Origin of the sequence: Cytobacillus sp. FSL R5-0569 (genome assembly GCF_038007265.1) — a bacterium.
GTDB classification, from domain to species: domain Bacteria; phylum Bacillota; class Bacilli; order Bacillales; family Cytobacillaceae; genus Cytobacillus; species Cytobacillus kochii.
Genome location: NZ_JBBOWW010000001.1, coordinates 1,095,756 through 1,211,098, shown reverse-complemented (window position 1 = coordinate 1,211,098; position 115,343 = coordinate 1,095,756). Strand labels below are relative to the sequence as shown.

General features: G+C 36.3%; 116 protein-coding genes, 4 riboswitches and 1 other annotated feature (2 of these 121 cut by a window edge). Of the genes, 28 read left to right on the top strand and 88 right to left on the bottom strand.

Annotation, left to right across the window (positions count from 1 at the left end; all coding sequences use genetic code 11):
• The 9 genes from MKX78_RS06330 to MKX78_RS06290 all read right to left on the bottom strand — a co-directional run.
• A protein-coding gene (locus MKX78_RS06330; protein WP_341050281.1) for a FadR/GntR family transcriptional regulator crosses the window boundary here: on the bottom strand, positions 1–291 show its 5' portion. It extends 405 nt beyond the left edge of the window; only the first 291 of its 696 coding nucleotides appear in the window; the start codon lies at positions 289–291; its stop codon lies beyond the left edge, outside the window.
• Positions 292–304: 13 nt separating this feature from the next.
• Entirely contained in the window at positions 305–2,278 is a 1,974-nt protein-coding gene (locus MKX78_RS06325) for a TRAP transporter permease (protein ID WP_322910026.1), read from the bottom strand.
• A 12-nt stretch (positions 2,279–2,290) separates the two neighbouring features.
• Positions 2,291–3,307: a TAXI family TRAP transporter solute-binding subunit gene (locus tag MKX78_RS06320; protein ID WP_307317575.1), complete on the bottom strand. Its 1,017-nt coding sequence runs from the start codon at positions 3,305–3,307 to the stop codon at positions 2,291–2,293.
• A gap of 174 nt (positions 3,308–3,481) precedes the next feature.
• Positions 3,482–4,660: a class I SAM-dependent rRNA methyltransferase gene (locus MKX78_RS06315; protein WP_307317577.1), complete on the bottom strand. Its 1,179-nt coding sequence runs from the start codon at positions 4,658–4,660 to the stop codon at positions 3,482–3,484.
• A gap of 99 nt (positions 4,661–4,759) precedes the next feature.
• Complete coding sequence (dctP, locus tag MKX78_RS06310) at positions 4,760–6,046, bottom strand: C4-dicarboxylate transporter DctP (protein WP_341050278.1); 1,287 nt, start codon at positions 6,044–6,046, stop codon at positions 4,760–4,762.
• Positions 6,047–6,352: 306 nt separating this feature from the next.
• The gene (locus MKX78_RS06305) at positions 6,353–6,868 is read right to left on the bottom strand and encodes a PadR family transcriptional regulator (RefSeq protein WP_095370136.1); all 516 of its coding nucleotides are present in this window, start codon (positions 6,866–6,868) and stop codon (positions 6,353–6,355) included.
• Positions 6,869–7,105: 237 nt separating this feature from the next.
• Positions 7,106–8,332 carry a cytochrome P450 gene (locus tag MKX78_RS06300; protein ID WP_095370137.1) on the bottom strand — a complete coding sequence of 409 codons (1,227 nt, stop codon included), beginning with the start codon at positions 8,330–8,332 and terminating at the stop codon, positions 7,106–7,108.
• A 214-nt stretch (positions 8,333–8,546) separates the two neighbouring features.
• A complete protein-coding gene (locus tag MKX78_RS06295; protein WP_307317582.1) occupies positions 8,547–9,227 on the bottom strand; it encodes a response regulator in 681 nt (226 codons plus the stop codon).
• 3 nt (positions 9,228–9,230) lie between these two features.
• On the bottom strand, positions 9,231–10,817 hold the full coding sequence (locus MKX78_RS06290; RefSeq protein ID WP_341052724.1) for a sensor histidine kinase: 1,587 nt from the start codon (positions 10,815–10,817) through the stop codon (positions 9,231–9,233).
• 73 nt (positions 10,818–10,890) lie between these two features.
• Between MKX78_RS06290 and MKX78_RS06285 the strand changes: the two genes are divergently transcribed.
• Positions 10,891–11,967, top strand: coding sequence for a DctP family TRAP transporter solute-binding subunit (locus MKX78_RS06285; protein ID WP_307317585.1), 1,077 nt, complete (start codon positions 10,891–10,893; stop codon positions 11,965–11,967).
• A gap of 700 nt (positions 11,968–12,667) precedes the next feature.
• Here the strand turns inward: MKX78_RS06285 and MKX78_RS06280 are convergent.
• The 18 genes from MKX78_RS06280 to MKX78_RS06195 form a co-directional block, all read right to left on the bottom strand.
• Positions 12,668–14,179, bottom strand: a complete 1,512-nt coding sequence (locus MKX78_RS06280) for a succinate CoA transferase (protein WP_095370142.1) — start codon at positions 14,177–14,179, stop codon at positions 12,668–12,670.
• A gap of 190 nt (positions 14,180–14,369) precedes the next feature.
• Entirely contained in the window at positions 14,370–15,014 is a 645-nt protein-coding gene (locus MKX78_RS06275; protein ID WP_095370143.1) for a LytTR family DNA-binding domain-containing protein, read from the bottom strand.
• 108 nt (positions 15,015–15,122) lie between these two features.
• On the bottom strand, positions 15,123–16,442 hold the full coding sequence (locus MKX78_RS06270) for a uracil/xanthine transporter (RefSeq protein ID WP_445662659.1): 1,320 nt from the start codon (positions 16,440–16,442) through the stop codon (positions 15,123–15,125).
• A gap of 205 nt (positions 16,443–16,647) precedes the next feature.
• On the bottom strand, positions 16,648–17,865 hold the full coding sequence (locus MKX78_RS06265; RefSeq protein WP_341050270.1) for an acyl-CoA dehydrogenase family protein: 1,218 nt from the start codon (positions 17,863–17,865) through the stop codon (positions 16,648–16,650).
• 110 nt (positions 17,866–17,975) lie between these two features.
• Positions 17,976–18,641 carry a methionine ABC transporter permease gene (locus MKX78_RS06260; RefSeq protein WP_095370145.1) on the bottom strand — a complete coding sequence of 222 codons (666 nt, stop codon included), beginning with the start codon at positions 18,639–18,641 and terminating at the stop codon, positions 17,976–17,978.
• Positions 18,631–19,644 (bottom strand): methionine ABC transporter ATP-binding protein, encoded by a 1,014-nt coding sequence (locus MKX78_RS06255; protein ID WP_095370146.1) that lies wholly within the window; start codon positions 19,642–19,644, stop codon positions 18,631–18,633. Before MKX78_RS06255 ends, MKX78_RS06260 begins: the two co-directional genes overlap by 11 nt.
• Before the next feature lie 83 nt (positions 19,645–19,727).
• Positions 19,728–19,834: riboswitch (SAM riboswitch) on the bottom strand.
• A 92-nt stretch (positions 19,835–19,926) separates the two neighbouring features.
• A complete protein-coding gene (locus MKX78_RS06250) occupies positions 19,927–21,714 on the bottom strand; it encodes a CotH kinase family protein (protein ID WP_341050267.1) in 1,788 nt (595 codons plus the stop codon).
• Between the two features lie 19 nt (positions 21,715–21,733).
• The gene (locus MKX78_RS06245; RefSeq protein ID WP_095370148.1) at positions 21,734–22,417 is read right to left on the bottom strand and encodes a DUF4956 domain-containing protein; all 684 of its coding nucleotides are present in this window, start codon (positions 22,415–22,417) and stop codon (positions 21,734–21,736) included.
• 21 nt (positions 22,418–22,438) lie between these two features.
• Positions 22,439–23,119 (bottom strand): polyphosphate polymerase domain-containing protein, encoded by a 681-nt coding sequence (locus MKX78_RS06240; protein ID WP_307317599.1) that lies wholly within the window; start codon positions 23,117–23,119, stop codon positions 22,439–22,441.
• Positions 23,120–23,134: 15 nt separating this feature from the next.
• A complete protein-coding gene (locus tag MKX78_RS06235) occupies positions 23,135–24,001 on the bottom strand; it encodes a peptidylprolyl isomerase (protein ID WP_341050265.1) in 867 nt (288 codons plus the stop codon).
• The gene (locus tag MKX78_RS06230) at positions 23,988–25,226 is read right to left on the bottom strand and encodes a S1C family serine protease (RefSeq protein WP_341050263.1); all 1,239 of its coding nucleotides are present in this window, start codon (positions 25,224–25,226) and stop codon (positions 23,988–23,990) included. The genes MKX78_RS06235 and MKX78_RS06230 overlap by 14 nt, the downstream gene beginning before the upstream one ends.
• A 119-nt stretch (positions 25,227–25,345) precedes the next feature.
• Positions 25,346–25,639: a spore coat protein gene (locus MKX78_RS06225; protein WP_095370151.1), complete on the bottom strand. Its 294-nt coding sequence runs from the start codon at positions 25,637–25,639 to the stop codon at positions 25,346–25,348.
• Between the two features lie 20 nt (positions 25,640–25,659).
• Positions 25,660–25,863, bottom strand: a complete 204-nt coding sequence (locus MKX78_RS06220; RefSeq protein WP_095370152.1) for a hypothetical protein — start codon at positions 25,861–25,863, stop codon at positions 25,660–25,662.
• Positions 25,864–25,913: 50 nt separating this feature from the next.
• Positions 25,914–26,381 carry a hypothetical protein gene (locus MKX78_RS06215; protein WP_341050261.1) on the bottom strand — a complete coding sequence of 156 codons (468 nt, stop codon included), beginning with the start codon at positions 26,379–26,381 and terminating at the stop codon, positions 25,914–25,916.
• An 87-nt stretch (positions 26,382–26,468) separates the two neighbouring features.
• Positions 26,469–26,879, bottom strand: coding sequence for a hypothetical protein (locus MKX78_RS06210; RefSeq protein ID WP_341050259.1), 411 nt, complete (start codon positions 26,877–26,879; stop codon positions 26,469–26,471).
• A gap of 113 nt (positions 26,880–26,992) precedes the next feature.
• Positions 26,993–27,838, bottom strand: a complete 846-nt coding sequence (locus MKX78_RS06205; RefSeq protein WP_233435291.1) for a class I SAM-dependent methyltransferase — start codon at positions 27,836–27,838, stop codon at positions 26,993–26,995.
• Between the two features lie 5 nt (positions 27,839–27,843).
• Positions 27,844–29,286: a sensor histidine kinase gene (locus tag MKX78_RS06200; protein WP_095370155.1), complete on the bottom strand. Its 1,443-nt coding sequence runs from the start codon at positions 29,284–29,286 to the stop codon at positions 27,844–27,846.
• Complete coding sequence (locus MKX78_RS06195) at positions 29,279–29,950, bottom strand: response regulator transcription factor (protein WP_095373506.1); 672 nt, start codon at positions 29,948–29,950, stop codon at positions 29,279–29,281. Before MKX78_RS06195 ends, MKX78_RS06200 begins: the two co-directional genes overlap by 8 nt.
• Before the next feature lie 161 nt (positions 29,951–30,111).
• On the opposite strand from MKX78_RS06195, the gene MKX78_RS06190 reads away from it, so the two are divergent.
• A complete protein-coding gene (locus MKX78_RS06190; RefSeq protein ID WP_251162923.1) occupies positions 30,112–31,044 on the top strand; it encodes an aldo/keto reductase in 933 nt (310 codons plus the stop codon).
• 121 nt (positions 31,045–31,165) lie between these two features.
• Here the strand turns inward: MKX78_RS06190 and MKX78_RS06185 are convergent, their stop codons facing one another.
• From MKX78_RS06185 to MKX78_RS06170, 4 genes are all read right to left on the bottom strand, one after another.
• Positions 31,166–31,552 (bottom strand): hypothetical protein, encoded by a 387-nt coding sequence (locus tag MKX78_RS06185; protein WP_307317619.1) that lies wholly within the window; start codon positions 31,550–31,552, stop codon positions 31,166–31,168.
• A 127-nt stretch (positions 31,553–31,679) separates the two neighbouring features.
• On the bottom strand, positions 31,680–31,865 hold the full coding sequence (locus MKX78_RS06180; protein ID WP_095370157.1) for a hypothetical protein: 186 nt from the start codon (positions 31,863–31,865) through the stop codon (positions 31,680–31,682).
• Between the two features lie 44 nt (positions 31,866–31,909).
• Positions 31,910–33,076 carry a TraB/GumN family protein gene (locus MKX78_RS06175; RefSeq protein ID WP_341050256.1) on the bottom strand — a complete coding sequence of 389 codons (1,167 nt, stop codon included), beginning with the start codon at positions 33,074–33,076 and terminating at the stop codon, positions 31,910–31,912.
• Between the two features lie 344 nt (positions 33,077–33,420).
• On the bottom strand, positions 33,421–34,398 hold the full coding sequence (locus tag MKX78_RS06170; protein WP_307317625.1) for a ring-cleaving dioxygenase: 978 nt from the start codon (positions 34,396–34,398) through the stop codon (positions 33,421–33,423).
• A 289-nt stretch (positions 34,399–34,687) separates the two neighbouring features.
• Here MKX78_RS06170 and MKX78_RS06165 point away from each other — a divergent pair, with 289 nt between their 5' ends.
• The gene (locus MKX78_RS06165) at positions 34,688–34,978 is read left to right on the top strand and encodes an AbrB/MazE/SpoVT family DNA-binding domain-containing protein (protein WP_095370159.1); all 291 of its coding nucleotides are present in this window, start codon (positions 34,688–34,690) and stop codon (positions 34,976–34,978) included.
• A 49-nt stretch (positions 34,979–35,027) separates the two neighbouring features.
• On the opposite strand, the gene MKX78_RS06160 is transcribed toward MKX78_RS06165, so the two are convergent.
• From MKX78_RS06160 to MKX78_RS06105, 12 genes are all read right to left on the bottom strand, one after another.
• Complete coding sequence (locus MKX78_RS06160) at positions 35,028–35,483, bottom strand: NUDIX hydrolase (RefSeq protein ID WP_095373508.1); 456 nt, start codon at positions 35,481–35,483, stop codon at positions 35,028–35,030.
• A 26-nt stretch (positions 35,484–35,509) separates the two neighbouring features.
• The gene (locus MKX78_RS06155) at positions 35,510–36,646 is read right to left on the bottom strand and encodes a Ger(x)C family spore germination protein (protein WP_341050254.1); all 1,137 of its coding nucleotides are present in this window, start codon (positions 36,644–36,646) and stop codon (positions 35,510–35,512) included.
• A complete protein-coding gene (locus tag MKX78_RS06150) occupies positions 36,643–38,133 on the bottom strand; it encodes a spore germination protein (RefSeq protein ID WP_341050251.1) in 1,491 nt (496 codons plus the stop codon). Before MKX78_RS06150 ends, MKX78_RS06155 begins: the two co-directional genes overlap by 4 nt.
• Positions 38,111–39,211, bottom strand: coding sequence for an endospore germination permease (locus tag MKX78_RS06145; protein ID WP_224935228.1), 1,101 nt, complete (start codon positions 39,209–39,211; stop codon positions 38,111–38,113). The genes MKX78_RS06150 and MKX78_RS06145 overlap by 23 nt, the downstream gene beginning before the upstream one ends.
• 131 nt (positions 39,212–39,342) lie before the next feature.
• A complete protein-coding gene (locus MKX78_RS06140) occupies positions 39,343–40,119 on the bottom strand; it encodes an alpha/beta hydrolase (RefSeq protein WP_322910016.1) in 777 nt (258 codons plus the stop codon).
• A 17-nt stretch (positions 40,120–40,136) separates the two neighbouring features.
• Positions 40,137–41,144: a FecCD family ABC transporter permease gene (locus tag MKX78_RS06135; protein ID WP_341050247.1), complete on the bottom strand. Its 1,008-nt coding sequence runs from the start codon at positions 41,142–41,144 to the stop codon at positions 40,137–40,139.
• A complete protein-coding gene (locus MKX78_RS06130; protein WP_341052722.1) occupies positions 41,137–42,117 on the bottom strand; it encodes a FecCD family ABC transporter permease in 981 nt (326 codons plus the stop codon). Before MKX78_RS06130 ends, MKX78_RS06135 begins: the two co-directional genes overlap by 8 nt.
• A gap of 379 nt (positions 42,118–42,496) precedes the next feature.
• Positions 42,497–43,138 carry a FusB/FusC family EF-G-binding protein gene (locus MKX78_RS06125; RefSeq protein WP_322910015.1) on the bottom strand — a complete coding sequence of 214 codons (642 nt, stop codon included), beginning with the start codon at positions 43,136–43,138 and terminating at the stop codon, positions 42,497–42,499.
• Positions 43,139–43,239: 101 nt separating this feature from the next.
• Complete coding sequence (locus MKX78_RS06120; RefSeq protein WP_095370166.1) at positions 43,240–43,503, bottom strand: CD3324 family protein; 264 nt, start codon at positions 43,501–43,503, stop codon at positions 43,240–43,242.
• Between the two features lie 222 nt (positions 43,504–43,725).
• Positions 43,726–44,445, bottom strand: coding sequence for a YebC/PmpR family DNA-binding transcriptional regulator (locus MKX78_RS06115; protein ID WP_341050245.1), 720 nt, complete (start codon positions 44,443–44,445; stop codon positions 43,726–43,728).
• 105 nt (positions 44,446–44,550) lie between these two features.
• Positions 44,551–44,898 carry a DUF3147 family protein gene (locus MKX78_RS06110; protein WP_307317643.1) on the bottom strand — a complete coding sequence of 116 codons (348 nt, stop codon included), beginning with the start codon at positions 44,896–44,898 and terminating at the stop codon, positions 44,551–44,553.
• Complete coding sequence (locus tag MKX78_RS06105; RefSeq protein ID WP_341050242.1) at positions 44,882–45,304, bottom strand: MarR family winged helix-turn-helix transcriptional regulator; 423 nt, start codon at positions 45,302–45,304, stop codon at positions 44,882–44,884. Before MKX78_RS06105 ends, MKX78_RS06110 begins: the two co-directional genes overlap by 17 nt.
• A 175-nt stretch (positions 45,305–45,479) precedes the next feature.
• Here MKX78_RS06105 and MKX78_RS06100 point away from each other — a divergent pair, with 175 nt between their 5' ends.
• The gene (locus tag MKX78_RS06100) at positions 45,480–45,989 is read left to right on the top strand and encodes a DUF6241 domain-containing protein (protein ID WP_224935203.1); all 510 of its coding nucleotides are present in this window, start codon (positions 45,480–45,482) and stop codon (positions 45,987–45,989) included.
• Between the two features lie 7 nt (positions 45,990–45,996).
• Here the strand turns inward: MKX78_RS06100 and MKX78_RS06095 are convergent, their stop codons facing one another.
• Entirely contained in the window at positions 45,997–46,263 is a 267-nt protein-coding gene (locus MKX78_RS06095) for a hypothetical protein (protein WP_095370171.1), read from the bottom strand.
• A gap of 145 nt (positions 46,264–46,408) precedes the next feature.
• Complete coding sequence (locus MKX78_RS06090; protein WP_095370172.1) at positions 46,409–47,500, bottom strand: citrate synthase/methylcitrate synthase; 1,092 nt, start codon at positions 47,498–47,500, stop codon at positions 46,409–46,411.
• Between the two features lie 105 nt (positions 47,501–47,605).
• On the opposite strand from MKX78_RS06090, the gene MKX78_RS06085 reads away from it, so the two are divergent.
• The 3 genes from MKX78_RS06085 to MKX78_RS06075 all read left to right on the top strand — a co-directional run bounded on the left by MKX78_RS06085 (position 47,606) and on the right by MKX78_RS06075 (position 50,941).
• Positions 47,606–48,484 carry a LysR family transcriptional regulator gene (locus MKX78_RS06085; RefSeq protein ID WP_095370173.1) on the top strand — a complete coding sequence of 293 codons (879 nt, stop codon included), beginning with the start codon at positions 47,606–47,608 and terminating at the stop codon, positions 48,482–48,484.
• 125 nt (positions 48,485–48,609) lie between these two features.
• Positions 48,610–50,070, top strand: a complete 1,461-nt coding sequence (locus MKX78_RS06080) for an aldehyde dehydrogenase family protein (RefSeq protein WP_307317652.1) — start codon at positions 48,610–48,612, stop codon at positions 50,068–50,070.
• Between the two features lie 19 nt (positions 50,071–50,089).
• Entirely contained in the window at positions 50,090–50,941 is an 852-nt protein-coding gene (locus MKX78_RS06075; protein ID WP_095370175.1) for a methyl-accepting chemotaxis protein, read from the top strand.
• Positions 50,942–51,026: 85 nt separating this feature from the next.
• On the opposite strand, the gene aspS is transcribed toward MKX78_RS06075, so the two are convergent.
• The 7 genes from aspS to pruA form a co-directional block, all read right to left on the bottom strand.
• On the bottom strand, positions 51,027–52,331 hold the full coding sequence (aspS, locus tag MKX78_RS06070; RefSeq protein ID WP_370873376.1) for an aspartate--tRNA(Asn) ligase: 1,305 nt from the start codon (positions 52,329–52,331) through the stop codon (positions 51,027–51,029).
• A 116-nt stretch (positions 52,332–52,447) separates the two neighbouring features.
• Positions 52,448–52,680, bottom strand: a binding site (T-box leader).
• Positions 52,681–52,731: 51 nt separating this feature from the next.
• Complete coding sequence (locus tag MKX78_RS06065; RefSeq protein WP_370873372.1) at positions 52,732–53,439, bottom strand: GNAT family N-acetyltransferase; 708 nt, start codon at positions 53,437–53,439, stop codon at positions 52,732–52,734.
• Positions 53,440–53,444: 5 nt separating this feature from the next.
• A complete protein-coding gene (locus tag MKX78_RS06060; protein ID WP_095370176.1) occupies positions 53,445–54,560 on the bottom strand; it encodes a mandelate racemase/muconate lactonizing enzyme family protein in 1,116 nt (371 codons plus the stop codon).
• A gap of 67 nt (positions 54,561–54,627) precedes the next feature.
• Positions 54,628–56,055, bottom strand: coding sequence for a Na+/H+ antiporter NhaC (gene nhaC, locus MKX78_RS06055; RefSeq protein WP_095370177.1), 1,428 nt, complete (start codon positions 56,053–56,055; stop codon positions 54,628–54,630).
• 32 nt (positions 56,056–56,087) lie between these two features.
• A complete protein-coding gene (locus MKX78_RS06050; protein WP_095370178.1) occupies positions 56,088–57,176 on the bottom strand; it encodes an amidohydrolase in 1,089 nt (362 codons plus the stop codon).
• A 406-nt stretch (positions 57,177–57,582) separates the two neighbouring features.
• Entirely contained in the window at positions 57,583–58,782 is a 1,200-nt protein-coding gene (locus tag MKX78_RS06045) for an ornithine--oxo-acid transaminase (protein WP_095370179.1), read from the bottom strand.
• 77 nt (positions 58,783–58,859) lie between these two features.
• Entirely contained in the window at positions 58,860–60,407 is a 1,548-nt protein-coding gene (gene pruA, locus MKX78_RS06040; protein WP_307317657.1) for an L-glutamate gamma-semialdehyde dehydrogenase, read from the bottom strand.
• A 217-nt stretch (positions 60,408–60,624) separates the two neighbouring features.
• Between pruA and MKX78_RS06035 the strand changes: the two genes are divergently transcribed.
• Entirely contained in the window at positions 60,625–62,028 is a 1,404-nt protein-coding gene (locus MKX78_RS06035; RefSeq protein WP_095370181.1) for a sigma-54 interaction domain-containing protein, read from the top strand.
• A gap of 187 nt (positions 62,029–62,215) precedes the next feature.
• Here MKX78_RS06035 and MKX78_RS06030 read toward each other — a convergent pair whose 3' ends face one another.
• From MKX78_RS06030 to MKX78_RS06015, 4 genes are all read right to left on the bottom strand, one after another.
• Entirely contained in the window at positions 62,216–64,027 is a 1,812-nt protein-coding gene (locus tag MKX78_RS06030) for an ABC transporter ATP-binding protein (RefSeq protein ID WP_307317659.1), read from the bottom strand.
• Positions 64,020–65,744: an ABC transporter ATP-binding protein gene (locus MKX78_RS06025; RefSeq protein ID WP_307317663.1), complete on the bottom strand. Its 1,725-nt coding sequence runs from the start codon at positions 65,742–65,744 to the stop codon at positions 64,020–64,022. Before MKX78_RS06025 ends, MKX78_RS06030 begins: the two co-directional genes overlap by 8 nt.
• Before the next feature lie 158 nt (positions 65,745–65,902).
• Complete coding sequence (locus MKX78_RS06020) at positions 65,903–66,793, bottom strand: cation diffusion facilitator family transporter (RefSeq protein WP_095370184.1); 891 nt, start codon at positions 66,791–66,793, stop codon at positions 65,903–65,905.
• Positions 66,794–67,371: 578 nt separating this feature from the next.
• Positions 67,372–67,581, bottom strand: coding sequence for a hypothetical protein (locus MKX78_RS06015; RefSeq protein WP_157733767.1), 210 nt, complete (start codon positions 67,579–67,581; stop codon positions 67,372–67,374).
• Positions 67,582–67,719: 138 nt separating this feature from the next.
• On the opposite strand from MKX78_RS06015, the gene MKX78_RS06010 reads away from it, so the two are divergent.
• The 3 genes from MKX78_RS06010 (at position 67,720) to MKX78_RS06000 (ending at position 70,421) form a co-directional block, all read left to right on the top strand.
• Positions 67,720–69,096: a HAMP domain-containing sensor histidine kinase gene (locus MKX78_RS06010; protein ID WP_341050231.1), complete on the top strand. Its 1,377-nt coding sequence runs from the start codon at positions 67,720–67,722 to the stop codon at positions 69,094–69,096.
• On the top strand, positions 69,071–69,742 hold the full coding sequence (locus MKX78_RS06005; RefSeq protein WP_095370188.1) for a response regulator transcription factor: 672 nt from the start codon (positions 69,071–69,073) through the stop codon (positions 69,740–69,742). The genes MKX78_RS06010 and MKX78_RS06005 overlap by 26 nt, the downstream gene beginning before the upstream one ends.
• A gap of 100 nt (positions 69,743–69,842) precedes the next feature.
• Positions 69,843–70,421, top strand: coding sequence for a YdhK family protein (locus MKX78_RS06000; protein ID WP_095370189.1), 579 nt, complete (start codon positions 69,843–69,845; stop codon positions 70,419–70,421).
• 283 nt (positions 70,422–70,704) lie between these two features.
• Here MKX78_RS06000 and MKX78_RS05995 read toward each other — a convergent pair whose 3' ends face one another.
• On the bottom strand, positions 70,705–71,124 hold the full coding sequence (locus tag MKX78_RS05995) for a GNAT family N-acetyltransferase (protein WP_341050228.1): 420 nt from the start codon (positions 71,122–71,124) through the stop codon (positions 70,705–70,707).
• Complete coding sequence (locus MKX78_RS05990; RefSeq protein WP_341050227.1) at positions 71,121–71,759, bottom strand: Type 1 glutamine amidotransferase-like domain-containing protein; 639 nt, start codon at positions 71,757–71,759, stop codon at positions 71,121–71,123. The genes MKX78_RS05995 and MKX78_RS05990 overlap by 4 nt, the downstream gene beginning before the upstream one ends.
• Positions 71,760–71,926: 167 nt before the next feature.
• Between MKX78_RS05990 and MKX78_RS05985 the strand changes: the two genes are divergently transcribed.
• The 3 genes from MKX78_RS05985 to MKX78_RS05975 all read left to right on the top strand — a co-directional run bounded on the left by MKX78_RS05985 (position 71,927) and on the right by MKX78_RS05975 (position 75,615).
• The gene (locus tag MKX78_RS05985; RefSeq protein ID WP_095370192.1) at positions 71,927–72,421 is read left to right on the top strand and encodes a sigma-70 family RNA polymerase sigma factor; all 495 of its coding nucleotides are present in this window, start codon (positions 71,927–71,929) and stop codon (positions 72,419–72,421) included.
• Positions 72,414–73,256 carry a DUF3298 and DUF4163 domain-containing protein gene (locus MKX78_RS05980; RefSeq protein WP_341050224.1) on the top strand — a complete coding sequence of 281 codons (843 nt, stop codon included), beginning with the start codon at positions 72,414–72,416 and terminating at the stop codon, positions 73,254–73,256. Before MKX78_RS05985 ends, MKX78_RS05980 begins: the two co-directional genes overlap by 8 nt.
• A gap of 445 nt (positions 73,257–73,701) precedes the next feature.
• Positions 73,702–75,615 carry an acyltransferase family protein gene (locus MKX78_RS05975; RefSeq protein WP_341050222.1) on the top strand — a complete coding sequence of 638 codons (1,914 nt, stop codon included), beginning with the start codon at positions 73,702–73,704 and terminating at the stop codon, positions 75,613–75,615.
• Between the two features lie 536 nt (positions 75,616–76,151).
• Here the strand turns inward: MKX78_RS05975 and MKX78_RS05970 are convergent.
• The 6 genes from MKX78_RS05970 to mtnK all read right to left on the bottom strand — a co-directional run bounded on the left by MKX78_RS05970 (position 76,152) and on the right by mtnK (position 82,521).
• Positions 76,152–76,388, bottom strand: a complete 237-nt coding sequence (locus tag MKX78_RS05970; RefSeq protein WP_341050220.1) for a hypothetical protein — start codon at positions 76,386–76,388, stop codon at positions 76,152–76,154.
• A 246-nt stretch (positions 76,389–76,634) separates the two neighbouring features.
• Complete coding sequence (locus tag MKX78_RS05965; protein ID WP_180316995.1) at positions 76,635–77,633, bottom strand: ABC transporter permease; 999 nt, start codon at positions 77,631–77,633, stop codon at positions 76,635–76,637.
• Entirely contained in the window at positions 77,602–79,140 is a 1,539-nt protein-coding gene (locus MKX78_RS05960) for a sugar ABC transporter ATP-binding protein (RefSeq protein WP_095370199.1), read from the bottom strand. Before MKX78_RS05960 ends, MKX78_RS05965 begins: the two co-directional genes overlap by 32 nt.
• 74 nt (positions 79,141–79,214) lie before the next feature.
• Positions 79,215–80,291 carry a sugar ABC transporter substrate-binding protein gene (locus MKX78_RS05955; RefSeq protein WP_095370200.1) on the bottom strand — a complete coding sequence of 359 codons (1,077 nt, stop codon included), beginning with the start codon at positions 80,289–80,291 and terminating at the stop codon, positions 79,215–79,217.
• On the bottom strand, positions 80,288–81,340 hold the full coding sequence (gene mtnA / locus MKX78_RS05950; protein WP_341050218.1) for an S-methyl-5-thioribose-1-phosphate isomerase: 1,053 nt from the start codon (positions 81,338–81,340) through the stop codon (positions 80,288–80,290). The genes MKX78_RS05955 and mtnA overlap by 4 nt, the downstream gene beginning before the upstream one ends.
• Positions 81,337–82,521 (bottom strand): S-methyl-5-thioribose kinase, encoded by a 1,185-nt coding sequence (gene mtnK, locus MKX78_RS05945; protein WP_341050216.1) that lies wholly within the window; start codon positions 82,519–82,521, stop codon positions 81,337–81,339. Before mtnK ends, mtnA begins: the two co-directional genes overlap by 4 nt.
• A 146-nt stretch (positions 82,522–82,667) precedes the next feature.
• Positions 82,668–82,821, bottom strand: a riboswitch (SAM riboswitch).
• A 201-nt stretch (positions 82,822–83,022) separates the two neighbouring features.
• Positions 83,023–83,126: riboswitch (SAM riboswitch) on the top strand.
• A gap of 98 nt (positions 83,127–83,224) precedes the next feature.
• On the opposite strand from mtnK, the gene MKX78_RS05940 reads away from it, so the two are divergent.
• The 4 genes from MKX78_RS05940 to MKX78_RS05925 are packed head-to-tail and all read left to right on the top strand — an operon-like array spanning position 83,225 to position 86,254.
• Complete coding sequence (locus tag MKX78_RS05940) at positions 83,225–84,439, top strand: 2,3-diketo-5-methylthiopentyl-1-phosphate enolase (RefSeq protein WP_095370203.1); 1,215 nt, start codon at positions 83,225–83,227, stop codon at positions 84,437–84,439.
• A gap of 3 nt (positions 84,440–84,442) precedes the next feature.
• Positions 84,443–85,108 (top strand): 2-hydroxy-3-keto-5-methylthiopentenyl-1-phosphate phosphatase, encoded by a 666-nt coding sequence (locus tag MKX78_RS05935; protein ID WP_307319301.1) that lies wholly within the window; start codon positions 84,443–84,445, stop codon positions 85,106–85,108.
• Positions 85,105–85,734 carry a methylthioribulose 1-phosphate dehydratase gene (locus MKX78_RS05930; RefSeq protein ID WP_095370205.1) on the top strand — a complete coding sequence of 210 codons (630 nt, stop codon included), beginning with the start codon at positions 85,105–85,107 and terminating at the stop codon, positions 85,732–85,734. Before MKX78_RS05935 ends, MKX78_RS05930 begins: the two co-directional genes overlap by 4 nt.
• Entirely contained in the window at positions 85,721–86,254 is a 534-nt protein-coding gene (locus MKX78_RS05925) for a 1,2-dihydroxy-3-keto-5-methylthiopentene dioxygenase (protein WP_341050215.1), read from the top strand. Before MKX78_RS05930 ends, MKX78_RS05925 begins: the two co-directional genes overlap by 14 nt.
• A gap of 36 nt (positions 86,255–86,290) precedes the next feature.
• Here the strand turns inward: MKX78_RS05925 and MKX78_RS05920 are convergent, their stop codons facing one another.
• The 3 genes from MKX78_RS05920 to MKX78_RS05910 all read right to left on the bottom strand — a co-directional run bounded on the left by MKX78_RS05920 (position 86,291) and on the right by MKX78_RS05910 (position 89,118).
• Entirely contained in the window at positions 86,291–86,830 is a 540-nt protein-coding gene (locus MKX78_RS05920) for a GNAT family N-acetyltransferase (protein ID WP_095370207.1), read from the bottom strand.
• Between the two features lie 62 nt (positions 86,831–86,892).
• Positions 86,893–87,879 (bottom strand): acrylyl-CoA reductase family protein, encoded by a 987-nt coding sequence (locus MKX78_RS05915; RefSeq protein ID WP_095370208.1) that lies wholly within the window; start codon positions 87,877–87,879, stop codon positions 86,893–86,895.
• A gap of 399 nt (positions 87,880–88,278) precedes the next feature.
• A complete protein-coding gene (locus MKX78_RS05910; RefSeq protein ID WP_307319312.1) occupies positions 88,279–89,118 on the bottom strand; it encodes an SDR family oxidoreductase in 840 nt (279 codons plus the stop codon).
• Between the two features lie 127 nt (positions 89,119–89,245).
• Here MKX78_RS05910 and MKX78_RS05905 point away from each other — a divergent pair, with 127 nt between their 5' ends.
• Complete coding sequence (locus MKX78_RS05905) at positions 89,246–90,175, top strand: AEC family transporter (RefSeq protein WP_191815574.1); 930 nt, start codon at positions 89,246–89,248, stop codon at positions 90,173–90,175.
• A gap of 165 nt (positions 90,176–90,340) precedes the next feature.
• Here MKX78_RS05905 and MKX78_RS05900 read toward each other — a convergent pair whose 3' ends face one another.
• The 7 genes from MKX78_RS05900 to MKX78_RS05870 form a co-directional block, all read right to left on the bottom strand.
• The gene (locus tag MKX78_RS05900; protein ID WP_095370210.1) at positions 90,341–92,710 is read right to left on the bottom strand and encodes a penicillin acylase family protein; all 2,370 of its coding nucleotides are present in this window, start codon (positions 92,708–92,710) and stop codon (positions 90,341–90,343) included.
• A gap of 127 nt (positions 92,711–92,837) precedes the next feature.
• Positions 92,838–93,377, bottom strand: coding sequence for a GNAT family N-acetyltransferase (locus MKX78_RS05895; protein ID WP_341050212.1), 540 nt, complete (start codon positions 93,375–93,377; stop codon positions 92,838–92,840).
• A 25-nt stretch (positions 93,378–93,402) separates the two neighbouring features.
• Positions 93,403–94,446, bottom strand: a complete 1,044-nt coding sequence (locus MKX78_RS05890) for an ArsR/SmtB family transcription factor (RefSeq protein WP_095373511.1) — start codon at positions 94,444–94,446, stop codon at positions 93,403–93,405.
• A 197-nt stretch (positions 94,447–94,643) separates the two neighbouring features.
• Positions 94,644–95,096 (bottom strand): GNAT family N-acetyltransferase, encoded by a 453-nt coding sequence (locus MKX78_RS05885; RefSeq protein WP_341050209.1) that lies wholly within the window; start codon positions 95,094–95,096, stop codon positions 94,644–94,646.
• Positions 95,097–95,615, bottom strand: coding sequence for a YfiT family bacillithiol transferase (locus MKX78_RS05880; protein ID WP_095370213.1), 519 nt, complete (start codon positions 95,613–95,615; stop codon positions 95,097–95,099). It abuts the gene before it with no gap.
• 34 nt (positions 95,616–95,649) lie between these two features.
• Positions 95,650–96,309 carry an HAD family hydrolase gene (locus MKX78_RS05875; RefSeq protein ID WP_095370214.1) on the bottom strand — a complete coding sequence of 220 codons (660 nt, stop codon included), beginning with the start codon at positions 96,307–96,309 and terminating at the stop codon, positions 95,650–95,652.
• A gap of 37 nt (positions 96,310–96,346) precedes the next feature.
• Positions 96,347–96,511: a hypothetical protein gene (locus MKX78_RS05870; protein WP_157733768.1), complete on the bottom strand. Its 165-nt coding sequence runs from the start codon at positions 96,509–96,511 to the stop codon at positions 96,347–96,349.
• A gap of 297 nt (positions 96,512–96,808) precedes the next feature.
• Between MKX78_RS05870 and MKX78_RS05865 the strand changes: the two genes are divergently transcribed.
• Together MKX78_RS05865 and MKX78_RS05860 are read left to right on the top strand one after the other, a co-directional pair.
• Positions 96,809–97,435, top strand: coding sequence for a metal-dependent hydrolase (locus MKX78_RS05865; protein WP_322910002.1), 627 nt, complete (start codon positions 96,809–96,811; stop codon positions 97,433–97,435).
• 60 nt (positions 97,436–97,495) lie between these two features.
• Positions 97,496–97,729: a DUF2651 family protein gene (locus MKX78_RS05860; protein ID WP_095370216.1), complete on the top strand. Its 234-nt coding sequence runs from the start codon at positions 97,496–97,498 to the stop codon at positions 97,727–97,729.
• A 124-nt stretch (positions 97,730–97,853) separates the two neighbouring features.
• Here the strand turns inward: MKX78_RS05860 and MKX78_RS05855 are convergent, their stop codons facing one another.
• The 6 genes from MKX78_RS05855 to MKX78_RS05830 all read right to left on the bottom strand — a co-directional run bounded on the left by MKX78_RS05855 (position 97,854) and on the right by MKX78_RS05830 (position 101,356).
• Positions 97,854–98,246 carry a thiol-disulfide oxidoreductase DCC family protein gene (locus MKX78_RS05855; RefSeq protein ID WP_328199601.1) on the bottom strand — a complete coding sequence of 131 codons (393 nt, stop codon included), beginning with the start codon at positions 98,244–98,246 and terminating at the stop codon, positions 97,854–97,856.
• A 76-nt stretch (positions 98,247–98,322) separates the two neighbouring features.
• Complete coding sequence (locus MKX78_RS05850) at positions 98,323–98,649, bottom strand: DnaJ family domain-containing protein (RefSeq protein ID WP_095370218.1); 327 nt, start codon at positions 98,647–98,649, stop codon at positions 98,323–98,325.
• Between the two features lie 88 nt (positions 98,650–98,737).
• Positions 98,738–99,301, bottom strand: coding sequence for a DJ-1/PfpI family protein (locus MKX78_RS05845; protein ID WP_340978157.1), 564 nt, complete (start codon positions 99,299–99,301; stop codon positions 98,738–98,740).
• Positions 99,302–99,304: 3 nt separating this feature from the next.
• Positions 99,305–99,940 (bottom strand): HAD family hydrolase, encoded by a 636-nt coding sequence (locus MKX78_RS05840; RefSeq protein WP_341050208.1) that lies wholly within the window; start codon positions 99,938–99,940, stop codon positions 99,305–99,307.
• A gap of 38 nt (positions 99,941–99,978) precedes the next feature.
• Entirely contained in the window at positions 99,979–100,296 is a 318-nt protein-coding gene (locus MKX78_RS05835) for a YunG family protein (RefSeq protein ID WP_341050207.1), read from the bottom strand.
• 190 nt (positions 100,297–100,486) lie between these two features.
• Entirely contained in the window at positions 100,487–101,356 is an 870-nt protein-coding gene (locus MKX78_RS05830; protein WP_341050205.1) for a R2-like ligand-binding oxidase, read from the bottom strand.
• A gap of 124 nt (positions 101,357–101,480) precedes the next feature.
• Between MKX78_RS05830 and MKX78_RS05825 the strand changes: the two genes are divergently transcribed.
• On the top strand, positions 101,481–101,963 hold the full coding sequence (locus tag MKX78_RS05825; protein ID WP_341050203.1) for a GNAT family N-acetyltransferase: 483 nt from the start codon (positions 101,481–101,483) through the stop codon (positions 101,961–101,963).
• Positions 101,964–102,055: 92 nt separating this feature from the next.
• Here the strand turns inward: MKX78_RS05825 and MKX78_RS05820 are convergent, their stop codons facing one another.
• Together MKX78_RS05820 and MKX78_RS05815 are read right to left on the bottom strand one after the other, a co-directional pair.
• Positions 102,056–102,265, bottom strand: coding sequence for a hypothetical protein (locus MKX78_RS05820; RefSeq protein ID WP_341050201.1), 210 nt, complete (start codon positions 102,263–102,265; stop codon positions 102,056–102,058).
• Between the two features lie 294 nt (positions 102,266–102,559).
• On the bottom strand, positions 102,560–103,183 hold the full coding sequence (locus MKX78_RS05815) for a DedA family protein (protein ID WP_251162903.1): 624 nt from the start codon (positions 103,181–103,183) through the stop codon (positions 102,560–102,562).
• Between the two features lie 618 nt (positions 103,184–103,801).
• On the opposite strand from MKX78_RS05815, the gene MKX78_RS05810 reads away from it, so the two are divergent.
• Together MKX78_RS05810 and MKX78_RS05805 are read left to right on the top strand one after the other, a co-directional pair.
• The gene (locus MKX78_RS05810) at positions 103,802–105,340 is read left to right on the top strand and encodes an AbgT family transporter (protein ID WP_322909996.1); all 1,539 of its coding nucleotides are present in this window, start codon (positions 103,802–103,804) and stop codon (positions 105,338–105,340) included.
• 48 nt (positions 105,341–105,388) lie between these two features.
• Positions 105,389–106,597 (top strand): M20 family metallopeptidase, encoded by a 1,209-nt coding sequence (locus MKX78_RS05805; protein WP_307318577.1) that lies wholly within the window; start codon positions 105,389–105,391, stop codon positions 106,595–106,597.
• Between the two features lie 47 nt (positions 106,598–106,644).
• On the opposite strand, the gene MKX78_RS05800 is transcribed toward MKX78_RS05805, so the two are convergent.
• The 4 genes from MKX78_RS05800 to MKX78_RS05785 form a co-directional block, all read right to left on the bottom strand.
• Complete coding sequence (locus MKX78_RS05800) at positions 106,645–107,019, bottom strand: VOC family protein (protein ID WP_095370227.1); 375 nt, start codon at positions 107,017–107,019, stop codon at positions 106,645–106,647.
• Between the two features lie 54 nt (positions 107,020–107,073).
• Complete coding sequence (locus MKX78_RS05795; protein ID WP_341050198.1) at positions 107,074–107,304, bottom strand: hypothetical protein; 231 nt, start codon at positions 107,302–107,304, stop codon at positions 107,074–107,076.
• A 355-nt stretch (positions 107,305–107,659) separates the two neighbouring features.
• Positions 107,660–108,898, bottom strand: a complete 1,239-nt coding sequence (locus MKX78_RS05790; RefSeq protein WP_095370229.1) for an MFS transporter — start codon at positions 108,896–108,898, stop codon at positions 107,660–107,662.
• A gap of 359 nt (positions 108,899–109,257) precedes the next feature.
• On the bottom strand, positions 109,258–109,482 hold the full coding sequence (locus MKX78_RS05785) for an Lrp/AsnC ligand binding domain-containing protein (protein ID WP_445662671.1): 225 nt from the start codon (positions 109,480–109,482) through the stop codon (positions 109,258–109,260).
• A 246-nt stretch (positions 109,483–109,728) separates the two neighbouring features.
• Positions 109,729–109,773, top strand: a riboswitch (PreQ1 riboswitch).
• A gap of 52 nt (positions 109,774–109,825) precedes the next feature.
• On the opposite strand from MKX78_RS05785, the gene queC reads away from it, so the two are divergent.
• From queC to queE, 3 genes are read left to right on the top strand one after another with little or no spacing between them, the layout of a single operon-like run.
• Positions 109,826–110,485 (top strand): 7-cyano-7-deazaguanine synthase QueC, encoded by a 660-nt coding sequence (queC, locus tag MKX78_RS05780; protein WP_328199613.1) that lies wholly within the window; start codon positions 109,826–109,828, stop codon positions 110,483–110,485.
• A complete protein-coding gene (queD, locus tag MKX78_RS05775; RefSeq protein ID WP_341050195.1) occupies positions 110,482–110,958 on the top strand; it encodes a 6-carboxytetrahydropterin synthase QueD in 477 nt (158 codons plus the stop codon). The genes queC and queD overlap by 4 nt, the downstream gene beginning before the upstream one ends.
• Positions 110,951–111,667: a 7-carboxy-7-deazaguanine synthase QueE gene (gene queE, locus MKX78_RS05770; protein ID WP_095370231.1), complete on the top strand. Its 717-nt coding sequence runs from the start codon at positions 110,951–110,953 to the stop codon at positions 111,665–111,667. Before queD ends, queE begins: the two co-directional genes overlap by 8 nt.
• Before the next feature lie 422 nt (positions 111,668–112,089).
• Here the strand turns inward: queE and MKX78_RS05765 are convergent, their stop codons facing one another.
• The gene (locus MKX78_RS05765) at positions 112,090–113,832 is read right to left on the bottom strand and encodes a helix-turn-helix domain-containing protein (RefSeq protein WP_307318593.1); all 1,743 of its coding nucleotides are present in this window, start codon (positions 113,830–113,832) and stop codon (positions 112,090–112,092) included.
• Between the two features lie 109 nt (positions 113,833–113,941).
• On the opposite strand from MKX78_RS05765, the gene MKX78_RS05760 reads away from it, so the two are divergent.
• Positions 113,942–114,553, top strand: coding sequence for a DUF3298 and DUF4163 domain-containing protein (locus MKX78_RS05760; RefSeq protein WP_328199615.1), 612 nt, complete (start codon positions 113,942–113,944; stop codon positions 114,551–114,553).
• Between the two features lie 68 nt (positions 114,554–114,621).
• Here MKX78_RS05760 and MKX78_RS05755 read toward each other — a convergent pair whose 3' ends face one another.
• Positions 114,622–115,343: the 3' portion of a sulfotransferase family 2 domain-containing protein gene (locus tag MKX78_RS05755; protein WP_307318596.1), read on the bottom strand. The gene runs 49 nt beyond the window's last position; 722 of the gene's 771 nt are visible here — the last part of the coding sequence; its start codon lies beyond the right edge, outside the window — the gene reads right to left on this strand; the stop codon is at positions 114,622–114,624.

The following is a 115,343-nucleotide window of genomic DNA, read 5'->3' as shown; positions in this document are numbered from 1 at the left end:
CAATAATTCAAAAACCTCTTCTAAGGAAATATATTGCAATGTTAAGCGGTCCATCATATCGACAAGATGTAATTCTTTAACATAACTTCGGCCACCTTGTCTTGATTCAATGATCCCACTTGCTGATAAGACACTGAGTGCCTCCCTAACAGGAGCGCGGCTTACGCCAAATAATTTCGCCAATTCATTCTCAGAAGGTAATGGTTGATTGGGCGGAAACTCTTTGCTTTTAATTTTTTCATTTAATTGCTCTAATACTTGTGCCGATATCTTCTTCCGTTCAATTTTCATTTATTAATCTCCTTTACATATTCACCTCTACACCCTTACTTGTCTCCTTTCTTGTACGAATTAAATGAATACTGAATACAAGTGCACATACAGCCAGACCAGAAACATCAGTGATAATACCTGGTTTAATGAGCATCAATGCACCGAAAAATAATAAAATTCTTTCAATTACATGTAAGTAAGTATTCAAGTAATTCCCCATAGAAACAGCTAGCGCATAGACTCCTAGAGTACTAGTAATTAATACTAGTATAACAGAAAGAATTTCCACACTACCGCCATCAGGTGATTGGAGTAATAGTATTGGATTGTATGCAATCATAAACGGAATAATAAATCCTGCTAATGAAAGTCTTAAAGCTTCCCATGACGTTTTCATTGCATTTGCTCCAGCAATTCCTGCTGCCGTATAAGATGCAAGCGCTACTGGTGGCGTAATATTTGAAAGAGCACCGAACCAGAATACAAAGAAGTGAGCTGCAATTGGTTGTACGCCAGCCTCTACTAATGCAGGTGCAGCAGTTACAGCAACAACAATGTATAGTGCGGTAGAAGGTAATCCCATACTTAGCACAATACAAGTTAGCATAACGACAATAAGTATTAACCAAAGCTGTCCACCGGTTAAATCAACAATATTAAAAGCTAGTGTTGAACCTATACCTGTCATGGTAACAACACAAATAATAATACCGATTGCGGCACAAGCGATACCTACTTGTATTGTCCCTTTCCCTCCATCGATAAATGCTTCAATCATTTTCTTAATTGTGATTCTATTAGACTTATCTTTCGTTAACCAACTGGCAACAATAACGGAACCGATACCTGCAAAACCTGCAAATAATGCTGTTTTACCAATCAATAATGTTCCTATAACCACTATAATAGGAACAATCAGTACGCCTCTTTCCTTTAACACTTGTAAAACATTTGGTATATTCTCCTTACTAATCCCTTTTAACCCTTGTTTCTTCGCTTCTATATCAATCGCAAAGATGAGAGCGATATAATATAGAAAACTTGGGATAATGGCTGCGAGAATAACAGTAGTATAGGAAACACCTAAGAATCCAGCCATGATAAAAGCTGCTGCACCCATGATTGGTGGCATAATCATTCCACCAGTAGATGCTGCTGCTTCAACTGCGCCAGCAAATTTTGGTTTTAAACCAATTGATTTCATTAACGGGATCGTAAAAGCTCCTGTTGTGGCAACATTTGCTACAGCACTCCCACTTAATGACCCTGTTAAAGCACTAGATATAACAGCTACCTGTGCAGGCCCACCTCTTTTTCTACCTGCAATAGCTAATGCTAAATCGTTAAATAGTTGTGTCGCACCACTTGCAGATAAAAAGGCACCGAATAAAATAAACATAACGATAAAGGTTGATGCAGTTGATAATGTAAGACCCAAGATGCCTTCAGTGGTCATATATAAACGGTAAAGCAAACGTTCTAAAGAGAACCCCGCATGGCCAAATATCCACGGAAAAATTGTGCCAAATAAGGCATAGATAACAGAAATACCACAAAGGATTGGGATAAATAGACCTACAGCTCTTCTTGCTGCTTCAAACAATACGATAATAGTAATAGCACCGAAAATATAATCAATTAAAATTGGCTGTGAGCCACGATCAACATGAATGGTTGTATAATTAATAATTAAATAACCTACACCCAAAATTGCTAATGCAACAAACAAATAATCAGCTAATGTAAAACGCCCACTTTTTGATGAAGATCTTGCAGGATATAATAAAAATGTTAAAACGAGAATAAAACCTAGAAATATTAAGTTTCTATAAATCTCCTGAATATTAGAAAGTCCATTTGAATAAATGGAAAATATAGATAATAAAATAGCTAATATCGCTACAACCTTGGCATACGAACCATGCAATACACGCATACCTCCGCCAGCCTCTTTATCTAAGCCTTGTTGATTTGCTGTTACGGCATCCCCTTTTACATTCGACATTTTCTAACCTCCTTATTTTGCCTCTGGCGGAATTAATTCCTCAGGAATCTCTAAACCAACTTCTTTAAAGTATTTGTAAGCACCTACATGTAAAGGTACAGTCACTCCATCAAGTGCTGTCTCTAAAGTAATTTCTTTTGCAGAATTATGCACTTCATACATTTTGTCTAGATTCTCATAAAGCGTTTTTGTTAACGTATAAATTGTCTCTTCGTCAATATCTTTTGTTGTAGATAAAAGGTTAGGCTGTGCAATGGTTTGGATATCCTCCTCTACACGAGGATAAGTTCCTCCAGGAATCGTATAAGGGTACCAAGAGTTTGAAACAGCGTTAATTTTTTCTAACTGCTCATCTGTTACTTCAAGAATACTAGCTTTGACATTACTAGCAAACATATCTGTAATTGCTGAGATTGGGATGCCGGCTGGTAATGATCCACCGTCTAATCTACCATCTCTCATTGCAGAAACAGTATCGTTATAACCGAGATACTCTGGTGATATATTAGCTTTAGTTAATTCTAACCCTTGCATCATTACTACAGTTGATTGTTCTGTTCCGCTTGCTTGGGGTCCAACGGAAAAACGAGTGCCATCAATGTCTGAAATGTTACCGGTTTCAATAGCATTATCCATTAACACAAAATGTTCTACATTGGGCCATAACATAGCCACAGTACGTAAGTCTTTATAAGGTTTACCTGCAAAACCATCATCTCCAGCATAAGCTTGAGAAGATATTAACCCTTGAAGAATAGCTAAATGAGCTTCTCCCTCTCTTAAAAGCTCGATATTTTCAATCGAACCAGCAGAAGATTGTCCACTTGCTTGAATTTTCTTATTCTTTAATTCATAACTCCATATATTGGCCATACCTACTCCAATCGGATAATAAGTACCACCTGTTGAAGCTGTCGCTACGGATAAAAAGGTTTTATCTTCATTATCAGCAGCCGTCTTAATACCAAAAATGGTAAGAAAAATAATAGCAGCGATTGAGATTGTAATTTTTATTTTTTTACCTTTCATAATTCTCCCCCTTTCACCAAATGAAAACGTTTTAATTTCAATCTTGTATTACAAGTATACAAGAAAAAATTAAAAAAACAACAATTATTCTAAAAATTTATTCTACAAAAACAATTAACAATTATTTGTAAAAAAGCTACAGGATACTGTAGTGCTGTACCCTGTAGCTTTTTATTAATCTTTCTTTATAAATAAAACTTTAAGATAGTCTCCTTCGGGAAAAGACGGAATCGTTTTAAAATCAATAGGTAATGAATATTCTTCAAGAATCTTATACTTTCCATTACTTGTTGCAAATGCTTTTGAGACAAATGTTTTAAACTTTTTCATCGGCACATTACTTGCATTAGATGAAGCAACAATGATCCCTCCTTGATTAGTAATCGAGATAGCTTCTTCTAATAAAGCAGCATAATCTTTTGCAACACTAAAAGTATGTTTTTTTGATCGTGCAAAACTAGGTGGATCTAAAATGACAAGATCGAATGATAAATTTTTTCTCACCGCATATTTAAAGTATTTGAATACATCTTCAACAATGATATCCTGTTCTTCATAATCAATACCATTTACACTAAACATTTCGATTGTCTTCGCTTTACTTCGATTAGCCAAATCGACACTCGTTGTTTTCACTGCACCGCCCAATGCAGCTGCTGCCGAAAAAGCTCCTGTATATGAGAATGTATTCAAGATTGTTTTACCATCAGCATATTGATCTCTTATTTTTTTCCTTACTTCTCTTTGATCTAGGAAAACCCCAACCATAGCACCATCATTAAGATAGATTGGATAGTTTATCCCGTTTTCCTTAACGATAATAGGAAATGTCGGCTTTTCTCCACAAACAAAATCATCATCTTCTACATACTGCCCTTTATGATTAAATCTTTTCTTTTCATAAATGGCCTTCACTGGCATACATTGCTCTAATGCCCTAATAATCTCCTGTTTGAATTGATAGATACCTTCACTATACCAACTAATGCAATAATACGTATCATAGTAATCTATTGTAACGCCTCCAACACCATCGCCTTCTCCATTAAATATTCTAAAAGCATTCGTTTCTGGGTCGTTAAAAAGTTTTTGTCTATGATTTACTGCTGCCTTCAGCTTTTCCATAAAAAAGGCTTGGTCTATTCGCTCATGCTGGTTTTTCGTTAATACCCAGCCTCTACCTTTATTTTGAATTCCATAGTAACCTTTACAGAGAAACTGTCCCTTTTCATTCACTAGCTCAACAATCGTCCCTTCTTCCATTTGAGGAATTCGTTCAACAGATTGTTCATTTATTAATGGAAAACCTTCCCTATACTTCTTTATGTATGACGGTTTTACTGTTAACTTCATATACGCTCCACCTTACCAATCAATGATTTATTTATCGTACCACAAATAGCATCTTACAGACAAAGCCCTCTCAGGTTTATCTTGAGAGGGCTTTACCGTTTAACTTGCTTTATTCACTTCTTGAGATATTTCTTTCATATTCGAAATTGCATGTTGATATTTTTCTTCATCAAATTCATTCTCACTTTTCGCCACGGCGATTGTCGCGATTCCGTTACCAATCATATTCGTAATGGCACGACCTTCACTCATAAAGCGATCAACACCGAGTAAGAGTGCTAAACCTTCTAACGGAATAACTTGAATAGCTGCTAATGTCGAAGCCAACACGATAAATCCACTTCCTGTAACCCCAGCAGCTCCTTTAGATGTAAGCATAAGAATTAAGATAATCGTTATTTGCTGACCAATAGATAAATCTACTCCAAATACTTGAGCTAAGAATACCGTCGCCATTGAAAGATAAATAGAAGTCCCATCAAGGTTAAAGGAATAACCCGTCGGAATGACAAGACCAACAACTGATTTTGACGCACCGAATCTTTCCATTTTATCCATCATTCTTGGTAATACAGATTCAGAAGAACTCGTTCCTAATACGATAAGTAACTCATCTTTAATAAAACGTAAATATTTAAATAGGCTAAATCCATAATATTTACAAATGATGTTTAAAACGATAAAGATGAATAAGAACATTGTAATATACACACTCATCATCAACTTAGCGAGCGGTGCTAAAGAACCTAAGCCGAAATGTCCAATCGTATATGCCATTGCACCAAACGCACCAATTGGCGCAGCTTTCATGACATAACCGATAATCTTAAAGAACACATGGGATAACCGGTCAAGAAAATCAGTAATAACTTCTCCCCGTTTACCTAAAGAAGCAAGAGCAACACCAAATAGAATGGAGAAGAATAAAACTTGAAGGATATCTCCCTCCGCAAAAGCATTCACCATATTTGATGGTACGATATGTGTAACGAATTCGATCCAATCAATGCCTTCTTCAGCATTGGTTGTATATTGAGATACGTCACCTTGTTCAAGCTCATTAAAATTTAACCCGTCACCTGGTTTTACAATATTAACGACTAATAATCCAATAACGAGAGCAAGCGTGGTAACAACTTCAAAATAGATAAAAGCTTTCCCACCAACCTTACCAACTTTTTTAATATCTCCCATTTTTGCGATTCCTAAAACAATTGTTAAGAAAATAATTGGGGCAATAACCATCTTCACTGCATTAATGAAAGTAGTTCCTAACGGCTGTAATTCTTTACCTATATCTGGCCAAATTAAACCAACTAACACACCAAGTGCGATCGCTGTTAACACTTGAACGGTTAAGTTCTTAAAGATTCTTAAAAATCCCACATTAATCATCTCCTGTCACACTATCTATCTGACTATTCTTTGTAATTAGAATGATAGCGTTTTCAGAAAATGAAAAGAAGTTTATGGTCATAGTGAACATTTTGTTCATTTTGGTCTTATTAGTTGAGACAGTAAAAATGATTGGCATATATGGACTACTGCCAAGTTACATAATTTTAACCAGTAAAGGAGGAGAGTCCCCGATTACTCTTACCATAAGCATCTAAGTGAAATTTAAGGTCAAATTAGGGATAGATTAGACAAAAGAGAGCCACAATTTATTTAAGCTCTCTTTCGTCTAGTTATTTATTTTATGAATTCTAGTACTCTCTCTAACCATTTAATATTAAATTCCGCTTTATCAAATGCATGAGAAGCAATTAATTGGCTTGAGTCAGAGACTGTGTTATATTTTTCCTTTTCTTCTTTTTTCGTTTTTAATGTATCCCACTTTTCTTTTTCCTTTTGAATGGTTTGTTTCAAAATAGAAGCGGCTTCTTCTTTATTAATATAATTTAAGAAATGAATGGCAATATACAAATCTGCCACTTCCGTATATTTTTGAAAACAAAGATAGAGTTCTTCTACCAGATGGCCACGTCCCTCATTGGTTATCCGATAAAGTGTTTTTTCTGGGCGACTTCCTTCTTGTAGCTTTTGTACAGGCTCTATCCAATTCTTTTTATGTAATGCTTCAAAATCATAATAAAACTTTCCTTCACTAATCTTTATGAAAGGCTGTGCATTCATTAGTTTTTTGCGGATATTATAAGGATAGTCTACTGAATGTGCTAACATACCTAAGATATATATTCTAATCATTCACCCGTTCACCTCCAAAAACGTATATAGCTATCTTAACTTATACTGGGAGATAAACGCATCTGATTCTTTCATTATAGTTTCAATTAATAAGAGCATGTTCGTTAATTAATCGGTAAAATCTGTATACCTAAAAATAAAAATACGAACCTATTCATTAGAATTTGTTCGTATTTTCCGAGAAACTATTCATTGTTCATTCTTTTAATTTTACCTTGAATCTTCAATCTATTTATTTCAAGAAAGTTTAAGAGGCAATGAGGTTAACGTTTGACCCGTCGCAGAATCAGTTAAGTTGGGCTCTAGTTCAAATGATTCGATAGGTTCGATTTTGGAAAAACGCTTAACTAAGTTTTCTAAAATGAGCTTCAACTCAAGTCTTGCTAATGGTGCACCTAAACAAAAATGAGGTCCATTTCCAAATGTAAGATGTTTCTTATTATTTTTTCTATGAATATTTAATTGAAATGGCTCTTCAAACATTTCCTCATCCATATTAGCCGCACTCATCCAGGCAACAACGACATCTCCCTTTTTCAACTCTACCCCTAAAATATTGTTATCCTTCTTCACCGTACGATCTCTTCGACTCATATGAAAACGATATCGTAACATCTCTTCGACCGTTCGATCAATATATTCTGGGTGGGCTTTTAATTCTGAAAATAACTCGTTGTCATCATATAAAAGGGCATAAAAGCTTGTTGAGATCATATGACTCGTTGTTTCTACCCCTGCACCTAATATAGCCATTGTCATTTCAATAATTTCAAAGTCCGTTAGTCTTTCTCCATCTACTTCCGCCCTAATGAGGTCAGAAATGATGTCATCTTGTAACTGCTGTCGCTTTTCAATGATGACTGGTTGTAAATAAGTAAAGAACTCTTTAATTGCTTGATTTTTTTGGTTATCGATTACATCCTTTTTGCTCTTATCATATGGTAGAAATAATATATCGACCCATTTCTTAAATTTAATTACATCGGGCTTCGGAATCCCTAATAAGTCTGACATTACCATTGCAGGCATAGGATTGGCTAATGCCGCTACGATATCTTCCGTCTTGCCCTTTTCTATTTGTGTAATTAAATTTTCAGCAATTTGATTAATCCGCGGTTTCCAATTTTCTAAACTTCTTGGAGTAAATGCTGATGCTAATAGGGATCTTCCTTTTCTGTTGTGTGGAGGATCCATTTTCAAGAAGTTCACTTTACTATTCATTTGCTTATCATCTTCACTAAACTTTACTGAAATCGTTGTACGGTCTCCTTCACTGGAGAAATGTTCATAGTCGCTTAAAACGGTCTTTACGGCATCATACTTAAATGCATTCCAAGTATCAGAATTCTCATTATAACTAATAGACCCACTTTCAAGCATCGATTTGTACCATTCTAACGGTTGGAATTGTTCTGATCTTGAATCAAAATGTTTAATGTCTTGTAATGAGATAATCTCTTTCATCTAACATTTCCTCCTCTTTGATCATTTGGAGATAGATTATATACTTTAATTAAAGTATATAATCTATCGTAAATTTTCTCCCTTTCATCGTCAATGCATGGAAAGTAGTAGTTTTACTATAGGGGCAAATGAACTAAAAAGAACTGTTGAATAGCTTTTACTCAACAGTTCTTTTTAGTTCATGATTATGTGATTATTATTCTATATTTCAGCACTACGTTTTAATCATATACCGATTCACAGGTCTCCCTACCCCACCATATTGTATATCTAGTACTATTACACCTTTTTTCTCTAAATAATCAAGATATCTCCGAGCTGTCACCCTTGCAATCCCAATACCGCTAGCCACTTCTCCAGCTGCTTGCGGTTGTTGTTGAACGGTTAGATAATTAATGACTTCTTTCAATGTAAATTCATTTAGCCCTTTAGGTAAATCTACCTCTACTTTCGTTACTTGTTCTGTATAAAGTAATTGATCAAGTTGCTCTTGCGACATTGTTCCTTCATTTTTTAAGCTTTCACGATACTGACGAAACTTCTCAAGTGCCTGCTTCATCCTATCGAATTTAAACGGCTTCATTATATAATCGATTGCTCCATTTTGTAGCATCATTTTAATCGTATCCTTATCTTTAGCTGCCGAGATTACGATTACTTCTGCATTAAGCTTTTGTTTCCTTAATTCGTACATAACTTTTAATCCATCTTTTTTCGGCATAAACACATCAAGCAATATTAAATCTGGTGAGAAATCTTTAGCAAGTCTAATGCCCTCTTCTCCGTTATTAGCAATGGCTTTCACATGAAACCCTTTTACCTTAGATATAAAACCTTTATTAACTTCTTGTACCATTGGATCATCTTCAATTAATAGTACTTGAATATCATTCATAAGTTAAACCTCCCCAAAGGTAATTAAAAAAGAAGTACCTTCATTTACCTTAGAAGTGACAGTTATTTGCCCTTCTCCTTTATCCACAATTTGTTTGACCAAATATAATCCGTAACCAGTCCCATTTTCTTTTCCTTCCGTGAATCCTTTTGTAAAAACTTTTTCTAAATTAGATTCTTCTATACCTATCCCATTATCTTCTACAAGGATGGAACAAATGTAGTCATCTTGTTCGATACTTATATCTATCATTTTTTCTTCCTGATCGAGTTGTTCGAAGGAGCCGAAAGCATTCTCAACCAAATTACCTAATAATAGAACAAAATCATGATGATCTAAATGAGGAGGAAAGTGATCCAAATTACTATTAGTATCAACTGTCACGATAATATCTAGTTCCTTCCCTCTCCTGATTTTGCTAATTAGGAGTCCAGCTACCGCATCGTCTTTAATTATTTCATGAAGAAATAAAGATATACTTTCTTGTTCTTCTGAAGCAGCAAATGCAAGTTGAAATGCCTTTTCTGGCTTTCCTAATTGGATAAGCCCAGCAATTGTATGCAATTTATTCATATGCTCATGATTTTGCACACGCAGTGCCTCAACAAAACTCCTTACACCAGTAAGTTCCTCTGCTAATTTTGCTACCTCCGTTCTATCTTGGAAAATAGCAACGGCGCCAATTAATTGGCCATCTTTATTAATAGGAATTCTCGTGCTCAAGATGCTTTTTCCACTCACCATAATTTGTTCATTATAAACCGGTTCATTTCTCTCAACAATTTCTGGTAAACGTGTATCTTCTAAAACGGAACGAATCGATAATCCCGTTACTTCTCCATTCACATTAAATATTTTTTTTGCTTTTTCATTAAAGATCGTAATTTTCTCATGATAATCGATCGCAATTACCCCTTCATTGATGGAATGAAAGGTTGCTGTTCTCTCTTCAAACATTCGTTTAATTTCGAACGGTTCTAAATCAAACATTTGCTTCTTAATATGATTGGCTAATATATATGAGGCAATAAACCCTACAATTAAAGTGAGGAGCACAATAAATAGGATTTCTTTAGAAAAGCCAGAGACGATTTCCTTGAATGTTGGAATTTTATTACCAACCATTACCACACCTATTTGGTTTAGTTGTTCATCTTTTAATACTGGAATAAACGCTCTTAAATATGTACCATCTTCTCCCCTTGCTTTGGAAAAATAAATATGTTCGGCAAATGCAGGATCTTCATCACTACCAGTTGACACATGACCTATCATACTTCTAACTGGGTGTGAGAAACGGACTCTATCCATATTCATTACTACAATATAATCCGTATTATTAATGACCCTTATTTCTTCAACAATGGGGTTAATAATCTTCCAGCCCTCATCTCCCTCAAGTCCATCTTTTATATCTGCAAGCTCTGCTACTGTCCTAGCCGTACTCATTGATTCGCCTCTTAAGTCCAATTCTTCTTGTTGTTGCATATTTGCGATAACAACAAGCCCGCAAATAAGCAGTAAAAAGATAACAACCCCATATGATAGCAACGTTATTTTCCAACGAATAGGTATTTCCTTCAAACAAATCTTCCTTTCATTGCCACCTACACTTGACCTTTAATCTGAAAATAATGATACTATTTAGTATGAGGTGAAGGTGATGAAAAGTAAATATAGCATCATACTATTAACCATTATTATAACGCTTGCACTTTTTTTTAGTTTTAAACAATATATTCTCACAGAAGACCTTCCTTATGATGATGAACAAGAAGGGCTCAATGATCAAATCGTTTTAACTTTTAGTCATGTTGTCTCCAATAATACGCCAAAGGGAATGGCCGCTGATAAATTTGCTGAGATTGTTGCTGAAAAATCAGACGGAAATATTAAAATTGTTGTCTTCTCTAACGGCTCTCTCTACTCTGATATAGAAGAAATACGAGCGGTTCAAGAAGGCAATGTTGATATTATTGCTCCCTCCACATCAAAACTTGGCATGTTAAACCCTGCATGGGGGCTACTCGATTTGCCGTTTATTTTCCCTTCCTATGAAGCCATTAACGAAGGGTTAGACGGGTTTATCGGACAAACACTATTATCTAGTGTAAAGGGGGATGGACTCATCGGTTTAGCTCATTGGAGTAATGGATTTAAGCAATTCACATCCAATGATGGTCCAATTATTTATCCGCAAGATATAGCTGGACAAACATTCCGAATCATGCAAAGTGATGTCCTCTCATCACAATTTCTTGAATTGAATGCAAATTCAGTGAAAGAATCTTTTAATTCTACATACGACTTGTTAGATAGTGGGAAAGTAGACGGCGAAGAGAACACTATCTCTAATATTTATTCGAAAAAGTTTTATAACTTACAAAAGTATATGACAATAAGCAATCATGGCTATCTCGGTTATGCCGTCTTAATGAATGAGAATGTTTGGAATAAGCAATCAAGTGAAACAAAACGAATCTTAACTGAGGCTATGTCTGAAGTCACGCAATGGAATCGAAAACAAGCTGCCCAGATGAATGAAAATCAACTCGAAGAAATAAGAAAAGTGAGTTCAATCCACATTCACGAACTTACCAATGAAGAAAAAAACAGTTGGAAAAAGGTCCTAGACCCAGTCTACACTCAATTTAAAAATGAAATTGGCAGTACACTGATTGACAAGGCTTTAAAGCTCAGAGATAAATACGAAAACGAAACAACTGATGAAACGGACTGAGTGAGGCAATTACCCTTGAATATTTAATCAAATTTTTGCCCGGGCTCCCTTTTTTTGACTCGTTTCCGCTTGAATCCAACCAAATTCTTTCGCGGGCTCGCTTTTTTGACTCATTTCCGCTTGCATCCAATCAAATTTTTGCCTGGGCTCGCCTTTTTGACTCGTTCCCGTTTGTATCCAACCAAATTTTTACCTGGGCTCCCTTTTTTGACTCGTTTCCGTTTGAATCCAACCAAATTTTTGCCCGGGCCCGCTTTTTTGACTCGTTTTCGCTTGAATCCAATCAAATTTCGCCGTGGACTCGCTTTTTTGACTCATTTCCGCTTGAATCCAACCAAATTTTTACCCGGGCTCCCTTTTTTGACTCGTTTCTGCTTGAATCCAATCAAATTTTTGCCCGGGCTCCCTTTTTTGACTCGTTTCCGCTTGAATCCAATCAAATTTTTGCCCGGGCTCCCTTTTTTGACTCGTTTCTGCTTGAATCCAATCAAATTTTTGCCTGGGCTCCCTTTTTTGACTCGTTTCTGCTTGAATTCAATCAAATTTTTGCCTGGGCTCCCTTTTTTGACTCGTTTCCGACTCAGTCTCTTTCCTTTCCAGTATATATAGACAAAGACGATAGTGAGACACGACAAAAAGTAACCTGAGTATTAACTTAGGTTACTTTTCTAACTCGTATTTTATAATTTATATTTGTTCCTTAAACATCCACTTTCTCTGAAGCTAACATTGTGCCATTTTCCACATAGTTTAAATGCCAAGAAAAAGCTTTCGCTAGAATATGTGGGGTTTGGCCACCTGCTGATAATGCTTCATAATAATAATCTCTAAGTTGATCCTTGTATAACGGATGCGCACAATTTTCAATGATTAGCTCAACTCGTTCACGAGGAGCCAATCCTCTTAAATCTGCGTAGCCTTGTTCTGTGACAATTACGTCAACATCATGTTCTGTATGATCAATATGTGAAGCAAAAGGTACAATACTTGAAACTTTTCCATCTTTAGCAATTGATTTTGTCACGAATATAGCTAACCTTGCATTTCTTGCAAAATCCCCTGATCCGCCAATACCATTCATCATCTTAGTTCCTTGAACATGAGTAGAATTCACATTGCCATAGATATCTAGTTCTAATGCAGTATTGATAGAGATTAATCCTAAGCGGCGAATTAATTCCGGATGATTAGTGATCTCTTGTGGTCTTAACAATAACTTATCGCGATATTGATCGAAATGTGCAAACACTTCTTGCATCTTTTCTTCTGAAAGTGTAATGGAACAGCCTGACGCAAACTTTACTTTCCCAGCATCAATTAAATCAAATACTGCATCTTGAAGTACTTCTGAATACACCTCTAAGTCTGTGAATTCAGAGTCAATCATGCCATGTAATACAGCATTTGCTACCGAACCAATGCCTGATTGTAATGGGGCAAGTTTTTCATCTAATCTCCCTGCTGCAATTTCATTGCGAAGAAAGTTGGTTAAATGTTGTGCCATAATAACTGTTTCCTCATCTGGCTGAACAATAGTTGAAGGTGAATCGCCTTGTTCAGTAAACACAATCGCTTTAATTTTCTCCGGATTCACTTTAATACCTATCTCACCAATACGATCGGCTACATTTGTAATTGGAATTGGACCACGCTCACCTTGTTTATCTGGACTATAAATATCATGTAACCCTTTTAGTGATGGTAATTGGGCCATATTAATTTCAACAATTACACTATGGGCATGTTCTGCAAAAGACAGTGAGTTACCAACTGATGTTGTAGGTACAATTGTTCCGTCATCTTCAATCGAAACCGCTTCCAAAATAGCTACATCCACATGTAATACCCCTGAACGGATAAGTTCTGCTGTGTGAGATAAATGTTGATCAACAAATAAGAAGTCCCCTTTATTAATGCCTTTTCTCATTGTTGAGTCCGCTTGAAATGGTAATCTCTTATTTAAAATACCGGCTTCTGCAAACAACTTATCAACATCCGAACCAAGAGATGCGCCTGTATACACATTGACTTTAAAATCTTCAGTTTTTGCTCTTTCTGCTAATGCGACAGGAACCGCTTTCACATCTCCCGCACGAGTAAATCCACTTAACCCCAATGTCATGCCATCTTTAATCATTTCTGCAGCCCCTTCTGCAGTCATGATATTGTTCTGAAGTGTCTGAATTTTAACTCTCCCAAGTTTATTATCCATATTCCCATCCCTCTTTCTGTAAAGAATACTTAATAACTATTTTACTAATAAATCAGAATGGGATTATTTTTTTAGTATAATTAATGAAAAATTTTGATAAAACAGCAAAATCTGCCGATAAGCCAGCAGATTTTTTCAGATAATCAGAAAATATTGAGTTAAATGTTATTCATCCATTTATGCCTTTGATTTAGAAGCCGAGCAACTTACGAAAATAACTAGAATAGGATTGACTAACAGGCACTTTTGCACCATTTCTCATTAATAATAAAAAAGTAGAATGAGAGTCAGGAAATATCTCTTGTATTTGATTAACATTCACCAAAAATGACCTGTGACAGCGAATAAAGTTTTCCTTTGGTAAAATATACTCAAACTCCTGTAGCGTATTTTTATGCGTACCAGAAGAGTAAATAGCATGAACATGTGTTTTACGATCTTTGGCTTCCAAGAAATATACTTCATTAAATGGAACAGGTACCCAACCATCACTTGTCTTTAATGTAACGACAGATTTCCCCTCTGTCAATGTTGGAAAAATAGCAGTCACACACCCTTCAATTTTTCCATTATTTTTAAATGGAACAGCCATCCCGTGATAAGGTACACCAAATACATCCCTATTAATAAACTCTGACACCTTTTGTTCAGCCTTAAGCGCTTTGTCAGCAATACTTCCTTCTTTTACAATATCCCCTGGCCGAATTTTCAAGTCAACACGTTTACTTGGACGATAGTAAATATACTCTGTTGTATTTGAAACTACAATTGACACTTCATCTGAAAATAACTCCCCAATTACATCTAGCAATGAACTCAGTGTAATTCCTTCCATCACAAAATCCCCTTTTTTGATTCGCTACTATTCTATCTTACGTGTTTTATTTTCATTTGCCTAGTTAAGAAACGTGCAAGAATACGCCTTATACCAAAGAAGGAAACATCAACTTGCTTTTCCTCTTTTAATAGGTTGATCTTCGTATTTAAGCCAGTTCACTGCTTTTTCTAATATAATTGAGATAATAACACCCATTATTAACCCATTTGCTAAAAATGGTTGAATGAGTACGGGTAATTCCGAAAAGATAGCAGGTGAAATATTCATAATACTAATACCAATTAATACAGGTGCTGCTAACCTAAATATCGTATTGGAATTAAACGTCTTTCCATTTAAACTACTGAATGCAGTACCAAATAATTGCATATAGGCAACAAACAAGACTGCGTTTCCAACTGTAACAGGCAACATTGAAAGAAATGAGCCTAAAATTGGAACAATACCAATGATCGTAAGTAAAGCACCACCGATAAAGAATGGCTTTCTTTCATAAATTCTCGTACTTTGCAAGAAACCAATCGTTGATGTAAATGGTGTATAGGGAACAAGTCCGAAACCAGATCCAATAATGGTAGAAATTGAAGTAATCAGCATTGAGCCTTTAAACTCTTTTTTTGCTGCTCTCCTTTGTAGAAGTTTTTCTGCAGCGTTAATAGAAGCAAATGTATTACTTAAGTTTAATAATACGGCAACAAAAGTGACTACGACAATTCCCATTTCAAGATTAGGAGCCCCTAACGGAAAAAGTTGGAAAGGCGCCGATGTTGTCATACCCGCCCCATCATTACCAAACAATAGGACATAACCAAGCCAGCCCCCTAAAAGGCCAATTAAGATAGAAAAATTGCTAATAAGTTGATTACCCTTCATTTTTAATGTAGCGACAATCAGCGCGAGTACTACAGAATAAAGACTTATACCTATATCAATGACGCCAGCCGAGGTCATCTTTAACATACCCTCAAAAAAGATAAACATTAATTGAAAAGTAAGCAAAAACAAATATACAGTCATTACCATCGGACTAAAGATGGCTTGCAATAATGAAAAACCACCACAAGCAATCAGCAAAATGGTCACTAGACTAGCTAAAACAATACCAGTAACAATCCCACCACCAATACGTTCTAATCCAATATTAAGCGCTTGTGCTGAAAGCCCAAGATTAAGGATAATTCCCCATAATAACCCTGAATGCCCTTCCATAATCGGGAAACGATGACCTTTCCATCCTTGTAGTATACAAGTAATACCTGTAAGTATGAGTGATGCTCTAATCATCATTGCCATCGTTTCACTAGATAGCTCAAATACATTGGCAATGGAAATCGGAATGACAACAGTATTGGCAAAAATAAAAAAGACCCATTGTACGGAAGAAACCATTGTCATTGATGAAATAAACTTTTTCAATCTGTACACCACTTTCTACGTTTTTCATTTTCACATCTACTAGTATAATTCATTTTCAAAAGGAAAGAAGCCTTTAAAAAAAGAATTATGAAAAACGAAATATTTTGAAGCCCATATACGATGAAAATGATAAAAATTGGAGCTAATCTATATGCCTATACAAATAATAACCCTCTCCAAATATGAAGAGGGGCATGTGATTTAAATAGTTTTATTAATCATTGTTATTTTGAAATGATAATGCTTTTTTTGCTAAATTTGTGATTACTACATCATCCATAGGCGGATTATGGAGCGCAGCTCGCACATCACGGTAATAACGTTGCAAAGGATTTCTTTGTTGCAAGCTTTGTGCACCAACTATTCTCATTGCCCAATCGACCACTTTATTAGCACTGTTAGAGACAAGATGTTTGATGGCTCCAAGTTCTGCTCCTAATTCTCCTCGTTTATTCGGTTCATTATCCCAACGATCCGCTATAGAATAGAGTGCTGTTCGCGCTTTTAGTAGCTCGAGTTCCATTTCCCCAATTTTACGTTGCACTTCTGGTACTTCACTGATTGGACCAGGCAGGCTATTAGGTTGATATTCAGAAGCAAAAATAATGGCATAGTTCCGAGCTGCAATAGCAACGCCAATAAAACAAGCAGCTGAATGTAGTAACCATGCATTAGGAATCGCATAAAAATGAACACCTTCTAATTCGACTAATGCTGTTTCTTCTACAATTACATTCTCTAACACGAGATCGTCACTACGCGTGCCCCGCATCCCTAGCATATTCCAATTTGATTCCACTTTTAAACCAGGGTTCTCATGAGGTACAAGGAATATACCAATTTCTCCTGAAGCTTCTATCGTTGCTGTAATAAGAGAAAAATCTAACCCTGGTGCCATCGAAGCAAAAGATTTTCTTCCATTCAAGATCCATTGTGTTCCTTTTTTCACCGCAGTAGTCGCTGGTAGTCCACCACGGGTTGGACTGCCAGTTGCTACCTCAGTTGCACAGCGGTTAATCAATTTATTATCTTTGATAACCATTTCACATAACTTGGCAAACTGTTCTTCCTTCCATTTCCGTTTAACCCTTAAATCATAGATAACACCTAAGTGCCAACCAATACATAAAGCCGTAGACGCATCACCTTGGGCAATCCTTTCTTGTATTAAGAAATATTCATATAAGGAAATCTCTTTACCACCATATTCTTTCGGAATCGTTAAACTTAAGTAATTTGATTGTTTTAATTCTTCAAAATTTTCAAAAGGGAATTCTGCATTTTCATCAATCTTTTGCGCCCTCTTACTAAATCCTTCTGCTAATATCGTAGCTTTATGAAATAATTCTTCTTGTTGATCCGTCTTAATAAATGGTCGAGCGAGTTGTTCAGCTAAATACGCTTCCTTAGATGAAGCTGTTATCGTGCTCATAGAATCCTTCCTCCCCGTCTGTTTCCATCTTCTCTTTAATACTCAATCATTAGGATAAATAGATATAGTAAAGGCTCCATCCCCTTTACTATATCTATCGTTTGAATTTATTATCTCTTATCTACATATTTAGTTAATTTATCCCCACCAATTTGAATGATTTGCACCAATACAACGAGGACAATTACTGTCGTAATCATAATGACATTATCATAGCGATAGTAACCGAAACGTATCGCTAAATCACCAATACCACCGCCGCCAATAATACCTGCCATTGCTGAATAACCAATTAAACTAATAGTCGTAATCGTTAAACCTTGAACAATTCCAGGTTTCGCTTCTGGGACAAGAATTTCCTTAATTATCATCCAAGGGGAAGCGCCTACTGCTACTGCAGATTCAATGACTCCTTTATCTATTTCTCTTAAGGATGTTTCTACCAATCTTGCAAAAAACGGAATCGCTGCTACAGATAATGAAACAGAAGCCGCTGTAGGACCAATAGTTGAACCTGCAATTAATTTTGTTAACGGCAATAGAGCTACTAACAAAATAATATAAGGAATAGAGCGGATCAAATTGACAATCCAACCGGTAACAGCATTTACAAATCTATTCTTTAAGAACAATCCTTCGTCTGTAACGAATAATAAGATACCTAGTGGAAGACCTAGTATAAGTGCCGCAACTAAAGAAATGGCGACCATATAAATTGTTTGTAATACAGCTGTATTTAGTTCAGGAAGTAACGCCTGAATGGACTCAAGCAACATGTTCAACTACCTCCAAATTCTGTGTTCTTTCTTGAATATATTGTATAGCTCTTTCTATTTCAGGTATTTCGCCAGTCAACTCCATAATAAAAATACCAAGAGGTACTTCTTGAATATATTCAATCTTGCCGTGAAGAATATTTCCTTTTACTTTGAATGTTTGGAACAGTTCAGAAACAACAGATTCTTCTGCTATTGCACCTTTAAATTGAATCTTAATGATTGTTCCCTTCCTGTTTTCAATCAATTGTTGTGGTAAGTCAAATTGAAGAACACTCTGAATGAAATCCTTTGTAAGTGGTTCAATTGGATTCGCAAATATATCATACACCGGTCCCTCTTCTATGACCTTTCCATCTTGCATAACAGCTAACCTATGACAAATCTCTTTGACTACTTCCATCTCATGAGTGATAAGTACGATGGTTAATCCTAGCTTTTTATTAATTGATTTTAATAAGTTCAGGATTGATTTTGTTGTTTTAGGGTCTAGAGCTGACGTGGCTTCATCGCAAAGTAAAACCTTTGGATCATTAGCGAGTGCTCTGGCTATTCCTACCCTTTGCTTTTGACCACCACTTAATTGTGTGGGATACTGATGAATTTTATCTGCTAAACCCACTAATTCTAATAGTTCTTTCACCCTGATATCTATTTCTTTCGGGCTTTTACCTGCCGCTTTTAAAGCAAAGGCAATATTCTCATACACTGTCTTCGAACTCGCTAAATAAAAATGCTGAAAAATCATACCTATCTTCTGCCTTGCTTTTCTTAATTCTTTACTTGTTAAAGATGTTAAATCAACGCCATCAATTTTCACTTCACCAGATGTCGGTCTCTCCAATAAATTTAGACAGCGTAATAAAGAACTTTTCCCTGCTCCACTATAGCCAATAATCCCGTATATTTCCCCTTCTTTAATAGAAAGGGATACATTGTCAACCCCTATTACTTGCTTCTTTTTGCTTTTATAAATTTTCACTAAATGATTGACTTCAATCATTTACCTCACCCTCCCTAAATCCTCTACAACATAAAATGAGCCTCTTTCACTTTGAAAGAGGCTCAACAAATGATTGTTATTAAACCTTATCTTTCAGAATGAAATCATTCTGCAGGATTTAGCACCTTCCCTTTAAAAGGAGGTTGCCGGACATCTTCGGGCCTGGTCCCTCAGTCTCTCTCGATAAGAATCATATTAAATTTAATGTGTTGCTTTGATAAAGGAAATTTTATCGGGTATTGAATTAATTGTCAATAGTATTTTGATTATTTATGCATTTACTTATCTTCCTCTTCGTTTAAACAAGAAGATAAAAAAAATTGTTCCTAATAAAGCTGTGATTAGACCCACATACAAGATGATTGCTGACGTTTTGAACTTTACTGTACTAGGTTGCTCTTCTTGTCCACGTCCCTCACCACCAGGCATACCTTCAAACCCTTCTGGTGTCTCAAAATCTCCTTCCTGCGGAAAGTCTCCATTGCCTTGCGGACGTTCAGGCATTTCACCATCAATGTTTCCTTCATTACCGTTTGGCGGTTGGAATACTTCTCCTCTTTCTTGACCTTCCTGGTCATCACCACCTGCTCGGCTAGGGAACATGTTATTGACTTCAGAAGCTTGTGATTCTACTTCTAATTCACCTGAAAGCTGAGCAAGTATCGATTCTGATCTCGCCTCAGCAAATGCTGGTAAACTCTCATCACCTTGCACTGCTTGTAGAAATTCTTCTGTTGTATAAAACTTGGTAGGATCCTGTTCTACATAAGGAAGAATCAATGTACTAATTTGTGTAGTTGTATTTTGGTAAGACTCTTTTGTCATATATTCTTCTGCAATCTTTTCAAGGTATGCTTCATATTGCTTTTTAAATTCATCATTTGCCAATAAAGCATTAAGTAAAGGCCTCTCATCTAAAGAAGTACCAGCTACAGGTTCTGAAATACTGAAATTAATCGTATCTTCACTCATTAAATTACTATTTCCCATGCCACCATCGAAGTTCCCCATTTCAGCTTGGTGAACTTGACCTTGTTCATCCTCACCTTGCCCACCTTCTCCTGGTGCTAGACCTTGTTGTTCCTGATTTTGATTTTTGTTTTGGTTTTCTTCAGCGATTGAAGAATCTCCGTTCATGCGTCCTCCGCCACCCATACCTACTCCAAAGCCGCCAAATGCCATATTATAGTCCCACGGAATGATTGAGAACTTACCATCATTTTCATATAAATAATAGTTGTGCTTCATTTGCCCTTGGTAACTATCCATGCTAACGACAGCCGTATTTACTGCAAAATATCGTAATACTTGATCCACATCTAAAGTTTTTTCTAAATTGCCACCATTATTGATACTATCTAACATATCTATTAACGCTTGTTCATCTTGCTCCTCTGATTTCAAGTTTAAACCTGAGTAATCATCAATATCATCACTTACCCATTTCAAGTCACTATTTGTACCATCTGGCTTGTACAATGATCCATATGGATTTTCAAAATATCTTCCAAGCATCACTTCGTCTACTTGTTCAACACCTAAATATAATCCCCATTCCTGACCATTAATGGTCACATACATATAAGAATAAGCAGGTGTGGGTAATCCCATATTCTCCATTAATTGATACGATAAATATTCTCGCATTTGCGTAGCATCACTAAATTGGTTATTTAGATTCAACTTTTTCAATCCATATAAAGTTTGATCGGTATAGTAATCAAAGTCTATTTTGAAGCTATAACGATCAGAATCTTCCATTCTAGCAACGGAAGAAAGGGAAGAATTCCCCTTTGTCCGAACAGCTACTTGGTTCAATTTAGTTCCATTTATCGTCACATTTGCCATCTTATATTCTTCTTCCGTCGGATTCTCTAGTATATCTTCCCAATCATCTTCTGCTAGGGTTAACTCAACTTGAGTCACTTTATTTTTATTGAATACTTTTGAAACATAAGAGTGATCAACTACTTCCCCTTTTGGAAGTAAATGAGGTAGAAAGAATAGAATACCAACAAATAAAACAGCCAACATTAGAAAAACGAGAACGACATATTTGCGTTTAATCATATTCCTTTCTCCTGTTCATTTACGCTGTAAAATTACCGTCATAGCTTAACATTACAGCCGACTCTACCCCGCTAAGGTTCGTTACATTATTCACCACTTGAGATTGCTCTTTTTTCATTCTTACTTCATAAGTAATTTCTACTTGATTACCATTCATGATAGATTTGGATTTCATCATATGTTTATTAGTGACCTTTGATAATAGCGATTCTAGTTGAGATTCCACATCTTCACCCCCATATTTTACAATGAGTAAGTAAGGGTTCTGAATCGTAATTTTGTTAACGAACAATACAAGTACGAGACCGATCATTAAACTGCCAATAATCACTAATGGAATAAAGCCTGCTCCGCAAAGAATACCGGCAACAATCGCCCAAAAAAGATAAACAAGATCCATAGGGTCTTTAATTGGTGTACGAAAACGAACAATGGATAAAGCACCAACCATACCTAGTGATAACAGGACATTCGAGGAAATTCCCATAATAATTAATGCTGTAGCCATGGTCATTATAATGAGGGATATATTAAAAGTATGTGAATAAATCACACCAGAAAATGTCTTCTTATATACTGCATAAATAAAAAGTCCAATTGCAAAAGCCATGAATAAACCTATTAGGGAATCTATAATTGAAAAACTCTCTGTCTTTTCTAAAAAGCTTGATTTAAATACATCTGAAAAATTCACACTTTCCATTTTGCTTTTCTCCTATTCTCTCTATAATCCATACATTCTACTTAATTGATATTTAGAATACGTGCCCTTCCTGCGATCTAGCATTTGCAGAAGCATTTTAATGACATCGGGAATGTATTCATCATACTTTACTTCAAGTATCATCAATTGATGATCAAGGGATGGTACCATAGGCATTGTCGTATTTAAAAAGTCGGGATTCCTTAAGCTTGTACGAATATTGCTATCAAAAGTGAGACGTACATTACCATATGGGTAGATATAAACATCCCTCTCATAATCGACAACCGTTACTGGCTTCAATTGATAACGAATCATGTTATGGAAAAGCTCCCTCATTAATGGTCTGGAATCATTCTCCATCCATAAAATGTCGCTAGCTCTAATAAGCTCATATTCCTCAGCTGTCATCCGACATTTTTCTTTATAGGTCAGATTATTCTTCTTACTTTTCTTTTCTAGATTAATTGTGTCAAAATCATTATTATATGTGCGAACCCTATATTTTGCCCGGTTCATATAGCCTTCTTTTTTTTCTATTAGTGCTTTGTTTTCAAAGTTATCAAAGTATACGCTACGAACATTATATCCCCCTCTCCCATTTGAATGGGGGTCCGCATTCATAAAGGAACTTAAGCGTTTTTTAAGTATAACCCCATCCATTTTTGAGATTTCATGTTTGAGCTCTTTCCTTCCTTTCAAAATCGTTCACCTCCTTTAAATATACGTTTTAATCTCGTATTCTTCGTATTTCTCATTTAGCCATTCCGTATATTCAGTAGAAAGCTTAGACTCTATTAACATCTCTTTTATTTCTTCTTTCGCATCTTCGTAATTGGCTTCTTTCGCTTCTTTATGATCTGTTACTTTAATAATGTGATAACCATAATCTGTTTTAACTGGATCACTCACTTCGTCCACTTCCATAGAAAAAGCCACTTCTTCAAATGCTTCTACCATTTCACCTTCACCAAAATACCCCAATTCACCGCCATTATCTTTATTTGAATCATCGGTTGAATAAGAAGCTGCTAATTCTGAGAAATCGTCACCATCATCGAGTTTTTGTTTTACTTCTTTGGCAGTATCCTCATCTTCTACTAGGATATGACTTGCTTCTATCTCTTCTGCCTGAGAAAAACTTTCTTTATTTTCTTCAAAGTATGTTTCCATCTCATCATCAGTAATTTCTATTCCTGGTGTGATCAATTTCTTTGAACCTAAGTAGATTTCGATATTATGTTCTATAGAGTCATAGGATACCCCGTTTTCATCTAACACTTCTTTAAATGCCTCTTCTCCCCCATATTGCTCCATATAGGCATCCATTTCTTCAGCCACTTCTTCTTCAGTTACAGTTACCTTCTCCTTATCCATTTCTTGAAGAACAATTTGATCAGATATTAATGTATCTAGAACAGAAGTGCCATATTGAGACATTAACGCTTCATTCAAATCATCTTTGCTTATATTTTCTCCATTGACTGTCGCTGCTTTTGAATGGCTATTGTATAAAACAACAGCAACTATGACAGCAGCAACAAACATACAACCAGTGGCAATCAATAATTTATTCTTTTTCAACTTGCTTTTCCCCATTTCCTTGTAACGTTACTTCTACTGTTTTCTTTTCACCATCACGATAAAAGTATATTTTAACCTTATCGCCAATTGAAAAGTCTTTATAAAGAGATTCTCTTAAGTCATTAGCGGCTGTAATAGTTTGATCACCAATTGAAACTAAAATATCCTCAGCTTGCAACCCCGCCGTTTCTGCTGTCGAACCTTCCTCAACTTGGGTAATAATGGCACCTTCTTCTACATTTTTTGGTAATTGTTCTTGATAAAACTGCGGTACTTGATTTAAGTCCATCAAACCAACACCTAGATAAGGTCGAATGATTTTACCATCCTTCATTAACTGATCAATAATGTTCTCGACATCGTTACTTGGAATGGCAAAGCCTAACCCTTCTACGCCACTATCAGCTATTTTCAAACTATTAATACCAACCAAATTCCCATTTGAGTCAATAAGTGCTCCACCACTATTTCCAGGATTTATTGCTGCATCTGTTTGTATGACATTTAAATCCCATTCTCCGGCTGAGGTAGAGACTTCAATCGATCGATCCACTGCACTTACAATTCCTTGAGTTACTGTTCTGGATAAATCTAAGCCTAGTGGATTGCCTATTGCTAACACTTGATCTCCTGCACGAAGGTTTGAAGAATCAGTAAAAGAAAGGACTTCAGCGTCTACTTTTTCATTCACTTTTAACACGGCAATATCTGTTAATGAATCTGTTCCAACAAGTTCAGCTTGAAGCTTTTCACCATTATGCAGAGAAACCTGAATATTAGACGCTCCTTCAATGACGTGATTGTTTGTCACAATATACGTTTCATTGTCTGTTTGCTTGAAAATAACACCAGAGCCAGTACCACTTTCAACTGCTTCCCCACTTTGGGTGTTGCCTGTAGAATGACTAAAAGGGTTTGCTTGCTGCTCTTGCATGTTGACAACGCCTACGATTGCTTTAGAGGCTTTTTCTACTATATCTGCAATCGACCCATCACTCGTAGTTGATACCGTTTCAGCATTAACTTTGGAAACATTAGTTTCTGCTTGCTCCTGTACAACCTCCGTAGACTGTTTTGCTTCATTTGGAAAATAATTGATTGCTCCTAAAGTTAGGGCTGAGCCCATTACTCCACTTGCTACTGTCATTGTTACACTTTTAAACCAAGTATTTTTTCGCTTCGATTGATACTCGCGATTATCTTCAAAATGATTGAATTCATTCATTAAAAATCCCTTCTTTCATTTGATTTTGCTTGCCTTGTTTTATAATTTAATCAGTGAATGTGTCAGGCATATGTCAAAATAATTTTTTATGTAAAAAAAGAAATAAAAACCTCCGAATATTATTCGGAGGGAGATGGGTTTAAATTATTTTGCATAAAGTTTTGTACATTTTCGATTTCTTCTACTGTAGCGAGTTGCGTTTCATACCATCCCTTCTTTTCCATTAATTGAAAGATTTCCTTTTGGGCTTCTGCACTTGTTTTTAAGCACCCTTCATAAATATCTCTCAATTCATCATGAGTTGTTTCCATTAATGTGTGGCTAATAGCGGGAACTCTTCCTTTTGCTAATTCTAAACATAATTGCAACATTTCTCGTTCTGTTAATCCACGACCATTGATATTATTCGGCAATGAAACCACCTCCAATAAAATTAATGTAATTTCCTCGCTCGGTTGAAATAGGTTGATAATTCTGCAATCCTTAGCTGATGTTCCTCTGCTAATTTTTCCAATGACATCCTTACTTCTTCGTCCTCACAAAGAGAAGCACACCAGTTAAACGTCTTCGCTGTTATTTCCTCCGCCCGAATTTCATCTTCAATTGCCGACAATTCTTTCGTCGTTAACTGATACATTACGCCACCTCCCATACTCCTTTTTGTTAGTATGAAACATAAATGTATGTTTATTCCATAAGACGGTTATTTCTTTTATCTCTGCGGTTGGTTCCACCTTGGGTTAATTCTCGTTTTCTGTTTGTTAACGTACTCTCTAACACCTTTTGCGAAGCGTTCATTTGCGCTTTTCCTTCTGAATGACTTGCAAACAGCTTTTGCGAAGCGTTCATTTCTGTTTTTCCTTTTGAATGACTTGCAAATACCTTTTGCGAAGCTTTCGTTTCTGCTTTTCCTTTTGAATGACTTGCAAACAGCTTTTGCGAAGCTTTCATTTCCGCTTTTCCTTTCGAATGACTTGCAAATACCTTTTGCGAAGCTTTCGTTTCTGTTTTTCCTTCTGAATGACTTGCAAATAGCTTTTGCGAAGCGTTCATTTCTGTTTTTCCTTTTGAATGACTTGCTAATACCTTTTGCGAGGCGTTCATTTCCGCTTTTCCTTTTGAATGACTTGCAAATACATTTTGCGAAGCGTTCATTTCCGCTTTTCCTTTTGAATGACTTGCTAATACCTTTTGCGAAGCTTTCGTTTCTGTTTTTCCTTTTGAATGACTTACAAACAGCTTTTACGAAGCGTTCATTTCTGTTTTTCCTTTTGAATGACTTGCAAACAGCTTTTGCGAAGCTTTCGTTTCTGTTTTTCCTTCTGAATGACTTGCAAACAGCTTTTGCGAAGCGTTCATTTCTGTTTTTCCTTTTGAATGACTTGCAAACAGCTTTTGCGAAGCGTTCATTTCCGATTTTCCTTCTGAATGACTTGCTAATACCTTTTGCGAGGCGTTCATTTCCGCTTTTCCTTTTGAATGACTTGCTAATACCTTTTGCGAGGCGTTCATTTCCGATTTTCCTTTTGAATGACTTGCAAACAGCTTTTGCGAAGCGTTCGATTCTGCTTTTCCATCTGAATGACTTGCTAACGTATTATCCTCGGCTTTCAGTTCTATCTCGTTTTGACATAATACTTTTCCAAAGCACACAGCTCAATCGCCGAGTATCCAAGAACGAAAAAACCCGCAAACTTTTAGGTATAATCTGAAATTGCGGGTTAAATGTGAATAGATATCTTATAAAAGTAGGGAACGACATATTTTCATATCGTTGCTATAATAAAATCTTCTCCACCTTGTAGCATCAATTGATCTTTCCGTTCACGAAAATACTTCTCTTTTAAATCAATAGATGATAGATGAGTCACATCTTTTAGGCCTGCCTCTTCAGCTAGTGCTAGCATTTCTGAAGGGGTGAAAAAACTGATAAATGGCGTTCCACCTGCTTTTGCTCCTTTTTCTGCTTCATCCACCTCTTTCCGTTCATCCTGTTTTTTTATGTTTTCAAATGGGAGTAGGAAAGTCAGCGCCAACCTTGAGCCCTTTGCTAACTTACTAAACATTTTCAATGTATCCATAATGGCATCTATAGTTAAATATTGAGTAACCCCTGTTGAAACAACAACGGCAGGCTTCGTAACATCAAAACCATTCTTCTTTAATTGATCTAACCACCCTTGTTTCTCTTCAAAATTTACCGGTACAAATTTTAAACAATCAGGAATGTGGTACCCTGTTTCTTCCAGTCTTTTTTTCTTCCATAACTGTGTATCAACTTGATCGATTTCATAAATGGTCATCTGAGGACATAACTCTTGATGCCTTTGTGCAAAAGTGTCAAGCCCCGCACCAAGAATCACATATTGATCTACCCCTTTTTCAAATTGTTCAACAACTAAATCATCAACAAAACGAGAGCGAGCGACAATTGATGCTCTAAAAGCACTTGTATTTGCTACATCCATATCAGGACGTTTCTGCCAATCAACATTTGGAGAGATAAGTTTTAAACCGATATTATCATGAAAAATATAAGGTTTTTCATCAACAATTAAATGTAATGCTCGCCATAAAGACACTCTTACAGCTGTATGATCAGGTTCTTTCACTTTGGTCAATCCTTCCTAAAACTGTGCTTTTGATAAGGTAATTCGATCATAAATTCAGTACCACACTCAGATGTCTTAACTAAAATTAAATCACCATTCATTGATTGTGCTATCAGTTTACTAAATGGTAAGCCAAGACCTAACCCTCTTACACGAAGCTTCTTTTCTTGTCCACGAAAGAAACGCTCAAAAATGTATGGTACTTCTTCGTCAGGTATTCCCTTTCCACTATCATTAACTTTTATAGAGATATTCTTCGGTCCCGTATCTATTTTAACCTCGATTTTCCCTTTTCCATCCATTGCCTGGAAGGCATTATTAAGTAAATTAATTAGAATTTGTTGTAATCTTATCTGATCAATATGCACAAATAAAGGCGTGCTCGCTTGGTACACAACAAGTTGAAAATCCTCACTTACTTCATGCGTGATTTCCCATTGATAGACTGATTCTTTAATTAATTGATTAATTTCATATTCTTGTAGTTGAACTGGCATCACATTCGTGGCATAAGTGTTAAAGGCTAATAGATCTTCCACCATTTTTTTCATTTTTTCTGTTTCTAATATGGACAGTTTGATAAACTCTTTTGCCTCTTCACCTTCCACCACTCCTTCATGAACAGCCTGCAATAACCCGTCAATTGACGTTACCGGCGTTTTTAATTCATGAGTCACACCTGCTAACAGCTCCGTACGTAATGTTTCTAATTTCTCTAACCGTTTAGACATTTCTTTAAAAGAATGTACAAGCTCATATAATTCCTGTTCTTGGTATGAATCCTTTAAATCAATTTGATAATTCCCCGCTTGAATTTCCCTAGCTGCCTCTGCTACTTCTTGGATAGGTTTAGACAATCTCTTCGACAAGAAGTAAATCGCTGCCCAGCCAATTAATGCCAAACCAATAATCATCATAGCTAATAATCGATATTCTTGGTTTACTTCTGCTAGATTTGCTTTCGATTCTAGCATAACTACCCAGCCTACAGGCGCATCTTGATAAGTAATCGGTACTTTTACAACATAAAAAGCTTCTTTCGTTGCATCATTATTTAATTCTTGAACAGTTTTATCCTCATTTAAAAGAACTTCGGAAAATTGTAACATTCGATCTTGAGGCCGATTGGTTGTTAAAGTATTTCCATACGTATCAACAATTGAAATAAGTGGATCACTTTCCAAATCCATAAAACGTCCTCTATCATTCAAATACCCTGGGACATCTCCTTTTGGAATTGGCTTTCCTTCACTCATTTCTACAAAACGGTCAGCAATTTCTTCCGCCATTAACTCCATAATATTGAGGCGGTTTTCAACTGTGGTATGCCTAATCCATAATACAGAAAAAAAGGCGATAATTAGAAGTCCGACACAAAGTGCAAGTAAATAGCGAGTCGTCCAATATCGAAGTAGAGATTCTCTAGGTTTACTTTGTTGATTAGACACTTAATTGATACCCCAATCCACGTAAAGTCTTGATTTCACCTTCTTCTGAAGACCATGAATGCAATGCTTTTCTAATTCGTTTAATCGCTAAGTCTACCGCTCGATCGCTTCCCTCATATTCCCAACCCCAAACATGTTCAATTAATTGTTCCCTAGTAAATGTTTGATTCGGATGCTCTGCTAAAAAAATGAGCAAAGCAAGATCTCTAGGCGTTAACTCAATGACCACACTATTTAATGTAATTTTATGAGACTTAATATCAATTATCAGACCACCGTACTTCTTGATTTTTTCATCACTTTTACCAGTCCTTCTTAAGACCGCTTGCACTCTAGCTACAACTTCTTCTGCATTAAATGGTTTAGCGATATAATCATCTGCTCCTTCATTTAATCCATTTAATCGATATTGAACGTCCGCTAGAGCGGTTAACATAATAACAGGCGTTTTCATTTGCGCTCTGATTTCCTTTAAAATTGACCATCCATCCCGATCTGGCAACATAACATCCAATAAAACAAGTGATGGATGATATTCATTTAATTTTTGGATTGCTTCAGTTCCATTAAATGCTTGGACAGTTTGAAAGTTTGCCTTTTGTAAATAAACTTTTAATACTTGGCTAATTGGTAATTCATCTTCCACTATTAAAACAGTTCTCATTTCACTCACCATAATCTCCTGACGTATGTTTTACTATTCATTATCGTTCTGCTTCATGTCAAGTAGATGTCAACTTAAAAGAAAGAATGACAAACGCATTTCTTTGTTATCTTAACATTATTTGTTATGATCAGATTAACTTAAAAGAAGGAGTGAAGTAAATGAAGTCGAAACAACAATTAGGTAAATCTGGACTTTTTGTTAATCCTATTGGTCTTGGAACAAATGCAGTGGGTGGACATAATTTATACTCCAACCTTGATGAAGCACAAGGAAAAAAACTGGTTCATGAAGCATTGAATAATGGCGTGAACCTTCTTGACACAGCCTTTATTTACGGGCCTGAGCGGTCAGAGGAACTCATTGGGGAGGTTTTACAAGAAAGAGGCAAACGTGAAGAAGCAGTCATTGCGACCAAGGGCGCTCATAAATTCGTTAAAGAAGATGTGGTGATGGATAACAGTCCCAGTTTCTTAAAACAATCTGTAGACGATAGCTTACGTAGACTCCAAACTGACTATATTGACCTTTATTACATTCATTTTCCTGATGAATCAACACCAAAAGACGAAGCAGTTGGAGCGTTGAAAGAACTGAAAGACGCGGGAAAAATAAGAGCTATTGGCGTATCTAATTTTTCTATTGATCAATTAAAAGAAGCCAATAAAGATGGTTATGTAGATGTATACCAAGGGGAATACAATTTATTACAGAGAAACGCTGAGGCAGACTTACTTCCTTATACAAAAGAAAACAATATTTCATTCATACCTTATTTTCCACTAGCATCTGGCTTATTAGCAGGGAAATACGATAAAAATACAACATTCAGTGACTTGCGTGCTAACTCCCCACATTTTCAAAAAGAGGTTTTTGAAGATAACTTAGCAAAAGTAGATGAATTACGAGGTATTGCCCAAGCGAAAAATGTGGAAGTCGCCCATATAGTTTTAGCCTGGTATTTAACAAAAGACAGCATCGACGCCATTATCCCAGGGGCTAAAAGAGCCGAGCAAGTGTTGAATAATTTAAAAACATTAGAAGTGCAACTTTCCGGAGAAGAAATAGAGCAAATCTCTACCATCTTTAAATAAGACAAGCCGGTTCAAAAAATAGTCAGAACAATACCAAATACACGAACAAATTCAAAAAAATGGATTTGTTCGTGTAAAATACATATTTTAAACTATGCTAAATCCCATATATCTTTTCTCCTCATTCCTTTGCTTTAACGACAATCACCTTCGTATATTGTGTGGTTTTACAGTCAGATAAATCTTTATCATCGATAATTTCTAAATCTAGTGCAGACTGAATTCTCTTCTCATCTGGTATTTTTTGAATAAGTTGATGCTGATTAATAGATTCTAATTTGTTTACCGTCTTCTCTCTATCGTACTGCTCTTTCACCCTAATTTGACGCTGTAATTTATATTGGGAGAGGATGAGTTCACCTTTTTCGTTTCTCCCTACCGCTTGATCAAAGTATTCATTGAATACTTTTTTCATAGCACCTAACTCTTCATCAATTTGTTTTTTTAATCTGCTGAGCTCCGCATAGCGTACAAGTACTTCATTGGTAATCACCCTATTCGTATTCATGCTGTCCCCTCTTTCATTCGTTGTTATTTCATTGTATTGACCAACCTCAACTGTTATGACAAAAAGAGAACATCACAACTAAAGCCCATATAAAAAAACGCCTTTCAAAAGAAAAGGCGCTCTTACATTACTTTTTATCTTTTTTATCAAGTGTTAAGAGAATCCACATAATGGTTCCGGACAAAACACCTGCACCAGCTGAAATCAACGTTCGATCACGTAATACTAATTCTGCTGAATCAGCTTCCAGCATATTAAACGCTATTATCGCAACTACAATAGCAACAATAATAATTGTTGGGAATTTCTTCAAACGTCATACTTCCTTTCAATGAACATTACTAATTCTAGTATAACTTATAAATGATCAATAAATAAACGAATGACATCTGCTCCGCCAATAAAAGTTCCTAATGAGCTACCGAGATTGGATAGCACAATAATGAGGAGAATCCTAGTTACTTTATTATTCCAAAACCCTTTCAATGTAAATACATCTTCCGAGAGGTTTTCGAAATCGCGTACGTTCGGACGCTTAATGAATGCTTGGACAAATCCGGCGATCCAACCTACAGCCAACAACGGACTTAAAGATGTAAATGGCGCAGCAATAAATGCTGATAATATTGTAAGAGGATGTCCAAATGCAATAGCAGCCCCTAGAGCAGCGAGCCCTCCATTCCAAAGGGCCCAACTAATTGTTTGTTGTACTCCAGCCGATGGATTCATGAGAAAAGTAAGAACAATAAGGACTAAAATTGCTACTGGAATCATCCAGCCAATTACTTTTGGCGCTTTTGATTTTGGTGGTACTTCCGTTAATTTCTTGAGATCATGTTTTTTCTCAAATTCCCTTTTAATACCTGGAACATGAGCTGCTCCTAATACAGCAACAACCTTTTCACCGGGCGCATTCTTTATTTTTTCTGCCAAATATTGATCGCGTTCATCAATTAAAGGTACTTTTAATTGTGGAAATACCTCAGTAAAATCATTTAAAATGGAATCAATTGAGTCTTGATTTTTCATTTTTTCTAGTTCTTCTTCAGTTATCGTTTCATTGCTAAATATACCGGCAAATACTTGTGAAAGTAACATTGCTTTTCCCTTAAAACCCAGTCCTCTCCAGATACGAGAAAACGTAATTTGGATATTTCTATCAGCTAACACAAGCTTTGCTCCGGTTTCCTTAGCAGATTCAATGCCTTGAATCATCTCTTGTCCTGCTTTAATTCCGAATTGTTTAGCCATACGATTTTGAAAAGAGGAGATAGCAAGATTCATTAATAAAAGTGTTGCTTTCTTTTCTTTAATCACCTTAAAAATATCCATGTCTTTCCATTTATTTCCTTCTATAATAGACTCATATCTACCTTTATCTAATTCAATACATACGGAGTCAGGCTGCTCTCTTTCAATCACTTCTTTTACTTGCTCCGCACTATTTTTGGATATATGTGCTGTACCAATAAGGATATATTCTTTTTCATACATATGTATTCTCGTGATATTTTCTTCTGACATGCAACGATCTTCCCCTTCATCTAACCTAACCGTACTTTTTATACATATAACCATACTAAACTAGAAAATGCAAAATGAAAATTGATTTCTCTTATTTCTTTGAAAAAACACTCCTCCATGTTATTCCCTTATTCCTTTTAGTTATAAATATTGTATTTCACACAAATTAGATAAAACATATGAATAGTATCCCTATTAATTGGTGGGTGTTATGTATCATCTTGAAAAATAATCAACTCAGATAAGTATGTATTGTTTTAAGCATAATTAATTTTAACGAAATTAAAAAACGCGATCAAATGAGATCGCGTTTGCTTAATCCTAATTAATACTCATAGAGTGCGTCATTCTTTTTTAAAGTCAATTGTACTTCGAACTGTATCGATTGGTCTGACTAGGCCTTCAATTTGTTCTCTTTTAGATTCGAAGAATGGTGGCAGTGACAACGATTCACCTAGTGTCTCATATGGTTCATCTCCCATAAACCCCGGACCGTCTGTTGCCAGCTCAAATAGAATTTGCGGTGCAACTCTTGTATACAAAGAGCCGAAGAAGAAACGGTCAATAAAACCTGATGATTGGTAGCCAAATTGCGCCATTCTCCCAGTCCAATGATCAATAGCTTCCCTATCTTCCACTCTAAAAGCAGCATGATGGACGGTACCGTATCCTTGGCGTGCCATCGGTAAAACGGTATTATACTCAACAATTACTTGTGCACCATTACCACCTTCGCCAACTTCAAATAAGTACAAGTCACCTTCTTGGGCAATTTCTCTAAACTCTAATACTTTCATCAGCATTTCTTTAAAATAATCAATATTAGATACACGTACAAAGACCGGACCAAGGCCAGTAATCGCATACTCTAAAGGAATAGGACCATTTTGCCACGGTGTCCCAGCTTCGACACCTTTATTATTTTCATCGGAAATAAGCTGATACTGCTGATCATCAAAATCAACAAACGGCAAAACTCTTTTGCCAAATTGCTCTTGTATACCGCTATGGGCAACATTTAACCGGTCAAACCTTTTCACCCAATAAGCCAATGCCTGATCACTAGGTACACGGAAAGATGTTTGAAAAATTTCATTTGTACCATGAACACCTTTGGGTATATTAGGGAAATCGAAGAAAGTCATATCTGTTCCAGGACTTCCCGTATCATCTGCGAAAAACAAATGATATGTTTGAATATCATCTTGATTGACAGTCTTTTTCACTAATCTCATACCTAAAGTATAGGTGAAAAATTGATAATTCTTTTCTGCACTACTAGTAATCGCAGTTACATGATGAACGCCTTTTATACCGTACATCGAATCATTCCCTTCTAGAATTAATATCTACATAATAATTTAAAAGTATTTATATATCTTGAATTAAAATATCTTTAACTTGAGATAAAATTATCACGAATTCGATTTTCTGTCAACTTATTATGATTGCTCTATCCCATTTTACAGAAAAAAACTTTTATGACAAAAACGATAAAAATAGTAATATAAATGTAACCAGTTTAATAAAGGATTTTTGCTAACATTGTATAATAATTAACTATTAAAAAAAATAAGTGGAATCCACAACCATTAATAGGAGGTAGTCATTTTGAAAAGCACAGGCATTGTTCGTAAAGTTGATGAATTAGGGAGAATAGTCATTCCAAAGGAACTAAGAAATACTTTAGAAATTTATGAGAAGGATCCACTTGAAATATTCGTTGAAAATGATCGAATTATATTACAAAAGTATAATGCCAGTAAAGCTTGTCAAATAACTGGTGAAATCGAGAACGATAATTTAGTGCTAGCCGACGGGAAAATTGTACTTAGTAGAAAAGCAGCAGAATCACTCATAACAGAAATTAGAAACAAACAATCACTGTTACATTTTAAATAGGCGATTAAGAAACTAGGCTCTTCAAGTATAGAATGAGAGCCTTGTTTTTTTATGGTTGCTTTAATAATTGTTTAACTGGTTCTATATACTTTTGATAATTCTCGATTAATCCACTTGGAAGCTGTTCAATAGGAAAGAATTGTGCAGACAAGGTTTCCTCACTATTTGTAGTTAATTTCCCACTATAGTCATTTGTCATATAAACCGCAGTAATGGCATAAAACTGATCACCGTTTTTTGTACGTACAAAGAATTCCTTACCTGAAAACAACTGAACAAACGAAAGATTCTCGACTACAAGCCCCGTTTCCTCTCTAACTTCTCTTTTCGCTACTTCCTCCATACTTTCACCTAAGTCCATTAATCCTCCGGGTAAGCCCCAAAGAGACTCCGGCCTTTGTTGTAGCAAAATCTCATTTCGGTCATTCACGATAACAACAACAGCTCCAGGTAAAAGTAATGGCTCCTTACCTACATACTCTCTTATCTTTTTATAGTATTCCATTTCGTCTTGCTTCCCCTCTCCCAATCTTAATAAGAAAATTGATAATCGTACTCTCCTGTTTTCGTAATAGTAATATCGATATTTATATTCGCAATAGAATTTTCTGTTAGTGTAAACCTTCCTTTGTAATCATGCTTCCAACGGTCATAATCTTTTCTATACACAAGTTCTTCAAGATTATATATATCTGCTTTTATGTTTAAAGCATTCTCATAGGTCTCTCTAATTTCCTTCTCCATTTTTTCGATAATTTTTTCCTTCAGAATGGGTAACGAAATTTCTTTATAAACCTCAATGATTCCTCCATTTGCATTAATATCGATATCAAATTTATCTTTGTCTAATTCATTTATTTTCAAATGTGGGTCTAATTGGGTAATAATGAGATTTACTTCATCATTATTTTCCAATTTGATTCTTAACGGAGACCTTTTTGTGGTCTTTGTTACCCAACGTAAGCCTCTGAATTGACTTATTGGTAAGCCCCCTAAATATTTCTTTTCCTTTAAAAGGAAGACTCCAGAGCTTTTAGCTGAATCATTTGTTGCTCCCTTAGTTCTCCAAACATCCTCTTTTACTGATATCATCGGTAGTTTTGTGGTGGTAGCTTTCTCAGTAAAGTCTGAATAGAACCGATGCATTCTGATAGGTGAAATGATAGAGTGTACATGATAAGCTTCCTCTGGATTAAAAAGTGTTGTTTGAACCGCGGAGCTAAAGAGACTTGTTACTAGTAGGATATCCTCAATCGAATCTTTCGTGCCATACATCCAGTTAGTTTCCCGTATCTGTTGAAAACGAGCCAAACTGTCACTTATTTGATCAATCCCATGTTGCAGTAATCGTTCATGAAAAATAATGATTCCTATATGTGCCCAGTATACTATTTGATTGGATTTATCGTAAATCATATTTATAGCAGCTTCCATTGATTTTCCTTGCCCTTTAGCAACCCAGACTTTCGACGGCACTGTTGCTGCTTGATCCGACTTTGCTACACCTGCAAAAGACACTACCAGTGCGTACAATATATAATCCTCTTTTTCCTTATCATAATCAATGCCAATGGCGGTTATATATTGCATTTCCACAATGTCCTTTTCATCCCAACAACCACTTAATAGAAGAGCACATACGATAATAGGTATAAGGATTTTTTTCATTTTAGCCTACCCTTCGTGTCATCCTTAGGTCGCATAGTACTTGACCTTTTTTTTCGTAAAAGATATGGTTTTTCTAAAATACTTGCAAATGTATCTTTAAATGACAAAGGAGAAAGTGGAGCTAAATAAGGCAAACCAAACATCTCTAGTCTAGATAAATATAATATCACTGAAAAAATACTGATAAAAAACCCAAATAAACCGAGCACCGCTGAGAAAAGCAAGATAAAGAAACGTACAAGGCTTAAGGAGGCACCGAGTGACTGGTTAACAAGGGTATATGCAGCAACAGAAGTGACACCAGCAATAACAAGCATGGTGGGAGCTGTTAAACCACCCCTTATTGCTGCATCACCAATGATTAGCCCCCCTACGACCGTTAATGTTTGTCCGATTGCTCTTGGAAGGGTATTACCTGCTTCCTTAAATAACTCAAATAAAGCTAAGACTAAAAATGCCTCTAACGGTGTTGATAATGGTAATCCCATTCGCGAAACTGTGATAGTCGCCAAAAATGGGAAAGGCAATTGATCCATATGAAAGGAAATCATAGCAACATAAAATCCTGGCAAAATACTTGATATGACAAGACCAGTTAACCTAAAAAACATTTGCATATTCGTATAATAATATTCTGTGAAGCGATCTTCCGGTGTTTTTAATACTGAAAATAATGTAGTTGGACCAACCATTACAGTAGGACAACCATCCACAATAATGACAAATCTACCTAAATCTAGATTAGCAACTACGTTATCAGGACGTCCGGTATAATTAAACAAGGGGAAAAGAGTATAGTACTTACCTGACAATACCTCTTCTAAATCGGTTGTACTAATAATCACATCTGTTTCTATTTTTGCTAGCTGACTTTTTAAATCAATAACATATTGCTCCTTTATTATATCTTTCACATATAATAAACTAATTTTTGTTTTTCCTCGTACCCCTATCTCAATTGCTTCATTTACTAACGTTGAGGTTTTATACCGTTTTCTTATTAACGCAAGGTTAATATGCAAGTCTTCCACAAATCCATCTCTTGGTCCACGAAAAGATAATTCCGAATTGGACTCTTCTGGTGAACGATTAGGAATTTGAGGCAGTTCAAATTTGAACATTTTATCTAATTCTTCTACTAGGACAAAAACCATGCCAGAATAAATATCTTCTGCTATTGATTCTTTATCTTCTTCCTCAACATTCACTTGATACATCAGTAATTGCTCATTCTCTTCCCTTTTTTCTTCTAGGCGCCTGTCTGCTAAAAAACTTTCTTCTAACCTACCTAAAGCCTCACTTAATTTACCTTTATCGATCATTACTTCAGAAAAGAGAACAACCACTTTCCCTGGTTGTGGATAATATTGAAACGAATAATTAACAAATTGCACGTCGCCATTGATTGCGAATTGCTGCCTTAAGTATTGCTCATCCAATTTATCAGTTTTCGGCAGTCTTTTCTTATTGTTTAATTGCGTTTTCATTTTTTTCCACTCTTCCTTTAATGAATAGGATTAGATGAATACTGAGCGTCACAAGTAGAATCCCAATAACTGTAATAGAAAAAAAGTAATGATCAATCATGATTTTATAAGTCGGTCCATCAATTGGTAAAGATAGGCCGATTATTAAAAAAAGACACACACTAATTAATAAAATCACTTTCCTTTTTTGCGTCTTAAAATGAAATAAATCCCCAATGATAAAGATAGACAAGCTAATACGAATAAACGCACCAGAAAGCCATTGATAAATAGAAAGGAAATCTAACTTATTCAAAAATTTCCCTAAAGTAATTAAACGCCATTGTGCATAAGCAGGGTGCACTAATTCTGATGCTTGTGCTGGACCAAATTCAGTAATTGCACCAATTAAAGGGCCAAAATTAACAAAGACGAAGAAAATACATATCGGAATGAAAAATTTTAAAGAGATGTTATCACGAATATGATGCTGTAATAAAACTAACAAAAAAACCTCCAAAAGCCCTCCTGATAAAATAACAACACCTATTAGAATAGGAGCCCATCCCTCTTCAAAAATGGGAAAAAGTAACGAATAATCTTTAAACTTAAAATTGGCTATCATAATAAAAAAACCAAGAAAACAAACGATAGGAAATAGAATTCCACTAGCAATCGTAATAGCTTTTATACCTGAGAGTGCAGCTAATAAACAAAGAATGATTAAAATGATAAATAAAACATACTTAGGTGTTTGTATCATATAATTAGTATTCACCCACGAAAAAGTTGTATATAATGTAACAAATACATTGATGAATAAAAGAAATAAAATCAGTGCTCGAATGGCATTATACGCAATTGGAGGACTGTTGGATTTTAACCAGTTCATCAGGTTTTGTTGCCCTGTTTTCTTTATTATTATGTAAATGAGAGGAATCCAAATAATATAAAGACTTCCAGCTATCATTAAACTAATCCAAGCGCTACGTCCTGCCACGCTTAAGACAGAGGGCAATACAATTACATGGGTCATCAAACCTATGGCAAGGCCCAAAACAGGAAATGAATTTAAAGCGGTAATACTTCGAACCATCATCTCTTACCTCCCTTTTTCTTAATATGAGCGAAGAAGTTGGTTTTTATTCCAAAACATATTTGATTTTACAACCGCAACAATTTAAAAAAGGGGTTTTGTGATAAAGCATCACAAAACCCCTTTTTATAGAATTACCGAAGAAATCTCAAACCTGTACTTAATACTGTTGGTATAATAGAAGCGTGATTTTCTCCTTCTATTTCCTTATAGATAACTGACAGTTGTTCCATTTCATTGATTTTCTCATAATACTTTCTAACAGCTATCAATAAATGTTCTTTCTCATCCCCACCTGCTGCTAGAAAAAGGCGAATGTCAAGATTCTCATGCCTTTGTTCAAATCGTTCCATAAAAGCTGGCACTTCTTGCATGAGAGCTTCACCATTCCACCAGATCGAAGGACTACAAGCGAAATACGCCTGATAAGAAGTTGGATTTTTCATCATCGTCATTAATGTGAATAACCCACCTAAAGAATGACCAAATAAGGATTGATTCTCTTGATTAACCGGAAACTCTTTATTAATAGCTGGTTTTAACTCATTTTCTATAAAGTTATAAAACTGTTCCGCTCCCCCAGTATCTCCCCAAGCACTACCATCTGGTCGTAGTGGTAATTGGTCACTTTCTGCAGGTGGGGTAAAATCAAAGACCCTCCTTGAATGAAAATCTTTAGCTCCATATCCTATACCTACAATAATCACTTCAGATACGCCTGTTTTAGCAGACCGTTTCGCCTGCAGCCGAATAACTTCCTTTATCAACTGAAAATAGGCATCACCATCAAGTACATAAAGAACACCGTAGCCTTCAGGTGGGGGTGGACTCTCTGGCATATGAATTGAAATGACATAGTCTTGCTTTGTTTTAGAATGTACTGTCCATTGTTGTATTTCTCCATGTAACACTTTCCCATCCCCCATCATTATCTTTTTTGCTTGACTAATAAATATAAGAAATATGGTACACCAATCATTGATATGACAATTCCTACCGGCAATTCGACTGGCGTGAAAACATTTTTGACAACAAAATCAGCAATGACCACAAGAAACATACCAATCAAGCCCGAAATCGGTAAAATATATTGATGCTTCATTCCTACCAATTGTCGTGCAATATGTGGTGCCATTAAACCAATGAAGCTAATATTTCCTGAAACAGATACACAAGCACTAATTAACCCAATGCTTAAAATAATGAGTTTAATCTTTTCACGTTCAACAGGTACTCCTACACCCTTCGAACTAATGTCAGATAGTCGAAAAAGATCTAATAAATAACTTTTCCGGATAATTAATGGAATAAGAATAACTAGCCAAGGTATCATTGAAATAATATAAATCCAATTCGCATTATAAATACTCCCAGATACCCAAACAGCAGCCATCTCATAATCAGAAGAATTCATTTTTAAAGAGATATACATAGAAAGCGCGCCAAAACCCGAACTAATGGCAATTCCAGTTAGAATTAACCGACCAGTATCAAATGTCCCCTTTTGCCAAGAGAAGAAAAAGATAATAACCGCTGCAAGTAGTCCACCAATCAATCCAAAAATCGGCATAATCATAATCGATAGCCAACCAGTTAAATCCAGCTGCCCTTGGAAAAACAACATAAATATAACAATTGCAGCCCCTGCTCCAGCATTGATTCCTAGAATTCCGGAATCAGCCAATCCATTCCTTGTTACACCTTGAATGACCGTACCTGCTATACCTAAACCAAATCCAACAAGTGCTCCAATGACAATTCGAGGCAAGCGAAAATCAAAAATAACTAAATCAAGCTGATCAGACGGATCAATACGGAATAAAGTATTGATGACATCAGTAAAATTTACATTTATAACTCCATAAACTAAGCTTACATAAGCACTCACTAAAATAAGAATAGATAAAGCAATCGAAATAAGAACGGTTTTACGCATGCTTTTCGCCCCCTCTCTTATAAATCAGGTAGAGGAAGAATGGCACTCCTATGAGTGCTGTCACAACACCAATTGGTGTCTCGAACGGATGATTGACAAACCGGCTAATGATATCACATACTGCTAGAAATATCGCCCCAATTATTGCGGAAGATGGAATGAGCCATCTATAATCTACACCAACTAAAAATCTCGCAATATGAGGAATAATTAACCCTACAAAACCAACCTTACCAACGAGGGCTACTGCTGTCCCAGTCAGACAAATGACTGCCAATAAAGCAAGTGCTTTCACCCATTTCGTCTTTTGCCCCAAAGTAACAGCAATTTCTTCTCCTAGAGAAAGAATGGTAATATGTCCAGAAGTGATGAGAGCGATAATCAAACCAATGACACCAAATGGAATGGCCAAAAGAAATGTATCTACATCTACTTGATGTAGTTTGGCATTATACCAAAAACTAACATCTTGTGAAATTTGAAAATACGATGCTAATGCAGCAGAAGTACTTGATAAAAAGGTACCTATGACGGTCCCAATAATCGCTAATCGAACGGGTGTCAAACCTTTTGGTATTAATGAGCCGAACCCATAGACAATCCCTGCACCTAATGCGGAGCCAACCATTGAAAACAGTATCATTTCAATTGAAGTCATATTCGGCAATACAATCATGCAAATAGTGATAACAAAAGCCGAACCATCTGTTACACCCATAATGGAAGGAGAAGCTAAATAATTCCTTGTCATCCCTTGCATAATCGCACCTGATACAGCTAAAAATGCACCAACTAACATGGCCGTTAATACCCTCGGTAACCTTGAGGTAATAATAATCGCATGATCGGTATTACCATCATCGTATGCAGTAAAAGCTTCCCAAATCGTTGCTAAAGATATCCCTTTAGTTCCGTAAATAACAGATAAAATAGTTGTTATTATAATAAGTATAGGTGATATCAATATAATCATTTTTGCTAATCTTGTTTTATTCTTCACAATCCCCACAACTCTTTTTATTTATTTTTCTATTAAAATGTATAGAAATAGTTAAGATACTACCGTCTTTGTTTATATGTAAAAAATCCACCTCAACTCTTGGCGAAAATGATAATCGTTATCATTTACTATAATAAAACATCTCTCAATTGACAAGATAAAAAGAGAAAAAACCGAATCTTCTCATACCTTGAAGAAAAAAACACATACAGTCAGCCTAGAAGCCTTCAGCATGTGCGCATTTTACTAGACAAATTATATTTTCTCAACCAAAAGAAAAACGGCAACTTCATCGCTGAAGTGCCGCTTAAAAATCAAATCAATATCCACTTAAGTATTTCGCTACATTTATCTATTTTCCTTTTATATGTCGAATAAATTTTGACAAATGAAGCAAAGTTTCTACATGATGATTACAATCTTTCATATCTTTACACACCGTATTACCTCTTTTGGTAAAAGTACCAACCACTTCACCCTTTGTCTCGACTATGAACATGCCTATATCTGTAAAACGGTGACAAATATGACAAAGCCCTTTTTGTTCAGAAGGTTGGAAAGTTCCTCTTAAACCAATATAGCTTTGCTCGTATGGGGCAACAATCATTCGGTACTGACTACCCTTTTCATCCCAAGATAGATAGGTCATTGTTTGATAATCTTCTGCATCAATTAATGGGAACTTCAGCTTCTTCACTTTTGGAAATAACTTCCTTAGTTTCGTTTCTGACAGAGCTGGGAAGGGGATAACGTAACGCTTTAATTCATGGAAGAATTTATCTGCAGCTAATCGATCGTCAACCAATTGCATTTGTCCCAGTAAGGAAGCCTCCTCCTCCGCCATATCAGGTAATGATTGCTGAACCGCTTCCCATGCCAATGTTTTTACTGTTTTTAAGATCGTTGGATCATTGACAGAGGCCTTGGCATTTATTATTTTATTCACCTGTTTTTTCACAAGATTATACTGTTCGTTGGTCATAAAGGCTATCATTATTTTCACTCCTGCCTTAGTTTCTTCCTTATTAATTTACCCTATATGTAAACATAAAAAAATGCCGAATTTAAATAAAAATTAAAGTCGGCATAAATCATTTATTTTGTGTAAATAATTTTCCTTATTGTCTCGTGAGCTAAAAAGTATTCATCGCTTAGCTCATCCATTGTTTTCCCCATACTATAGGATGCTCTAATTTCTTCATTTCTTTGACTGATTTTGAGTCTTGCTCCTGATTTCATTCCCCAACCATCCTTATTGTGAACGGGTTTAGGGATATAAATCGATTCACCCTGAATATATTTTTGTATCTCTTTTAATAATTCAGGTGGTAACACATTCTTTGCTTTTTGATATCTCATCTTACGCTCGCTCCTTATTGTTTGTAGATAATAAGGACGCAAAGCCTAATGAAGAGACATGGCGATTGCTTTTATTCTACCTCACACAAAGTATCGCCTTCTCTATAGGCTTTGCGTGAGCTGTTTCATTATTTAGCAAAAAGGTGATTTGCATTTTGTGACCACCTCCTAAAAATAGAATAAAATGGATGCGAAACAAAAAATCGCATCCATCATTTATATTTATTCACTCATGTCTACATTATGGTAAACACGTTGTACATCATCTAAATCTTCTAGGGCATCAATTAATTTGTCAAATTGTGCGAGTTGTTCTTCCTCTAAGTTCACTTCTGTTTGTGGTAACATCGTTTGTTCTGCAACCGTAAACTCTTCAATGCCAGCACCTTTTAGCGCCTCTTGAACAGCATGGAATTGGTCAGGTTCTGCATAAACAATCACTGATTCTTCTTCTTCAAGAAGGTCACGCACATCAATATCCGCGTCCATCAATATTTCTAACACTTCATCCGCTGTTTTTCCTTCTAAACCAAAAACAGCTGTTGCATCAAACATATAAGAAACAGAGCCACTTACACCCATATTTCCACCATTCTTACCAAATGCAGCGCGCACATTTGATGCTGTGCGATTGACATTATTGGTAAGGGCATCAACAATAATCATACTACCTCCAGGACCAAATCCTTCGTAACGAAGTTCATCATACTTTTCTTCCCCGCCACCCTTCGCTTTATCAATCGCGCGGTCGATAATATTTCTCGGTACATTATATGTTTTTGCACGTTCCAATACTTGTTTTAATGCCTGATTCGATTCTGGATCAGGTTCCCCTTGTCTTGCCACTACGTAGATTTCAAGGGCAAATTTCGTATAAATACGGCTATTATTGGCGTCCTTTGCCGCTTTCTTATCTTTTATATTATTCCATTTACGGCCCATATGTCCCACTCTCTTTCAACTTTTATCTAATCATCATTTTTTTAGATGCACTAAATATTCATTGATTATTATAACGCAAACCGCTAAGAGAAAAAAGCTCGTTGATTAATTAATGTTTTTCCATAGGTTAAGTAAGACAAATTGTGCCCCGAGAAAAACTGCCCAACCTATGACACCGAAAAGAATAGAAACAGCAAAAGGAAAAGCAGACTTTAGCGAAAAAAAGACAATAGCCAAAAGTACTATCGTACTTGGTAAACCTAAAAGAACCCCAAGTGTGAATTCACTCATCACTCCTGTATCATTTTTTTCTACCCAGAGCCAAATAAGGCTTAATAAACTGACAAGTGGCAATGCAGCAATGACACCACCATATGTAGGAAAACGTTTAGCCATTTCTGTAACAACGCCAATAATGATTGCTGAAAGAAGTATTTTAACTATTAGTTGCATTTTTCGCTCGCTCACTTAATAAGTGTAAGACTGAATCAATGATTTGTTTCTCCGAAGGCGTCATACTAGCAAGAATATGCGCTAATTTTCCCTCGTCAAGATTCGCATTTCTCTTTAGTACTTGCCTCCCTTGTTCAGTTAGCCTTAATATAACCATTCTCTCATCTACTGTTGATCTTTCTTTATGTATCCATGACTTATGAATCAATCTCTTCACATGTTCAGACGCAGTATTGTGTGAGACGTAAATATTTTTCGCTACTTCTTTTATTCCAATATGTTCACACTTATCTAAAAGCTGCAAAATCCTTACACCTTGATGGGATATCTTATCCTCGTTTTGATTTTGATAACGTAAGTAAAAATAGATGTCTGTCCAGTATTTATTTAGTTCAGTTGGATTCATATAATCAACCTCATTCTTTTTCATCTTATAATAAGATTATATCGTATAATACGATAAATATACAAATGTTTTTAAGTTATGGTAAAATATTCACAATAATCTGTATTAAAATCAATTCTCTAAGAAAGTTTCCACCTTCACAAACCTTCCTACTTTGAAAGGGGATCAAATTAATATGAAAAAATGGCTCGTAATTATTATAATAAGTGGATTTGTGATTATTAGCGGAGGCTGGTTTACTGCAAGTTATCTCAGTAATGATTCTCTTTCAGTAGCTAATCTTCAGGGTGATACTTCAAATAAAGCATCAAGAAAAGCTAGTATAGATGGGGATATGAATGCCTATACGGAAAACACTGGATTAAGTACAAATTCGACTCAAAGTGAAGTAATTGATGTGATGCATAAAATGACACATCAAAAAGTCAAGGCAAGTGAAAAGTGGGGTTCTGTTCGAATGTCAGAACAAGCAATTGAAGAAGTGAAAAAAACGATTGAAAACAATCAATTTGAACATGAAGAAGAGCTTTTAACTATTTTAGATAAATGGAGCAAAGGGGATTTCTCTAATGTAGATAATGACCACAATTATTTCTGGTCATTGCAAAATGGCACAATTGGTAAGGCAACTGGAATCTTATCCCCAGAAGAAGAAGAAGCTTTTATTGAGAAGTATTTTGAATAAGTCGTAACTACTTACTTTTCCTCTTTTTTCTATACAGAGTAAATATAATCATCATAAAGCAGAGAAGGGCATAATAGGGATAGCCTGAAACTTTAAATGCATACAACGCTTGATCCACCACAGTAGGTGTTCCATCTTGTGCAGTTGGAAAAATAAGATGATTCTTATACAACTCATCACCAATAAGATAACTACCTACAATGCTTGTAGCAACTAAATAAAAACACATTAACAAAACCAATATAAACACACTAAAAGAATAAATATACTTCATCCCTTCCCTCCCATCCATCATTTTCAAAATTACATACGCTTAATATACTTTATTCTAAATCATTAATATATGGGTAATAATGTAAAATTACACAAAAAAAGTTGCCCATTTTTCGGGCAACTTTTTTGTCATTTACATACAGAGATTATTTTTCCGATCCAACATACGTCGATTGTGGTCTAAAAATGACATTATCTTCAGCTTGTTCAAGAATATGTGCTGTCCAGCCTACCATTCTAGCAGCAGTGAAGGTGGGAGTAAAAAGAGTAGGATCCATTGAGAGCGCTCTCATAATTGCTGTTGCGTAAAATTCAACATTGGTATATAGTTTTCTATCAGGTTTTAACTCAGCAAGTATTGTAACCACTTCTTTTTCAACTTCAATTGCAAAATGAAGCCAAGAATCCTCTACTTGCATCGATAGTAACTTTTCTTTTAAAGCCTCGGCTCTTGGATCAACCGTTTTATATACACGATGGCCAAACCCCATTAATTTTTCACCACTTAGTATCTTATGTTTAATCGTTTTCTTTCTATCGTTACTAACCTTCAATTCTTCTAATAATGCGATAACACCTGTAGGCGCACCACCATGTAGTGGTCCTTTCATTGTACCAATTGCTGTTACAATACTAGAAACGATATCTGACTCAGTAGAAGCGGTCACACGAGCGGCAAATGTTGATGCGTTCATACCGTGTTCCATCGTTAAAATCATATACGTCTCTAATGCCTGAACATGAGCTATTAACGGTTTTTTTCCAGTAAGCATATATAAATAGTTTTCAACATGTGACAATTGTAGCTCTGGATGGACCACATCTTTGTTTGCTAATAGTCTCGTACGGTGAGCAATAATCGTAGGAATTACCGCTGTTAGCTTGATGGCTTGTTCCACTGTAGGGGGACCGCTGTAAGTTTGATCACCTTCTAATGAAATAAGCGTTCGAATGACATCCATTAAACTCATATCTCTTGGTAATGCCTGCAGCACTTCCCATTGCAAAGGACTTAATGCTCTATTATCTTTGATCTTTTGAATGCACTTCTTCACTTCCCTATCCGTTGGCAATTCCCCATACCACAGTAGAAATGCTGCTTCTTCAAATGTTAATGTTTTCGTCAATTCTCCAACGTCATAACCTCGATAAGTTAATCTTCCTTTTTCTCCATCTACAGAAGCCACTTTTGTTTCAACCGCAACGACACCCTTTAAGCCTTTCCTGAACATTTTCATTCTCCTCTCTTCTTTTTTTTAGTATACTCTCGTTGTATAATTAAGAAAATTAAATATTTTTTATCAATTCATTTAATAATATTAATTGATAGGATGGTGAGGAAATTGGAGTTCCAATGGTTAAAAACCTTTATTACAGCAGCAAACTATTTAAACTATAGACAAACAGCAGAAGCTCTTTATATTTCGCAACCGTCAGTTACTGTTCATATCCGTCATTTAGAAAAAGCATTAGCAACCACTCTTTTCAAGAAAGAGGGACGTTCCATGCGTTTAACAAAGGCCGGGAAACAATTTCTTCCGTATGCTAAACAAATTCTAGCAAGTTTTGAAGATGGTAAAAAAGCACTTAGTCATTATACGCAAGGATATACTTCCTCGCTAAGCATAGGAATTTCTCCTATTATCGCTGATACGATTCTACCTTTCGCATTAAAAAATTATATGCGAAAGCATCCATTTGTTGAAGTAGCTGTACATGTACTAGAATCCGAGGAAATGGAAAAAGCTCTCTTCGAAGAGGATATTGATATCGGCTTGAGCTGTAATCTGCCTAATTCAAGAGAGGTGCAATATCAAATACTATACTCTGAAGATGTTAAATTAATCATCGCGCATGATGGAAAAGATGCTGAGAGCGCACCACCATTGGAAGAGGAAGATATTTTATTTCATCATCTTTTAATAACCGACAATCATCCCATATACTGGTCTAAACTAAAAAATGATCTTCACTATCAGTATGCCTTTATCAAAACAATGAAAGTATCGCAAATACACATTTCTAAACGGTTCATTATTGAGGGATTGGGTGTTTCCTATTTACCGCTGTCCACTGTAAGAAGAGAATTAATGGAAGGATGGTTATTAGAAGTCCCCCAATCAAAAATTACATTACCCCAAGCCCATACGTACGCTTGGATGAAAAAAGAAAATAACCAACAAATTGATTTCATGAAATATTTACAAAACTACCGTTTGTGACAATTCAACGAAACATGAACAACATTAGATATAATTACCTATATATTTTACATTTACTAACTATCATTTTCGACTCTTATAGTCGATAAACATCTTAGATTCATATATTCTAAGGAGGTTTTTCCATGAGTTTTCAATTATCAGTATTAAATAAGCAGTTTATAAATGGAGAATGGCGCCAAGGAAATAGTCAAACTCTCTTACAAAATATTAATCCATTTAATGAAGACATCCTTGCAGAAGTAAATGGTGCTACATTAGAAGATATTGATGAAGCATATCAAGCAAGTGCTAAGGCAAAGCTAGAATGGGATCGTGTCAACCCCTATAAAAAACGAGACATATTAGAAAAAGCGGTAGCCATTATCGACTCACATGAAGAAGAAATTGTCCAGTTAATTATTGCTGAACTTGGAGGTACTCGATTAAAAGCGGCTTTTGAAATTGGCCTTGTAAAAAATATGATTAAAGAGGCAGCCACTTACCCACTTCGTATGGAAGGTAAAATTCTGCCGTCTACAGAAGACCATAAAGAAAATAGATTATATCGTGTTCCAGCTGGTGTGGTTGGAGTCATTAGTCCATTTAACTTTCCTTTCTTCCTTTCTATGAAATCAGTTGCTCCTGCACTTGGCGCGGGATGTGGAGTAGTCCTCAAACCTCATGAAGATTCAATGGTAACTGGTGGTACATTAATAGGAAAGATATTTGAAGAAGCTGGTGTCCCTAAAGGATTACTAAATGTTGTATTATGTGATATTAAGGAAATTGGCGATGGCTTTGTAGAACATCCGATTCCAAGAATCATTTCTTTTACCGGTTCTACTACAGTAGGTAGTTACATCGGTCAAGTAGCAGTGAAGAACTTTAAAAAACCTTTACTAGAGTTAGGCGGTAATAGTGCTTTTATCGTCATGGAAGATGCAGATATTGATTATGCCGTTAATGCAGCAACATTTAGCCGTTTCACACACCAAGGACAGATTTGTATGTCTGCGAATCGTATTCTCGTTCAAAAATCAATTTACCCAACGTTTATGAACAAATTTAAAGAAAAGGTAGCAGCACTTAAAGTCGGGGATCCTAGCGACCCTGAAACCGTTATCGGTCCTGTTATTAATAAACGACAAGCATCAACATTAGAGGATTTAATTCATACGGGCATTCAAGAAGGTGCAGAACCTATCCTATTAGGAGAAATTAGCGGGAATTTAGTTGCACCAACGATTTTAACAAATGTGACCCCTGAAATGACAGTCGCACAAAAAGAACTCTTTGGTCCTGTTGTTTGTATTATGACTTTTGATACAGAAGAAGATGCCATTAATATTGCCAACAATACACAACTCGGATTAAGCGGGGCGCTTCATACTGCCAATGTAGAACGCGGTGTTGAAATGGCAAAAAGAATTCACACGGGTATGATTCATGTAAATGATGTCACGATTAACGATGAGCCTATTGTTGCTTTTGGTGGTGAAAAACAATCCGGACTTGGTCGATTAAATGGAGATTGGAGTTTAGATGAGTTTACAACAATGAAATGGATTTCTGTTAATTATAGTCAAAGACAATTGCCATATTAATAATTAGGGAGATAAAAATATGATTGAAACAGAACAGCAATCAATAAACGTAATGGACGCTTTTCTAAAGGTAGCACCTTACTTAAATACATTAATTCATGATGATATCACTATTGGTATATATGATACAGAGAAATTAATCATTAATTATCCAGGAAAGACATTTTCATTAAATGTCTCTCCTGGGGACCCTCTAATAGACGGTGACATTATTACAGAATCCATACGTACAAATAGCACCAAAACATCTATGGTACCAAAAGAATTATTCGGTTTTCCCCTTATTGCAAAAGCCATCCCCCTTCATAATGAGAAGGGTGAAGTAATCGGTGGAGTAGGTATTGGAATTAGTTTAGAAAAGTCCAATCAGCTCTTCGATGTAGCAGAAAGTCTTTCAGCAGTATCAGAACAAACAGCTGCAGCCATTGAAGAGATAAGTAAATCAGTGACTATTCTTGCAGATAAAGTGACTGATATGTCTTCACAAATGGGGACTGTTAGCCATAGTGCAGATGAAATCGGAAAAATATCCACTGCTGTAAAAAGTATTTCTGATCAAAGTAACCTTTTAGGTTTAAATGCAGCAATTGAAGCAGCACGAGCTGGGGACGCTGGAAGAGGATTCTCTGTAGTAGCGGAAGAGATTCGTAAACTTGCAAGTAATAGTAAAGACCATGTTTCGCAAATAGATCAAATTACGAAAAGTATAGCGGGGTTACTCACTGAGCTTAATCAATCTTTCTCACAAATTCATCAATTAACAGATACCCAAGCAGCCTCCATTCAGGAGTTTTCAGCGACGATTCAAGAAATTAGTCGCAACGCTCAACATTTAGTGGAGATGGCTGATACGACAGTAGATAGTGATTGATATTCTTTCTGTCATGTCATAGCTTGCCTTCTATAAAGAAGCACGAACAAATACTTATACCTTTAGCATTTGTTCGTGCATTTTCTTATGGGGTTAATCGATGCCGATCTCGCGGGAATGCCGACGCAAAGCGGACATTAGGACGATTCATTATTTTAGCTGTCAGTCGCTCTAAGCCTATTGCAAGACCGCCATGTGGTGGCATACCGTACTTAAAGACATTCGTATAACTTTCAAAATCTGCAACTTTTAAGTGATTTTCTTCTATTGAAGTGATTAATTCTTGATAGTCATGAATCCTCAAGCCACCAGTTGTAATCTCTATCCCTTTGAACAATAGATCAAAAGAATCTGTGTATAATGAGTGATTTTCTAATGGCTTGGCATACATTGGTCTAACTGTCTTTGGATAATGTGTGATAAAAACTAATTCACTGTTTTCCTTTTCAGAAAAATACTGACAAATTAACCGTTCTCCCTCAGGATCCAAATCTTCCATCTCACTAGTGGATTTATGATATTCATGAGCTAAAATTTGCTTTGCTTCATGAAGTGATATACTGGGTATTCTTTCAATTAAAGGAATTGTTACACCGACTTCTTGTAGCTCTTTTTGATAACCGTCCCGAATGGTGTTAAAAATAAACCGTAATAGATTCTCCTCTAATTCCATCAACTCTTTGCTCGAAAATACAAAACCCATCTCTAAATCAAGGGAAATGTATTCATTTAAATGTCTAGATGTCGCATGTTCTTCCGCTCGATAAACAGGAGCTACTTCAAATACTCGTTCATATCCTGCTGCTACCATCATTTGCTTATAAAATTGTGGTGATTGCCCTAAATAAGCAGGTTGATTAAAATAGTCTATTGAGAAAAGGTTCGCCCCTCCTTCAGCACCCGCTGCTACAATTTTCGGTGTGAAAATTTGGATAAAATCCTCATTTCGTAAAAAAGATGAAAAGGCGTCAACAATTGCCGACTTTATATTAAACATGAGATGCTCTTTATGGTTCCGTAGTGATAAAACACGATTATTCAATAATGTGTCCATGTGGACATCTAATTCTTTTTGATTTAATACAATTGGTAAGGGTGCATTAGCAGTGTTTAATAACTGAAGCTTATCTACAATTACCTCTACACCCGTATCGGTTTTCATTGTCTTTACAACAAGACCCTGTACAGAAATAACTGACTCTAATGAAAGTTTCATTTCAGCCAATTCATTCTCTAATACACATTGAATGATGCCACTACGATCCCGTAACTGTAAGAAAGTAATTCTTCCTAAATGTCTAACACGGTGAACCCACCCACATAGTGTAATCTTTCTGTTCACATGTTTCATTACATCGGAGCAATTCACACGGCTTATTCCATCATTGATCTTGAACATCATCATTCACACTCCTTATTATTTTGTTTGTATCTTCGTTATCGTCATCATCACTATCCATGTGAATCACCCCTTTCTTATCACACAAAAAAACCGAGCTTCATCCCAGAAGGGACGAGGCTCGGTTCTCGCGGTACCACCCTAATTATTACATCATTCAATGTAATCTCTTATATGCCCGTTAACGGTGGCCACCGTCCACGCCTACTTAGTAAAAACTTTTCAGATGGAACTCATTGGTGTCTTTCATCTAACTCCTTATCGCCACTCTTTCAGCTAAAATAAGCAGCTCTCTTATAAATAAGGGTGTCAAACTACTCCTCCAACTCAACGCTCTCGAATATTATTATTTAAGATACATCGCTTCACCCTAAATGTCAAACTATTTCGTTTATAAATCTGCCTCATTAAAACGGGTGTAAACCACTTTTGTCTCCTGTTCTGCTATGATCATTTTCACCCCGCGCCAACCAGACTGTAAATATTGCTGTTGTTTGGTGATATCATCCATCTTTATTTCAATCACTTCTCCTTGTTGGACAACTTTAGTAGCTTGCAAATCTTTCATAAAAACATAGCGAAGGCTACCCCCATATTTCTCCTTAAGATCAATGATTTGCATATCTTGGGCAAACTTATCCTTAAGTGAAGGGTAATTAAAAGGAGCGACTGTACAACAAACATATCTATACTGATGTGATTCTTTTTTCAATTGTTCCATTAAAATTTGAGCAAGCTTTTGCTGTAATTTATTCCCTCTATACATAGGATCTACATTAGATATTTCTTGATAGATAACCGTGGATAAATCCGTTACACCAGCATCTAGACCAAGGTGCTCAGGATCATTTTCAGGTGGAATTAGCAATGCGCGAAAGGCAATTAATTGCTCTTTGACCCAAGCACCAACCATTTTTCCATTTCCCCTTAAAATATTGAGGAACTCCTCTTTCGCTAAAGGCTGTAATACTTTTTTATCCGGAAGGGCATGGATAACCTTTTGTTGCAATTGTAAAATTTGTTCAATATGCTGTTCTTCTAGATTTGTAACTTCATAAGATGGGCCTTGCTTTGTCATTTCTCTCATGATTACATTCAATCTCTTCAACTCTCCTTTAATACATCTTCAAATACAGTCAATTCTTTTAGAATCTCTTCATCAATATTTACGCCTAATCCAGGTTGATCTTTTAAAGAAATATGAGGAATATCATAATGTAAGTCACCGATATCCTTAGTAAACTTCAGTGGTCCGGTTAATTCTACACTTGTAATATTCTTTTTAGAAAATGACACATGAAAACCTGCACTTGAAGCAATCGATGATTCTACCATTGATCCGACCTGGCACTCAATCCCGGCTAGTTCTGCCTGATATGCAAGCTTAACTGCTGGCAATATACCACCACACTTCATCAACTTAATGTTTATACGATCACAGGCATTTTTCTGAATAATCTCTTTCAACTCTCTTGCTCCCTTTAGTCCTTCATCAATCATAAGGGAAACTGTTGAATGAGACCTAATAAATGCCATACCATCAATATCATCTGCTCTTACCGGTTGCTCTAGCCAATCTATATCTACCGTTTCTAATGCCTTAATTCCTTTTAAAGTAGCAGCCGCTGTTTGCCAACCTTGGTTTACATCCACTCGTATAACGGCTTTGTCTTTAACGCTATCAGCAACTGCCTTAATTCTTGCTACGTCCCCATTCACATCTCTACCTACTTTAATTTTAAATGATGTATAACCTTTAGAGACTTGTTCCAGTGCTTCTGTCGCCATTTTTTCTGGCTCACCAATACTTAACACATGCGTGATGGGAAATTGCACATGGTAACGTCCACCGATGAGCTGATACACGGGCACTTGTAGTTTTTTACCGATTAAGTCGTAACAAGCAATATCGATCGCAGCTTTAGCAGCAGGTGCTTGATAAATGAGCTTGTCCATGATTTCATGTACCTTTTCAATTTCCATTGGATTGATACCTAATATGGCAGGTCCAAGTGTATGTTTAATTACTTGATAAGTGCCTTCCCATGTTTCTCCTGTCACATGCTCATCAGGTACTGCTTCTCCGTAGCCTATGAGACCTTCATCCGTTTCCACTTTTACGATAATGGATGGCATATCTTTATATGTATGATAACTGATGACAAACGGTTGTTTTAATGGTAGACGAATCGCATAGATAGCGATGGATGTAATCTTCATATTTCTCTCTCCTTATCAATAAAAGAAGAAAGCCGAAGAAAAAACTCGGCTCCCTCTTTCATTATGTTTATGCATTTAATGATGCTTCTTCTTCTTTTTCCAATGCCCTTTTCTCTTCATCAGTGATTTTAACAATGGTAAATCCTATAAAAGCATAAATGATAGAAATAATCGGGACGATGAAATTCAGGATAGCATAGGGTGCATACTCTAATGCACCTATTCCGAGTGTGGCAAGAATAAACACTCCACATGTATTCCATGGTATAAATACAGAGGTTAAAGTTCCCCCATCTTCTAGGGCCCTGGATAGGTTCTTTGAATGCAGATTTTTATCGCGATATGCTTTGGAAAACATCCTTGCAGGAACAACAATTGAAATATATTGCTCTGATGCCGTCGCATTTGTTGCAAAGGCAGATACAATAGTGGTTGCAACAAGACTACCTGCTGACTTAGCTAGCTTTAAGATTTGATTGACTATCGCTTGTAGCATACCTGTATTTTCTAATATTCCACCAAACGTCATGGCCACAATCGTCATGGAGACGGTGTACATCATCGAATCGAGACCTCCTCTATTAAAGAGACCATCAACCATCTCATTTCCACTTTCCATTTTGTAACCGGATTGTAAAGCTGATACTGCCTCAGATAGCGAACCACCTTGTACAAAGATTTGACAAAGAACGCCTAGGAGGATACCTACAATTAATGCTGGTACTGCCGGAACTTTTCTTGCTACCATAATAATAACTACAAGGGGAACAAGTAATAACCATGGTGAAATAACAAAAGAATCTTGTAAGGCAAGGATTGTTTGATTAATTTCTGCTGGATTGGCTCCTCCTTTACCAAAGTCTTTGCCTAAGAACCAATAAACCGCTAATGCAATGATAATACCAGGAACGGTTGTAAATAACATATGTTTGATATGATCAAATAAATCAGTACCTGTTAAGCCGGATGCTAAATTTGTTGTGTCTGATAACGGAGACATCTTATCACCAAAATAAGAGCCTGAAATAATCGCACCAGCTATCATCGGAGCTGGGATGCCCATACTCATGCCTATGCCCATTCCCGCTACACCTATCGTTCCCATTGTTGACCAAGAGCTGCCAATTGATAAAGAAACGATTGCACATATAATCGTTATAGAGACGAGGAACAAAGATGGGGTGATAATCTTTAATCCATAGTAAATCATTGTTGCTACAATACCACCACCAAGCCAAGAACCGATGACTAAACCAACTAACATGATAATTATGACCGCAGGTAATGCCAGTTTAATCCCCTTATACATCGATTCCTCAATATGCTTCCAATTATATCCTGCTTTCCAAGCAACTAATGCAGCCGTAATTGTTCCAATAATTAATGGAATATGAGGTCCTTGATCTAAATAAATAACCGCAATCATCATTGTTACTATCATGACAACTAATGGAATTAGCGCCATACCGAATGTCATTTTTTGATCCTGTTTCATAGAAATCCTCCCATTTATATTTTTCACTTTAATTATGCTTTCAACAAGGCTGCTACTATTCGAGCACCCTGGTCCAATACTGTATGGTTAAAATTCATTTGCGGGTGATGTAATCCCGGCTTTAAGTCAGCACCTAAACCAATCATTGTTGCATGGACATTTGGATGTTTGATCGTATAAAAATGAAAGTCATCACTTCCCGGGGTAATGAGTGGGGGAGCCACACTTTCTGAACCTAATACCTCTGTTATTGCCTGTATTGCCATCTCCTCTGCTTGTTGAGAGACGACTGCACCAGGGGTATAATCTATCCAATCAAATGAAATATCGACATCAAACAATGTCGCAATATCGCCTAACCCTTTACTCACTTTTGTTTGTAGCTCTTTTAATTGTTCATTTTTTTGCGCTCTTATATCGATACCAAAGGTGGCATGACCTGGAATGATATTTAAGCTTGCTCCACCTGTTTGAATATTAGTTAATTTGACAGAATACGCATCAAACGGAGACAAATAGATATTCTTTAAAAATTGATAAATCGTAGCAATTACATCAATTGCGCTTCTTCCTTGATGAGGCCTGGCGCCATGGGCATCTTCACCACTAATTTTCCCTTCTAATGTGACACATGCTCCGTGATGGATGGATGGGGATACTTGTCCTAAAGATAATTCTTCATGTGGTCTGAGATGGATGCCAAACAAATGTGTGACATCTTCCATCGCGCCATGCTTAATCATTTCTAGAGATCCATTTCCTTTTTCTTCAGCTGGTTGAAAAATAAAACGTATGCGCTTACTTAAAGCTTGCTTATCCAAATAAAGAATACTACCTAAAACAATAGCCATATGTGCATCATGCCCACATGAGTGATTAGCACGATACATACCATCTACTTGCTGCCAGAGGGCATCTATATCCGACCTAACAGCAATTACTTCATCTCCACTTCCCACCTCTGCTATTACACCAGTTAAATCCCCAAAAGTTTGATAATCAACCTCTAAATCACTCAGTATAGACACAATTTTTTTGGTTGTCTCATACTCTTTAAAACTAGGTTCTGGATGGTTATGAAATTCATTAAACCATTCTTGAATTTGATCTTTATAGTTCATAAAATCATCCCTTTTAGACTTTAGAAAATTTTACAAAAATTCACCTTTGACTGACTCTATAGATACACAAAAAGCCTTGTACATATGTACAAGGACTTCTCACGAATGAACAGTATGGCCAGTTCTTCTTTGGTGAGAAATCTCTAGCTGAATTTGTTTGCAATAAGTTATATTACTATCATGTTTTATTAATGAATACTCTTTACCAATAAACAAATGCGAACAGGATTTTTCTAAAAAAAGAAAGCGTTTACGTTTTTAAAAGTTTGATAACTTCCATGAAATAAAGGTTTAGGAGAAAGATAAAAGTGATTGATTGTATCTTTCTCCTCTTACAGCGTTAAAGTGATTATTAAGATAATATCATATATAGAAAAATTATTCTAATAATTTATTAAAAACTGTCTTATCCTAAAACTTTTACTATTTTTTCAATTGCCCAATCAAGATCTTCTTTAGAAATAATAAGTGGCGGTGCAAAACGAATAACCGTATCATGTGTTTCTTTACAAAGAAGCCCTTCTTCTTTCAACGCTTCACAATATTTACGTGCAGGTTCAGTAAGCTCAACCCCGATAAACAACCCACGTCCACGCACTTCTTTAATCATTGGATTTTTAATTTCCTTCAATTGATCAACAAAATAGTTACCTAGCTCTAAAGAGCGCTCTACAAGTTTCTCTTCTTTAATCACTTCAATGGAAGCCATAGAAACCGCACATGCCATCGGGTTCCCACCAAAAGTTGAGCCGTGTGAGCCCGGATTGAAGACACCCAAAACTTCCTTGCTTGAAACTACACAAGAAATAGGGAAGACTCCTCCACCTAAAGCTTTACCTAGAATGTACATATCAGGACTTACGCCTTCCCATTCGCAAGCAAACATTTTTCCAGAGCGTGCAAGCCCAGCTTGAATCTCATCGGCAATGAACAAGACATTCTTCTCTTTACATAATTCACGCGCTTCTTTTAAGAACCCTTCTGGAGGAATAACAATTCCAGCTTCCCCTTGAATCGGTTCAATTAAAAATGCTGCCGTATTTTCCGTAATAGCAGCTTTTAACGCAGCAATATCTCCATAAGGAACTAGCTTAATTCCTGGAAGCATCGGGCCAAAACCTTTTTGGTATTCCTCTTCTGAAGAAAGGGAGACAGCTGTCATCGTTCTGCCGTGAAAGTTTCCTATACAAGCGATGATTTCTGCTTGGTTCTCAGCTACTCCTTTTACATCATAAGCCCATCGACGAGCTGCTTTTATAGCTGTTTCCACTGCTTCAGCACCTGTGTTCATTGGCAAAGCCATATCCATGCCTGTTAACTCACAAATCATTTCATACCAAGGACCCAATTGATCATTATGGAAAGCTCTTGATGTTAATGTCACGCGTTCTGCTTGATCTTTCAACGCTTGAATAATCTTCGGATGGCGATGCCCTTGGTTAACTGCTGAATAAGCACTTAACATATCCATGTATTTGTTACCCTCAGGATCTTTTACCCAGACCCCTTCAGCTTCACTAATTACGATTGGTAGTGGATGATAGTTATTCGCACCAAATTTTTCAGATTGTTCGATCAGGTGTTTTGTTTGTACTGTATTTTTCATCTTTATCGACATCCTTCCAGTTTTGATTAATAGATTGCTAGAAAGGGATGATCATCCCTTTCTAACCTTGATTGACTTTAATACATTTCAGACGTTGTTTTTGCTTGCATATGAAGCATAATATAATCTGGTCCGCCTGCTTTTGAATCTGTACCTGACATATTAAAACCACCAAATGGCTGATAACCAACAATTGCACCCGTACAACCACGATTAAAGTAAAGATTACCCACATGGAAATCTTCTCTTGCTTGTTGGATATGTTCACGATTATTCGTGAGAACAGCTCCGGTTAAGCCATATTCTGTATTGTTCGCAATCTCGATTGCATGATTAAAGTCTTTTGCCTTTGTAAAACCGACTACTGGACCAAAAATCTCTTCCTGCATGATACGCGCCTGTGGATCTAGATCCGCAAATATCGTTGGTTGAATGAAATAACCTTTAGAATCATCGCCTTCTCCACCGAGCATAAGCTTTCCTTCTTCTTTTCCAATTTCAATATAACTCATAATCTTATTAAACGCTGATTGATCAATAACCGGCCCTGTAAAGTTACTTCGATCTTCAGGATTACCCGCTTGTTTATCTTTCGCGATTTCTACTGCTCTTGCTAGTACTTGATCATAAACATCTTCTACAATGACTGCTCGCGAACAGGCTGAGCATTTCTGGCCTGAAAATCCGAAAGCAGAAGCGACGATTGATTGAGCAGCAAGCTCTAAATCAGCTTCTTTATCAACAACAATCGTGTCTTTACCTCCCATTTCAGCAATCACACGTTTAATCCAGATTTGACCATCATTTAGTTTCGATGCACGTTCGTTAATTCGAAGACCCACATCCCTTGAGCCTGTAAATGAAATAAAACGAGTATCCTTATGGTCAACTAAATAGTCACCTACCTCTGCACCACTTCCTGGTACAAAGTTAAGTACGCCTTTAGGTAATCCAGCTTCTTCTAATACCTCTACAAATTTAGCCGCAATGATTGGTGTAGTTGAAGCTGGCTTTAAAAGCACTGTATTACCCGCCACAATTGCAGCGACTGTTGTACCAGCCATGATGGCAAACGGGAAGTTCCAAGGAGAAATAATAACTCCTACCCCAAGTGGAATATAGTCATAACGATTGTATTCATTCGGTCGGCTATTGACAGGTACACCATCTTTAATCGCTAGCATTTGTCGTGCATAATATTCTAAGAAATCGATGGCTTCTGCTGTATCAGCATCTGCCTCATTCCAAGGCTTACCCGCTTCTTTTGTCATAAGAGCGGAAAACTCATGTTTACGTCTTCTAATAATTGCAGCTGCTTTAAACAAAACATCGGCACGCGTTTCTGGCTTTACTTTACGCCAAGATTGGAATGCCCTCACAGCCGATTGCATTGCTTTTTCTGCTAATGCTTGATTTGCTTTTGACACACGACCAATAACTTCTTCTTTATTTGCTGGATTGATAGATACGATTTTCTCATCTGTAGAGATTCTTTCGCCATCAATTAATAAATCATAGTCTTGACCTAAATAGGATTTAACCGTTTCGAGTCCTTTTAAATAATCCGCTTGATTACTTTCTACGCTAAAATCAGTAAATGGTTCATGTTTATATGGCTGTACCATTCGAAATTCCTCCTACTCTATATTGTATTTCTCTTATTCTATTTTTATCGTTCCCCATTATTATTGCAAATAACGTGCCAATTACTAAAAATGCGAATTAACAATATTTTCGTCCTATTGGGTGCAAAAATATTTTTCTTTTCGCAAAAATATTTTTCTATCTTCTGCAAAATATTTTTGCGAATGTGTATAATAAATAATTACAGGGGGGACATTCATGAACAACTTTCTAAAACGAATGAATTACTATTATGATAAAGTCTTAGATGAAATTGACGCTGGTGTCCATGTCGTTGATGAAGGCGGAAATACGGTCATTTATAACCGGAAAATGGCTGAAATTGAAGGGATGGCTAAAGCCGAAGTACTATATAAAAACTTACATGATGTTTTTTCATTTGAACATAATGAAGAAAGTCGTTTGCTTGAAGCTGTTGAAAAAGGCATTAAAATCGAGAACGCAAAGCAAAGTTATTACAATAATCAAGGACTAGAAATTACTACGGTTAATCATACTTTACCTATTTTCTTCGAAAACGAGCGTATTGGCGCAATGGAGATTGCCCGTGATATTACAAGATTAGAAAAGTTAATCAGAGAGAATAGACAACAAAGAGAAGAAACTCGCTTTACTTTCCAAAGTATCATTGGTCATAGTCCAGCCATAACTGAAGTGATCGAAGCAAGCAAAAGAGCAACGCGTACGGATTCTTCTATCTTAATCATCGGTGACACAGGTACAGGAAAAGAACTATTTGCTCAGAGTATTCACAACGCAAGTGAGCGGGCACATAAACCATTTATTTCGCAAAACTGTGCAGCCATACCAGATAATCTGATAGAAGGCTTGCTTTTTGGCACAAAAAAAGGGGCATTTACCGGAGCAATCGAAAGGCCTGGATTATTTGAAGAAGCAGAAGGTGGTACACTTCTACTGGATGAAATTAATTCTTTAAATATTCACTTACAAGCAAAATTATTGAGAGTTCTACAAGAGAAAAAAGTAAGGCGGGTGGGAGATACACGAGACCGTTCATTTAATGTCCGTATTATCGCTACAATCAATGAGGATCCGATTGATGCAATTACGAATGGACATTTAAGAAAAGATTTATATTATCGGTTAGGTGTTGTTTCTTTATCCATCCCTCCGTTAAAAGAGCGCAGAGAAGACATAGAGGAACTGGTATACCATTTCATTCATAAGTACAATGAGAAGTTTGCAATGGGCGTAAAAGATATTGATTCATCCCTTTTATCAAACCTTTTTCATTACGAATGGCCAGGTAATGTCAGAGAGCTAGAGCATCTTATTGAAGGCGCAATGAACTTAATCGAATATGAAGAATCGATTACCTATCATCACTTACCTTTTCATTATCGACATCGATTACAATCCCAACCATTCTTAAAAAAAGAGAAAGTATTCGATCACCCTGTCGACAGTAATAAGCAAGAACACATTGGCCACACTTTAAATGACTATTTAACAAAAGCCGAGCGCCATTTTATTCAACAAGCACTTATAAGAAACCAGCACCATATTACCAATACGGCAAAAGAACTTGGTATGAGTAGACAAAATCTACAATACAGGATAAAAAAACACCGTTTAACATGACTAATAGCATGTTCTAAATAAAACAGAGGATGTTGGTCCTCCTTTGGACGAACAATCCTCTCTACATAAGATATTGATTAAGATGAAGACACCTTAAATTCGCATTCATACAATATGTGATTAAATAACACAAGTTTATCATTTGTGCTCGTTTAATCCTTCACCTTATTATTGTATGTATATAACATCAGTGACTTAAAAACTGCTGGTTATACATTTCTGCATAAACACCATTTTGATTATACAAATGCTGATGAGTCCCTTGTTCAGCGATTTCTCCATCCTTAATGACCATAATATGATTGGCATTCTCAATTGTTTTGAGGCGATGGGCAATGACAAATGTCGTTTTCCCCTTCGTTAATTGTGCTAATCCCTTTTGAATATGAATTTCGGTTTGTGTATCAATACTCGATGTGGCTTCATCTAAAATTAGAATATTGGGATTCGAAAGCATAGCTCTTGCGATAGAAAGAAGCTGCCTTTGACCTTGACTTAAATTGCTGCCGCCACTTTCTATTAACGTATCATATCCTTTAGGGAGATGTTTTATAAAGGCATGAGCTGACGCAAGCTTGGCTGCCTCTATTACATCTGTATCTTTTGCTTTAAGCTTCCCATAACGAATATTCTCCATAACTGTTCCAGAAAATAAATAAGAATCTTGTAGGACGATTCCGATATTTTTACGAAGTAGACGGATTTCATAGTCTCTTATGTCTGCACCATCAATATAGATTGCACCCTTTGTAACATCATAAAAACGAGCGAGTAATTGAATGATTGTTGTTTTACCCGAACCAGTTGGACCAACGATGGCAATGGTCTCTCCAGCTTTCACACTAAAATTAAGCGATGATAAAACCTCTTTCTTCTCATAAGCAAAAGAAACATTCCTAAATTCAACATTTCCTAACAATGCAGACACCTTCAAAGCTTTGGGCCTATCAACTATATCAGTTTTTTCATCTAAAACTTCAAATACACGCTCTGCACCAGCAATGGCGGATTGGAAGGTGGTAATCAAATTTGACAACTGATTAATTGGACGGTAAAAATTGCGAGAATACGTCACAAATGATGCAATCATCCCTATCGAAGCCATATTTACAATCGCTAGTAACGCGCCTGTAAATATAATAAAGGCTAACCCCAAGTTATTCATAAAATTATTCACTGGGCCAAGAAATCCTGAAGATATTTCAGCACGAATAGAAGAAGTTCGTAACGACTCATTTTGATAATTAAAAGAAGTAAGAACATCATCCTCTTTGCCATATAATGAAATGATCTCCAATCCAGAGATGGACTCCTCCACTTTCGCATTCACTTCGCCAAGATCTCGCTGTCTCGCAGAAAAATAACGACTGCTATAAGACACAATCGCTTTAGTTGCTAAAAACATAAGTGGAATCACCAAGAATGCCACAATGGCCATCACACCATTTAAAGCAATCATCGCTATCGCTACCCCGGTAATTGTTAAAACGGATGAAACTATTTGAATCACACTTTGACTAAGTGCTGCATGTAATTGATCAATATCATTTGTTACTCGACTCATTAATTCGCCATAAGAACGCTTATCGAAAAATTTCAATGATAAACTTTGGAGCTGATCAAATAATTCCTGGCGGATTTTTTTTATTGTTAATAATGACACATTTACCATTATGAGCGCTTGTGCCCATGTGGTAATAGATATAAGGATATATATACATGCAAGTATGGCGGACATGACAATGGTACCTGTAATATCACCTTTTAAAATATAATCATCAATAATGACACCGATTAAATAAGGACCAGCTAATGTAAATAAAGTTGATAATAACACCATAAAAACAACAAGTATCATTCTTAACTTTTGTTGTTTCATATACTGCCATATACGTAGCAATGTCCCTGTAAATTTTTTCGGTGTTGCACCTTTCCCATTCATGCGGCTAGGTCCTCGGCCAAAATCTAGTGTTTTTTGTTCTTTTGGTTGATTATTCATGGCCGGCTCCCCCTTGTGTTTGGTAAATCTCCTTGTACACTCCACTTTCTTCTAACAACGTATCATGATTACCTTTAGCCACAACCTCACCCTCATGAAGAACAAGAATCTCATCAGCTTCTCTTATGGAAGATATCTTTGATGAAATAATAATTTTCGTCGAATGACGCTGCTTTAATGCTTGTTGAATTTTCTTTTCAGATAGTGCATCAACGGCGGATGTTGAGTCATCAAGAATGAGCAAGTCTGGCTCCCTAATAAATGCTCTAGCAATGGAAAGTCTTTGTCTTTGACCACCGGAAAAATTCTTCCCTCCTTGCGCCACTTCATACTCATAACCTTCATCCAATTTATCAATGAACTCGACTGCACATGCATCATTTGCCGCTTGTTTCATTTCTTCTAGTGATGCATCGGTTTTCCCATCTTTTAAATTGTTTGCAATAGTACCAGAAAATAATAGTGCACGTTGGCTGACAAAACCGATTTGTTTCCGTAACGTTTCTTTGGTGTAATTTTTTATATCAACACCGTTCAAAAAGATTTGCCCATGATCGACATCATACAATCGAGGAATTAGTTTGGCTATCGTTGTCTTTCCACTACCAGTTGGACCGATGATTCCTAATGTCTTACCTCGTTGAATAGTGAAGTTCAAATTTTTCAGCACATACTCCCCATTTTTGCTATAACTAAAAGCAACATCTTTAAATAGTAAATGATCCTCTTTTTGATTAACAATGGTATATTCACCGTCAACCATATCTTGCTCAACCGTAAGTACTTCTTGTATGCGATTAGCTGAAGGGAAAGCTCTTGTTATCAACATCAACACATGGCTACTGGACATCAAGCCATTCATAATAATTGTCATATAGTTTATAAAAGCAAGGATTGCTCCCACTTCAATTGCTCCTCCATCAACCTTTATTACACCAAGCCATAAAGCAGCCACAATGCCTAAATTCACAATAAAAAGCAACAATGGCATCATGAGAGCAATCAATTGTTCTGCTGAAATATTGACCTTCGTTAACATGCTGTTTTTTTCGGCAAAGCGCTTCTTTTCAAAGTTTTCCCTTCCGAATGCTTTAACAACGCGAATACCGGCTAAATTTTCTTGTAAGCGCGTATTGATGACATCGATTGCTTCTTGCACTTTTTTAAATAAAGCTGCTGATTTTTTTGTGAAATAAATAATAATAATAAATAAGATCGGCACAGCAATCATAACAATTGGAAAGAGTTCTCTTGCAGTAAAAAAGACGATTAGGACACTACCTATGAACAATAATGGTCCCCTTACAAAAACTTTTAACGTCATTAATATCGCACGCTGTAAAACACTGATATCATTACTTACAATCGTTATGAGCTTACCCGAACCATATCGATCCACGTCCCTACTTGAAAATTGGACAATACGATTAAATACATCCTTTCTTATGTCTGTTGAAAAATGGACAGCAGCTTTTGTGCTGAAAATAGAACAACCAATCCCACCAATTAATCCGATGATGGCGACAATGATCATAGAAATACCAAGCTGAATCGTCAGCTCCGTGTTATTATTAGCAATTGCGTCATCAATCATATGTTGCATGATTGTGGGCTGAAGTAAATCCATACTTACTTCAATAAACATTAATAAAGGGCCCAAACAAGCAAAAAACCAATATGGCTTTATGTAATTTAATAATTTTCCAAATGATTGCATCCATTCTCTCCTCTATTTCTTGTTGTTCTAACTTAATTATTTTAACGCTTACTGACTGTATTTGGTCAATTAGAATTTCCCCTTTTGTAAATTGTTTTGTTCTACAATAGTAAAAAAGCTCACCCGAATTTATTCAGATGAGCTTCTTTTATTTACGATTAGCCCCCATCTTCACAAGTTTCATGAGGCTCAACGTGAACATGGACATCATAAACATGATGATTCTCGATTAATTCTTTTTCAACTAATGTAGCAAGATCATGGGCAAGATTAATATCCATCGTTCCTTCTACACAAATAATCACATCTACAACGATATTATTTCCATACAAACGCCCTTTGATTTCCTTTATTTCTTTCACACCTTCAATCGCATGAATGGCATTTTCATATTCCTCAATCTTATCCTCATCAAAGCCGTCTGTTAATTGATGTGTAGAGTCCCTGAAGATCTCCCAAGCTGTTTTAACAATCAAACACCCAACTATTACAGCTGTCACAGTATCTAACCAAGGTAATCCAAGTTGAGATCCAAATATACCAATTGCAGCACCAATACTAACAAGAGCATCAGAGCGATTATCCATTGCCACTGCATATAGTGATTTACTATCAATGCTTTTTGCTAACTTTTGGTTGTAAGTAGACACAACAAACATTATTGCAGCAGCCAATAAAGCCACATATCCAGCAATCGCATTAGGAGCTTCGGATGTTTGATTTACTAAAGAGGAAAACGCTCCAATAATTACCTCTGCACCGACAGCAAACATAATAAAAGCAGCAATCAAGGAGGCAATTGCTTCACTCTTCCAATGTCCATATTTATGATCTTTATCGGGAGGCCGTTGTGAAATTCTTAAGCCCACCAATACGGCAATACTCGCAATAATATCTGTCACATTATTTAATCCATCTGCTTTTAGCGCAGCTGAGTTTGTCATATAGGCAACGGTCAACTTAAAAACCGATAGTATTATGTAGACAATAATACTTAACTTTGCACCTTTTTCACCAATTTTTAAATTCTTATATTTTTGTTCATCCACTAAAAAACACACCCTTCAATAGCTATATTTATCATAGCAATCACTAGTCGAGTGGGTCTATAGCAACCTTTTTGGCTAATTGAATTTAAATAGGGATAATAAAAAAATGTTGAAAGAGGCAAACATTTTATCGGTAATCCAAACATATCTACAATCCTCCTAGCCCCTGCATCGTATTCACATAATGTCTCCAGAATCACACCTTTCATACATAGATTGAACCCCTTATAATTGTTGAAGATTAATTTATATCTACACAAAAAAGGCTTCCAACTAAATATTTGGAAGCCTCTAAGTATGGCAAGACAAAATCTTGCTTTGTATTAGATTAGATATGCATATGATACACCACGTATCATGTCGTACATTCCTTTTCTCGTGTGCCAATATGCTAAAACTTCTAGCTATTTTTCTCTTCTTGAGTTCTGAACAAATACAAACCCTTTTGAGTAAATCTCCGTTACTTATTCTCCATGCCAATCTTCAACCAGCATATGATAAAGTATGCAAGGACAATAAAAGGAACTTAGGCATACAGGAAGTACGTAAATTTTTAAACTTGAATTACCTCTCCCTTTCTATCGTCTTTTACCAAATGAATTTCCCTTTATATATAGAACAACAATTGCAGTAATGATAAACCCCGTGATTACAAATGTCCCAATTCCTGCTCGATATACGATATAGACATCGGTATGCTTAAATACATTCATAATTAAATATATCATTAGTGTTAAAGCAAGCACGATAATAATTGAGGTGAATTTATTTTTACCACGGTACATCATTTCACAACCTTCCACTCCGAAAGTGACTATTCTTTTGCTTTCTGCTCTATACTTATGTACGAAACAAGCTAAGATATGACAAGTCACTCTGCACACATTCTCCACAACTATTCTCTATAATATGCGATAGGTGATGCTATGAAGAATTTATCCGTAAAACTAGGACTTATATTTTTCTTGATTATATTTACTTTAGAACTCTTTCTATTTTTCTTTCTTCACTCTTCCTTAGTTGAGTCGCGAGTGGAAGAGGAACTTTTTGCCTTACAATCTAGGGGAGACGCTCATAGAGATACGTTAAAGACAAGTTTTGAAGCAGATACAATTGAGCATGTAGCCCTAATGGAAAAGGAAGCCAATACGGATGTGATGGTTACAAACTTAAAGGGAAGTGTACTTGCTTCCTCACTTTCAATTGATTTAAAAAAAATAATTTCATCAGGAATGAAGCTACAAAACGGTGTCGTAGAAAATGATTGGAAAAATCAACCCTATATTGTTACTGTAAGCTCTATTCCTAATCAAGGATACGTTTTCATGTTCCAAAACACTGATTCTATTCAAGCACTGATTGATCGTTTAAATAATCATTTTTTTATTACCGGATTAATCACAGCTATCTTAACGATTGTGATTATAATATTGCTTTCTATCGCTTTAGTTCGACCGCTTAATAAGATGAAAGAAGCCACGATACAAATAAAAAGTGGCGATTTCTCCATATCTCTACCTGATATAGGAAATGATGAACTTGGTAAACTAGCAAAAACCATCAACCTACTTGCAAGTGAGTTAATGCATTTAAAGGAAGAACGCAGTCAATTTTTAGCTACTATTTCTCATGAATTAAGAACACCGCTCACTTACCTTAAAGGATATGCTGACATTGTTCAAAGAAAGAATCTCTCCATTGAAGAACGTGATAAATATTTATCCATCATTCAGGAAGAAGCCAAAAGAATAAATACACTAGTAGAAGACTTATTTGAATTAGCAAAAATAGATCAATACGGCTTTGAAATGAAGAAACAAACCATTCAGTTAAGCGAATTCATAGCCCATTTACATCATAAATTTGAACCATCTTTCTTGCATCAATCCATGAGATTACATGTGGAAATGCCCCAAAAAGATATTAATGTGAATATCGATTCTGCTAGAGTAGAACAAATGCTTTATAACCTTTTGGATAATTCTTTGAAATATAGTCAAACAGCTACGGAAACAACATTAAAAATATGGACGAATACAAAAGATTTATACTTAAGAATTATTGATAACGGAAGTGGCATTCAAGAAAAAGATCTTCCACATATCTTTAAACGCTTTTATCGTGGAACATATAGCAACGATTCATGTAAAGGAGGTTCTGGTCTTGGTCTTTCGATTGTGAAAGAATTAGTCAACGCCCATAATGGTGAGATTACTGTCAAAAGCAACTCAAAAACCGGGACAACTTTTACTATCATGTTAAAAGGAGCGGTATTAAATGAGAAAGATACTTTTAGTAGATGACGAAATGCGGATGCTTGATTTATTAGACCTATATTTATCACAGAACGGGTTTTCTTGTATAAAAAAAACTTCCGGTGCATGTGCGCTTAATTATATGGAAGATCACGCTATTGAACTAGTTATCATTGATGTAATGATGCCTGATATGGACGGGTGGGATCTATGTCAATTGATTAAACAACAAAGTGATGTGCCGATTATTATGTTAACAGCGAAAGGAAGTAAACCAGATGTCGTCAAGGGGCTAACCATTGGTGCCGACGATTATATTGCAAAACCATTTGATGAAGAAGAACTTATCGCTAGAATCGAAGCTGTCTTAAGAAGAACAAAATCAACTGGCAGTGAAATCATATTTAAAGAACTACAGTTAAATAAGGAATCCTATGATTTTTACTATCAAAAGAAAAAAATCCCTGTCACGCAAAAAGAATTTGTGTTACTTGAGCTTTTTTTATCTCATCAAAATCATGTTTTCTCTCGCGAACATCTCATTACGAAAATTTGGGGATACGGTGTATATATCGAAGATCGAACAGTTGATTCACATATACGAAATATAAGAGAAAAGCTACGTGAAGTCGACTTCCCTATTGATCAGCATTTACAAACCGTATGGGGAATTGGATATAAATGGGTATCATAATCTTTCCTTTTGTTCAGAATGAAGAAGACAATATTCCTTCATATAATCTGCAAATTTACGATTTATAATAATTGCAAATCCATTAAAGGAGATGACCTAAATGAAAAAGCAACTAACCGTTGGAATAATTGCCTTGTTGGCAATGGTATTTTTAGCTGCTTGTACTAACAACAATGATTCATCACCAACTAATGATGAAACGAACGAACAAGAAGAAATGAATCATGAAGAGATGGACCATGAAGGAATGGATCATTCTAGTGATGGTGAAATCCCGGAAGGCCTAGAAAAAGCGGATGAACCCACTTACGCTGTGGGCTCTACAGTTACAATAAAAAATGGACATATGGAAGGCATGGAAGGTGCGGAGGCAAAGATTGTTGGCGCCTATAATACAACAGCTTATGCAGTAAACTATACCCCTACTTCTGGTGGTGACCCTGTGAAAAATCACAAATGGATTATTCATGAAGAACTTGAAGAACCAGGTGAAGCACCATTACAAGAGGGAGAAACCGCTGTGACTACTGCTGATCATATGGAAGGTATGAAGGGCGCAGAAGTAGAAATCGCTTCAAGTGAAGACACAACCGTTTATATGATTGACTATACGCCAACCACTGGTGTGGAAAAAGTCAAAAACCATAAATGGGTTACGGAAGCCGAATTAGAAAGATAAGAAGCAAATCGGCTCTAGTATAATCAAAAGTTGAATCATAGCATAATATCTTGTCCACATATCTTTTAGCAATCGCCAAGAGTTATGTGGACTTGCTTTTTCTATTGTGGTGTATCCACTTGAGTGGATATTCTCTATTTACCTATCTCTTATGTTTTCAAGTGTCTTGAATTATATTAGGTTGAGTTCTATCATCTCTCTCTTTTTATTCAATTCTTTTAAAATAATTTCCCCATATAATACTCATCATAATATTCTCCGTCCATTAATAACGATCTTCGCTTCACCCTTCTACTTCAAAACCTATTTTTTTGTATAGTGCAAGTGCTGCTTCATTTTCTGATACTACTGTCAATTCAATCCGCATGATAGCTTGATGATTGGCCCATGCTAGTACCGCCTGTAATAATTGCCCTCCAACTCCCATTCCTCTGTAATCTTTATGAACACCGACAACAATACTCGCACAATGTTTTTTCTTTCGTACCGTTTCTTTGATCACAAGTGTATACCCAATCAATCGTTCTTCATCTTCGGCACCAATAACCGTTATATTATCTCTATTAATAATGGCCTCTGCTCCTTCAACTGTTAATGTTCTTTCCCCTGCTTCCATCAACATATAAGGACTGCTTGCCTCTACATCCTCCATTAATTGTACAAGTTGTTTCGCATCATCTACGGAAAGCTCTTTGATTATCATTCAAAACTCCAACCTTTCTCGATATGTACATTCTTACCTTCTAACGATTCAATATGGCCATTTTTCAAATATACACTTGCTTCATCATCCAAGCCCAACCCCTTCTCTGTCTTCGTTTCAGTCATCACAGCAAGTAGGTTCTGCTTTTCATTCCATTTTGAATAATGAGCAGCGATAATATAATCTTGTAAAATACCTAAGCCATTTAAAATCATCAGCTTATCTCCTTTATAATCGCTCGGGGAAACCATACAATATTCTGAGCAGATCAAAGCACCCGCAGAAAAGCCTGCGATTGGCACTCCTTCTTGAAAAAGTTGCTTTATTTCCTCCCCTACCCTTTTAGTTACGATATAGTGATGATAGGACAGTGTGTCACCGCCACATATAATAATGCCAGTTATTTTTTCACTACGGATTGACTTCGTCTCTTCTAATAAATAATAGCGAAAATCAGTTACACCTTCTTCTTCTAAAATATGCTGATATTGAGGCATATAAGTTTGCCAGCCTTTACGATTTAAACAAAATATCGCTACATGTCCATTTTTTTGATTACAGAGACTAGCAAACTGCTTTCCATGAATTCTTCCAAAGGGCGGACTTCCACCAAATAAAAATAAATGTTGATCCATAAACACACCTCCAGTTTCTTCAACTTTTCTTTTACATTACGAATTCTATTTCTTAAGCAAACATTAGCATAATTAATAAATAAAAAGTTTTTTTCCGCACAAACTTTTTCTATGAGATCAATCGTCTATCCATTGTACAAAGTTTTTTAAAAGGAGCTCCTTGAAAGATGAATAACCAAAATTTGTTTGTACAAATGATTGAAGAGCATAAACAAGATTACTACCGGCTTGCTTATAGTTATGTTAGAAACCAAGCAGATGCCTTAGATATTGTCAGTGAATCCATAAAAAAAGGATTGCTTTCAATGAATAAATTAGAAAATGTAGATGCATTAAGAAGTTGGTTCTATAAGATTATCGTACGTACATCGCTCGACTTCTTAAAAAAGCATAAACGCATGACTGTATCAGATCATGACACAATCACCTATTTGCAAAGTGGAGAACATGATGATTATATGCATTTTGACTTACATGATGCATTAGCACAATTGCCCTTACAATATAAAACGGTCATTTTACTACGCTATTTTGAAGACTTAAAGATTCAAGAAATTGCTACTGTAATAGATGAAAATGTCAATACAGTCAAGACTCGATTATATCGCGGCTTAAAATTATTAAAGCTTGAACTGACAGAAGGAGATGAAATGGATGAGTAACCGACTGAAAGAATGGCGTAGACAATATAATGATATACCTATACCAACAGAGTTAGATGATATTATAGAAAGTGCACTAACTAGTCACACTCAACAAAAGCATACGAAAAAGCGTTGGATATGGCCAACTAGTATTGTGGCAGCTGCGAGTATTTTTACAGCAACAGTAAACTTTAGCCCTCAGGCGGCAAAAGCAATGTCAGAAGTACCTATTTTAAAACAAATTATTGAGGTTATTACCATTGATAAAATACACGAGGAACAAGAAAGTAAATCCATTGATGTAGAGATACCAGAAATCTCTGGTCTAGAAAATCACCAACTAGAAACTCATTTAAATCAAGCTTTTCTTGAAAAAGGAAAGCAATTATATCAAGAATATATGGATAGTAATGGTCACCTAGCTATTCAAAGTGATTACTCCATTGTGAATGAAAATAATCAGATACTTTCTATTGAACTTAATACGTTTAAAGCTGAAGCATCTGGATATGAACAAAAAGATTACCTTACGATTGATAAAGAATTACAAACCGTTATTACTTTACCTAGTTTATTTACTTCAGAAGCATATGTAGAGGTAATAAGTGAAGAAATTAAAAAGCAAATGAAGCAGAATATGGCCAATGATGAAAATCTTATTTATTGGCTAGATGATGTCGAATCATTTACTACTATTAATCGCGATCAACCATTCTTTATCAACGAAGATAACCACCTGATCATCTCTTTTAATGAATATGAAGTGGCACCTGGTTATATGGGCGTTGTTCAGTTTGAAATTCCAACTGAGATCATCGATGAAATACTAGTAAGTGACCGTTATATAAACTAAGTATGATTTGAATAAATAGAAATGAGGCCTCTCCTACTTAAAAAAGAGGGGTCTTACTTTTTGGGAAGAAGCCATAATTGTAAACTTGAATTTTAAATGACCTTTTCTAATATATCATTGATCATTTCAAGATTCTTTTCTCCTGTTAACTGCTTATTTTTCCCTATTAAACAGGACTTTTCCCCCTTATAATATATCATTCTTTCCACCTATCCAAATCATTACATAATAAGAGTAAAATGAATAATTGTAGTGCTTTTTTATCGCTATTCTGCAAATTTTTTTACAAGCTTTTTGAAACTAATTACGACATAATCATCGTCTATTTTTATATACATAAAGTTTAATAGAAAATACGTAAATAATTTAGAGGTTCACTTTAAAACGGAGGAAGGTTCCCTCCGTCAGCTAGAGTTTAATTGCATCAAAAATGGAGGACGTACATATGAAAAAAAAGACACACACACATTATATTACCGGGCTCGACGGACTGAGAGCGATTGCAGTCTTAGCCGTCATCGCCTATCACTTTCGCTTTGATTGGGCAGAAGGTGGATTTTTAGGCGTTAGCCTTTTCTTTGTTCTATCTGGCTACCTTATTACTTCCACTCTATTACCGGATCAAAACAAAAGCATGAAATTAGATTTGAAGAAGTTCTGGGTTGGCCGTGCTCGCCGCTTATTACCCGCTTCTTATGCAATGATTTTTATTACCTTTGTGTGGGTCGTTCTTTTTCATCAAAACTTGTTATCCGTTATGCGTGGTGATGCGCTAGCTTCTCTATTTTATGTAAGTAACTGGTGGTTTATTTTCCACGAGGTTTCCTATTTTGATAGTTTTGCTGCTCCATCTCCAATAAAAAACCTATGGTCACTGGCAATTGAAGAACAATTCTATCTATTATGGCCACTTGCCCTAACGGCTCTAATTTATATCTTCAAGCATCGAGCAACTGTTTCAAAGATTATCTTTTTAGGTGCTTTATTATCTTGTTTATGGATGTCATTACAATATGATCCCAATGGTGATCCTAGCAGAGTTTATTATGGGACTGATACACGTTCATTTGAATTATTAATTGGTTGTTGGCTAGCACTTGTTTGGCCAATGAAAAGGCTATCAGCTAAAAAGCTATCACCCCAACTAAAACAAACACTTAATGTAACCAGTGTCGGTGCGCTAGTGATTTTGTTACTATGCATGTTCACCATTAATGAATATAATCCGTTTCTTTATGTTGGGGGCTTGTTCCTTATTGCACTCCTATCAGCGGTTGTTATTGCTTGTGTCTGTCATCCATCAAGTATATTAAGCAAGTGGCTATCATGGAAGCCCCTTAGGTGGATTGGTACACGCTCATATGGTATTTATTTATGGCATTATCCAATTATTATTTTAGCAACGCCTCTCGACCAAATAGCGGCACCGCAGTTATGGAGAGTGCTATTACAGCTCATCGCTATTTTTGCAATAGCAGAAGTTTCCTACCGATTCTTAGAGCAACCGATTAGAAAGTATGGTTTTAGAGCATTCTTTAAAAATTTCAAGAAAATAAATCCGCTCAAATGGAAAAGTTTAAATGTACAATGTAGAATTGGTGCAGCTTTTGTCCCATTAGTAGCTATTATCTTTATTGCTGGTATGACGGGAGTTGTCAAGGGAGAAGAGCAAGAAGAGAAACCAACAGAGTTAGTTATTTCCCAAGAAAACAGTGAAGATCAACCGAAAGAAGAAACGAAAGAAGAAGCTTCCAACGTTCCAGAGAAAAATGACTCTTCTGAAGAAGCACCAGAGGAGAATACAGAAGGTACGGAAGAAGTTGAGAATGAAGCAGAAAAACAGGCAGAGCCACTCCCTGCCGCTGAGCATTATAACCAAATTCTTGCCATTGGTGATTCATTAATGCTTGATGTTGCACCAAGTCTACAGTTACGCTTTCCTGCTATTACGATTGATGCAAAGGTAGGGCGTCAAGTTCATCAAGCAGTCGATGTTAGCCAGCAATACACTTCCTTTAACCAAAAAGGAAATGCGATCATTTTCATGCTAGGTACAAACGGCTTTTTCCGTGAAAAGCATTTAGATGAACTGGTTGATTTATTTAGTGAAGCAGATATTTACCTTGTAAATACAAAGGTACCACGTTCATGGGAAGAAGATGTAAATAAAGCTTTATTGGAAAAAGCGGAAGTTGAAGACCATGTCACACTAGTCGATTGGCACAAACTCGGAGAAAATCATCCCGAATACTTCGGAGGTGATGGCGTCCATGTAGGAAAAACAGGGGCAGAATCACTAGCTGAGCTAATCGAAACAGAAATGAATAACTATATTGAAGCATCCATAGAAGAAAAATAATCAACAAAGTGCCGCTGAACCCAAAAATGTTCAGCGGCCTTTTTTATATCAGCTGCATGCTAATTGTTGAACCATTGTGGAGAGTGAAATTCCGATAAAAAATATAGAAGAAACGACTTGTGTTTTCTCGGGTGCAAATTCTAAAATGGTGAGCTATGGTAACCCGTTTGCTCGTTCACTTGGTGGAGAATCTTCAAAGTAAATATCTGCACCTATTAAGAGAGGTAACAAGAAAAAGTTGTTCCAGTTAAAACTAGGACAAATACTTACCTCCAGCGAACTCCTCCGTATCTATTCTCACCTCTATGTTTGTCTTATCTGTTTTCCTATCTCAAGCACCGATTCCCGGTCAACGTAATGTTCAATTGCTCTGCTTTCGTTTACTGTTTTCTATCTGAACGACTCGCTATCGCCATTTGCTATCCTCTCGGTTCCTGTTTTCTACCTGAGCGACTCGCTATCGCCATTTGCTCTCCTCTCGGTTCCTGTTTTCCATCTGAGTGACTCGCAAACACCATTTGCTCTCCTCTCGTCTCCTATTTTCCACCTGAGCGACTCGCAAACACCATTTGCTCTCCTCTCGGTTCCTGTTTTCTACCTGAGCGACTCGCTATCGCTATTTGCTCTCCTCTCGGTTCCTGTTTTCCATCTGAGCGACTCGCTATCACCATTTGCTCTCCTCTCGTCTCCTGTTTTCCACCTGAGTGACTCGCAAACACCATTTGCTCTCCTCTCGTCTCCTGTTTTCCACCTGAGTGACTCGCAAACACCATTTGCTCTCCTCTCGTCTCCTATTTTCCATCTGAGCGACTCGCTATCGCCATTGCTCACCTCTCGTCTCCTATTTCTCATCTGAGCCACTCGTAAACACCATTTGCTAAAGCTTTCATCACTATTTCTCCGTTTAAATGAGACACAAACCACCTTTGCCTTATCAACAAAACAAATATTTGTATCTTCCAAAGTAAGCGATTAGCCTACCTGCAACTACAAAAGTGCCTCACCCACTACTACTACTTCTATAAGCTATTTGTTGAAAACTTATTTTTCGCATACATATAAGTCACTGCCAATGCTAAAACGAGTACAGTCCCTTTAATAATATCAAAACCATAATAAGGTAGATTCAAAATAGTTAAACCATTTAATAATACGCCGATGACTGCTGCGCCAAAAAATGTACCTAACGCATTTGGTTTTCCAGCCCCTAGTACCGAGTAGCCAACAAATACAGCTGCAACAGCCTCCATCAGTAGTGGTGCACCTGCATCGATTTGCCCTGATCCTACCCTAGCAGTAAATAAAATGCCTGCTATGCTAGCAAAAATTCCTGAAATTACATAAGCCATGCATTTGATTTTCTTTACTTTTACACCAGATAAGGTCGCAGCTTCGGCATTCCCTCCTGTCATATAAAAGATTCTGCCCCATCTCGTATAATTCAAAAAACAGTAGGAAGCTAACACTAGAATGACCATGATCCATACAGGTACAGGGATACCTAATAAATGGCCTTGACCAATCCATAGAAAGGCATTAGAAAACTCACCAATTGCTGTCCCACCAGAAGTCAGTGGCATATGGTTATAAATTGAGTATCCTTCTGTATAAGTCCGATGTAATCCCGCTACGATGTACATACTGCTCAATGTTGCTAATAAATCGGGAATACCTATCACAACAATTAAGAACGAATTAAATAATCCAACTGCCACTCCAACGATAATTGGTAATAGTAGAACTAACCATAGCGGTAAATCATACCAAACCATCAATGAAGCTGTAAAAACAGTTGCTAATGACATCGTGGAGCCAACAGATAAATCAAAACCGTCAACTACTAATGTAAATGTGACCCCGAGCGCGAGCACAGTGACAATCGAAATGGAACGTAATATATCCGAAAAATTATCATAGGTTAAAAAGAATGGGCTCACACTTGTAAAATAAAAAATAATAAGAATAAGTAAAGTAATTGCCCCGTATTTAAATAGAAATGCGATCAATTGGTCCTTCATGATTGACTTCCTTTCCACCACTTGCATATAACAGAATCTTTTCTTGCGTTGCCTCTTTTTGCGTAAATTCTTTCACGATTTTGCCATCATACATCACTAATACTCTATGGCAAACTGTTAATAATTCTTGGATTTCACTACTAAAATACAAAATGGCCTTGCCTTCCTTTGCAAGCTGTTGAATTAGTTTAAGAATCTCTCTTTTCGCACCGATGTCCACGCCTTTAGTAGGCTCATCAAATAAATAAACCTTCGCTTCACTTGATAACCACTTACCGATAACGATCTTTTGCTGATTTCCCCCACTTAAATGATTCACCTCTACGTCCACATCATTTGCTTTCACCTGCAAAGTTGAAATCACTTCTTCAGTAGCTTTTCTCTCAGCCTTTCTGTTAATAAAACCCCCTTTTACGTACTTTTTCAGCTGTGGGAAAGTTACATTCTTCGATATCGTTTCATTAATGAATAGACCTTCTTTCCGCCTTTCTTCAGGAATATGAGTGATACCACAAGCAATAGCTGTTTTTGGATGCTTCACCTGTATCTTCTTACCAGAGACTCTGATTTCTCCTGAAGTGGCTGGTGTATTTCCAAATATTGTTTTCGCTAGTTCTGTTTTTCCAGCACCTACCAAGCCCGCAATTCCTACAACTTCACCTTCATATACATTTAAACTAATATTTTGTAACTTTCCTAGATTGATATTCTTAAGTGCTAAAACCTCTTCCCCTCGTTTATAACTGTGCATAACGTTTCTTTCCTCATGCCATACTTCTCCAAGCATTTGTTCAATTACCATTTCCTGCGTTATCTGAGCAATTGGTACGGTTGAAATCCGACATCCGTCTCTCATAACCGTTACCACATCTGCAATGGCGAATACTTCAGGTAATCGATGTGTAATAAAAATACAACCAATTCCCTTTACTCTCAGTTGCCTAATTACATGAAATAATTTCTCTGCTTCTATATGTGATAATGGAGCGGTTGGCTCATCAAAAATAATGACTTTAGTCGTTTGCACTAACGCCCGAGCTATGAGAACCAATTGCTTTTTAGCAAGACTTAGATTTGAAGCTGCTTGATTTAGCTCAATATCATTCACCTCGAGTAATGTTAATGCTTCCTGTGCCTGACGATGTAGATCCTTACGAGAGAAGTACCACCCTTTCTCTTGTGAAAAGCGATCAAGCATAATATTTTCCGCTACAGTAAGCTGTGGAACAATGGCTGTATCAACCTCCTGATAAACGCAAAATATTCCTTTTTCTTTCGCGTCACTAGGGTGTTGAAAAGTTGCTTTTTCGTGGTTAATCAAAATTTCTCCTTGGTCTTGTCTATATACCCCAGAGAGAATTTTCATTAATGTACTTTTCCCAGCTCCATTTGCTCCAAGCAAGGCATGTATTTCTCCTTTATGAACCACTAACTCCCCGTTCTTTAATGCCGTAACTTTTCCAAAACTCTTACTAATCTTTTTCATTTCCAAAACAACTTCACTCACTTAAAGGAGACCTCCTTCATAGATACAAAAACCGACTCTCTAAAAGTCGGTTGACTAGCTACAAAACATTTCATTCAATTGCCCTCAAGTGCTTTTAATTCTTCCGTATAGCCTTGTTCACTTTCTCCCCAACCATCTATATATTCATGCAGTTCGTTTGTTGTAATTGCCTCATCAGGTAATTGACTTTTCTCTACAAAAACAGGATCAAGGATAACTTTTTCTTTAGGCGAATCACCGTTTAATTTTTGGTACAAATATCGAACTTGAATACGACCAATATCTTTTGGATCAACGGCAGCTGTCGCTTCCCATGAACTGTTTTCTTTTTGTATCAGTTGCAGGTCTTCGTCACTCATATCAATCCCGTAGACTTTAATATCTTCTCTTCCTGCCTGCTCTAGCGCTCTGACAGCTCCTTTAGCAAACTCATCCCACGCTGCCCAAACTGCTGTTATTTCACCTTCATTTGGATATTGTTTTAGGATTGCTTCCATTTGTGCTTGAGTATCTAATGCTGTATTATCGGTGGCAGCACCAAATGCTGCTACTTCCTTAATATCTGTATTCTCTTTTAAAAATTGTTCATAAGCTACTTGTCTTCTTTCCATCGGTGCAAATCCAGCTACCCAAATCTTAACAATATTTGCTTTCCCTCCTGCATCTGCAGCAAGCTTGGTTAATGTCAACTTCGCCATTTCTTCATCGCCTTGTTGAAGTACAGTTACATCTTTCACTGCAATATCAGCATCAAAGACCACTACAGGTATATTTTGTGCAGCCGCTTTTTCTACTCCTTGCGTTAACGCTTCCTTCGTTCCATGATCAATTAATATCCCATCAAATTTTTGATTAATCGCTGCATCTAAATTGGAAGCCATTTTTGCTAAGTCACCTTCAGAAGTAAATACTTGAACGGTTCCACCAAACTTTTCTACCTGCTCTTTTACCCCTTCAATATATTGTGCAGAAAAAGTTCCTAAATTAATTTGCATGATTAGTGCGATCTTTTTATTAGCTAACGGATGTACACTATTCTCTTTAGTTGATGCAGTTGCTTCACTACTTGAATTGCTTCCTTTTGGCTGGCAGCCTGCCAAAATTAAAATAAAAATAATAAGAAACGCTAATAGTATACGATTGTTCTTCATGCCCTAACTCCCTCTTCTGCTTTATTCAATTGTGCCAATTTGTTTCGATCAGCTTTAAAAATGCCTTTTTCAGTAATAATTGCAGTAATTAAATTAGCCGTTGTCACATCAAACGCCGGATTAAACACTTTCGTTCCTTCTGGTGTGATCTGGTTTGGCCCAATATGAGTCACCTCTTCTGCCAACCTCTCCTCAATCGGAATATCTGCCCCTGATGCGATAGAAAAGTCAAATGTCGACAATGGCGCAGCTACATAGAAAGGAATTTGAAAATAGTTTGCTAAAATAGCTAGTTGCCATGTACCGATTTTATTCGCTGTATCTCCATTGCTGGCAATACGATCGGCCCCGACTATAATCGCTTCAATCCCCTTGGTTGCTATGGTATGAGCAGCCATATTATCAGTAATGACCGTCACATCCACATTGGACTGTTGAAGCTCCCAAGCAGTTAGGCGCGCTCCCTGAAGAACCGGTCTCGTTTCACAAGCATATACTTGAAAGTCAACACCCTTCTCCTTGCCTAAATGAAACGGCGCTAGCGCTGTACCATATTTTCCCGTAGCAATCGTTCCCGCATTGCAAATCGTTAATACCTTTTTCCTTCCATTCAATAGACTTAGTGCATTTTCACCAATTTGCCGACAAATCTCCTCGTCTTCTTGATGTATTTTCTTTGCTTCTTGCTCCAAACTGATAATTGTCTCCTCTGTTGAATACAGCGTTTCTATTACTTTCATCATTCGATCCAAAGCCCAGAACAAATTAACAGCTGTCGGTCTAGAGCCCGCTAGATAAAGATAATCTTCATGAATTCTAAGATGGAAAGTTTCAATGTCGACCCCTTCGTATTTTTTTGCAGCAATCGCTAAACCATAAGCAGCAGTAATTCCAATAGCTGGCGCCCCTCTTACTTTCAACTGAATAATTGCCTCAAAGACATCTTCAATGGTTTCGAGTTCTATCCATCTTGTTTGATGGGGTAATAAGGTTTGATCAAGAATTTTCAATCTACCTTCTTGCCATTCAATTGGTGTTGGTATACTCATGATGTATACGCCTCCAGTTCCTTAAGAAGTTGCGAGATTGTTACTATGTTTTTGCGATTAATAATCAAGGATGAACCTAATTGAATCGTTGCCTTCTTCACATATAATCTAATTGACCTATCTTCTATTCCATCAAGATCCTTCACATGCGACAATCCGATTGTTCTCCGAATTAATTCACACCCTACTACTCCGATAGCATCTTTAAATACTTTAGCTAGAAAAGACTCTAGAGCGCCTGGTACTTTCGTAAAAGGATTAACAACAGAATTTTGCCAAGCTTCTGAAAAATATTGAGAAAACACATCCCATACTTCTTCTATCTGTTGAAGAATAACGATTCTATCGTTTTCGTTTCGTACAAGTACTTGGAAAATGAGATGGGCAATATATTGACCGACATCAAATCCAATCGGACCATAAAAGCCGAACTCAGGATCGATCACCTTCGTCTCACTCTTACTCGCAAATATACTCCCTGTATGTAGGTCACCATGTAGTAAGCTCTCTGCTTCTGTGAGAAAAGCATATTTTATTTTGGCTACTTCAAGTTTCAACTTGTCATTAGCCCATAGTTGCTGAACCACTTCAGCCAACTCAGCTTCAAAATCATTCGTTTCCACATCAAAAAATGGATCGGTGAATACTAAATCCTCAGTGATTTTACATAGTTCAGGATTTGAAAATTTAGCGACCAATTTCTTTTTCTCAAACGGATGAAGAGCAAAATCTGAAGTTGAAAACAATGTCTTTGCTAAGTACTCACCAATATGAGCTGATAAATTCGGATAATGATCCCCTTGAATCAATCCGTCTCTTACAATTGTCAAATGGGAAAGATCCTCCATCACAGTTAATGCTAGTTCTTCATCTGATGCTAGTACTGCTGGGAGGAGGTGAGGAACGAATTCACCATGCTTCTTAAGCACTTCTGCCTCCAGTTTTGCACGTTTAAGTGTTAGAGGCCAGCTTTCTCCGACTACTTTTGCATAAGGGAGTGCTTGCTTAATAATTACACTTTTATGATTAGAAGTAATACGGTAAACATAATTCAAATTACCATCACCAATCTCTTCCACCGTCATTTTTTCATCCGGTAAAAACAGTTTTAAACTCTTCACGTATTCACACGCTGATTCCTCTGTCAAAGCGCGATAACCTATATTATCTAAAACAGCCATATCTCTTCCCCCTTATTTCTTTATTTATCTGTGGCACAAAACAGGGGTGACTACATGAAGAGATGTAGTCGGACCTGCTTTGTCATTACAGAAACAAAAATGCCCCTTTCCTTTACAGAAAGAGGCATTCGTCATTACGATTTTGCCTCTCATCTTTCAGAATAACTTCTGAATGGAATTAGCACCGTGCCTTACATTAGGCGCAGAAATTCTCTAGCTGCGCCTCGTTTCACAACGATATTACGGTCGGTTGCTGGGTTTCATCGGGCCATATTTCCCTCCACCTGCTCTTGATAAGAGTATAAAAGATTCATTTTTTGAAATATCTTGAGCAAATACTAGCACCGTTTATAAAAAAGTGTCAATCTTTTTTTTAAAACTTTTCATCTTTTTAAGGTTAAAAGAATTTTGTCATATAACGTAAAAAATTCTCTGTTGACAGATAAAACACCTGGTGACATAATAAAATTGTGCAAAAATTTAAAACGATAATCATAAATTTTCTTATCAAGAGCAGGCGGAGGGACGAGCCCGATGAAGCCCGGCAACCGATTCTAAATGAACACGGTGCTAATTCTTGCAGCAATCATGCTGACAGATAAGGAGAAGGTTCTATCACTGCGAACTAACCCTCTTCTTATTGATTAAGAAGAGGGTTTTTTATTGTCAATGTCAATTCGAAATCATCAGGGAGGGTTCTCATATGGGAGATGTAATTGCAACTTATCAAGTATACGCAAGACCCGGTTCATTAGAGAAAAAAGCAGAGGATATCGCTTTAGGATTAACGATAGGCTCGTGGACAGCGTTACCATTACTTGAGCAAAAACAATTACTAAAACATAAAGGCAGAGTCACTGCACTACAAGAATTTTATGATGATGAACATCCCAATCGATTCGGTGAAGTAAGGTGCGAAATTAGTATCGCCTACCCTACATATAATTTCACATTTGATATTCCAGCAATCTTAACAACTGTATTTGGAAAGTTATCTCTAGATGGTGAAGTAAAATTATTAAATCTGGAATTTGATAATGAGGATCTTTCCCGTTTTCCTGGACCAAAATTCGGTATAAAAAATATAAGATCGAAACTAAATATTCAAGACCGCCCATTACTTATGAGTATATTTAAAGGCATTATCGGCAGGGATATTCACTTTTTAAGAGAACAGTTAAGAGACCAGGCTATGGGAGGCGTTGATATTGTAAAAGATGATGAAATTCTTTTTGATGTCAACATCTCTTTTGAAGACCGAATTATCGCAGGTAAAGAAATACTAGATGAAGTCTATGAAAAGACTGGAAAAAGGACACTTTATGCAGTCAATTTATCTGGGAGAACAATGGATTTAGTAGATAAAGCAAAACATGCGAGCGAATTAGGGGCGGATGCATTATTATTCAATGTTCACACTTACGGTCTAGATATGCTCCAAACACTAGCTGAAAACAATGAAGTGCAGTTACCTATCATGGCACATCCTGCATATAGTGGGGCCTATACTTCTTCAAACTTCTATGGTGTGGCTCCTGATTTATTACTCGGTAATCTTACTCGCTTAGCAGGCGCAGATTTCTCTTTATTTCCTTCTCCATATGGTTCTGTTGCCATGGAAAAAGAAAAAACCTTAGCTATCGCTAGACAGTTAACCGAAGAAAATGGCTTGAATCAGGCATTCCCGGTCCCTTCAGCAGGCATTCATCCAGGTTTAGTTCCGTTGCTTTATCATGACTTTGGCAATGATTGTATAATTAATGCTGGCGGCGGGGTCCATGGTCATCCTGAAGGAGCAGCAGCTGGCGTGAGAGCTTTTAGGCAAGCCATTGATCACGTCATACAACAAAATACTCATCGTGCAACAAAAGCGCAAGAATTAGAAGCAGCATTAGCAAAATGGGGAGGTACGTCATAAAAGATGACAAAACCAATGATTTTTTGTGATTTCGATGGAACAATTACGAATAACGACAACATTGTAAAGATTATGGAGCATTTCGGTCCTATTGAGGCAAAACAGATCAAGGAAGATATTTTAGCTCAAAATATCTCTATCCAAGAAGGTGTTAAAAATCTCTTCTCACTTTTACCAACAAGTAAAAAAGAAGAGATTATCCATTTTGTATTAAATAGTGCAGAAATTCGTGAAGGATTTTCAGCTTTTGTTAGATATACACATGAAAACGGTATCCCTCTTTATATTGTTAGTGGTGGGATTGACTTTTTTTTAGAACCAGTACTTGAACCTTATGGGCCATTTACGAAAGTATTTTGCAATCACGCAAGCTTTGCTTTAGAAACAATAGATATTCACTATCCACACCAGTGTGATGAACTATGTTCTTCACAAGGTTGCGGCTGTTGTAAACCAACCATTATTAGAAAACACTCTTCTCCTGAACACTTTAATATTCTTATTGGAGATTCGATTACAGACTTTGAAGCAGCCAAAATAGCAGATGCCGTACTTGCTAGAGATTTCTTAATTCAAAAATGTGAAGAAACTGGTATTTCTTATACACCTTTCGAAACCTTCCATGATTGCATTGAATACCTCGATGAACTAGTTGGTGCGAAATCATGACAACGTATGAAACAAAGTGGGATACATTAGCTGATATTAAAGATGAATTAGCAGCCAGAGATTGGTTTATGGGTACTAGTGGTAATTTATCCATTCGCGTAGATGAAAACAGCTTTTTAGTCACTTCAAGCGGACTTGATAAAAGAAAGAGAACAGCTAATGATTTTTTATTAGTAGACTTAGAAGGAAAGCCCCTAGAAAACACGTCATCTAAACCTTCAGCTGAGACTTTATTACATTGTGAAATTTATAAGAAAACGTCATCAGGAGCAAGTCTTCATGTTCATACAGTTGCTAATAATGTTATTTCTGAGCTTTTCTATCAAGAAGGTGTAGTATCTTTTCAGCATCAAGAGTTAATTAAAGCATTTGGACTATGGGGAGAAGATGATATACTCACCATCCCGATCATTCGCAATGATGCGGATATCCCTACATTAGCGGATCACTTTTCTGCTTACGTCAGCAAAGAGAAAGGTGCAGTCTTAATTCACAACCACGGGATTACTGTTTGGGGAGTCGATGGGTTTGAAGCGAAAAAATTATTAGAGGCTTGCGAATTTTTATTTCAATATAAATTATCTCTTATTCAATTAAAAGGAGGCGTTTTACATGGCCATTATTAAATTCAAAAACGAAGAAAAAGTGATTACTGATCAACAAGAGGTATCTACATTTTTAACTGCACAAGAAGTCATCTATGAAAATTGGAACATTGAGCAATTAGAAGTGACATTACACGAAAAATACGATTTATCTGATGATGAAAAGCAAGCCATACTAGATGCATTTTCAACTGAAATCAAAACCATTTCTGAAAAGCGCGGCTACAAAGCTGCAGATGTTATTACACTTTCAGACAGTACGCCAAATTTAGATGAATTATTAATTAACTTTCAAAGAGAACACCATCATACCGATGATGAAGTCCGTTTCATCGTAAGTGGGCATGGAGTCTTTATTATCCAAGGAAAAGATGAATCGTTTTTTGAAGTCCATTTAGATCCAGGTGATTTAATTTCTGTACCCGTAAACACGCGCCACTATTTTACTTTAGCTGATGATCGAAAAGTTGTTGCTATTCGCCTCTTTGTTACACCAGAAGGTTGGGTACCTGTTTACGAGAAAGAAAAATTGAACGCTTAATATCAGGGAGGCTCCTTCATAATCGGGGGCCTCTCCTTATTTCTCTAAATAATAGATAAAAAATTCGCTCCATTCTCCACTATCAAATGAAAATTGAGACTGTTTCTCTTCATATTTAAAACCAATAGATTCTGCTAAATGAATGGAGGCGAGGTTATCACTATCAATATGTAATTCTATTCTTTCAGGTTGTAAATATTCAAAAATAAAAGGTATGATTGTTACTACGCTTTCTTTTCCATATCCTTTTCGCCAATATTGATTGTGAATTGCATAACCAAGTAGTACTAACTCCTTGCCATTCCTCTGTGTTCGATACAATTCTATTTTTCCTATATGTGCACCATCATTTTCTCTAAATATACCAAACTCAGATAATTGCCAGGCATCATCTTGCTTGCTCCATTGCTCGATTTTCTTCTTGAATTTTTCTTTAGTATAAGCAGGTAAATCTTGTGGGCGTCCTTCATCATGACGTGATTGCGATACTAAACGGTTCTTTAATCCCGCTATCCAAGCTTCGTAATCTTCATACATATACGATCGAATGACGAGACGGTTACTTTTCAACTGCATGTCTTTCGCTCCATTCTATCAGAAATTAGGACCGCCTTTTTATAAGTTATTGTGAGTAGATACTATATGTGTACAAGTACTCTTCCTCTCGTTTCTCCTTTTAAAAGCAATGGCAAGACATGCTCAACTTCACTCAATGAAACTTCTTGAAAAATAAACTGATCAAACGGAAGTTTATCACTTTCTTCCGCTAATAGTTCCCAAGCTTCTTTCCTCATCTCCATTGGACAAAAAACGGAATCAACTCCCAAGAGACTCACCCCACGTAAAATAAAAGGAAAAACCGTCGTAGGTAAATTCGTTCCAGCAGTTAAACCACTAACCGCTACGGCACCCCCATATTGAATTTGGCTTAACAAGGATGCCAATGGCTCTCCACCGACAGGATCAACCGCTGCTATCCATTTTTGCTTGCTTAATGCGCTTATCTTCCCATCATACACTTCTTCCCTTGTAATCACTGAAGAAGCTCCTAAGTTCATTAAGTAATCACGTTCATTCTTCTTTCCAGTGCTTGCAACGACCTCATAGCCACGGTTAGCTAACAAGGCAACGGCAAAACTCCCAACGCCACCAGTAGCCCCAGTAACTAACACCTTCCCACTATTTTCAGTTAGACCATTCTGTTCTAATTTTAATATGGAAAGAGCCGCTGTTAATCCAGCTGTGCCAATCGTCATTGCCTTCTTTAATGTAAGTCCTTTTGGAAGTGGCAGTACCCATTGTGCAGGTACTTGTGCATATTCACTATACCCCCCGTATCTGGATACACCAATTTCATAACTCGTAGCAATGACTTCATCACCTTTGGAAAAATCAGGATGTTGAGATGAAACAACGATGCCCGCTAAGTCAATGCCCGGTACCATTGGATAGTCTTTAACGATATTTCCATTAGGTATACTAGCTAAACTGTCCTTATAATTTACTCCGGAGTATTTTACTTGAATTAATACTTCTCCTGCAGGTAAATCCCTTACCTCAAGTTGACGCAACTGGATAGAAAAATCTTTATCATCTTTATCTACAACTATTGCTTTAAAACTCATTACTCTTCCTCCACCCTTCCCTTTAACTTCTCAAATTGGCTTCATTGACCCTATACTCATTTCTACTTCATACATGGCAATCGCTTTTATCACGGCTTCTAAATGCTTATCAACGTAAATTTGTTCCTCAACTTTTGTTTATGCGCCAGCATGAAATCTCCTTTTTCAGACATAGCAACATCCCCTCTTTTGCCGTTCTTTCACACTCATTCCCGTTCCTTAAAGCATGAAACCATTCAAATTAGTTTTATTCGTTTGTTTAAACCCTGATTCCTTGTCCTACAAGGGATTCACTCAATATTATTTTAATTCCAAAACTAATATACCGTGTACTTCTTCAATTTCACCTATTGAAGACAAATTTCACCCCACTGTTAACTTTTTTATTAGATGTCATCATTAAAGCGTCGTCTGTTCTATGCTCCATCTCCAGAAGTGCTCGATTAGTTGGGGATCACTCGCCCTTTTAGAGACATGGGCTTTTTTCTTGTCAATATAGTACTCACCTGATATCCCTTCTACATCCGGACTCGTGGCTAAATAGATGGCCGTTTCCGCCCCTTGCTCTGCTGTTTTAAAAAATGGCACCAGTAATTTTACCACTTTGCCACCAAATCCTGTTTCTCTATCCACACCTATGTTTGTTGCAACAGCTCCTGGATGAAGTGCATTCACTGTCACATTTGTGTGTGCTAATCTTTCATGTAAACCTTTCATAAATAATAAATTGGCTAGCTTCGATCTTCCATAACCTTTTGCTACATTAAAACCCTTTTTAAAAAACGGATCTGCAAAATCCATTTTCCCCCATTTATGAGCACCGGAAGATACAATGACAATTCTTGCAGTAGCCGAAGCCTTTAAAGCTGCTAATAATTGCTTGGTTAAATGGAAATGACCGAGATGGTTTACCCCTAACATCATCTCAAATCCATCAACTGTTTCTTGCCTTTTTATTGTCACTACACCTGCATTATTGATTAAAAGATCTAAATGATGATACTTACTAAAAAAGGTTGCCACAAAATCATCGATGCTTTTGATAGAACTTAAATCACAGAGCATTAAATCTACATTTTCTTTTCCTGTAATGGCTTTCACTTTTTGTAGCGCGGCTTCACCTCTTATTTTACTTCTACAGAGCATGATTACTTTTACATTTTTATTTACAAGACCGATTGTCGTTTCTAAGCCCATTCCTGAATTCGCTCCTGTTACTATCGCTACTTTAGCAACCATAGCTACCCACACCTTTCTTATTGTCGTTAAGTATAAATGGTCCAATGATATTTTTATAGTTTTCTGCTTTTATGAACTATAAAAATATAAGAATTTTCAGTATAATTTATACTGAAAGGAGTGTCATATGGAAGTCACCTCTGTTATTCTTGCGATTTCAACAATGGGTATAATCATTGTTTTCGGAGCACTAATCGCTTTAAAGATATCAATCACAGCAGAAATGAAAAATATATTAATGATGATTATTTTAAATCTAGCTGTTCCCTTTATTATATTGAATGGTGTTTTCAATACTAAAATTACGGACGTCATTTTCCAACAAGTCTTTCTCGTATTCGGGATATCCATTGTATTTAATGCTGGAGGTATTATTCTTACATTAGTTCTAGGCCGTCTTTTACACCTTAATCAGCCTAAACAATTGGCTTTACTCGCCGCCCTAGGTAATACAGGTTTCATCGGCATCCCTCTTAGTGCTACATTATTTGGGCCTCTCGGTGGATTATTAGCCGCTGTATTTGATGCAGGGTTAGATGTCGTTCTTTTTTCATTAGGTATCTATTTATTACAAAGCAATCAAAAATTCCAATTTAAACAATTAAAAGCTTTATTAAACATACCTTTATTAGCCATTAGTTTGGGGTTGTTATATGTAATCAGTGGTTGGGAAGCACCGATCATATTCAAGCAACTGGCTTCAATGCTATCTAACTTAGCTGCGCCATTAGCCATGTTATATATAGGCTTTCTGCTTCCAACTTTCTTTCAAGTTGGACGACGGTTTTACTTTCAAGGTTTATGGTTTCCTTTATTAATGAAATTGTTGATATTACCACTTTTCGCCATCATTTGTTTACGTTTTACGTCAATACAAACAGATTTAACTTTCTTATTAGTTATTTTAACAAGTATGCCTACCTTCATGCTGGCTTCAGTATTATTTTCCCGCTACACACAAGAAGAAAACGAAGCCATTATGGTAACGGTATATAGCACGTTAATTTCTATCTTAACCATTCCTTTGATTTCTTGGATAGCAAGCTTTCTTTTGTAATCATTTAATTACATTTTTTAGCCAGCCAAAAAGTTATTTTAGCTGGCTATTTCTCTTCTCATTCACCTTTCTCTAGTCCGTACATATTAAAAAGGGTAAAATCTTAATCGATTAAAAAATGCGTTGGATTTATCTTCTTCTTATCAACTCAAAAATCCTAGATAATCATTCTTCTGGTGTTAAGAGTAGTCTCTTCCCTTCAGGCTCCCCTAAAGTAGTCTTATGATAATCTCCCTCTACCCAATCCGCCATTTGATTTTGATACCAGTCACTCGATACATGCCCAGATTGACCTGGACCGACGATATGATAAGCCTGCATTGGATTGTTCATATCCATAACAAATCGCCATGATGCTCCGTGATTCACCGTCCCATCATTTTTAAATGCAGCTGCCTTAACAGTGACAGCACTTCCTCCTGTTGCCATACTACCTTGATAATTAAATAAATAATTTAAAGGAGCTACGCTAGATAACGGGTGTGTGAAGGAAACTTGGTGATAATCTCCCCAGTTCCAATTTGCCATATCGCCGCCTTCATCTTCCTGTATTTGTGAAAGTGTTTCCGTTAACGATACAACTAATAATTCATTAATGCCCCCTACATCCTTCACCCATGGCCCCGGGTTACCTGCAAATGCATTACGCAGAAGCTGATCAACAGCCGATCTTTTACCACCAAATAATTCTAACGTTTCTTTTGGAATCTGCTCTTCAAATAATGCTTCTCCTATTTCAACCATCCAGCGATTAAAAATATAAGGAGCAGCAAGATCTTGATGATCTTGATAGTCCCATTTCGATAAGATGTCAAGGGCTGATTGGATGTTCTCACCTTTTTCGTTTGCTAATTGCTTAAGCATCACAGGCACAAATTCTTCTGCCTGAAGGTTCTTTTCATCCATTTGTAGTTCCATCATATTTTCTGCAGTTAATTTATTGCTTCCACTTAATACTTCTTGAATACGCATTTGTCTATATGGTTGCGCCCAATTGTGACTGATATGATAACGGTAATCATCTCCTACCACCTTATTATTGGCTGTAGAAATAAAACCTTCTTCCGGATTGACGATAGTTGGTAATTCGTCATAAGGAATCGCACCTTCCCAAGCATACTCATCTGTCCATCCCGGTACAGGTAATAGGCCATTTCCTTTTTTCCTGATAGGAATTTTTCCATTCGCCTTATAAGCAATATTTCCTTCTCGATCTGTAAAAACAAAATTTTGTGCTGGTGCTTCAAAAGCTGCTAATGCCTCTTCGAATTCTTTCCAATTTTCAGCGTGATTCATATTTAAAATCGCCTCTAGTTCTGTCGTTGCCTCTAATGCTGTCCACTGTAATGAAAGTGCCGTTTCACTAGTAGCAGCATCGGCGGCAAACTCTGAAATAATAGGCCCATGTCTTGTCTCTATGACTTCATAATCAATTGTTTCACTATCCTTTACCTTTATAGGCTCAGCTATCACTTGAGCCTTCTCCCATTTGTCGTTATAAAGAAACAAGTGAGGATCTTCTGGATTTCTTTTTTCAATATAAAGATCTTGCACATCAGGACCAGTATTAGTCACACCCCATGCGATGTTTTCGTTATGTCCTAAAATAATTCCAGGGACTCCGGCAAATATCACTCCACCTACATTCACTTCATCAGACTGTAAGTGCATTTGATACCATACAGAAGGAGTCGCCAACCCTAAATGGGGATCATCTGCTAAAAGACTTTTGCCAGTTGCCGTTTTATCTCCGCTTACCACCCAATTGTTACTCCCATTGAATTCATGTGGGATAACAGCTTGAGCAAAGGCGGTTGAAAAATCTAATTGTTCTTTAGTAATAATAGTTGGTGCCTCTTCTGGATAGGTCGGAAATAAATCATACGCTTTTTCTTCAGGAAATGTTTGCAACAGATACTGTCTAAAAGCTTGATCTTTCCAATGTCCGCCCAAATCAAAGGCCATATACTTACCAATTGTTAATGAGTCAATTGGTTTCCATGCTTCCGGTTTATAGCCAAGTATCGTAAATTCTATTGGCCACTTTCCAGTGGTATGTAATTCCTCTATATAGGCATTTACTCCGTCTGCAAATGCATTTAATACCCGCATCCCCTCATCTGAATATTCAGCTACTGATTCTTCTGCTGCTCTTCTTAAGCCCAAGGTACGGAAATACTTATCTGTATCTACTGTCGATTCACCAATTACTTCACTTAATCTCCCAGATGCCTGCCGCCTACTTAAGTCCATTTGAAATAGACGATCTTGCGCTTGTACATATCCTTGGGAAAAGTAAAGGTCATACTCATTCGTTGCTTCTATATGAGGAACACCCATTTCATCTCGGACCACCTCAACAGCTTGTTGTAACCCTTTCAGTTGAATATCACCATTAACTTGAGGTAACGGGCGATTCAAGAAATAATAAGCGCCAATGATTACAAGTAGAATGAGCCCAAGAAGACTCCCTCCCATCCATAGTAGCAAGCGCTTCCATCTTACATTTTTCTTTGCCTCTGTTTTAATTTCCATCTCTCATCCTCCACCCACTTTCTATCTTTAATAAGATTCTAGAAGTAAATCCTTTTTCCTACTCTATTCATAAAGAAAAGAACAAATTCTTTTAAATAGAATTTGTTCTTGCATCAATGGTAGCTCATCACTTATATTCTCTTTTCAACAAACCATAAATAACTGTGTCAACATAATAATGATAGAGCCATTCGCCATCTCTAATCGTTCCTTCATATACAAAACCAAGCTTTTCAGGTATACGACGACTTTTACTATTTTTAACTGCAGCATGAATTTCTACTTTATTTAAATTAAGCTGAGTAAATCCGTAGGAAATCATCGCTTGCACAGCTTTTGTCATCAAACCTTTACCTTCTGCCTGCTGTGAAAGCCAATACCCGATTGTACCTATCCGATTGGCATGATTCAACTTATTATAGCCAATGATGCCGATTAACTTTCCGTTTTCTCTAATACCAACGGTTAAGCCAGTATTTCGATCCATTTGTTCAACTGTATGGTCAATAAACGCTTTTGAATCTTGAACAGATTTTGTTCCATCTACCCATGGAAGCCATTCGCGTAAGTATGTACGATTCTCATTAATAAGCGCAAATAGTTCATCCGCCTCTTCATACATAAAACCCTTCAATTCTAGCTCGTTGTTAATCTTTATCCTTATCATTATCGTTCCTCACCTGATTTCAACATTATTGTGAAAGATAGATGCCCATTTCCTCATTCATCCAATGGAGTGCTTGTTGTTTTAATTTATATTTAGATGTTTCAGTATCGACTAGTTTTGCTGTTTTTAAAATTTTTAAATGGTGATGAGCTGTTGTTTTCCCAAGTGCTAACCGCTCCGTTATTTCTTGTAAACTACATTCGCCTTCAGAAAGTAATTTCACCATTCTCATTCTTGTTTCATCGCCTAATGCCTTGTATCTAAGAACTAATGATGGATTAACTGCATAGGGCTTCGTATCTCTTATACTCTCATCCGATACTGAGTAATAGAATACTTTTGTTTCTTCTATATCAGCTTCAATATTCCACGGCCTGTATGTATATTGGGGAATGAGCATCACATTCTTTACACTTGGTTCGGGATGATAAATGATGCCTCCTGTCGCCCATTCTACTAATTCCTCAGCTGTCATCTTTTTATACATAGACTCTTTTAGCTTTTTATCTTTTTCGAGAATGTTTCGTAGCTGCTTTTCTTCTGGTTTGATAATTGCTTCATACCAGCCTGTCATTACTGTAACCAAATGCCTTTTCAAAAAATCTGCATCTGAAGAGCTAATATATTCAACATATTTTGGAAAGAAAGAATTATTTTCCGTTACTTCCTGCATATCTTTTATCGCTGTTTCATCTGTTGTTGAAGCATCACACCTTAATTGTTGGAAATCCGATCCGATATAAGGTAAACATATAAAGCGTAACGTTCTATCTGATAAATGATTAATATAATCAACAAACATATGTAAACTATCAAATTCTTTTTGATGTAATAATTGTAGCAATGCCTTCCATGTATTGTGCTTTTGGACGATATCTAGTTCATTTAGGAGCTCGTTTGATAATTTTTTTTTAATATTATCCCATTCCTCCATCGGCTTTTCCATATGTGAAATTAAACGCGTATTTGTCACGGCTGCGATTCCGAGGGCACACTCCCATAATAACGATGACTCTATCTTCACTTCATATGTTTCTCTTGCACGAATGGTATGTCTAATCAGTTCCATTTTCATGTGACACCCCTTTTCTATTTCTATATTTATACATTTTATCGATTCCATCTTTATAATTCAATATTTTTAGAATATTGCTTTAATAATAATGGTAATTTACCATACCAAAAGAACTAGTTAATGTATAAAAAAGCATCTCAACATGTAAATAGTAACCTTTTCACAAACGATTACACCTTTCTAAAGAACGATTAATAAGGTACTTTCCTTACCCTTTGCAATAACAAATCAGGTGATTCAACTGTTTCAAACCCAAATCTTTCGTACAACGAATGGGCATCCTTTGTTGCCAACATAAATTTACGAATATCATGTAAATCTGGATGCCAAATGATTGTTTCGACCAACCATTTCGAAAGGCCTTTTCCTCTGTATTGAGGTAAAATAAAAACATCACATAGATAAGCAAATGTAGATAAATCTGTGACTGCTCTTGCAAACCCTACTTGCTCAAAATCACCATCGAACCTACCTCTATACAGCCCAAAAACTAGCCTACTTTCATCAATCGATTTCATCACGACATCTCTAGGAATATTGATTGACCAATACGCTTCATTATGTAAAAACTGATAAATTAACTCTCTATCTAAATATGATTTATTAAGAGAAATCGTAAATTCTCCCCATTTTTTATCCTTCATTCATTTCTCACCTTTATGCTTAGTCGTAATATGAGCAAGGTGATGGCGCCCATGCCATGCATACATTCCAATTGCTTTCCCAATGGAAATTTGTCCCGATTCAGGATGAACAAACGTGCGCTCCCAATCATGAATAGACAAACTTTTTAGCACAACAGTCCAACGCAAATGAACAGTTTCTATCATACTTAAAGACACTTCAATTGGTAGATGATAGTCTTCTAAACGTGCCCATTGATCTTGTTGATAATCCTTGATCATCGGATTTTCTTCTGTTAACGCTAACTTTACCCTTAAATAAGCATTTAAATGGCTATCTGCTAAATGGTGAATGAGCTGCCGCACTGTCCATCCCCCTGTTCTATAGGGTATATTTAGTTCATCTTCAGTAAGCTCTTCTACAACTTTACGGAGTAGGCGCGGAAATTTCTCTATTTCCATTATCCAAGTATTAATCTTGTTCTCATTAATTTCCTCTTCACATACAGAAAATTCGCCTATTGGATATTGAATACTCATTGCTTCCTTACCTCCTATTCATCTATTTATTTTGTTAACTCTCGTGTAAAGCACCTAATTTTAAAAATTCTAAAAATTCATCCACCGTTAAAAAAGCTGAATCTGGTATCACCTTAAATTCAGTTGTCTTACCATCAGGTAGCCAATGCACACCCGCTGTATAAATATTCGCCTTTAACCCTGCTTCGATATCACAATTGCTATCCCCTAAAAAAATCACCTCGGATGCCGGTACATCTAACATGGATAAGGCTAGAGTGATACCTTCTGGATCAGGTTCTGCTTGCACTACATCATCTCCCGTAACTATACAGTCAAAAATGGTTGTCATATGCAGACATTCTAAAGAAATCTGCAAACTTCTTCTTCCTTTCCCCGTAACGATCGCCAGCTTAATTCCTTCCTCTTTCAAATAAGACAATAAATGGTCAATTTCTCTATTATTATCTACTAGCCTTGAATGGTTGTTCTTATAAACATTATAATAATATTCTATTGCGTCTAATTTCTGATTGCTTATTAAATGCTCTTCTATAATCTTCTTTTCAGAATTTCCTAACCACTCTTTTGCTTCTTTCACAGCTAATTCTCGCTGATCAAATTTAAGAAACACTTCTTGCAATGAATAAATGCACAGTGGCAATGTATTAGCTAATGTCCCGTCAAAATCAAATAAAACCGCTTGTATCGTCATCACCCTCTTCATAGGAATATAAATTCTTAGTTCCTTGTCATATATGTTTTCTTTTTGCCTTCTTAAAGATCAATAATGAGAATATCAAACCGATGATGAATCCACCCAACGCCACTAATAAAGAGATGCTTAATGAATCATTCATAAAATAAGACGCCCAGAAAGCTAATACTGCCAGTGCAAATGGATGTGTCCAGTTCATTGTCCCTCTCCTCTTTTTTGTATCTTAAACATAAAAACGATAGTCATTCGTTTAAACTGTGACCATAACCTTTTATTCCACTTATTTTAATGTATTTACCCATAAAGAGGATCGTACCTAACCTTCCTTATGGCAAAATTGTTTTAAAAGATGAAAAAAAGAGAGGTTGATTCCCATTAATTAAAGTATTTAACATAAATTCTTGTTCATTTGACATTTTTCCTGCAAAAAGCATAAACAGAACAGATGTTTTATTGTAGAATAGAAAAAGACAACTTAGAAAAAGGTGGAATTAAAGTGAATGGTACCGCTCATGCGAGTATTGGTGCTGTTGCAGGTTTTGTGACCGCAAATACACTCCAAGCAACGCCATCGGCCACATTAGCGCTTATTGGTATTGGCACAATATCTGCACTTTTACCAGATCTAGATATCGATGGTAAACTGAGAAATAAAATCACCCTCTCTCACAAATTTATTAAAGCAACTGCGCAAATGATTGGATTGTTAATTATTTTTTATAGTTTTTATGAAGCTACAGCCTTAGATCAATGGGTAAGCATGGGGATTGGACTTGCGATGTTTCTTTTATCTTCCTATATAAAGCAGCGACATATGCTTATCATTACTGGTATAGGAGTCATTGTGTGCGGAATATTATTACAAGAAGTTTGGCTTATGCTCATGGGCTGCTATATTCTTATAGCATCATTTGTCCCACACAGGAGTTACACTCATTCTATTTTAGGTGTAGTATTCTTTCATTTTATTGCTGATTTTTTTCAATTATCGACGGGCATAAATGGAGCTTATATTGCTTGTATGACGGGATATATTAGTCATCTTGCGCTTGACTCCAAACTCCTTCCTTTTAATCGTAGGGGTATTAAATTATTTCTTCCTATCTCCCAAAAAGAATTTTAAAGAACCGAAAATGGTTCTTTTTTTATTTTTCGGGTATAGAGATAATGGAGGCGATTTAAAATGACACTCGTATTAACCATACTTATCTATCCAACTATTGTATTAGCCGCTTCTATTCTTGTGGCTTGGAAAAAACGGAATATGTATCTCGTTCCTTTATTAACAGCAATTATCTTTACTTTACTCTCCTTTACAATCTATAATGGAACCTTTATGATTTGGACAGTATTGTACACAGTTCTTGCAATTTTAACTTCCTTTACAACAAAGTATTTTAATAAACCAACTGCTTAAAAAAAACAGAAGAACACCTTCTGTTTTTTTTTTGTAGATTGACCGTGTCTTTTAACAACTAAACCACAATATATGTTATTAAAATGAAATGTATGCCTATTTTTTTGATTACCAATCAATCAGATTAATCTAGAAATCTTTTTCGAATTTCCGGTGAGGGTAAACGGCAACTTTCCTTTTTACCAAACCACTTATATCTCCGCTTAGCAATAAATTGATACATCTTATCTCTGATCGGTTTTGGAATGATACGGAAGACAGCTATTAGTTTCCACATTCCCCTTAATTGTTGCAATACTTTAATTGCAGCAGTTGATTGATCATAGGCACGATCATCTTCTATATATATAAAACTATCAGTTGCAGGATCTATTTCATGTTTTCTTAATAGAGATTGCCCGTTTTCACCTTGTAAGGAGGCAAAATAAAAATCACCCTGATGGTCCCTCTTCAATATAAACTGCACACTCTGATCACAAAAATTGCATTCCCCATCGAATAATATAATTTTACTCAAAATGATCGCCTCCTTTTCTTGCAAGTATAACAGGCTGACTATCAAACGAATAAGAATCTGTTCGAGTGGACTTTTTTCACCATAGTGTTTTTGCTTTTTCTAGCCCCTCTAGACTAATTGGGTAGCGCTGCATTTGTGGTGGACAAATCGAATTGTATTTTTTAATTTTTTCATTAATGGTGGCAATATCTTGTTTACTTTGTGCTTGATGTACAAGCACTGCGATTTCCTTTTGAAGTGTTAACCATGGAGGTAAGTAACCAGCATCCTTGGCAACTTTTTGGAAGTTTTGAAAAATATCCCTCTGTAGATAGCCTTTAGGAAGTGGTTTACCTTGTCCTGGCAGTGGCGTAGATTTTTTGCTTTTTAACATATCACCAATTAAATCATTACGTTCATCCAAAAATAACACACCCCTTGTGTTTTTTCTTTCAAAACCAATATATAAGTGATTACTAGTTTCTTCTGATTTACTTCATATCAAATAAATACTATGTTATCATGCAAAACTGGCGCCATTTTTCCCACTCTTGGTCAGTGAGTTCCACACCAGTTAGTTTAAGCGCGGCAATTGCAAAAGCAGCAAAGGATGTTCCTTTAGCCGTAATTATGCGATTACTTACTTCAATTGGTTGTCCTGTATAGAAGCTTGGTTCAAAGAGTGATTGATACTTATCATAAGTATGTGCTAAACAAGTGAATTGCTCACCAGACAATATACCTGCTTTTCCGAGAATTAATGCCGATGCACAGATAGATGCAATCGGAATACGTGAATGGAATGCTGATTGAATTTGCTGAATTAACCATTTATTATTCAGTAGCTCGTTATCAATTCCATCACCACCGGGGATTAAAATAAAATGGTAATCATTTATATTCAGATTTTCTAATGAGACATCAATTGCTGTTTTTAAACCACCAATACTTGTGACTGGCGATCCATCAACCGTTGTAGTAACAATTTCCATTTTTGCGACTTTTCGAAGTAAAAATAAACTATGACTAATTTCAAAATCAGCGTATGCCGGGAATAATATGACCAATGCTTTCATAAGCTATCCCCTCTCTAGCCTCATATGTAGTAGGTCTTGAAATTGTTCAATTATATGATTTTTGTCTATCACTTCTCCAAAACCGTAACTCGCATACACAAAAGGTATCCCGGCATATTTTGCAGCTTCTCTATCTCCATCTGTATCGCCAATATAAATGGGAGACTGTAGATTGTTTCTCTTTATAATGAGTTGTATATTTTCCCCTTTAGATAATCCAGTTCTTCCTGGGTTTTCAAAGTCCTGAAAATATTTTTCCAATCCATGTGCCTCGTAGAACGCTTCAATATAACCTTCTTGGCAATTACTTACGATGAACAATTGATAGGTCTTAGCCAACTCTGACAAGGTTTCCTCTACTTTTGGGTATAGTGTCCCTCCATAGTTCCGGATGTGTTCTAGTTCCTCTTTGCTAAGATCTTCTAATAATGATTCTCTTTTCTCCTTACTTAAATAAGGGAACAGTCTTTCCATAATTTCATGCATTCTTAGCCCCATTGTTGCTTTTAAATTTGCTACTGTTAATTCTTTCTTCACTTCTGCATCTTTTCGAATAACGATATTCCATGAATCAGCAACTGTTTTTCTAGAATCCCATAACGTGCCATCTAAATCAAAAATAAGGCTATCTACCATCATTTCTTCCTACCTCTCTAAGTAGTAATAAAGTCGATTGTTCATTCCTTTGTTAAATAACGATACTGATTGATATTGGTATCCTCAAATGCTTCCAGTCTATTAGAAATAACAGGCTTATAATCAATGGCAGGATCGAATTGGCTAACTGTAAAATCTATATAGTTATCTCCTATTTTATTGTAGAAATGCCACATCTCGCCGATCAATGTTTTCACAATTTCTCCACCTAAATATTCTTGAACAACTAAGGCTGTGACACCACATTGTCCTAAAGCAGGATTCTCCATCTTCCATTTTGTGCTCGTTTCAATCCCCCATGACTCTACCAGTGCTAATCCTAAGTAAGATATATCCATAATGACCTCTCTATATTGATTCATTCTTTATTCTAACACTACTCAACAATCCATATCCATTCATATCCAACCTCTATTTATATAAAGCAAGCTTAAGAAAACATGTCACTAAATTCAATATAAAGAAGGAATTTACTCTTTTCAAAATAAAAAGCCATTCTTTATGAACGGCTTAAAAGAACAGCATATCCTACTCTACAACAAGTTCCATTTTATAAATTTCTTCTAAGGTTTTACCTTTCGCTCTACGTAAAACTTCTATTCTTGCATGTAACTGCTTCAGCATAAAAGCTCGGCTATCTGCTAATTTCACCCCAAATGGGTTAACTTCTTCAGGCATTTGATTAATTGCCTCGGCAATTGGCATGAGATGATGAAGTTTATTCATAATATAATCAAACATAGAGTCATCTTCAGTAATAAGACGTTGTAGCAAAAAAGTGCCGAAGCCAATATGTCTCGACTCATCTCTTTTAATATAAGATATCCCTTCAAGTAAGCCTGGTAGTTTTTTTAAGTCTTGTAGGTTTTCATAGAAATTCCAATACCCTGTTTCCGCCAATATACCTTCAACAAACATATTGTATACAACTGCTGCATCAGCTATTGTTTGTGGAGTCTGATCTACCAATAGCTTTTCCATCGTTTGCGGAAGGATTTCATCAAACACATTTAAATATGCTTCTGAATGATAATTATTCAAATCTCTTTCTATACCTACTTCCTTTAAAAACAAATGAAAGAAATCTGTATGTTTTGCTTCCTCAAAAAGAAAGGTCGTTAAATACATTTCTTCTTCAAATTGACCTTGTTTTGATATCGCATAAATCAGTGGCAGAATATCTTTTGTTACAGCCTCTTCAGCGCTATAGAACAAGGCAACTAGTCTGAGTATCGAACCCTGTTGTTCTTTTGATAAAGTGTGCCAATCTTTCTTATCTTGACTAAAGTCAATGTCACGAGGGTCCCACACACCAAATTTCTTTGCCTTCTCGTACAATTTAAACGGGAGAGATTCACGATTAATACCTCGCTTACTTTTCGATACATAACTCCTCATTTATACTCCTCCTTAGAAATGATTGATATCTTTTTCTTATAAGAGATATTACACTATTAACAATTATCTCCTTTTATAAAAAGACTTTTTTTTAAAAATAGGAGATATAGAGGAGGGAATAGCTATGAAAATCGAATCATTAGTAGTTGAAGACTGGGAATCAGTAAAAGAGATCTACCAACAAGGGATAGATAGCGGCTTAGCTACTTTCGAGCAGGAAACACCAAACTGGCATAACTGGCATGAGAAACATTTACCTTATGCTCGTTTAGTTGCTAAAGATGGACAGCAAGTGGTTGGCTGGGCTGCCCTCACTCCTTATTCGAATAGAGAGGTATATAAGGGCGTTGCGGAAATAAGTATTTATATTCTCAATGGATATCAAGGAACAGGGATTGGCTCAATATTATTATCAAATTTAATCATTGAAAGTGAGAAGCATGGAATCTGGACATTGCAAGCCAGTATCTTTCCACAAAACCATGCAAGTCTCTCTTTACATAAAAAACACGGATTTCGCCAAGTAGGAATCCGTGAGAAAATCGCCAAGCATGTAAACGGATGGAGAGATGTGATTCTTTTAGAAAGAAGAAAGAAAGATAAGTGAAGTTCGACTACTTATGGAAAAAAAAATAAATTATACAGAATCCTTCTGTCGATCTAGCTCCTTTTAAAAACCTCAAGCTATCGATATACATTTTATTTATGCCCATAGCATCCTCTACTTTGCTTGTAATCTTGGCATATAAACACGACTTGTGCATGTTCTCTGCCTGTCTTTTGCGCGTTTACATAATTTGCGCACAGTTCTCTGCCTTTTTCTTTTGAATTGTGCGCGTGTACACTACTTGCGCGCAATTCTCTGCCTTTTTCTTTTGTCTTGTGCGCGTATTCACTACTTGCGCGCAATTCCCTTCCCTTCCCTTTCCTTATCATTTGTGCGCGTATACGTTACTTGCGCTCAATTCCCTCCCTTTCCTTATCATTTATGCGCGTATACGTTACTTGCGCGCAATTCTTTTCCTTCTCTTTTTGTTTTCTGCGCGTATTCACTACTTGTATCTGTTTCCTTGTGTGCCTGCTAATCTGATTGGTCACATTCTGCAAATAACTGATCGACTTTTAAATTTTGAGAATTTTTGCTATTAAAATAAAAAAGCCATGACCTCACTAATCTATCAGTGAGGTCACGGCTTTTCATTTTTATTTTTTTCCTAAGAAATCTGAAAGTGATTCTGCTTTTTGATTTTTCCTTCTTTTTATAAGCAAATAGATGACAAACAAAATAACGAGTACTATACCAATTGGAACAAGATATTGGTTTAGTATTGGTTTTACATCTGACCAATTTTCGCCTAATTGTACACCTAAGTAAACATAAAAAAATGTAATCGGGGTCATCGCTAATAATGTATATAGTGAGAAAACCCAAGGATTCATTTTTGCCATCCCACAAGGGACAGAAATCACTGTTCTCACCCCTGGAAGAAAACGAGCAGAAAAAGCAACAAATGCCCCGTGTTTAGCAAAAAACGCATCCGCTTTCTCTAAATTCTCTGGGGACATAAAAAAATACTTGCCGTACTTCTCTAATATAGGTCTACCACCGTAACGACCCACTGCATATAATGTAAGCGGGCCGACAACACCACCTAAAGAGCCGGCAATGACTACACCCCAGAATAACATGTCTCCTTCAGACACCCAAAAACCAGCCAATGGTAAAACAACTTCAGCCGGAATAAATTCGATACAAAGAGCAAGAAAAATACCTATATATGATAAATCTTTAAACCAATTTACAAGATCTAATATCAATTGTTCCATCCTATACCTACCTTTTATTTATAAACTGTTTATCATGCTGTAAACAATGTCCTATTCTTTTCACCAATACCATATTATAAGAAAAAAGAAAGAAAGGGAAGTAAGAACCTTATTCCTTAATTAGAAATAAAGAAATGGTAGGTTTTCCTTCCAAGAAAAAATAAAGCTCTTAATGGCCATAATAGAATCTCAGGGATCCACAAGACGATTTCAAATAAAACATCCCAAATGGATTCTTTCTTCTTTTTGCTCTTTTTTCTTTTGATCAACCTCATTAATCAAACACCCTCCCATCATAATGATGTACGAATCCCACAAGTGAAAGTTTCAACTTCTAACCATTTATTACAATTTTCACAAGAAAACCCTTATTACTTACTATTTAATTTCCATAGTCTTATATTTTTCACCACTTAAATTCATTAGTGAGATAAAGTGTTAGAAATTACATACTTCCTATGATATATGTAGGTTTGTCTACTTCTTTTAATCATCAGAAAGTGTATAATTTTGTAGTATAATCTAAATAAATATATTTTTTTTAGAGTTCATCACATAGTTTTTTCCTCGTAATACCCTTATAATTTTCAAAAAAGTTAATCAACAAGGAGGGTATATATGAGCGCAATTCCAAAACAACAAGCACCTTTACCTGCTAAAAAGAAATTAACTGATCGATTCCTCGATAGCATTGAAAGAGCAGGAAATAAATTACCAGATCCTATCACACTATTTGTAATCATGTCAGGTATGATACTTATTTTATCTTTTTTACTTGCTAAGATTGGTGTTTCTGCTACTGACCCTAGTTCTGGAGAACCGATAGAAGTAATTAATCTTCTCAACCGAGCAGGGATAGAACAGATTCTCACCAATATGGTTAGCAATTTCACCACCTTCGCTCCACTAGGACTAGTACTTGTCACTATGCTTGGCGTAGGCGTTGCAGAAGCCACTGGTCTTATACAACTTGTTATGAAAAAATCAGTTTTAAGTGCACCTAAGAAGCTCATCCTTCCAGTCGTTCTTTTTACAGCAATTGTGGGTGGAGTAGCCGCTGATGCAGCATTTATTGTATTCCCACCTATTGCTGCACTTATCTTTATGAGTGTCGGCAGAAGCCCGCTAGTAGGTTTAATTGCTACGTATGCTGCAGTTGGTGGTGGTTTTTCAGCTAATATTCTACTAAATTCACTTGATGTATTGTTAGCTGGTATTACCGAACAAGCTGCAAAAATGGTCGATCCTAATTATATCGGTAATCCGACAATGAACTATTATTTCTTGATTGCCTCAACCTTTCTACTCGTTGGACTAGCTACGTGGGTAACCGTTAAGTTTGTCGAACCACGATTTAGTAAATACGATGGTAAAGTAGAAGCGATTGCAGAAATTACAAGCGCTGAAAAACGGGGATTAAAATGGGCTGGTATCACAGTTTTTGCTTATATCGCCATTTTACTTATCGCTGTTATTCCTGAAAATGGATGGTTAAGAGATGCTGAAACAGGTTCTTTTATCAATAGTCCATTTATGTCAGGTATTGTACCGATTATGCTATTCTTATTCTTACTACCAGCTATTGCTTTCGGCATCGGAGCAAAGACGATCAAATCTGATAAAGATGTCGCAGATAAAATGTTCAAATCCATTGCTGATTTAGCTCCATTTATTGTATTGGCATTTGTCGCAGCGCAAATGATTGCTTTCTTTAATTGGAGTAATATTGGTCCTATTCTTGCTATTAAAGGCGCTGAGCTCTTACAAGCAATGAATTTCACAGGATTACCAATGTTAATTGGTTTTATTATTATTTGTGCATTTATTAATCTTTTAATTGCCAGTGCATCAGCCAAATGGGCACTTTTAGCCACTATTTTTGTACCAATGTTTATGTATTTAGGTTATAGTCCAGCATTTACACAAATGGCTTACCGTATTGGTGATTCCATAACGAACCCGATTACGCCAATGCTCGCCTACTTTGCTATTTTATTATCTTTCGCTAGAAAGCATGATAAATCAATTGGGATTGGAACATTAATCTCTGCCCTATTACCTTACTCAATTTGTTTTGCCATCGGATGGATTATTCTGTTCTCCATTTGGTACCTTCTTGGATTACCAGTTGGACCTGGTGACTCAATTTTCCTATAATTATACTATTCAATTATTTAAATCTTTTTGAAAAGAGGCGTTCACATAATGGAAAAATTATTTGCTTTATTAAAAGAGTACGAAGAAGAAATGATTTCTATCCGCCGGTTTCTACATGAATATCCTGAAATCTCGTATCAAGAAGTGAAAACACCTGCTTATATAGCCGATTATCATGAAAACCTCGGTCATGACGTTCGTACCGGTGTTGGTGGCAGGGGTGTTGTGGCTACGCTTCGTGGTGGAAAACCAGGTAAAACAGTTGCGCTTCGAGCTGATTTCGATGCATTAGCCATTCAAGAAGAAAATGACCTTCCATATAAATCAAAAATCGACGGTGCGATGCATGCTTGTGGCCATGACGGACACACAGCAACTTTACTCGTTTTAGCTAAAGCACTTAATAAAATCCAGGAAGACATTGAAGGAACAATTGTTTTTATTCACCAATTCGCTGAAGAAATTGCCCCTGGTGGTGCAATTTCTATGATTGAAGATGGTTGCTTAGATGGTGTTGACGCCATATTTGGCACACATATTTGGTCAACCTTCCCTCTTGGCACGATACAAGTTAAAGAAGGACCTATTATGGCTGCAGCAGACCAATTCGATATTCTCATCCAAGGACAAGGTGGTCATGGATCTGAACCACATTTAACAAAAGATGCAGTGATGGTTGGCTCCCAATTTGTCGCAAGTGCACAGCAAATTGTTTCTCGCCGAGCGAACCCTCTTCATCCAGCAGTCGTCTCAGTTGGTCATTTTGAGGCATTAAACCCTTTTAATGTCATTGCTGATACAGCTAAACTAATCGGTACAGTAAGAACCTTTGATGAGGATACACGTGATTTAATAGAAAAAGAGCTTGATAACTATTTAAGTTCAACATGCCAGCTATTTGGGGCAACTTATGACTACCAATACAAACGGGGCTACCCCGCTGTTGTTAACCATGCAGAAGAGGCAACTTTTATTGCGAATATCTCTAAGGAAATTGAAGAAGTAACAGAAGTAGTAGAATGTGATCCGCTTATGGGTGGAGAAGATTTCGCTTATTATCTCCAACATGTAAAAGGAGCATTCTTCTTTACAGGGGCACAGGATCCTAATTGGCAAATTACCTATCCCCATCATCACCCACGATTTAATATTGATGAGCGCTCCCTTCTTATCGCAGCTAAAACACTAGGAACAGCTGCTTTAAAGTTTCTTGAAGGAGCAACAACAGAAACAACTCAAGATTCACTAACCAAATAAAAAAAATGAACCCAGTCCGCTTCTTTTTTGCGAACTGGGTTCATTTTTTACTTATTGCATAGCATCAATACATTTTCATCAGGGTCAGCAATGAGGAAATAAGCCAAATCACCTACCCATTCCATTTCTTTTACTATTTTTATATCATTTGAGATGACAAATTGATAAGCCTTATCAATATCACTGGTGTACAAATTAAACATCGCATGTGAAGCCGGTTTAAAAACAAAGCTTGGGTCTTTTGTATGATCATCAAGGGTCAATCCTGTTTCACCTGTAACAGGTAAATTAAATACAGGAGATTGAATTTTTTCCTGATTAATTGTTAACCCCATCAAAGTCGCATACCATGTGGCTGAGTACTTTAAGTTCGATACATGAATAAAAACATTATTAATCTTACTATCAATCGTTAAACTCATTAGAAACACCTCCATCTTAGTACGAGAATTCGTTTTACTAAAAATCATATCTTATTATGAGAAATAATCTACCAATATACCGGCAATTATAATCAGCACACCAAATGAAAAATGTACCTTCTGATTGTTAATGCCCGTTCGTTCCAATATAAAAATCACTCCACCTGTTAAGAAGATATAGAGTAAGCTATTGAAAAAGGAACCATTACTTATGAATAGTTGATAGAGTTTAGACATTAGCCCCATCGTCAATAAGATTAAAGGAATTCTAAGCTTCCACCTCATTCCTTTACACCATCTTTCACGAAACAATCTTAAAGCCAGTTCTTATCTTTTTAATAGACTTTTCCTGAATACTTTACTTCTCTTCTCTCCTAAAAAACTCCTTCCCTTTTATTCATGAAGTACCTCAGAATAGATTAAGAATAGCATTGACTTTTTTATCCCTTCTGCTTTTTTAAATCGTAAAGATTGTTGCTTTTATGTAGAAATACTTTGGTATCAACTGGAAATTATTAAAATGACATAAGAAATAAGCAAGTTAAAAATAGAATTCTCATGCCTTTAAATTATAGAAATTTTTAAACACGGTACTATAAGGTAGTATTTGCATTATTTATAGATTTATCGCGGCAGTTTTTTAGATTTCAGCGTCTTCTATTCGAGCTTTTCGCATCGATGAAAGACTAAACCATAATCCGCATAAAATGAGGCCACCTATCGAAATCCATAAAGCTGTTTTGAAACCTAGTCCGTCAGCGAGGGTTCCTCCTAGTGGAGCGCCAATAACGACTGCACTACGGTTGATGGATCGTAGTGTGGCATTCATACGACCTTGGAAATGTGATGGCGTGACATATTGTCGATATCCCATTTCAAGAGGACCTTCAATTCCCATAGCAAAGCCATAAAAGAGCTGGCCTATAATCACAAACATGAGAGCTATGTACGACGAATCGGAGTTGTTAGCTGCTGGAGCTAGAGCCATCAAGATCACTGCTGGGCCATAGAGAATTCGAGAAAAAGCCATTGCACGTCCGATACCAAAGCGCACCCCGGCTCGAGAAGATAGTGAGGTTCCTGCGACAGCACCAACACCTGCAGCGGCAAGGACATACCCTAAGAGTAAGGCATCGAAGCCAAGTTCAATTAAAAAAATGGATACTAGAATCGTCATCGTCATGCTATGAAAGAGAAACCAGGCGTGGGTGTTTAGAGCGAGAGGACGAAGGTATTGGTGTTGATAAACCCATCGCAAACCTTCCTTGATTTGCTGACCAAGTGATCCAGTCTTCACTTTTTTTGAGGTCTGGTGTTTAATTGATGCTATTAATACACTCGAAAACAAATACGATAAGGCATCAAAAAGAAGGGCAAATGGTGCGCCAATCAATGAGACAAGTCCGCCCCCAATGGCTGGACCGCTCGTTTCAGCAACCGCTGAGCTTTGTTCCAATCGTGCATTTGCACGTGTTAATAAAGGACGAGGAACTAATTGTGGCACAAAGGACTGGTAGGCAGAATCATTAAAAAGAGACAAAGTACCAAAGAGCACCAGCAGGAACATGAGTAAGCCAATACTGATTACTTCTGTAATAGACATAAAGCAAATGAAGGTAAGAATCATGCCGCGTCCTATATCTGTTACCACCAATACCGTCTTTCGGTGAAAACGATCAACCAAAACCCCCGCTATTAATCCCAATAGTACATACGGAAGCCATCTAGATGCTGAAACCCAGCCAACATCAACAGCACTGCCTCCCATATTACTAACCACTAATACCTGAAGAGCCAAAGTTGTAATATATGTGCCAAAGCTTGAAGTTGTCGATGCAATCCAAAAACGAACAAAGCTTCTATGCTCCCTTAATTTCATCAGGACTTCACCTCTTTTGCCAAATTATCCATCTTATAAATATAGTAATCTATTCTCGACTTTCAAAAAAGTGTAAACATAGAGTTTTATATGGGACGGGCCTTGGGGGAATTATGGGTTGCCCTCGTTTTTTATGGAACAAAAAGTAAGTTAGCTGAAGAAGGAATGCTAAAAAGGCAATATCATTTATAAGATTTGCTATTTTTAATATAATTTTGTATTCCCTTTTTATTCTCCATACAAGAGTATATGACCTTGCAATGATGACTTACGAGAGCCTTTAGTAATATATCCATAATCAAAACAAATACATTGGAAAAGATGATCAATAATACAGCACTTTTTCTCATCAAAAAGTCTTACTGTATTAATCTACTCTCAACAGGTGAAGAGAGTCTAATCAATGTGGAGGTCTGTCCAAATGACATGGAAGCATCAATAAATTTTTCCAAAGATTGGACAGAATCAGTTAAAACTTTAATTAAATAATTATATGATCCAGCCAGTTGATGACATTCAATAACACTAGAATGATTTTTGCAAAACTCTACAAATTGTGCACATTTGGTATTGTCGTATAGTATAAAAGCCCTTATGGGTTATTCTACTTTTTCTGGATTAATGATTGCTTTATAGCCAACTATTATCCCTTTTTCTTCAAGCTTCTTAACTCTCTCATTTTTTATATCTTACCTAGTAAATTGAAGGTAATACTAAGTGAATTTTTGCTGAACAACAACAATCGAAGCGAAAAGAGCCTAAAAAAAGACGAATACTGCTCATTATTTATGTTATAATGACTAGCGACAACTTAAGTCAAATTCCGCTTAGCGGTAGAGGTTCTAGCTAAACCCTCTCAAAAAAACTAAGGAAAAACAGCGCCATTTTCTTAGTGGTGCTGTTTTTCTGTTTAAAAGGAGATTAATTATGAAAAAAAATGAAAAAGCCATTGTCGTATTTAGTGGCGGGCAAGACAGTACTACTTGTTTATTCTGGGCTTTGGAACATTTTACTGAAGTAGTCGCTGTAACGTTTGATTATAACCAAAGGCATGCAATTGAGATTGACTGCGCCAAGGCAATTACAGCTGATTTACAAATTGAACATCATATTTTAGATATGACACTGCTAAATCAATTAGCGCCTAATGCGTTGACACGATCAAATATCGATGTCAAGAATGGTGAAGATGGGGCATTACCTTCAACCTTCGTACCAGGTAGAAACTTAGTATTTCTATCCTTCGCTGGCATTCTCGCTTACCAAATAGGGGCAAGGCATATCATTACAGGTGTATGCGAAACAGATTTTAGTGGTTATCCGGATTGTCGTGATCAATTTATTAAATCATTAAATGTCACTTTAAATTTATCTATGGAAAGGCCCTTTGTCATACATACGCCCCTTATGTGGCTAAACAAAGCGGAAACATGGGCGATGGCTGATGATTTTGGCAAACTTGATTATGTTAGAAATAAAACACTAACTTGTTACAATGGTGTCATTGCAGACGGATGTGGCGAATGTCCTGCTTGTGAGCTTAGAATGCAAGGCTTGACTCAGTATTTGCAGGTGAAAATGTCATGAAGGATTTATATGGCTTTCGTATAGTTGAGGAACTCCAGAAAATAGATGAGGATATTCAGAAAGACCAATTAAAATATCATCACAAAAGGGTACTCGTGAGTAAATCCTTTACATTTGATGCAGCCCATCATCTTCATGCTTATGAAGGGAAATGTAAAAATCTACATGGTCATACTTATGAAGTCATATTCGGTATTAGTGGCTTTACTGATGATCGTGGAATCGTTGTTGATTTCGCAAATATTAAGCAACTTTGGAAAGAAGAAATTGAAATTCACCTCGATCACAAATATATTAATGAAACACTACCACCCATGAATACAACAGCAGAAAACATCGTTGTATGGGTTTACGAAAAAATGAAAGAATCACTAGTAGATAGCCCGCAACAACTTAGAGTGGAATATGTCAAACTCTATGAAACTCCTACAAGCTTTGCTGAAGTAAGAAGGGAGTGGATGGAAGATGAGTAAAATACCTGTAATGGAAATATTCGGACCAACCATTCAAGGTGAAGGCATTGTTATTGGCCAGAAAACGATGTTCGTTCGTACTGCTGGATGTGATTACGCTTGTACTTGGTGCGACTCTTCATTTACTTGGGATGGTTCTAGTAAACATTTGATTAAACAAATGACAGCAACAGAAATTTGGCATGAGTTAAAAAACATCGGTGGAGATTACTTTGATTTTGTAACTATTTCCGGAGGCAATCCAGCATTACTAAAAAACCTAGGTGAATTAGTGACGCTTCTTAAAGACAAAAAAGTGCAGACGGCTTTGGAAACACAAGGTAGCAAGTGGCAAGATTGGTTTAAGGATATCGATTTTTTAACATTATCCCCGAAACCACCAAGCTCACAAATGGAAACCGATTTCAATAAGCTAGATGAGATTATTGCTCAACTTGAAGAAAAGCAACCCAATTTAAAAGTTGTGGTCTTTAATGAAGAAGATTTGGCTTATGCAAAAAAAGTCCACTTACGCTATCCAAAACTTTCCTTCTGCTTACAAGTTGGCAACGATGACAGCATGACAACCAATAACGATGTGCTAAGAAGTAACCTACTAGCTAAATATGAATGGTTACTAGAGAAAACAATGCATGATAGTGAGTTTAAAAATATAAGAGTTCTCCCCCAATTACACACATATATATGGGGAAATAAGCGCGGCGTTTAACGATTGTTTTTCTCCTATTTCATATTGGTTCATCTGATGACCCATATGAAATAATGAGGTGAATCCAATGACCAAACAAATCATAAATAGTATCTACCTCGCTTATATGGTTACACATATACCATGGCGCCGGTTAGATATATATCTGGTGGGGCTACCAGGACCTTGACCTCCTGGATGGACTTCTTGGGCCTTTAGACCTCATAAATTACAATTAATTAGACATATACTTTTTTCACCTTAAAATCAAACACGAATGCATTCTACTTAGGGAGCATGTTTTTGCATACCGAACATAGAATGACATTCGTGTTTATTTTTCATTACTATCCTAGCATCACTTTTTCTGCAGCAGACTTACACCTTTCTTGCCATTGCTAACGTAAATCTTCACTATCTAGAGCCTTTCATTTATTTTTATTTTACAAATGCTTTAGTTGATAAAGATCAAGTGCTATTTTCACATTCATACAATCCTCCAATGAATCAAGATTAATATTAAGCTTCTCTTCTATTTGCTGAATGCGGTAATAGACTGTATTAGGGTGTAGATGCATCTCTTCGGCTGTTTTCACTGCGTTTTTATCTGTTTGTAAGTATGCGATAAGCGTTTTTAGCCAATCATTTTTATTTGCTTGTACAATCCCTTCTAAGAATATCATCACAAAAGCAGTAGCATCATCATCTGATACATCGTTTAAGTATCTTCTATACCCTATCTCTCTAAACCCTATGACTTTACTGGAATTTTTTCCTTGCTCAACTAAAAAATCAGGCATGATTTGTACATCTTTAAATGAAATGTCAGCTTGTCTTAATGAATCGACAGGTCGTCCTATATATATTAAATTCGGATGATAATATCGTTGAAGTCTCTCTGACCTCGTTTTTAATTCTTCTTCCCTATTCAACATAGAATCTTTAGAAGCGAGCATCACATAAACCATATCCCTACCTGGAAAACAAATAGTTAGAAAGCGATCCTGAAATACTCTTTTCACCTGATTTTCTATTGAACTAAAGCTCTCTAATACTTCATCATTCATCAACCGTTCGATACCAATAAAGATACACTTGTCTTCAATACTAATCCCATATCTCTTCAAAGCTCTTTGTACTTCTTGAGTAAAGTTATTTTTCAATATATCTTTTAATAATTCTTCTTTTTCCGTGAGTTGATGCTTCATTTGTTCTTGTTGTTTCATTTGTTCAATGGCCATAATAGATGCTGCGTGCTTAAAAGCCAATTCACCAATTAAATCTAATTCCTTCTCCTGTTCAATTACCACCAAAAAACCAATTGTACCGAAAGAAGACATCACCCCGATTGCTTGACCTACCCATTCTTCTTTTTTATAGATATCAAGCAATCTTGGAATACTTAATTTCTTTGCATTTTTCTTTAACCATTCTTTTATATAGAAATGATGATCTTCAGAAGGCGGATAAGATGTTTTCAAGCGGTAAAGTGAATCAAAGTAAAGAATCGATCCGCTGAACTTTTCCGCTAGCTTCTTTACTAAAGAAAATGTACCGTCCCCTTTTAAAGCCACATGATTCAACTCATTATGTAAAGACAAAATGGTTTCTAGTTCTTTTGTTTGTTTTTCCTTTTCTTGAAAAGCTCTAGCATTTACTATAGAAATTGCAATTTGGTGACCGATGGCTTCTAAGAACGCTAAGTCCTCATCACTAAAAAAACCATCGTTTTTAAAATTATCTATCGTTAAAACACCGATTTTCTTATTTTGATGAATCAATGGCACAGACATACAACTTACAGGAATGGCTGCATGTACGGTTGACTCTAAATAATAATGCAAAGTTTGATTACGCATATTTCCCATTGCCTCTTTAATCTTCTCTGCCGTATGAATCATTTTGCTACAACCCTCTTCAAAAACAGAGCCACTAATACCTTCACCTGCTAAAAGCTTATTTTGTAAATACATCTCCTCTTTAAAGTTGTAAGCTCCTTCTATTTCTAAATATTCCATCTCTTCATTCCATATAAGAAAGAAGCCCGCATCGGCCTTGTCTATTGATTCAATAACGGCCTCAATAATTTCTTGTACTAATTTTGTTAAACTCGTATTCGATGTAATATTTCTTGATACGTTGATAAATGTATTTAATCTTTGTTTTATTTTTTCATTTTCATACACAGTTATCATCCTAAATTGTTGTCATCATTTTATTATCATATATAAAACTTATCATCGCAACATAACGATTCATTCCCCTTCATATGTTAGTTCCTAGGAGGTGTATGTGATGAATACATTTAAATTACCAGTTGGTATTCAACCGATTCATATCAAACATGATCGTGTAGATATTTTCAAACCACAAGTATCTTCTTACACGCCACCAGCTGCCCAACAAAAAATGAATCATGCCATATCAGATAGCCTAAATCAATTAATGAAAGATCAAGGTTACGGACAACCACAAACTGAATTAACTGGTGGATTTGACTTAAAAAACAACCAAAAAGGTGTCTTAAGTTTAACTCTTACAGTTTATTCATACTCAGGGGGTGCACATGGCCTTACTTTTACACGCGGGTTAACATTTAACAGTTTGACTGGTAAGCAATATACACTTGGAGAACTCTTTAAAAAGGATAGTAATTACAAAGTAAGGCTTAACACTCTAATCAAACAGCAGTTGCAGGAAAGAGGTTTAACCACCGACCTTCTCGTACCCTATCCCGGAATCACAGATACACAATCCTTTTATACCGCTGACCTCACATTGGTCATAATCTTTGATGTGTATAGCTTACTTCCATATGTTTATGGGACAATTTATTTCCCAATTTCACTTTATTCTTTGCAAGATATGATTAATGATGAGGGTCCGTTAGGTAAAATGTTTTCTTAAATTAGAAGGAATCCTCAGATGTACTTTTCTCACAACTGAGGATATCTCTTCATTTGATAGCCAAAAAGTCAATATTCCCCTAGCTTATATCCATAAAAATGCAGATCGACCGCAAAGATTTCCTCTACTAATGCCTTCGTTTCTTCGTTCAATAAACTATTAACTGTAGGTAAATCTTCATCATAGACAAAACTAATCACTCTGTTTGCATAATCACCCTCTAGCTTCATTCTTGATGAAAAATGATGTGAAGATCGTGCAATCTCATTCATTGGAGAGGCTTTTAGCCCTGCAATTCTTTCTAAATCCATTAATTCGTGTTGTAAATTCTCTAATCTCACATAATGAATAGGTGTCTGTTCCTCTCCAATGGTATATTGAGGTGCAATATGTTTGTCTAATTCATGTATACTTTCGCCGAAAGATTTCAATTTTAAGAGATAGCTTGTAAAGGACATACCTTCTAGAACAGTACTGCCTAATTGTTTAATTAGCCAATCCCCACTCAATGCATGATAAAAGGAACTAACCGCTCTCCTATATGGATTTCTAACAATTTTCACAATTGGTTTTTCACCATTTATAAGTTCCTCTTTTAATTCAACGTCGTAACCTGATCGTTTTCGAAGGACAAATTCACGATAGTTATGCGTCATTTCGACATTCAACTGAGACAAATCCCCAGCAGCTCCAATATGGTACATAAACCACTTATTTACAATTGTGCACCCGTTTTTCGGTACCCATAAGAGAACGTATGGAAAGTTGGTAGAAAAAAGCGGGATATAAA

Coding starts and splice junctions, on each gene's coding strand:
- MKX78_RS06325 (WP_322910026.1), bottom strand. CDS start 2,278: ATGTCGAATGTAAAAGGGGATGCCGTAACAGCAAATCAACAAGGCTTA.
- MKX78_RS06320 (WP_307317575.1), bottom strand. CDS start 3,307: ATGAAAGGTAAAAAAATAAAAATTACAATCTCAATCGCTGCTATTATT.
- MKX78_RS06315 (WP_307317577.1), bottom strand. CDS start 4,660: ATGAAGTTAACAGTAAAACCGTCATACATAAAGAAGTATAGGGAAGGT.
- MKX78_RS06305 (WP_095370136.1), bottom strand. CDS start 6,868: ATGATTAGAATATATATCTTAGGTATGTTAGCACATTCAGTAGACTAT.
- MKX78_RS06300 (WP_095370137.1), bottom strand. CDS start 8,332: ATGAAAGAGATTATCTCATTACAAGACATTAAACATTTTGATTCAAGA.
- MKX78_RS06295 (WP_307317582.1), bottom strand. CDS start 9,227: ATGAATGATATTCAAGTACTATTAATTGAAGATGATCCAATGGTACAA.
- MKX78_RS06285 (WP_307317585.1), top strand. CDS start 10,891: ATGAAAAGTAAATATAGCATCATACTATTAACCATTATTATAACGCTT.
- MKX78_RS06280 (WP_095370142.1), bottom strand. CDS start 14,179: ATGGATAATAAACTTGGGAGAGTTAAAATTCAGACACTTCAGAACAAT.
- MKX78_RS06275 (WP_095370143.1), bottom strand. CDS start 15,014: ATGGAAGGAATTACACTGAGTTCATTGCTAGATGTAATTGGGGAGTTA.
- MKX78_RS06265 (WP_341050270.1), bottom strand. CDS start 17,865: ATGAGCACGATAACAGCTTCATCTAAGGAAGCGTATTTAGCTGAACAA.
- MKX78_RS06260 (WP_095370145.1), bottom strand. CDS start 18,641: ATGTTGCTTGAGTCCATTCAGGCGTTACTTCCTGAACTAAATACAGCT.
- MKX78_RS06255 (WP_095370146.1), bottom strand. CDS start 19,644: ATGATTGAAGTCAATCATTTAGTGAAAATTTATAAAAGCAAAAAGAAG.
- MKX78_RS06250 (WP_341050267.1), bottom strand. CDS start 21,714: ATGATTAAACGCAAATATGTCGTTCTCGTTTTTCTAATGTTGGCTGTT.
- MKX78_RS06245 (WP_095370148.1), bottom strand. CDS start 22,417: ATGGAAAGTGTGAATTTTTCAGATGTATTTAAATCAAGCTTTTTAGAA.
- MKX78_RS06230 (WP_341050263.1), bottom strand. CDS start 25,226: ATGAATGAATTCAATCATTTTGAAGATAATCGCGAGTATCAATCGAAG.
- MKX78_RS06220 (WP_095370152.1), bottom strand. CDS start 25,863: ATGTATCAGTTAACGACGAAAGAATTGTCGGCAATTGAAGATGAAATT.
- MKX78_RS06215 (WP_341050261.1), bottom strand. CDS start 26,381: ATGAACGCTTCGCAAAATGTATTTGCAAGTCATTCAAAAGGAAAAGCG.
- MKX78_RS06195 (WP_095373506.1), bottom strand. CDS start 29,950: ATGAGAACTGTTTTAATAGTGGAAGATGAATTACCAATTAGCCAAGTA.
- MKX78_RS06190 (WP_251162923.1), top strand. CDS start 30,112: ATGAAGTCGAAACAACAATTAGGTAAATCTGGACTTTTTGTTAATCCT.
- MKX78_RS06185 (WP_307317619.1), bottom strand. CDS start 31,552: ATGAATACGAATAGGGTGATTACCAATGAAGTACTTGTACGCTATGCG.
- MKX78_RS06175 (WP_341050256.1), bottom strand. CDS start 33,076: ATGTCAGAAGAAAATATCACGAGAATACATATGTATGAAAAAGAATAT.
- MKX78_RS06170 (WP_307317625.1), bottom strand. CDS start 34,398: ATGTACGGTATAAAAGGCGTTCATCATGTAACTGCGATTACTAGTAGT.
- MKX78_RS06160 (WP_095373508.1), bottom strand. CDS start 35,483: ATGGAATACTATAAAAAGATAAGAGAGTATGTAGGTAAGGAGCCATTA.
- MKX78_RS06155 (WP_341050254.1), bottom strand. CDS start 36,646: ATGAAAAAAATCCTTATACCTATTATCGTATGTGCTCTTCTATTAAGT.
- MKX78_RS06150 (WP_341050251.1), bottom strand. CDS start 38,133: ATGAAAACGCAATTAAACAATAAGAAAAGACTGCCGAAAACTGATAAA.
- MKX78_RS06145 (WP_224935228.1), bottom strand. CDS start 39,211: ATGATGGTTCGAAGTATTACCGCTTTAAATTCATTTCCTGTTTTGGGC.
- MKX78_RS06135 (WP_341050247.1), bottom strand. CDS start 41,144: ATGCGTAAAACCGTTCTTATTTCGATTGCTTTATCTATTCTTATTTTA.
- MKX78_RS06130 (WP_341052722.1), bottom strand. CDS start 42,117: ATGATTATATTGATATCACCTATACTTATTATAATAACAACTATTTTA.
- MKX78_RS06125 (WP_322910015.1), bottom strand. CDS start 43,138: ATGATAGCCTTTATGACCAACGAACAGTATAATCTTGTGAAAAAACAG.
- MKX78_RS06120 (WP_095370166.1), bottom strand. CDS start 43,503: ATGAGATATCAAAAAGCAAAGAATGTGTTACCACCTGAATTATTAAAA.
- MKX78_RS06115 (WP_341050245.1), bottom strand. CDS start 44,445: ATGGGCCGTAAATGGAATAATATAAAAGATAAGAAAGCGGCAAAGGAC.
- MKX78_RS06110 (WP_307317643.1), bottom strand. CDS start 44,898: ATGCAACTAATAGTTAAAATACTTCTTTCAGCAATCATTATTGGCGTT.
- MKX78_RS06105 (WP_341050242.1), bottom strand. CDS start 45,304: ATGAATCCAACTGAACTAAATAAATACTGGACAGACATCTATTTTTAC.
- MKX78_RS06100 (WP_224935203.1), top strand. CDS start 45,480: ATGAAAAAATGGCTCGTAATTATTATAATAAGTGGATTTGTGATTATT.
- MKX78_RS06095 (WP_095370171.1), bottom strand. CDS start 46,263: ATGAAGTATATTTATTCTTTTAGTGTGTTTATATTGGTTTTGTTAATG.
- MKX78_RS06090 (WP_095370172.1), bottom strand. CDS start 47,500: ATGAAAATGTTCAGGAAAGGCTTAAAGGGTGTCGTTGCGGTTGAAACA.
- MKX78_RS06080 (WP_307317652.1), top strand. CDS start 48,610: ATGAGTTTTCAATTATCAGTATTAAATAAGCAGTTTATAAATGGAGAA.
- MKX78_RS06075 (WP_095370175.1), top strand. CDS start 50,090: ATGATTGAAACAGAACAGCAATCAATAAACGTAATGGACGCTTTTCTA.
- MKX78_RS06060 (WP_095370176.1), bottom strand. CDS start 54,560: ATGAAGATTACATCCATCGCTATCTATGCGATTCGTCTACCATTAAAA.
- nhaC (WP_095370177.1), bottom strand. CDS start 56,055: ATGAAACAGGATCAAAAAATGACATTCGGTATGGCGCTAATTCCATTA.
- MKX78_RS06050 (WP_095370178.1), bottom strand. CDS start 57,176: ATGAACTATAAAGATCAAATTCAAGAATGGTTTAATGAATTTCATAAC.
- MKX78_RS06045 (WP_095370179.1), bottom strand. CDS start 58,782: ATGAAAAATACAGTACAAACAAAACACCTGATCGAACAATCTGAAAAA.
- pruA (WP_307317657.1), bottom strand. CDS start 60,407: ATGGTACAGCCATATAAACATGAACCATTTACTGATTTTAGCGTAGAA.
- MKX78_RS06035 (WP_095370181.1), top strand. CDS start 60,625: ATGAACAACTTTCTAAAACGAATGAATTACTATTATGATAAAGTCTTA.
- MKX78_RS06030 (WP_307317659.1), bottom strand. CDS start 64,027: ATGAATAATCAACCAAAAGAACAAAAAACACTAGATTTTGGCCGAGGA.
- MKX78_RS06025 (WP_307317663.1), bottom strand. CDS start 65,744: ATGCAATCATTTGGAAAATTATTAAATTACATAAAGCCATATTGGTTT.
- MKX78_RS06015 (WP_157733767.1), bottom strand. CDS start 67,581: ATGATGTACCGTGGTAAAAATAAATTCACCTCAATTATTATCGTGCTT.
- MKX78_RS06010 (WP_341050231.1), top strand. CDS start 67,720: ATGAAGAATTTATCCGTAAAACTAGGACTTATATTTTTCTTGATTATA.
- MKX78_RS06005 (WP_095370188.1), top strand. CDS start 69,071: ATGAGAAAGATACTTTTAGTAGATGACGAAATGCGGATGCTTGATTTA.
- MKX78_RS06000 (WP_095370189.1), top strand. CDS start 69,843: ATGAAAAAGCAACTAACCGTTGGAATAATTGCCTTGTTGGCAATGGTA.
- MKX78_RS05995 (WP_341050228.1), bottom strand. CDS start 71,124: ATGATAATCAAAGAGCTTTCCGTAGATGATGCGAAACAACTTGTACAA.
- MKX78_RS05990 (WP_341050227.1), bottom strand. CDS start 71,759: ATGGATCAACATTTATTTTTATTTGGTGGAAGTCCGCCCTTTGGAAGA.
- MKX78_RS05985 (WP_095370192.1), top strand. CDS start 71,927: ATGAATAACCAAAATTTGTTTGTACAAATGATTGAAGAGCATAAACAA.
- MKX78_RS05980 (WP_341050224.1), top strand. CDS start 72,414: ATGAGTAACCGACTGAAAGAATGGCGTAGACAATATAATGATATACCT.
- MKX78_RS05975 (WP_341050222.1), top strand. CDS start 73,702: ATGAAAAAAAAGACACACACACATTATATTACCGGGCTCGACGGACTG.
- MKX78_RS05970 (WP_341050220.1), bottom strand. CDS start 76,388: ATGGTGTTTGCGAGTCACTCAGGTGGAAAACAGGAGACGAGAGGAGAG.
- MKX78_RS05965 (WP_180316995.1), bottom strand. CDS start 77,633: ATGAAGGACCAATTGATCGCATTTCTATTTAAATACGGGGCAATTACT.
- MKX78_RS05955 (WP_095370200.1), bottom strand. CDS start 80,291: ATGAAGAACAATCGTATACTATTAGCGTTTCTTATTATTTTTATTTTA.
- mtnA (WP_341050218.1), bottom strand. CDS start 81,340: ATGAGTATACCAACACCAATTGAATGGCAAGAAGGTAGATTGAAAATT.
- mtnK (WP_341050216.1), bottom strand. CDS start 82,521: ATGGCTGTTTTAGATAATATAGGTTATCGCGCTTTGACAGAGGAATCA.
- MKX78_RS05940 (WP_095370203.1), top strand. CDS start 83,225: ATGGGAGATGTAATTGCAACTTATCAAGTATACGCAAGACCCGGTTCA.
- MKX78_RS05935 (WP_307319301.1), top strand. CDS start 84,443: ATGACAAAACCAATGATTTTTTGTGATTTCGATGGAACAATTACGAAT.
- MKX78_RS05930 (WP_095370205.1), top strand. CDS start 85,105: ATGACAACGTATGAAACAAAGTGGGATACATTAGCTGATATTAAAGAT.
- MKX78_RS05925 (WP_341050215.1), top strand. CDS start 85,721: ATGGCCATTATTAAATTCAAAAACGAAGAAAAAGTGATTACTGATCAA.
- MKX78_RS05920 (WP_095370207.1), bottom strand. CDS start 86,830: ATGCAGTTGAAAAGTAACCGTCTCGTCATTCGATCGTATATGTATGAA.
- MKX78_RS05915 (WP_095370208.1), bottom strand. CDS start 87,879: ATGAGTTTTAAAGCAATAGTTGTAGATAAAGATGATAAAGATTTTTCT.
- MKX78_RS05910 (WP_307319312.1), bottom strand. CDS start 89,118: ATGGTTGCTAAAGTAGCGATAGTAACAGGAGCGAATTCAGGAATGGGC.
- MKX78_RS05905 (WP_191815574.1), top strand. CDS start 89,246: ATGGAAGTCACCTCTGTTATTCTTGCGATTTCAACAATGGGTATAATC.
- MKX78_RS05900 (WP_095370210.1), bottom strand. CDS start 92,710: ATGGAAATTAAAACAGAGGCAAAGAAAAATGTAAGATGGAAGCGCTTG.
- MKX78_RS05895 (WP_341050212.1), bottom strand. CDS start 93,377: ATGATAAGGATAAAGATTAACAACGAGCTAGAATTGAAGGGTTTTATG.
- MKX78_RS05890 (WP_095373511.1), bottom strand. CDS start 94,446: ATGGAACTGATTAGACATACCATTCGTGCAAGAGAAACATATGAAGTG.
- MKX78_RS05885 (WP_341050209.1), bottom strand. CDS start 95,096: ATGAAGGATAAAAAATGGGGAGAATTTACGATTTCTCTTAATAAATCA.
- MKX78_RS05880 (WP_095370213.1), bottom strand. CDS start 95,615: ATGAGTATTCAATATCCAATAGGCGAATTTTCTGTATGTGAAGAGGAA.
- MKX78_RS05875 (WP_095370214.1), bottom strand. CDS start 96,309: ATGACGATACAAGCGGTTTTATTTGATTTTGACGGGACATTAGCTAAT.
- MKX78_RS05870 (WP_157733768.1), bottom strand. CDS start 96,511: ATGAACTGGACACATCCATTTGCACTGGCAGTATTAGCTTTCTGGGCG.
- MKX78_RS05860 (WP_095370216.1), top strand. CDS start 97,496: ATGACACTCGTATTAACCATACTTATCTATCCAACTATTGTATTAGCC.
- MKX78_RS05845 (WP_340978157.1), bottom strand. CDS start 99,301: ATGAAAGCATTGGTCATATTATTCCCGGCATACGCTGATTTTGAAATT.
- MKX78_RS05840 (WP_341050208.1), bottom strand. CDS start 99,940: ATGATGGTAGATAGCCTTATTTTTGATTTAGATGGCACGTTATGGGAT.
- MKX78_RS05835 (WP_341050207.1), bottom strand. CDS start 100,296: ATGGATATATCTTACTTAGGATTAGCACTGGTAGAGTCATGGGGGATT.
- MKX78_RS05830 (WP_341050205.1), bottom strand. CDS start 101,356: ATGAGGAGTTATGTATCGAAAAGTAAGCGAGGTATTAATCGTGAATCT.
- MKX78_RS05825 (WP_341050203.1), top strand. CDS start 101,481: ATGAAAATCGAATCATTAGTAGTTGAAGACTGGGAATCAGTAAAAGAG.
- MKX78_RS05815 (WP_251162903.1), bottom strand. CDS start 103,183: ATGGAACAATTGATATTAGATCTTGTAAATTGGTTTAAAGATTTATCA.
- MKX78_RS05810 (WP_322909996.1), top strand. CDS start 103,802: ATGAGCGCAATTCCAAAACAACAAGCACCTTTACCTGCTAAAAAGAAA.
- MKX78_RS05805 (WP_307318577.1), top strand. CDS start 105,389: ATGGAAAAATTATTTGCTTTATTAAAAGAGTACGAAGAAGAAATGATT.
- MKX78_RS05800 (WP_095370227.1), bottom strand. CDS start 107,019: ATGAGTTTAACGATTGATAGTAAGATTAATAATGTTTTTATTCATGTA.
- MKX78_RS05795 (WP_341050198.1), bottom strand. CDS start 107,304: ATGAGGTGGAAGCTTAGAATTCCTTTAATCTTATTGACGATGGGGCTA.
- MKX78_RS05790 (WP_095370229.1), bottom strand. CDS start 108,898: ATGAAATTAAGGGAGCATAGAAGCTTTGTTCGTTTTTGGATTGCATCG.
- queC (WP_328199613.1), top strand. CDS start 109,826: ATGAAAAAAAATGAAAAAGCCATTGTCGTATTTAGTGGCGGGCAAGAC.
- queD (WP_341050195.1), top strand. CDS start 110,482: ATGAAGGATTTATATGGCTTTCGTATAGTTGAGGAACTCCAGAAAATA.
- queE (WP_095370231.1), top strand. CDS start 110,951: ATGAGTAAAATACCTGTAATGGAAATATTCGGACCAACCATTCAAGGT.
- MKX78_RS05760 (WP_328199615.1), top strand. CDS start 113,942: ATGAATACATTTAAATTACCAGTTGGTATTCAACCGATTCATATCAAA.